This is a genomic window from Hyphomicrobium zavarzinii ATCC 27496 (genome assembly GCF_000383415.1).
GTDB classification, from domain to species: domain Bacteria; phylum Pseudomonadota; class Alphaproteobacteria; order Rhizobiales; family Hyphomicrobiaceae; genus Hyphomicrobium_C; species Hyphomicrobium_C zavarzinii.
Map to the genome: position 1 here is coordinate 1 of NZ_KB911255.1, position 112,789 is coordinate 112,789.

Annotated in this window: 101 protein-coding genes, 1 tRNA gene, 1 pseudogene and 2 riboswitches (1 of these 105 cut by a window edge); of the genes and pseudogenes, 40 read left to right on the top strand and 63 right to left on the bottom strand. The window is 64.8% G+C overall.

The window, feature by feature from the left end:
* Positions 1 to 77: 77 nt before the first annotated feature.
* The 3 genes from F812_RS0100005 to F812_RS21930 are packed head-to-tail and all read right to left on the bottom strand — an operon-like array spanning position 78 to position 3,519.
* Positions 78 to 527, bottom strand: coding sequence for a DUF411 domain-containing protein (locus F812_RS0100005; protein WP_040497730.1), 450 nt, complete (start codon positions 525 to 527; stop codon positions 78 to 80).
* A gap of 44 nt (positions 528 to 571) precedes the next feature.
* Positions 572 to 1,090 carry a signal peptidase II gene (lspA, locus tag F812_RS0100010; RefSeq protein ID WP_020083905.1) on the bottom strand — a complete coding sequence of 173 codons (519 nt, stop codon included), beginning with the start codon at positions 1,088 to 1,090 and terminating at the stop codon, positions 572 to 574.
* Positions 1,087 to 3,519, bottom strand: a complete 2,433-nt coding sequence (locus tag F812_RS21930; protein ID WP_083929010.1) for a heavy metal translocating P-type ATPase — start codon at positions 3,517 to 3,519, stop codon at positions 1,087 to 1,089. The genes lspA and F812_RS21930 overlap by 4 nt, the downstream gene beginning before the upstream one ends.
* Positions 3,520 to 3,602: 83 nt before the next feature.
* On the opposite strand from F812_RS21930, the gene F812_RS0100020 reads away from it, so the two are divergent.
* Entirely contained in the window at positions 3,603 to 4,013 is a 411-nt protein-coding gene (locus F812_RS0100020) for a MerR family transcriptional regulator (RefSeq protein WP_020083907.1), read from the top strand.
* 11 nt (positions 4,014 to 4,024) lie between these two features.
* Here the strand turns inward: F812_RS0100020 and F812_RS0100025 are convergent, their stop codons facing one another.
* The 7 genes from F812_RS0100025 to F812_RS21935 all read right to left on the bottom strand — a co-directional run bounded on the left by F812_RS0100025 (position 4,025) and on the right by F812_RS21935 (position 11,768).
* Positions 4,025 to 4,411, bottom strand: a complete 387-nt coding sequence (locus F812_RS0100025; protein ID WP_020083908.1) for a DUF302 domain-containing protein — start codon at positions 4,409 to 4,411, stop codon at positions 4,025 to 4,027.
* A gap of 4 nt (positions 4,412 to 4,415) precedes the next feature.
* Positions 4,416 to 4,607: an SHOCT domain-containing protein gene (locus tag F812_RS26720; RefSeq protein WP_198011110.1), complete on the bottom strand. Its 192-nt coding sequence runs from the start codon at positions 4,605 to 4,607 to the stop codon at positions 4,416 to 4,418.
* A 131-nt stretch (positions 4,608 to 4,738) separates the two neighbouring features.
* Positions 4,739 to 5,299 carry a Spy/CpxP family protein refolding chaperone gene (locus F812_RS0100035; protein WP_020083910.1) on the bottom strand — a complete coding sequence of 187 codons (561 nt, stop codon included), beginning with the start codon at positions 5,297 to 5,299 and terminating at the stop codon, positions 4,739 to 4,741.
* A gap of 112 nt (positions 5,300 to 5,411) precedes the next feature.
* Positions 5,412 to 7,571: a hypothetical protein gene (locus F812_RS0100040; RefSeq protein WP_020083911.1), complete on the bottom strand. Its 2,160-nt coding sequence runs from the start codon at positions 7,569 to 7,571 to the stop codon at positions 5,412 to 5,414.
* Positions 7,568 to 9,370 (bottom strand): hypothetical protein, encoded by a 1,803-nt coding sequence (locus tag F812_RS0100045; protein WP_020083912.1) that lies wholly within the window; start codon positions 9,368 to 9,370, stop codon positions 7,568 to 7,570. Before F812_RS0100045 ends, F812_RS0100040 begins: the two co-directional genes overlap by 4 nt.
* Positions 9,367 to 10,800: a tyrosine-type recombinase/integrase gene (locus F812_RS0100050; protein WP_020083913.1), complete on the bottom strand. Its 1,434-nt coding sequence runs from the start codon at positions 10,798 to 10,800 to the stop codon at positions 9,367 to 9,369. The genes F812_RS0100045 and F812_RS0100050 overlap by 4 nt, the downstream gene beginning before the upstream one ends.
* A gap of 167 nt (positions 10,801 to 10,967) precedes the next feature.
* Positions 10,968 to 11,768 carry an ArdC family protein gene (locus F812_RS21935; protein ID WP_020083914.1) on the bottom strand — a complete coding sequence of 267 codons (801 nt, stop codon included), beginning with the start codon at positions 11,766 to 11,768 and terminating at the stop codon, positions 10,968 to 10,970.
* A 214-nt stretch (positions 11,769 to 11,982) separates the two neighbouring features.
* Here F812_RS21935 and F812_RS0100060 point away from each other — a divergent pair, with 214 nt between their 5' ends.
* Positions 11,983 to 12,225 (top strand): hypothetical protein, encoded by a 243-nt coding sequence (locus F812_RS0100060; RefSeq protein ID WP_020083915.1) that lies wholly within the window; start codon positions 11,983 to 11,985, stop codon positions 12,223 to 12,225.
* A 230-nt stretch (positions 12,226 to 12,455) separates the two neighbouring features.
* Here F812_RS0100060 and dinB read toward each other — a convergent pair whose 3' ends face one another.
* Complete coding sequence (gene dinB, locus F812_RS0100065; protein WP_245257618.1) at positions 12,456 to 13,505, bottom strand: DNA polymerase IV; 1,050 nt, start codon at positions 13,503 to 13,505, stop codon at positions 12,456 to 12,458.
* A gap of 336 nt (positions 13,506 to 13,841) precedes the next feature.
* Between dinB and F812_RS27235 the strand changes: the two genes are divergently transcribed.
* From F812_RS27235 to F812_RS0100080, 3 genes are read left to right on the top strand one after another with little or no spacing between them, the layout of a single operon-like run.
* Positions 13,842 to 14,306 (top strand): DUF6932 family protein, encoded by a 465-nt coding sequence (locus F812_RS27235; protein WP_040497760.1) that lies wholly within the window; start codon positions 13,842 to 13,844, stop codon positions 14,304 to 14,306.
* Positions 14,303 to 15,574 carry an XRE family transcriptional regulator gene (locus F812_RS0100075; protein ID WP_020083918.1) on the top strand — a complete coding sequence of 424 codons (1,272 nt, stop codon included), beginning with the start codon at positions 14,303 to 14,305 and terminating at the stop codon, positions 15,572 to 15,574. The genes F812_RS27235 and F812_RS0100075 overlap by 4 nt, the downstream gene beginning before the upstream one ends.
* The gene (locus F812_RS0100080) at positions 15,561 to 16,646 is read left to right on the top strand and encodes a beta family protein (protein ID WP_156827150.1); all 1,086 of its coding nucleotides are present in this window, start codon (positions 15,561 to 15,563) and stop codon (positions 16,644 to 16,646) included. Before F812_RS0100075 ends, F812_RS0100080 begins: the two co-directional genes overlap by 14 nt.
* Here the strand turns inward: F812_RS0100080 and F812_RS0100085 are convergent.
* Positions 16,600 to 17,199 carry a sce7726 family protein gene (locus F812_RS0100085; protein ID WP_020083920.1) on the bottom strand — a complete coding sequence of 200 codons (600 nt, stop codon included), beginning with the start codon at positions 17,197 to 17,199 and terminating at the stop codon, positions 16,600 to 16,602. The genes F812_RS0100080 and F812_RS0100085 overlap by 47 nt on opposite strands.
* Before the next feature lie 352 nt (positions 17,200 to 17,551).
* On the opposite strand from F812_RS0100085, the gene F812_RS0100090 reads away from it, so the two are divergent.
* The gene (locus F812_RS0100090) at positions 17,552 to 17,911 is read left to right on the top strand and encodes a hypothetical protein (RefSeq protein WP_020083921.1); all 360 of its coding nucleotides are present in this window, start codon (positions 17,552 to 17,554) and stop codon (positions 17,909 to 17,911) included.
* 105 nt (positions 17,912 to 18,016) lie between these two features.
* Positions 18,017 to 19,054 (top strand): annotated as a pseudogene (locus F812_RS27240) (recombinase family protein); the annotation flags it as partial.
* A 505-nt stretch (positions 19,055 to 19,559) separates the two neighbouring features.
* Here the strand turns inward: F812_RS27240 and F812_RS0100110 are convergent.
* The 3 genes from F812_RS0100110 to F812_RS0100120 form a co-directional block, all read right to left on the bottom strand.
* Positions 19,560 to 19,636 (bottom strand) — tRNA-Arg (locus F812_RS0100110).
* Between the two features lie 325 nt (positions 19,637 to 19,961).
* On the bottom strand, positions 19,962 to 21,485 hold the full coding sequence (locus F812_RS0100115; protein WP_020083922.1) for a sensor histidine kinase: 1,524 nt from the start codon (positions 21,483 to 21,485) through the stop codon (positions 19,962 to 19,964).
* 225 nt (positions 21,486 to 21,710) lie between these two features.
* The gene (locus tag F812_RS0100120) at positions 21,711 to 23,210 is read right to left on the bottom strand and encodes a dihydrolipoyl dehydrogenase family protein (protein WP_020083923.1); all 1,500 of its coding nucleotides are present in this window, start codon (positions 23,208 to 23,210) and stop codon (positions 21,711 to 21,713) included.
* A 386-nt stretch (positions 23,211 to 23,596) separates the two neighbouring features.
* Here F812_RS0100120 and rpmH point away from each other — a divergent pair, with 386 nt between their 5' ends.
* The 5 genes from rpmH (at position 23,597) to F812_RS0100150 (ending at position 28,110) form a co-directional block, all read left to right on the top strand.
* Complete coding sequence (gene rpmH, locus F812_RS0100130) at positions 23,597 to 23,731, top strand: 50S ribosomal protein L34 (protein ID WP_020083925.1); 135 nt, start codon at positions 23,597 to 23,599, stop codon at positions 23,729 to 23,731.
* A 51-nt stretch (positions 23,732 to 23,782) separates the two neighbouring features.
* Complete coding sequence (rnpA, locus tag F812_RS25845; RefSeq protein ID WP_083929011.1) at positions 23,783 to 24,223, top strand: ribonuclease P protein component; 441 nt, start codon at positions 23,783 to 23,785, stop codon at positions 24,221 to 24,223.
* Positions 24,224 to 24,403: 180 nt separating this feature from the next.
* On the top strand, positions 24,404 to 26,275 hold the full coding sequence (yidC, locus tag F812_RS0100140) for a membrane protein insertase YidC (RefSeq protein WP_020083927.1): 1,872 nt from the start codon (positions 24,404 to 24,406) through the stop codon (positions 26,273 to 26,275).
* Between the two features lie 7 nt (positions 26,276 to 26,282).
* Positions 26,283 to 26,930, top strand: a complete 648-nt coding sequence (gene yihA, locus F812_RS0100145; protein ID WP_020083928.1) for a ribosome biogenesis GTP-binding protein YihA/YsxC — start codon at positions 26,283 to 26,285, stop codon at positions 26,928 to 26,930.
* A gap of 127 nt (positions 26,931 to 27,057) precedes the next feature.
* Positions 27,058 to 28,110, top strand: coding sequence for a linear amide C-N hydrolase (locus tag F812_RS0100150; RefSeq protein ID WP_020083929.1), 1,053 nt, complete (start codon positions 27,058 to 27,060; stop codon positions 28,108 to 28,110).
* A 324-nt stretch (positions 28,111 to 28,434) separates the two neighbouring features.
* On the opposite strand, the gene F812_RS0100160 is transcribed toward F812_RS0100150, so the two are convergent.
* Positions 28,435 to 30,111 carry a Clp protease N-terminal domain-containing protein gene (locus tag F812_RS0100160; RefSeq protein WP_026867724.1) on the bottom strand — a complete coding sequence of 559 codons (1,677 nt, stop codon included), beginning with the start codon at positions 30,109 to 30,111 and terminating at the stop codon, positions 28,435 to 28,437.
* Between the two features lie 334 nt (positions 30,112 to 30,445).
* Between F812_RS0100160 and argB the strand changes: the two genes are divergently transcribed.
* The 3 genes from argB to F812_RS0100175 are packed head-to-tail and all read left to right on the top strand — an operon-like array spanning position 30,446 to position 32,760.
* Positions 30,446 to 31,402 (top strand): acetylglutamate kinase, encoded by a 957-nt coding sequence (gene argB, locus F812_RS0100165; RefSeq protein WP_020083930.1) that lies wholly within the window; start codon positions 30,446 to 30,448, stop codon positions 31,400 to 31,402.
* Positions 31,403 to 31,404: 2 nt separating this feature from the next.
* Positions 31,405 to 32,199 (top strand): pyrimidine 5'-nucleotidase, encoded by a 795-nt coding sequence (locus tag F812_RS0100170; RefSeq protein WP_020083931.1) that lies wholly within the window; start codon positions 31,405 to 31,407, stop codon positions 32,197 to 32,199.
* 36 nt (positions 32,200 to 32,235) lie between these two features.
* A complete protein-coding gene (locus tag F812_RS0100175; protein ID WP_020083932.1) occupies positions 32,236 to 32,760 on the top strand; it encodes a Csp1 family four helix bundle copper storage protein in 525 nt (174 codons plus the stop codon).
* 14 nt (positions 32,761 to 32,774) lie between these two features.
* On the opposite strand, the gene F812_RS0100180 is transcribed toward F812_RS0100175, so the two are convergent.
* The 8 genes from F812_RS0100180 to panB all read right to left on the bottom strand — a co-directional run bounded on the left by F812_RS0100180 (position 32,775) and on the right by panB (position 42,601).
* Positions 32,775 to 33,233, bottom strand: a complete 459-nt coding sequence (locus F812_RS0100180; protein ID WP_020083933.1) for a DNA polymerase III subunit chi — start codon at positions 33,231 to 33,233, stop codon at positions 32,775 to 32,777.
* A 368-nt stretch (positions 33,234 to 33,601) separates the two neighbouring features.
* A complete protein-coding gene (locus F812_RS0100185) occupies positions 33,602 to 33,898 on the bottom strand; it encodes a hypothetical protein (protein ID WP_020083934.1) in 297 nt (98 codons plus the stop codon).
* A 123-nt stretch (positions 33,899 to 34,021) separates the two neighbouring features.
* Positions 34,022 to 35,401, bottom strand: a complete 1,380-nt coding sequence (gene der / locus F812_RS0100190; RefSeq protein ID WP_020083935.1) for a ribosome biogenesis GTPase Der — start codon at positions 35,399 to 35,401, stop codon at positions 34,022 to 34,024.
* Positions 35,402 to 35,613: 212 nt separating this feature from the next.
* On the bottom strand, positions 35,614 to 37,770 hold the full coding sequence (locus tag F812_RS25120) for a protein kinase domain-containing protein (RefSeq protein WP_051113732.1): 2,157 nt from the start codon (positions 37,768 to 37,770) through the stop codon (positions 35,614 to 35,616).
* Positions 37,771 to 37,818: 48 nt separating this feature from the next.
* A complete protein-coding gene (locus F812_RS0100200; protein WP_198011111.1) occupies positions 37,819 to 39,150 on the bottom strand; it encodes a trypsin-like peptidase domain-containing protein in 1,332 nt (443 codons plus the stop codon).
* A gap of 178 nt (positions 39,151 to 39,328) precedes the next feature.
* Positions 39,329 to 40,732, bottom strand: a complete 1,404-nt coding sequence (locus F812_RS0100205) for an outer membrane protein assembly factor BamB family protein (protein WP_020083936.1) — start codon at positions 40,730 to 40,732, stop codon at positions 39,329 to 39,331.
* Positions 40,733 to 40,757: 25 nt separating this feature from the next.
* Positions 40,758 to 41,522, bottom strand: coding sequence for a tetratricopeptide repeat protein (locus F812_RS21950; RefSeq protein WP_020083937.1), 765 nt, complete (start codon positions 41,520 to 41,522; stop codon positions 40,758 to 40,760).
* Positions 41,523 to 41,719: 197 nt separating this feature from the next.
* The gene (gene panB / locus F812_RS0100215; protein ID WP_020083938.1) at positions 41,720 to 42,601 is read right to left on the bottom strand and encodes a 3-methyl-2-oxobutanoate hydroxymethyltransferase; all 882 of its coding nucleotides are present in this window, start codon (positions 42,599 to 42,601) and stop codon (positions 41,720 to 41,722) included.
* 274 nt (positions 42,602 to 42,875) lie between these two features.
* Here panB and F812_RS0100220 point away from each other — a divergent pair, with 274 nt between their 5' ends.
* Positions 42,876 to 44,660, top strand: coding sequence for a L,D-transpeptidase (locus F812_RS0100220; protein ID WP_245257593.1), 1,785 nt, complete (start codon positions 42,876 to 42,878; stop codon positions 44,658 to 44,660).
* 142 nt (positions 44,661 to 44,802) lie between these two features.
* On the opposite strand, the gene F812_RS0100225 is transcribed toward F812_RS0100220, so the two are convergent.
* Positions 44,803 to 45,396 (bottom strand): NnrU family protein, encoded by a 594-nt coding sequence (locus F812_RS0100225; RefSeq protein ID WP_020083940.1) that lies wholly within the window; start codon positions 45,394 to 45,396, stop codon positions 44,803 to 44,805.
* Positions 45,397 to 45,550: 154 nt separating this feature from the next.
* Here F812_RS0100225 and F812_RS0100230 point away from each other — a divergent pair, with 154 nt between their 5' ends.
* On the top strand, positions 45,551 to 46,051 hold the full coding sequence (locus F812_RS0100230) for a hypothetical protein (RefSeq protein ID WP_156827152.1): 501 nt from the start codon (positions 45,551 to 45,553) through the stop codon (positions 46,049 to 46,051).
* 122 nt (positions 46,052 to 46,173) lie between these two features.
* A complete protein-coding gene (locus F812_RS0100235; protein WP_020083942.1) occupies positions 46,174 to 46,851 on the top strand; it encodes an SLATT domain-containing protein in 678 nt (225 codons plus the stop codon).
* Here F812_RS0100235 and F812_RS26735 read toward each other — a convergent pair.
* Complete coding sequence (locus F812_RS26735) at positions 46,829 to 47,599, bottom strand: hypothetical protein (protein ID WP_020083943.1); 771 nt, start codon at positions 47,597 to 47,599, stop codon at positions 46,829 to 46,831. The two genes, F812_RS0100235 and F812_RS26735, sit on opposite strands and share 23 nt — an antisense overlap.
* Before the next feature lie 40 nt (positions 47,600 to 47,639).
* Entirely contained in the window at positions 47,640 to 48,683 is a 1,044-nt protein-coding gene (gene moaA / locus F812_RS0100245) for a GTP 3',8-cyclase MoaA (protein WP_020083944.1), read from the bottom strand.
* Between the two features lie 226 nt (positions 48,684 to 48,909).
* Here moaA and F812_RS0100250 point away from each other — a divergent pair, with 226 nt between their 5' ends.
* Complete coding sequence (locus F812_RS0100250; RefSeq protein ID WP_020083945.1) at positions 48,910 to 50,613, top strand: OFA family MFS transporter; 1,704 nt, start codon at positions 48,910 to 48,912, stop codon at positions 50,611 to 50,613.
* 275 nt (positions 50,614 to 50,888) lie between these two features.
* Here F812_RS0100250 and F812_RS26275 read toward each other — a convergent pair whose 3' ends face one another.
* From F812_RS26275 to F812_RS0100270, 4 genes are read right to left on the bottom strand one after another with little or no spacing between them, the layout of a single operon-like run.
* A complete protein-coding gene (locus F812_RS26275; RefSeq protein WP_020083946.1) occupies positions 50,889 to 51,635 on the bottom strand; it encodes a S8/S53 family peptidase in 747 nt (248 codons plus the stop codon).
* 5 nt (positions 51,636 to 51,640) lie between these two features.
* Positions 51,641 to 52,162: a molybdopterin-guanine dinucleotide biosynthesis protein B gene (gene mobB / locus F812_RS0100260; RefSeq protein ID WP_020083947.1), complete on the bottom strand. Its 522-nt coding sequence runs from the start codon at positions 52,160 to 52,162 to the stop codon at positions 51,641 to 51,643.
* Positions 52,159 to 52,815: a molybdenum cofactor guanylyltransferase MobA gene (gene mobA, locus F812_RS0100265; RefSeq protein WP_020083948.1), complete on the bottom strand. Its 657-nt coding sequence runs from the start codon at positions 52,813 to 52,815 to the stop codon at positions 52,159 to 52,161. Before mobA ends, mobB begins: the two co-directional genes overlap by 4 nt.
* Before the next feature lie 59 nt (positions 52,816 to 52,874).
* Positions 52,875 to 53,216 carry a hypothetical protein gene (locus F812_RS0100270; protein WP_020083949.1) on the bottom strand — a complete coding sequence of 114 codons (342 nt, stop codon included), beginning with the start codon at positions 53,214 to 53,216 and terminating at the stop codon, positions 52,875 to 52,877.
* Between the two features lie 131 nt (positions 53,217 to 53,347).
* Between F812_RS0100270 and F812_RS0100275 the strand changes: the two genes are divergently transcribed.
* Positions 53,348 to 54,469 carry a TRAP transporter substrate-binding protein gene (locus F812_RS0100275; protein WP_020083950.1) on the top strand — a complete coding sequence of 374 codons (1,122 nt, stop codon included), beginning with the start codon at positions 53,348 to 53,350 and terminating at the stop codon, positions 54,467 to 54,469.
* An 86-nt stretch (positions 54,470 to 54,555) separates the two neighbouring features.
* Here the strand turns inward: F812_RS0100275 and F812_RS0100280 are convergent, their stop codons facing one another.
* Together F812_RS0100280 and hpt are read right to left on the bottom strand one after the other, a co-directional pair.
* Positions 54,556 to 54,918, bottom strand: a complete 363-nt coding sequence (locus F812_RS0100280; protein ID WP_020083951.1) for a response regulator — start codon at positions 54,916 to 54,918, stop codon at positions 54,556 to 54,558.
* A gap of 85 nt (positions 54,919 to 55,003) precedes the next feature.
* Positions 55,004 to 55,555 carry a hypoxanthine phosphoribosyltransferase gene (hpt, locus tag F812_RS0100285; RefSeq protein ID WP_020083952.1) on the bottom strand — a complete coding sequence of 184 codons (552 nt, stop codon included), beginning with the start codon at positions 55,553 to 55,555 and terminating at the stop codon, positions 55,004 to 55,006.
* Between the two features lie 339 nt (positions 55,556 to 55,894).
* Here hpt and ftsE point away from each other — a divergent pair, with 339 nt between their 5' ends.
* The 6 genes from ftsE to F812_RS21965 all read left to right on the top strand — a co-directional run bounded on the left by ftsE (position 55,895) and on the right by F812_RS21965 (position 62,564).
* Positions 55,895 to 56,551: a cell division ATP-binding protein FtsE gene (gene ftsE / locus F812_RS0100290; protein ID WP_026867729.1), complete on the top strand. Its 657-nt coding sequence runs from the start codon at positions 55,895 to 55,897 to the stop codon at positions 56,549 to 56,551.
* A complete protein-coding gene (locus F812_RS21955; protein ID WP_156827153.1) occupies positions 56,535 to 57,695 on the top strand; it encodes a cell division protein FtsX in 1,161 nt (386 codons plus the stop codon). The genes ftsE and F812_RS21955 overlap by 17 nt, the downstream gene beginning before the upstream one ends.
* A gap of 187 nt (positions 57,696 to 57,882) precedes the next feature.
* Positions 57,883 to 58,524 (top strand): YdcF family protein, encoded by a 642-nt coding sequence (locus tag F812_RS21960; protein WP_020083955.1) that lies wholly within the window; start codon positions 57,883 to 57,885, stop codon positions 58,522 to 58,524.
* A gap of 82 nt (positions 58,525 to 58,606) precedes the next feature.
* Positions 58,607 to 59,341, top strand: coding sequence for a lysophospholipid acyltransferase family protein (locus F812_RS0100305; RefSeq protein ID WP_020083956.1), 735 nt, complete (start codon positions 58,607 to 58,609; stop codon positions 59,339 to 59,341).
* 81 nt (positions 59,342 to 59,422) lie between these two features.
* Positions 59,423 to 61,861: an adenosylcobalamin-dependent ribonucleoside-diphosphate reductase gene (locus F812_RS0100310; protein ID WP_020083957.1), complete on the top strand. Its 2,439-nt coding sequence runs from the start codon at positions 59,423 to 59,425 to the stop codon at positions 61,859 to 61,861.
* 268 nt (positions 61,862 to 62,129) lie between these two features.
* Positions 62,130 to 62,564 (top strand): hypothetical protein, encoded by a 435-nt coding sequence (locus F812_RS21965; protein WP_020083958.1) that lies wholly within the window; start codon positions 62,130 to 62,132, stop codon positions 62,562 to 62,564.
* A gap of 87 nt (positions 62,565 to 62,651) precedes the next feature.
* Here F812_RS21965 and crcB read toward each other — a convergent pair whose 3' ends face one another.
* The 4 genes from crcB to hisC all read right to left on the bottom strand — a co-directional run bounded on the left by crcB (position 62,652) and on the right by hisC (position 65,964).
* The gene (gene crcB / locus F812_RS0100320) at positions 62,652 to 63,032 is read right to left on the bottom strand and encodes a fluoride efflux transporter CrcB (protein ID WP_020083959.1); all 381 of its coding nucleotides are present in this window, start codon (positions 63,030 to 63,032) and stop codon (positions 62,652 to 62,654) included.
* 72 nt (positions 63,033 to 63,104) lie between these two features.
* Positions 63,105 to 63,165, bottom strand: a riboswitch (Fluoride riboswitch).
* A 48-nt stretch (positions 63,166 to 63,213) separates the two neighbouring features.
* Entirely contained in the window at positions 63,214 to 63,894 is a 681-nt protein-coding gene (locus F812_RS21970; protein ID WP_020083960.1) for a gamma-glutamylcyclotransferase, read from the bottom strand.
* 16 nt (positions 63,895 to 63,910) lie between these two features.
* Positions 63,911 to 64,861 carry a prephenate/arogenate dehydrogenase family protein gene (locus F812_RS0100330; RefSeq protein WP_020665337.1) on the bottom strand — a complete coding sequence of 317 codons (951 nt, stop codon included), beginning with the start codon at positions 64,859 to 64,861 and terminating at the stop codon, positions 63,911 to 63,913.
* A complete protein-coding gene (hisC, locus tag F812_RS0100335; protein WP_020083962.1) occupies positions 64,861 to 65,964 on the bottom strand; it encodes a histidinol-phosphate transaminase in 1,104 nt (367 codons plus the stop codon). The genes F812_RS0100330 and hisC overlap by 1 nt, the downstream gene beginning before the upstream one ends.
* Positions 65,965 to 66,265: 301 nt before the next feature.
* Between hisC and F812_RS0100340 the strand changes: the two genes are divergently transcribed.
* A complete protein-coding gene (locus F812_RS0100340) occupies positions 66,266 to 67,495 on the top strand; it encodes a porin family protein (RefSeq protein ID WP_020083963.1) in 1,230 nt (409 codons plus the stop codon).
* Positions 67,496 to 67,537: 42 nt separating this feature from the next.
* Here F812_RS0100340 and F812_RS0100345 read toward each other — a convergent pair whose 3' ends face one another.
* Positions 67,538 to 67,753: a hypothetical protein gene (locus F812_RS0100345; RefSeq protein WP_020083964.1), complete on the bottom strand. Its 216-nt coding sequence runs from the start codon at positions 67,751 to 67,753 to the stop codon at positions 67,538 to 67,540.
* A 412-nt stretch (positions 67,754 to 68,165) separates the two neighbouring features.
* On the opposite strand from F812_RS0100345, the gene F812_RS0100350 reads away from it, so the two are divergent.
* Positions 68,166 to 68,954 carry a hypothetical protein gene (locus F812_RS0100350; protein ID WP_020083965.1) on the top strand — a complete coding sequence of 263 codons (789 nt, stop codon included), beginning with the start codon at positions 68,166 to 68,168 and terminating at the stop codon, positions 68,952 to 68,954.
* A 39-nt stretch (positions 68,955 to 68,993) separates the two neighbouring features.
* Here F812_RS0100350 and F812_RS21975 read toward each other — a convergent pair whose 3' ends face one another.
* Entirely contained in the window at positions 68,994 to 69,290 is a 297-nt protein-coding gene (locus F812_RS21975) for a hypothetical protein (RefSeq protein WP_156827154.1), read from the bottom strand.
* Between the two features lie 244 nt (positions 69,291 to 69,534).
* Positions 69,535 to 69,613, top strand: a riboswitch (SAM riboswitch).
* Between the two features lie 74 nt (positions 69,614 to 69,687).
* Here F812_RS21975 and metX point away from each other — a divergent pair.
* Together metX and metW are read left to right on the top strand one after the other, a co-directional pair.
* Positions 69,688 to 70,908: a homoserine O-acetyltransferase MetX gene (gene metX / locus F812_RS0100360; protein WP_020083967.1), complete on the top strand. Its 1,221-nt coding sequence runs from the start codon at positions 69,688 to 69,690 to the stop codon at positions 70,906 to 70,908.
* On the top strand, positions 70,908 to 71,540 hold the full coding sequence (metW, locus tag F812_RS0100365) for a methionine biosynthesis protein MetW (RefSeq protein ID WP_020083968.1): 633 nt from the start codon (positions 70,908 to 70,910) through the stop codon (positions 71,538 to 71,540). Before metX ends, metW begins: the two co-directional genes overlap by 1 nt.
* 107 nt (positions 71,541 to 71,647) lie before the next feature.
* Here metW and F812_RS0100370 read toward each other — a convergent pair whose 3' ends face one another.
* The gene (locus F812_RS0100370) at positions 71,648 to 72,361 is read right to left on the bottom strand and encodes a methyltransferase domain-containing protein (RefSeq protein ID WP_020083969.1); all 714 of its coding nucleotides are present in this window, start codon (positions 72,359 to 72,361) and stop codon (positions 71,648 to 71,650) included.
* Between the two features lie 191 nt (positions 72,362 to 72,552).
* Here F812_RS0100370 and gloB point away from each other — a divergent pair, with 191 nt between their 5' ends.
* The 3 genes from gloB to F812_RS0100385 all read left to right on the top strand — a co-directional run bounded on the left by gloB (position 72,553) and on the right by F812_RS0100385 (position 76,180).
* Complete coding sequence (gloB, locus tag F812_RS0100375; RefSeq protein ID WP_020083970.1) at positions 72,553 to 73,323, top strand: hydroxyacylglutathione hydrolase; 771 nt, start codon at positions 72,553 to 72,555, stop codon at positions 73,321 to 73,323.
* 19 nt (positions 73,324 to 73,342) lie between these two features.
* Positions 73,343 to 73,774, top strand: coding sequence for a cupin domain-containing protein (locus tag F812_RS0100380; RefSeq protein ID WP_020083971.1), 432 nt, complete (start codon positions 73,343 to 73,345; stop codon positions 73,772 to 73,774).
* A gap of 318 nt (positions 73,775 to 74,092) precedes the next feature.
* A complete protein-coding gene (locus F812_RS0100385; protein ID WP_020083972.1) occupies positions 74,093 to 76,180 on the top strand; it encodes an NYN domain-containing protein in 2,088 nt (695 codons plus the stop codon).
* Positions 76,181 to 76,505: 325 nt separating this feature from the next.
* Here F812_RS0100385 and phbB read toward each other — a convergent pair whose 3' ends face one another.
* A complete protein-coding gene (gene phbB, locus F812_RS0100390; RefSeq protein ID WP_020083973.1) occupies positions 76,506 to 77,234 on the bottom strand; it encodes an acetoacetyl-CoA reductase in 729 nt (242 codons plus the stop codon).
* Positions 77,235 to 77,400: 166 nt separating this feature from the next.
* A complete protein-coding gene (locus F812_RS0100395; RefSeq protein WP_020083974.1) occupies positions 77,401 to 78,591 on the bottom strand; it encodes an acetyl-CoA C-acetyltransferase in 1,191 nt (396 codons plus the stop codon).
* 242 nt (positions 78,592 to 78,833) lie between these two features.
* Between F812_RS0100395 and phaR the strand changes: the two genes are divergently transcribed.
* Complete coding sequence (phaR, locus tag F812_RS0100400; RefSeq protein ID WP_026867730.1) at positions 78,834 to 79,472, top strand: polyhydroxyalkanoate synthesis repressor PhaR; 639 nt, start codon at positions 78,834 to 78,836, stop codon at positions 79,470 to 79,472.
* A 100-nt stretch (positions 79,473 to 79,572) separates the two neighbouring features.
* On the opposite strand, the gene F812_RS21980 is transcribed toward phaR, so the two are convergent.
* The 4 genes from F812_RS21980 to mtgA form a co-directional block, all read right to left on the bottom strand.
* A complete protein-coding gene (locus tag F812_RS21980) occupies positions 79,573 to 81,267 on the bottom strand; it encodes a bifunctional diguanylate cyclase/phosphodiesterase (RefSeq protein WP_020083976.1) in 1,695 nt (564 codons plus the stop codon).
* A 206-nt stretch (positions 81,268 to 81,473) separates the two neighbouring features.
* The gene (locus F812_RS0100410; protein WP_020083977.1) at positions 81,474 to 81,920 is read right to left on the bottom strand and encodes a hypothetical protein; all 447 of its coding nucleotides are present in this window, start codon (positions 81,918 to 81,920) and stop codon (positions 81,474 to 81,476) included.
* A gap of 439 nt (positions 81,921 to 82,359) precedes the next feature.
* Entirely contained in the window at positions 82,360 to 82,545 is a 186-nt protein-coding gene (gene rpmF / locus F812_RS0100415; protein ID WP_026867731.1) for a 50S ribosomal protein L32, read from the bottom strand.
* Between the two features lie 203 nt (positions 82,546 to 82,748).
* The gene (gene mtgA, locus F812_RS26895; RefSeq protein WP_020083979.1) at positions 82,749 to 84,284 is read right to left on the bottom strand and encodes a monofunctional biosynthetic peptidoglycan transglycosylase; all 1,536 of its coding nucleotides are present in this window, start codon (positions 84,282 to 84,284) and stop codon (positions 82,749 to 82,751) included.
* Positions 84,285 to 84,597: 313 nt separating this feature from the next.
* Between mtgA and F812_RS0100425 the strand changes: the two genes are divergently transcribed.
* Entirely contained in the window at positions 84,598 to 85,515 is a 918-nt protein-coding gene (locus F812_RS0100425; protein ID WP_020083980.1) for a polyprenyl synthetase family protein, read from the top strand.
* 436 nt (positions 85,516 to 85,951) lie between these two features.
* Here the strand turns inward: F812_RS0100425 and F812_RS0100430 are convergent, their stop codons facing one another.
* From F812_RS0100430 to F812_RS0100465, 8 genes are all read right to left on the bottom strand, one after another.
* Positions 85,952 to 87,118 carry a biotin/lipoyl-containing protein gene (locus tag F812_RS0100430; protein ID WP_020083981.1) on the bottom strand — a complete coding sequence of 389 codons (1,167 nt, stop codon included), beginning with the start codon at positions 87,116 to 87,118 and terminating at the stop codon, positions 85,952 to 85,954.
* 187 nt (positions 87,119 to 87,305) lie between these two features.
* The gene (locus tag F812_RS0100435; protein ID WP_020083982.1) at positions 87,306 to 88,322 is read right to left on the bottom strand and encodes an alpha-ketoacid dehydrogenase subunit beta; all 1,017 of its coding nucleotides are present in this window, start codon (positions 88,320 to 88,322) and stop codon (positions 87,306 to 87,308) included.
* Positions 88,319 to 89,206 (bottom strand): thiamine pyrophosphate-dependent dehydrogenase E1 component subunit alpha, encoded by an 888-nt coding sequence (locus F812_RS0100440; protein ID WP_156827155.1) that lies wholly within the window; start codon positions 89,204 to 89,206, stop codon positions 88,319 to 88,321. The genes F812_RS0100435 and F812_RS0100440 overlap by 4 nt, the downstream gene beginning before the upstream one ends.
* A gap of 504 nt (positions 89,207 to 89,710) precedes the next feature.
* Positions 89,711 to 90,082, bottom strand: coding sequence for a GIY-YIG nuclease family protein (locus F812_RS21990; protein WP_020083984.1), 372 nt, complete (start codon positions 90,080 to 90,082; stop codon positions 89,711 to 89,713).
* 367 nt (positions 90,083 to 90,449) lie between these two features.
* Positions 90,450 to 91,712, bottom strand: coding sequence for a flavodoxin-dependent (E)-4-hydroxy-3-methylbut-2-enyl-diphosphate synthase (gene ispG, locus F812_RS0100450; protein ID WP_020083985.1), 1,263 nt, complete (start codon positions 91,710 to 91,712; stop codon positions 90,450 to 90,452).
* Positions 91,713 to 91,796: 84 nt separating this feature from the next.
* Positions 91,797 to 92,600, bottom strand: a complete 804-nt coding sequence (locus F812_RS0100455; protein ID WP_020083986.1) for a metal ABC transporter permease — start codon at positions 92,598 to 92,600, stop codon at positions 91,797 to 91,799.
* Entirely contained in the window at positions 92,593 to 93,510 is a 918-nt protein-coding gene (locus tag F812_RS0100460; RefSeq protein WP_020083987.1) for an ATP-binding cassette domain-containing protein, read from the bottom strand. Before F812_RS0100460 ends, F812_RS0100455 begins: the two co-directional genes overlap by 8 nt.
* 13 nt (positions 93,511 to 93,523) lie before the next feature.
* Positions 93,524 to 94,036 carry a Fur family transcriptional regulator gene (locus tag F812_RS0100465; RefSeq protein ID WP_020083988.1) on the bottom strand — a complete coding sequence of 171 codons (513 nt, stop codon included), beginning with the start codon at positions 94,034 to 94,036 and terminating at the stop codon, positions 93,524 to 93,526.
* Between the two features lie 274 nt (positions 94,037 to 94,310).
* Between F812_RS0100465 and F812_RS0100470 the strand changes: the two genes are divergently transcribed.
* The 3 genes from F812_RS0100470 to F812_RS0100480 all read left to right on the top strand — a co-directional run bounded on the left by F812_RS0100470 (position 94,311) and on the right by F812_RS0100480 (position 100,514).
* Entirely contained in the window at positions 94,311 to 95,468 is a 1,158-nt protein-coding gene (locus tag F812_RS0100470; RefSeq protein ID WP_020083989.1) for a thiolase family protein, read from the top strand.
* Between the two features lie 195 nt (positions 95,469 to 95,663).
* A complete protein-coding gene (locus F812_RS21995) occupies positions 95,664 to 98,951 on the top strand; it encodes an MFS transporter (protein WP_020665338.1) in 3,288 nt (1,095 codons plus the stop codon).
* Positions 98,952 to 99,140: 189 nt separating this feature from the next.
* On the top strand, positions 99,141 to 100,514 hold the full coding sequence (locus F812_RS0100480) for a vWA domain-containing protein (protein ID WP_020083990.1): 1,374 nt from the start codon (positions 99,141 to 99,143) through the stop codon (positions 100,512 to 100,514).
* 86 nt (positions 100,515 to 100,600) lie between these two features.
* Here F812_RS0100480 and infC read toward each other — a convergent pair whose 3' ends face one another.
* Positions 100,601 to 101,128: a translation initiation factor IF-3 gene (gene infC, locus F812_RS0100485; RefSeq protein ID WP_020083991.1), complete on the bottom strand. Its 528-nt coding sequence runs from the start codon at positions 101,126 to 101,128 to the stop codon at positions 100,601 to 100,603.
* A 216-nt stretch (positions 101,129 to 101,344) separates the two neighbouring features.
* Positions 101,345 to 102,538: a glycosyltransferase family 4 protein gene (locus F812_RS0100490; RefSeq protein ID WP_020083992.1), complete on the bottom strand. Its 1,194-nt coding sequence runs from the start codon at positions 102,536 to 102,538 to the stop codon at positions 101,345 to 101,347.
* 69 nt (positions 102,539 to 102,607) lie between these two features.
* Here F812_RS0100490 and F812_RS0100495 point away from each other — a divergent pair, with 69 nt between their 5' ends.
* Positions 102,608 to 103,405: an alpha/beta hydrolase gene (locus F812_RS0100495; protein WP_020083993.1), complete on the top strand. Its 798-nt coding sequence runs from the start codon at positions 102,608 to 102,610 to the stop codon at positions 103,403 to 103,405.
* Here F812_RS0100495 and F812_RS22000 read toward each other — a convergent pair.
* From F812_RS22000 to F812_RS0100530, 7 genes are all read right to left on the bottom strand, one after another.
* Entirely contained in the window at positions 103,377 to 104,753 is a 1,377-nt protein-coding gene (locus F812_RS22000; RefSeq protein WP_020083994.1) for a lipopolysaccharide biosynthesis protein, read from the bottom strand. The two genes, F812_RS0100495 and F812_RS22000, sit on opposite strands and share 29 nt — an antisense overlap.
* Complete coding sequence (locus F812_RS22005; RefSeq protein WP_020083995.1) at positions 104,746 to 106,062, bottom strand: O-antigen ligase family protein; 1,317 nt, start codon at positions 106,060 to 106,062, stop codon at positions 104,746 to 104,748. Before F812_RS22005 ends, F812_RS22000 begins: the two co-directional genes overlap by 8 nt.
* Positions 106,063 to 106,064: 2 nt before the next feature.
* Entirely contained in the window at positions 106,065 to 107,594 is a 1,530-nt protein-coding gene (locus F812_RS22010) for an undecaprenyl-phosphate glucose phosphotransferase (RefSeq protein WP_020083996.1), read from the bottom strand.
* 226 nt (positions 107,595 to 107,820) lie between these two features.
* A complete protein-coding gene (locus tag F812_RS25125) occupies positions 107,821 to 109,173 on the bottom strand; it encodes a hypothetical protein (RefSeq protein ID WP_156827156.1) in 1,353 nt (450 codons plus the stop codon).
* Positions 109,174 to 109,308: 135 nt separating this feature from the next.
* Positions 109,309 to 110,181 carry an SDR family oxidoreductase gene (locus tag F812_RS0100520; protein WP_020083997.1) on the bottom strand — a complete coding sequence of 291 codons (873 nt, stop codon included), beginning with the start codon at positions 110,179 to 110,181 and terminating at the stop codon, positions 109,309 to 109,311.
* Entirely contained in the window at positions 110,178 to 111,350 is a 1,173-nt protein-coding gene (gene queG, locus F812_RS0100525; RefSeq protein ID WP_020083998.1) for a tRNA epoxyqueuosine(34) reductase QueG, read from the bottom strand. Before queG ends, F812_RS0100520 begins: the two co-directional genes overlap by 4 nt.
* 1 nt (position 111,351) lies before the next feature.
* The gene (locus tag F812_RS0100530) at positions 111,352 to 112,047 is read right to left on the bottom strand and encodes a glutathione S-transferase family protein (protein WP_020083999.1); all 696 of its coding nucleotides are present in this window, start codon (positions 112,045 to 112,047) and stop codon (positions 111,352 to 111,354) included.
* 243 nt (positions 112,048 to 112,290) lie between these two features.
* Here F812_RS0100530 and F812_RS0100535 point away from each other — a divergent pair, with 243 nt between their 5' ends.
* A protein-coding gene (locus tag F812_RS0100535; RefSeq protein WP_020084000.1) for an undecaprenyl-diphosphate phosphatase crosses the window boundary here: on the top strand, positions 112,291 to 112,789 show its 5' portion. The gene runs 299 nt beyond the window's last position; the window shows 499 of its 798 coding nt (coding positions 1-499); it begins with the start codon at positions 112,291 to 112,293; its stop codon lies beyond the right edge, outside the window.

Here is a 112,789-nt window from a genome sequence, read left to right on the forward strand (position 1 = left end):
ACTTATCCTGACAGTCTGAAATCGCGTCAGACGGTGAATAGTGAAAAGTGGTCCTGTCGCAAAACGACTACGCAAAGCTATTCGTAGCGTGCAAATACCTCCGTCTTGCCACCCCGCTTGAGCAGCAGCACCTCATAGGCCTCGCGACGATCGCCGGACTCCATCCCGGGTGATCCTATCGGCATACCGGGGACGACGAGCCCGATCGCGTCGGGGCGCTCTGTTAGCAGCTTCTGGATTTCACGCGCGGGCACATGGCCCTCGACGACATAGCCGCCGATGCGCGCCGTGTGGCAGGCGGCCAACGTGGCGGGTACCCCGGCATCCAGCTTGGCACGCATCAGTTGGCCCATTGCCAGGTCTTTAACCGTCACCTCGAAACCAGCAGCGTGCAGATGCCGAGCCCAGGCATGACAGCATGAGCAGCCCGATGTGGTCATCATCTCGACCGAAGCTGCCCTTGCCGCTGCCGGAAGTAGGATCACGAGAAACGACAGCAACTGTGCGATGCGCCTTCCTTTAGTCATGGTAACGTGAGCGCTCGTCCGGCGGACCGCTGTTGTCGCTCTTATCATCGCGTTTGATCCTGACTGGGTTGGGCGAAACGATCGCCGATGAAACTGGCAGCAAGAAGTACAAGCACGCCGCCCGTGATCGCCACATCGGCCAGATTGAACGTCGGCCAGTGCCAGCCGAAGGCATGGAAATCGAGAAAATCGGTAACAAGGCCGTCACTGCCACGGTCGACGATATTGCCGACGGCGCCGCCAGCAATCAGTGCAAAGCCAAGACGCTCGATCCAGACCCGCGATCGCAATCCGAGCCACACGACGAGAAGGGTCACCAGCAGCGCGAATCCGATCAGCAGCATCCGCGAAAGGTCGCTCTCTGCGGGAAAGAGGCCAAAGCTGATGCCAGGGTTGTAGCCGAGGCGCAGGTTGAAGAAGGGTGTCACCTCAACGGTGCGCCGGGCTGGCGTAAGCCAAGCGATCATCGCTGACTTCGACCACAGATCCAACATCGCGACTGTCATAACGACTAGTCCGAAGGCGACCGGCGATGACTGCAGGAGCTTTGTCGAGCTCTTCATGCGCTGGCCTCCACCGGGCGGAGGTTCTTGCGGCGGTCTCGGGTGGTGCGATCCTGCTCGCGGCCTGTGAGGCGCAGCAACCGTAGGGCATTGAGCGTGACAAGGATGGTCGCGCCCGTATCCGCCATGATGGCGAGCCACAGACCCGTCGCGCCAGTGATCGTCGTCACGAGAAAGATTGCCTTAAGCCCTAGAGCGATGACGACGTTCTGAGCGATGTTGCGGCGGGTGCGTTGCGACAGCTCGATCATGTCAGCTACACCGCCGACATGCTCATGCAGCAGCGCCGCATCAGCCGTCTCGAGCGCCACGTCGGTGCCACCACCCATGGCGATTCCGACGTCAGCTGCGGCCAATGCCGGTGCGTCATTGATGCCGTCACCAACCATCACTACGGTGCCTTGGCTCTTGAGGCGCGCGATCTCCTGCAGCTTGCCGTCGGGGAGCAACTCGGCGCGTACCTCGAGGCCCATCGCTTTGCCGACCGCGCCTGCCGTTCTCCGATTGTCACCAGAAAGCATGATGGGTGTGACGCCAAGCTGGTGGACCCGAGTGATGGCCGCAGCAGCGTCCGGGCGCGGCTCGTCCCGCACGGCTATGAAACCAATCGGCGCTTTGTCCTTGGCGACAATCACGACGGTCTTGCCGCTCTCCTCGAGCGCGGAGATGGTTGGGTGCGTGTCGGGCACGTAGTCCAGGCCGGCCGCATGGCGCGGCGACAGTATTTCGATGCGCGCGCCTGCAACCACGCCTTCAACAGCCTTCCCGGCGATCGCTCGCTGATCGGTCGCAGTGGGCACCGCAATCCCGGCACTTGTGGCGCGCTCGGTGATCGCGCGAGCGATGGGATGGCTCGAGCCCTGCTCCACGGCTGCAGCGAGGCTTAAGAGCGCATCGGCCGTGCCGTCGATGGGCACGATATCCGTGACGACCGGCTTACCAACCGTAAGCGTGCCGGTCTTATCGAAGGCGACCGTGCGAGCGCTGCCGATGGCTTCCAGTGCCGCGCCGCCCTTGATCAGCAGACCGGAGCGTGCACCGGCTGCAAGCGCCGACGCGATGGCGGCCGGTGTCGAGAGCACGAGCGCGCACGGGCAGGCGACCAGCAGAAGACCCAAGCCGCGATAGAACCATGTGCTCCAGTCCGCGCCAAATGCCATCGGTGGCAGGACCATGGTCAGCGCTGCGATCAGGATGGCGATGGGCGTGTAATACCTACTGAAGCGATCAATCAGTCGGGCTGTCGGGGCCTTGGTCGCCTGTGCCTCCTCGACCATGTGGATGATGCGGTTGATCGTATTGTCCTCGACCCGCCGGGTGACCTGAACCTTGAGAGCGCCCGTTGTATTGACGCTCCCGGCGACGACACTGCTGCCGGGCGTCTTCGGAACCGGGATCGATTCACCCGTCACAGCCGCCTCGTCGAGATCGGACGAGCCGTCGATGATGGTGCCGTCGACAGGTACTCGGTCGCCGGGACGCACAAGCACGACCTGACCAATGCTCAGCGAGTCGATCTCGACAGCCCGCGTCACATCGCCCTCGACCAGCAATGCGGTGCGCGGGATCAGTTTGCCGAGCGCCCGGATGCCATCGCGCGCGCGGCGGGCGGCAAGGCCTTCCAGCAGCTCGCCCAGAAGGAACAGAACGTTGACCAGGGCGGCTTCAGAACTCGCGCCCATGACGACCGCGCCCGCGGTAGCGAGCGAGACCAGCATCTCGATGCTGAACGGCGTGCCCGCACGTGCGCTGGCGACGGCGCGGCGGCCGAAATAAGCGAGGCCGATGAGCGCCGTCGGCAGGAATGCAAGCTGCTCGCTTGCAACTCCGCTCAGCCACGCAACGAGGCCAACCGCCGCCGACGCAAGGAGCAATCCCATGAGCCGAGCCTTCGGTGTGCTCCACCATGTCTGCTGATCCTCGTCAGCTGCCGGCGCTGCTCCCGCACGCGATTCGGCCTGCTCACGACCGTCGAGGGACTCGATGTGTTGGGTGCGATAGCCGAGCTTCGTCACCGCCTGGATGACCGTATCCGGGGGTGTCGTGGCCGCATCGAGGCGAACACTCAAGATCTGTGTCGCGAAGTTGACGGCGATGTCAGATGTGCCCGGCAGCTGCCGCACAGCCGTCTCGATCTTGGCCGCGCAGGAAGGACAGTCCATGCCGTCCACACGGAACTTCTCGTCGACGCGAGATATCGGCCGAGGCGCTATCGGCTCGACCCCATAGCCGAGCTTGCGGACGGCGTCCCCGATGGCGTCCGGACGCGTCCCGTCAGCCGAAGCGCGGAACGTCAGAACCTGCGTCGCGAAGTTGACGGTGACGTCCGAGACATCCTCGAAACGGCCGACGGCGGTCTCGACCTTGGCTGCGCAGGACGGACAGTCCATTCCGCTTACTTGGAAGCGATGCTCTTGGACTGCTGGCATGGTTTGCTCCGGAGGATCTTGGCTTGTCATTCAAGGCCATGTTACAACCTATAGCTACTATAGGTTCAAGGGGATCGTTATTGATGACTGGTCAAGAACTGAGCATCGGCGGCCTTGCCGAGCGGACGGGCACCAATGTGCAAACCATCCGCTACTACGAGCAGATCGGCCTGATGCCGCGGCCGTCGCGCACCGAGGGCAACCAGAGACGCTATGCTGCCGACCACGTGCGCCGGCTGGCGTTCATCCGCAATGCCCGCGATCTCGGCTTCACGATCGAAACCATCGTCACGCTTCTCGATCTCGCTTCGAAGCCGGACCGGCTTTGCGGCGAGGTGATTGAAATCGCGGAAGCGAACTTGGAAGTCGTCAGGGAGCGGCTCGCGCGGCTGCGTGCCCTCGAGCGGGCACTCAAGGATTTGGTCACCTCGTGCCATGGCGGCCAGATGAAGGACTGCCGGATCATGGAGGCACTGAGCGATCCTCGCCGGTGATTGAGACGGCGTCAGAGCCTGGCGAGGACTGCCTGCAACTTGGTTCGAACCGTGTGCGCGAGCTCAGTCAACTCCGGTTTGCCAACCCGCTCCATCGATGCGGCCGGATCAATGGCGGCGACCTCGACTTGGCCGTTGCCCACGTCCTGCACTATGACATTGCAGGGCAGCATGGTGCCGATCTTGTCCTCGGCCTGCAGGGCGCGGTGCGCGAGCGGCGGATTACAGGCGCCAAGGATACGATAGGGGCGCCAGTCCACGCCGATCTTCTTCTTGAGCGCGGCGCTTACATCGATGTCGGTCAGCACGCCGAACCCCTCCTCCTTGAGCGCTGCCGTCACCTTGTCGATGGCGGCGTCGAACGGCGCCCGGATGGTCTTGGCAATATAGAAGGTCATGACGTCACCTGCCGAGAATGTCTTGCCTGCGCCGCTGGTACTCCTCGCGATCAATCTCGCCCTTGGCATAGCGCTCGTCGAGCAGGTCGAGGGCGCGGCTGCCGCCAAAGTGCCGCGGCTCATCCGGCCAAAGCTTGCGAACGAGGAAGATGACCCCGGCCACGATGAGGCCGAGAAACAGCAGGGGCATTAGCATGTGCCATGGCCCCCACCACCACATCCATTCATGCATTGGCCAGCCTTGAGGATTGGTCTGCGCCCAGCCCGGCACTGCGAGTACCGGGACAAGGGCCAAAGCCAGGGTGAAGCTGCGGAGCATCGTGGTCCTCACATCATGCAGCAGCCCATGCCGAGCAGCTGATCTGCCTTCGTCTTTTGATCCGGTGTCAGCACGGCATAGAGCGCATCGGTCGCCGGTCTCAGGGCTTTGAGGGCCTCAACCATGCTCTCCATAGCCTTGGTATGAGCGTCGAGGCGAGCAACGGCGGTGCCCGATTGCCACGCCTGCATCATCCCCTGGTGTGTGCCCTGCATGGCCGACTGGCGCGCCTTGACTGCCGTGACGTAGCCGTTCCAGGCCGCCGTCTGCGCCTCGGTGATGCCGAGCTCAGCCTTGAGATAGGCGAGACGGCCCTCGATCGCCGGGCCCGTCATCATCATGCCGGGACCCATGCCGCCCATGGGCATCTGGCCCATCGTCATGCCTTGGCCGCCCATCATGGGGCACCCCATCATGCCGCCGCCCATGGGCATGCCCGGACCCATCATTCCTGGACCCATCATGCCCGGCCCATGCTGCATTTGCTGAGCCTGTACACTGATGGCCCCGGCAAGGAGCGTGGCGGAAACAAGGATGCTCGCAAGGAGCGATTTACGTGTGTTGCGCATGGTCAACCTCCAGACAATGGTAGCATGCAAAAATCTATAGCTTCTATAGCTTGATGAACGCATTGACGGGAGTCAAGTTCAGACCTCCTTGCGCGCGGTGAGGTCGCGGCCCTCAGAACACTCGGATGGCTTTGCGATATTTTGTGATGTCTGCATCGATCGCCTCGCGCTGCAGCGGCGATAGCCGCCTTGTCTTGAGCAGTTCCTCGCCGTCGGTGATGGCCTTGGCCCACAGCGGGCGGTGGCGGTCGGTGATGCAGGAGTTGGGGCAGCGGTCGGGGCGGCACTGGGCCATGGCCGGCCGGCTGTGGTCGGTCTTGCCGTTGAGACAGAGGGCGGTCGCCGGGTCGAAGAAGCAGTCGCTCAACACGCCGACGAACAGCGTCTTGGCCACGTGCGCGAGCATGGCGCGGACGCGCGCGGGATCAGCGATGTGGCCGGGGAGCGGCTCGAGCTTGTCGGCGGCTTGGCTCAGCTCATTCGAGATGCGGGCTGCAGCCGGTCCCATCAGCACCTCGCCGGCACGGTGGTGCTCGAAGTAGGAGAGCACGTCGTCGAGCTGGCCGAGGACGCGCTCGCGCTCGACCTCGTTGCGAAAGCCCGATCGGCTCGAGCCCGCGTAACCCTCGTAGGCAGCGATGCCGCTGTGCTTGTACTGGATCATGCCGGCGACCGTGCCGAACGGCCGGTTCGCGATGTGCCAGGCGACCGTGCGCCGGAACTGGCGCGTCGTGATGCGCCACGGCTTGCCGTCCGGGCCGGGCGGGATGATCGGCGCCTCGGGCGTGCCGAACTGAGCGTTCAGGTGGTCGCGAAAGGTGTTGAGCTGGCGCACGATCTCGGCCGAGATGTGATCCTTGCTGCCGTGGTCACTGAGCACCCTCCACAGCGTGTCGCCACCCCGGCGGTGCCGGATGTGCTCGGTCAGGCGCTCGAGCACCGTGATGGCCTTGGCGACGGGCTCGACGGTGATCCACTTCTCCGCCTGGCCGCGCACCTCGCGCCGCTTGTAGACGGTGCTCTTGATCCGATACCGCTCGATAAGGCCGTCCTCGCTACGCTCGACATCGAGACAACCCGAACGCATCGCCTGCACCTCGCAGTCGCGCATGCCGGTCAAGTAGGCGCAGACGATATAGCAGGCTGCCTGCAGCATGCGCTCCTCGAGGAGCAGAGATTTGGCGTCGAAGCGCAGCCGCCAAGGCTTGCCGGTGTCCGGGTCGATCGAGATGGCCGTGTCCATCCCGCCAACCTCGGTGCCGAGTGCATCGATCGCATCGAGTACGAGTGCCTTGGTCGTCTTGCGGAGCAGCACGTGCTGGGCCGGCTCGGCCTGGGCGTCGAGACCGATATGCAGATGGATGAGGAGAGCATTCACCGGCGGCGTCGAGGTGCCCGTGATCGGATCCTGGCGGACGGCACCATTGTGCGATGTGGTCCAGATCGGCACGCCACGGCCGTTGGCGCGCAGCTGATCGAGATAGGTGATGAGCCGCTGCCGGCGGCGTTGCTTGCGGGTGGACGGCGAGAAGCGCCTATCCTCGGTGACTAGTGTTCTGTGACGTTCCTCCAGCGCCTCGAGCTCGGCGCGTGCGGCTAGGATATCGGCCGAGAAGACGGTGATGTACTTGAGCGACCATTGCAGCAGGGGAGCGATCACCGCCTCGGGCAGGCGCGGCGTCTTGTTCTCGCCCGCGGTCTGCTTCGAGCCGGCGACGACATGCGCCGAGCGTCCCTTCCACGGCAGCAGTACGAGTCCGCCGGACGGCATGTGATCCCGAAAATGGTGGAGATCGACGACGACCTCGAGCAGATGCGCGACCTGAATGGGGCGGCGCTGCGGATCTGCCGTCAGGTGATTGCGGTAGGCGTCGAGCGTGGCTTGATCGACACGGGCGAGATTGCAGTTGCCCTTCTTCTCGGCCACAAACTCTAGGAACCGGCGCGCCCGGTTGAACAGCTGGCGGATGCTGCCGGGCGGCAGGCGGCCGCGGTGCCCGGGAATATCGAAGTTGAGCCGAGCATAGAGAAACTCCCGCAGCGTGCGCGCGACGCTCGCGTCCTCGATGCCGTCGAAATGCGCGGTGACGTGGCAGACCCGTGCGTTCTCGCGAAACACGGCTGGCGACAAATCCCAGGTGCTGTCCTCGAAGCGGGACAAGGCCGATCGCTTGTGGCCGCGGCGCAGGGCTGCGCTCTCCAGCACCGGCTTGCCAGCAAGCTGATGCGGGGTGGCGGCCGGGACGAGCTTCAGGGCCGTTGCCTTGCTCATGCGCGCGTCTCCAGCGGCAGATAGGGCTGATGCTCGAGCGCCTTGGCCTTCTCGCGCGCATCGGCAACGACGGCCTCCGAGAACGCCGGCAAAACTTGCTGTGTGACGCGCGACCAGGGGCGGCCGAACTTGGCCCACCAGTCGGCCTCGGCCATCTCGGTGCGGCGCACGACGATGAAGTCGAGGAACGCGATGATGGAGGGCAGCTTGCGCGCGGTGATGACGGCATTACGGCATTCGAGGCAGCCCCAGAACGGCTCGGCGCACGGCTCGCCGTCGGCCGCGAACGGGCTGTTGTGAAAGCCGCTGCAGCTCGCCAGCCAGACATCCTGCTTGCCGCTCAACATGGACCGAACCTGGGCGGCCGGCACGGGAAGCTGCAGCGTTGAAGGGGCCTTGCGAGCGACCGCCTCCTCCTCGGGCGTGACGATGCGAGGCTGCAGCGCAGAGCTGAGCGCATCGTTGAGGCCGTCGACGACGGCCTGCTCGTGCAGGTGGCGCAGCGATGGCAGATCGGCGTAGTGGCGGGCGGCGACCTCCGGCGTGTGGCCGACGGCGAAGCGGGCCATATCGCCCTGGGACTTGGCGTACCAGAGCGCCTTGTGCGTCTTGCGCAGGCGGGAGAGCAGCAGAGGCAGCGGTTGGCCAGCATCATCGACGAGATTGTGGCGCGCGACCCAGATATCGATCATCTCCTGCGGGTGCAGAAAGCGATCGGCGAGGCGTCCAGTGTGGAAGTAGAGCCATAGGCTGTCGCTCGGCTTGTGCTTGCGGGCGGCCGTCGTCAGCTCGATTAGAGTCCGGATGATGCCGCCCGGCGTGGACGACGCGCCGTCGCGGACGCGCAGCCGCTTCCACTCCGATCCCCGTGCGCGGCGCTTCACATAATCGATCTCGACCGTGCCGGACGCCGGATTGCGCAGGCAGTCGAGGCGCAGAGCCTTAACGCACTCGGGCTCGAGCCCCGTCTCCAGGCTGAGCAGGACGAAGAACGGGATCACGTCCTCGGCGAGCAGATGGCGGCGGGCGTGCAGATCGCGGATCGGCGTGCCGTTCTCGAGACCGAGCAGGTGAAACCGCCGGTAGAACGAGAGCAGGACCGGATGCGTATGGCCGATCGTGCCCTCGGCCTCGATCACCTCGGCGGCGGCCTCGAGGTGACCGCGCAACGTGGCGTCGGCATGCTCGATCGGGGCTGGCGACTTGAGCCGGCGCGTGATGGCCTGGATATCGGCTCGCGCCGCATCACGCAGCTGCTTGGCGACGTAGCCGCTGTAGGCATCCCGTGGCGTCGACCTGCCGAGCGATCGCGCGCTCGTGTAGCCGAGCCGCTGCCGCAGCTTCTCGTCGAGCAGGCCTGGCCGGCCCGCATCGATGGTGCGCAGCGCGATGATGGCCTTGGCGATAATGGTGTGACGGTGAATGGTCGTCACACCCTGAGCCTCGAGCCAGCTCTCGAATCCGTCGATGTGCTCAGCTCGCAGATGCTCGGGGCCGTCGATCGTGGGCGCGGTCTCGTTGAGGAACACGAAGAAGCGCTTCAGGCCATTGAGGTGCTGCAGCACGGTCGAGCGCACCATGGTCGGCGCGAGCTCCCGCAGCGCCGATCCGAAGGCGAGCGCCAAACGACGCGGTCGCAGCACGACGAGTTCGATCAGGGCCGTGCCGCCATGTGCAGTGTCGACGGTGAAGCGCAAGCCGGTGACGGCATCGGATCTCCGTGCCGATGACTGGCCATCGGCACGCTTGAATGAGACCCGCTGCCCCTTGCGCGGCCGCGCCTTGCCCTTGCCGCTCATGCCGCCGCCTTGACCGTTTGCGGCGTCTCGATGCCGGACAGCAAATCCTCGACGGCGGCGTCGACCGTGTCCTGGCAACCGGCCAAATGATCGAGGTAGATATAGGTCGTGGCGACGCTCGCGTGCCCGAGCAGGCGCTGAACTTGCTGCAGGGGATCGCCGAGCAGCCGGCGATAGGCCGCGCCGGATAGATCCTGATCCTTGTGCGCATCGCCGAACCGCTGCCGGATCAGCAACGCCAGCATGTGCACGGCGAAGCTGTGCCGCAGCTGATGCGGGCTGACGTCGAAGGCGAGGCCGGCGGCCTGGCAGCGGCGGGAAGCGCGGGTGAAGGTGACCTCCCACGTGTTGGGAGCGACGGGCAGGCCTACCTCGCTGAGCCACAGGGCGGCGGGCTCGATCGGCGTGTCGTCGTTGCCTCGAATGACGAGCCGGCGGCGCTCGTCCGGTGTCACGGTGTCGAGCCGCATCGGCCTCCGCTCGCCGCTCGCCGTGGCGACCTCGATCCTGCCGGCGTTGACACCGCACGTCAGGGCCGCCGACATGCGCATGATGCCGCCGCGCATCTTGAACTTCTCGACGGCGACGGCGCGCTCGACCTCCAGGTAGCTACGCAGGCGGGCGAGCAGCGAGGCCGGGATGCGGATGGTGCGGCCCTTGTCGCCCTTCGTCAGTGAAGCAGGCAATCGGAAGGCGACCTGCTTGTCGCGGCCCACGCTGGCGCGGATCGCCTCCTCGATCTCCACGGCGAGCAGGGATGAGGCCTCCTCGAGCCGGAGCCCAGTTGAGATCAGGAGATCGGCGAAGAGGGCATTGCGGCTGCCGTTGCGGTCGCGGGCGCCGGGCCGATCGCTGCCCTCGGGGGTGAGCCCGAGCAAGCCGACATCGCGGAAGTGCCGGTAATCCTCGATGGTGATGAACTTGACGTCGGAATGCTTGGCGGCGCGCTCGTAGGCTTGGTTGCGCGTTACGGTCATCGTGCGGCCACGGCCGGATGGCATCCGGCGCCACACGTCGCGATAGTTGAACGGACTTTGGGCTATGAGACCCTCCTCGACCGCCCATCGATAGAGCTTGTCGAGCGCCGCCACTGCGCGGTTCCAGCTTGCGGCGGAGATGCGGTTCGCGGCCTCGTCGTGCCGCCGGGCACGATGGTAGGCGCCCACATCCTCGCGCGTCGCTAGCCACACGGTCTTGCCGCGTGCCTCGTCGAGGAAACGCACCCAGACGAGGAGATCGTAGGCGTAGCTGCGCAGGCTGTGCTGCGAGCGCACGCCATTGAGTGGCAGGTCCGCGAGGAAGCGATCGAGATGGGGATCGTAGGGCGCGCCATCGCGCAGGATGGCCGGCGCCCCTGCCGTCCGGCTCCAGGCGGTGACATTGCCGTTCTCCGCGGCCGACCGCGCACTTGCCTCCAACAGCGTGATCATGAGACGAGCCCCCGCTCTCGACGCACGCACTTGGACATTGAAAAGATGCGCTCCGCCGCTGAGCCCTCCGCTGGTCCGCTACGCGTCCCAGCTCCGGCCTCAGCGGCGGAGAACCACGGCCAACGCTGAGGTCGATGGACAGCGAAATCGTGGCCTCAACGCCCGTATCAGAGTTCGCTGCGAGTCGCGCCGGACTGTCCAGATAATTCACAGCCAGACTGTCCAGATAACGCCACCAGCTCCTCGAACGCATACTTGCGCGAGCCGAAGGATCCGGAGAGATCGCGATTCAATCGCAAGGCATGTCCGGAGGCATGGCCGAGTTCGTGCAGTGCCGTCCGGTGCCAGTTGATCGGCTCGAAGAAGGCGGCCGGTGGCGGCACCTGCACGTAGTCCTCGGTCGGCGCATAGAAGGCCCGCGCGCCGCCGATGCGGAAGTCGATACCCGTGGCTTTGATCAGCGCCTCGACACGCAGCGCGATGGTGCCGGGCGGTGGAGGCGGCGCGACGGTGGCGATCTCGTCGGGAAGGCCGTCGCACTGATCTGTGTTGAAGACAGTGAAGCGCTTGAGGAACGGAATGGCACGCGCTTCGCCGCCGCTGGACGCCGCGCGCCGTTTCGCATCGCCGGGCACGAAGCGGTCTGCATAGACGACGGTGATGCCGCGCTCGTCCTTGCGCACGTTGCCGCCGAGCGCCAGGGCCTGCCGGAAGGTTAGCCAGCTCTGGCCAGCGTAGCCCTGCTCGATGACCGCGCCCCAGAGGATGAGGACGTTGATCCCGGAGTAGGTGCGGTTGGTGGAGGCATTTTTCGGCATCGCGAGCTGGGCTTTGGCCGACGGCGTGCCCCAGGGCTGCACCCAGGGCACGCGGCCGTCTTCCAGCTCGGCGATGATCTTGTTAGTGATGTCGTCATAGAACGTTGGCCGGTTGTCCTTGGCACTGGCGGGAGAAGTGGATTTGGACATCGTGGGTCTCCACGACGGGCCGGCGAGAGCCTCTCTCTCGCCACCTCGAGCCCGTCATGGCTTCCCCACCCGCCTCTGCCTCGCCTCTACTGCAGCCGGCCGGCTGTCAGGACACCACGCTCCGGCGACCTGCTCGCGACGCAGACGTTGGCGACATGACAGTCAACGTCGACCGGTGGTAGGAGTCTGTGTGAAGCGACACTAGGACCTGACGATGCGCGCACGTCTCATTCAAGAGCTCAACGCTCTTTCCGACAGCCTCGGGCCTGATTTCGTGAACCCCGGTCTCCCGCGCGAAGCCGCGGCGGTCTTGGAAGAGCTGCTCACGGCTTTGGGATCGGCCAAGGTCGCGCTGATGAATCGCCACAACGCAGATACCGACCTGTGGGAGCGCATGGCAAAGGCGGCTCTCGAAGAGATCGACGATGCTCTGGGCCTGAACACCGTCGAGCACTGAGGCCCCCCGCTCACCCGACAGAAAGCTCGCGCCACGAGACAATCGTAGTCCCGCGCCCGGCTGACCGTTACCCGAAGGGCCGAGACCCGCCGTGCGGGACTCGGGCGAGCGGCCGCAGGCCGCGAGGTAGGGCCCGACAGCGGCCGCCACAGGCGGCCGCGAAGGCGCCCAAATGAAGACTTACTCACATCAGCGATCACCAGCCAAAACACGCGCAAGCCCCCGCACGCTCACTCTTCGCGAAGCAATTCCAGCTCGAGCTGCGGAATGGTCTGATCGACGCTTGCCAGCTTGGAGACCGATACTCCGACGAGCCGTATACCCACCGTCACCGGATACACCGTGCGGACCAAGGCCACGCTGAGCTCTCGCAGCTTGGCTTGCGTCGTGACCGGCATTGAAACCGTCCGGCTGCGCGTGATCAGCCGGAAGTCGGCATACTTCACCTTCACCGTGACCGTGTGCCCGTAGGTGGCCGTCTTCTCGCACCATGCCCATACGTCGTCGGCCATGGCGACGATACCAGCCTCGATGTCGGCTGCAGAAAACAGGTCGTCCGAGAAGGTGGTCTCGCTGCCGGAGGATTTCCGTTCCCGGTTCGGCACCACCGCGCGTTCATCCTGCCCACGCGCAATGCCGTAGTACCAGGCGCCTGACTTGCCGAAGTGCTCTTCGAGGAAGACCAGCGTCTGCCGCTTGAGGTCGGCGCCTGTATGGATGCCGAGCGCCCTCATCTTCTCGGCCGTCACCGGCCCGATGCCATGAAACCGTTCCACCGGCAGGCCCTCCACGAACACTGGGCCTTGGTTGGGCGTCACGACGAACTGCCCGTTGGGCTTCTTCTGGTCGGAGGCGAGCTTGGCTAGAAACTTGTTGTAGGACACGCCCGCCGAGGCCGTGAGGCCTGTCTGCTCCAAAATACGCGCGCGGATCTCGGCTGCGGTCTCCGACGCCGTCGGAATGCCGCGCAGGTTCTCGGTCACGTCCAGATAGGCTTCGTCCAAGGACAGCGGCTCCACCAGCGGCGTGTAGGCGTGGAAGATCTCCCGGATCTCGTCCGACACCGCCCGATAGACGTCGAAGCGCGGCGGGACGAACAGGAGCTCCGGGCACTTGCGCAGCGCCGTGGCCGACGGCATCGCCGACCGGACTCCGAACGCCCGCGCCTCATAGCTCGCCGCCGCGACAACGCCGCGCTTGGCGGCAGAGCCGACTGCCAGCGGCTTTCCGCGCAGCTCGGGATTGTCGCGTTGCTCGATGGACGCATAGAAGGCGTCCATGTCGATGTGGATGATCTTGCGCACGGGGCCATTCGACACCAAGGCACGTGCCAGCGCCACCGGGTCTGTCACGTCTCAGTTGCGGAAGTCAGTGGAAGGCTGATCGGCATGTCATCTCACGACGCCCCCATCGTACAAGTCAGGCCCAACGGGACGTCCGGTATTTGTTGCTACGGCCTAGAGACGGGCTCCGGTTCAGGGCATTTGAGAATTCCTCAAAACCACGTATCTATATGTAACTACATATTTTTGTCGCCTTTATGGAGCGAGGTGCTGCTGGAGTTGCTTTCGAGTATTACAACATATATGTTGTAACGAATGATTCCTCCTCTGACCATGCTGGCCGGGTCCCCCTGGTCCGTCCTGCCCCCAGGGATCCATCCGGCGACGCTGGAGGAGGTTGAGGCGGCGTTTGCCTCGAACCTGCGGCGCCGGACGCTCTATCGGGGCCTGGTTGACGCCTCGGCGAGGCTCCGCTTTGCGGGATGCGGAACGGTCTTCCTCGATGGGAGCTACGTGACCGGCAAGCCGAGCCCCAACGACTTCGACGCCGCCTGGGACCCGCAAGGTGTGGACCCGCTGCGCCTTGATCCGGTGTTCCGGGATTTCCGGAACAAACGGGCGGCGCAGAAGCGCGCCTTCGGCGGTGAGTTTTTTCCCTCCTCCATGCTGTGCGTGGATGTGGGAAAGAGCTTCGTCGAGTTTTTTCAGTTGGACCGTTTTACCGGAGAAAAGAAAGGAATTGTCTCGATTTCGCTCTCGGCCGATCCGGTTCTTTTGCGAAAGGTGCAGCAGCCATGATCTACAGTGACAAACAGTACAGCGTGTCTATGGCGGAGCTTGCCGATCTCAAGAACGCCCTCGAAGCGGCGCAGGCGCGTGAAGGTGCGCAGGCGTGGCTGAGGCAGACGGAAATCGACGCGCTGAAGAGCCAGATCGAAGACATTGAGGCCGAGATTGAGGAGTATGACCGGTTGCGGTCGGGGCAGGTGGCCTTCTCGAAGACCTACGCGCTCGAGGAGCTGCCACGGGTACTGGTGCAGGCGCGGATCGCGGCCGGCATGAGCCAGACGGACCTGGCGGAGAAGCTCGATCTGAAGCCCCAGCAGATCCAGCGCTATGAGGCAACGGAATATAAGGGTGCGAGCCTCGCCCGCCTCATCGAGGTGTCGCGCGCGCTCGGCGTCAACATATCCGGTACGTTCGGCGGCGCGAGGGCGGCGGAAGGCTCGGTGTTTGTGTGGCCCGACAGCGGGGATGTCGCGTGGGGCCAGTTCCCATACAAGGAGATGATCCGGCGCAAGTGGTTTTCCGCTCCCAAGGGCGCGAACCCGGTTGAATGCGCGAAGCGCTATTTCCTGGAAGCGGCGGGAGGACAGTTTGTTACCGCGCTTCATCGCAAGAAAATGCGCAGTGGCAACGTCCCCAACGAGTACGCGCTGCTGGCGTGGCAAGCGCGCGTTCTGGAGTTGGCGCGCGAGGCAGCCAGGGAGCTTGGCGAATTCGAGCCGAATGACAGCTGGCTGCCGGATCTTGTCGCCCTGACGCGGGAAGAAGACGGTGCGGCCGCTGCCCGCCGCCTGTTGGCCAGGAAGGGCATCGTGCTGGTCGTCGAGCGGCATTTGCCGGGCTCGTACCTAGATGGCGCTGCGATGCTCGATGCGAACGACCGACCCGTGATCGGCCTGACGCTGCGCTTTGACCGCCTGGACAATTTCTGGTTCGTGCTCCTGCATGAGCTCGGCCATGTGTTTTTGCATCTCGTCGAGGGCCAGCGCTACGACTTCTTCGACGAGGAAGGCGCGGGTAATAGCGACGCATTGGAGCGGGAGGCCGATCAATTCGCGTTGAATGCGCTCATCCCGGAAGAGAAATGGGATCAATGCCTGTCGCGCTTCGCCCTCTCCGAAGAAGCGGTGCTGATCGATGCCGAGGCGCTGGGTATCCATCCGAGCATCATTGCGGGGCGCATCCGCAAGGAGCGCGGCGATTGGACCATTCTGAACAGTCTCGTCGGACAAGATGAGGTGCGTCGTCAGCTGGAGGTAGCGGGCGATGAACTTGACTGACGATATGTATGTCCCGGCGGTGCGGTGGCGGCAGGGGGAATATCAGAGCCTTCTGCGGCTGAGCAACGCGGCGAAGGACCGGATCGTCCCCCTCGTCACCATTCCGGAGATTGAGTTCGATTTCGAGGAATGGAGGCCGAGGAAGACGGTGCACGAGCATGTGCACCCCTTCGCGCTGCGCTTTCACAAGAAGTGGGGCAAGCGGCCCGCCTGGGTGGGTGTGCATCCCAGCATCGTGATGCAACCAATGGACGATGGCCGCGACGTCTTCAGCTACGTGTTCGAGGGCCTGAGGGGATATGAATGCAACGCGGTGCCGGCGATCCCGCTCGGCGCGGATGCCGCGACGGTGGCCAGCGTGTCGGCGATTGTCGGCCGGGACGGGATGGGCGTGGGGATCACGCTGCGGCTTGAGGATCTGATGAAGCCGAAGCCCGAGGGCGAGTTGCTCGGCTTCATCGCTCAGGTGGGGGCGGCGCTCGATGAGACGGATCTGATCATCGATCTGGGCGCGCCCAATTTCGAGCCCTATGGGGCCTTTGCCGGTGCGCTGATTGCGGCCTTGCGCAAGCTCGGTGACCTTGGCCGGTTCCGCAATCTGGTGCTGCTCGGGACGGCCATACCTGAGACATTCAAGGATGTCGGCAAGGGTACGAGTGGGATCGAGCGCCACGACTGGCTGTTTTACGGCGAGTTCACCCGCCGGTTGCCTGCTGGGATGCGGCGCCCGGTTTTCGGCGACTATACGATTGTGCACCCCACCTTCACGCCGACCGACATGCGCAAGATCAAGTCGGCAGGGAAGCTGATCTACACGACGCCGCGGAGCTGGTGGGTCAAGAAGGGCGGGGCATTCCGCGACGATCCGGAGCAGATGCACGACCATTGCGCCGTACTGGCGAGTGACAGCGCCTTCCGGGGGGCGGCATTCTCACATGGGGATGACTACATCGCCAAATGCGCGGTCAGGAGCGCGCCGGCCAGCAACCAGACGCGCTGGAAGTCGGTGGCGATCAACCATCACATCACGCATGTGCTGGAAGATCTCTCCACACTTTGCGGCTCACCATAGCCAGGCGGATGGCCGTGGTGATCTCGGCGAGCGTCATCTCTTCGCACAGCATCTCATAGAGCTGGCGGCGGGGCGCGCGCAGCTGCTTGGGCGTATAGCCCCGGTGCTGGAGCAGCCCGGCCGCTTCGGAGCGCCAGAGCAGATGGGCGATCATCACCGCATCGGGTCCGGGATTGGACCTTGCAGGCCGGACGGGACGCAGATGGATGGCCTGGCGCACGCCCTGATATGCCTCGATGATGCCGCACCAGTCCGGCGCGCGCCGGGCGACAGCGTCCAGATGGCGGGTGGAGGCGACAATGGTCAGCTTCTGCAGCGTCCTGGAATAGATGTCGATCTGGCTTCCCAGCCGCTCGAGCGTGTCGGCGTCACTCTTGATCTCATAGCCGTGAATGCAGCCATTGATGACGGCGACGTCGATCCGGCTCTTGGCATGGGCGAGGCCAAGTTCGTCAATGACGATGGTATCCGGATGTCCCTTATGCTGGCGCAGGCGCTTGTGATGAAGCGCGGCGCGGATGACGGCATCATTGATCGGAGCGGGACGAGGCATGTTGCGTAGCGTGTGGCTGCTACAAGGAGTCTGCCTGATTTGTCCCCACGCGCCAAGTGGGAAGTTCGACCATCTGATGATTGTCCGTGCCCTGTCTCGAATGAGCGGTGGTCATCTCGCACATCGCGAGGCTTCTTGAGATCCTCGGCAGATGCGGGCTGCGTCGCTTGAGATGCACAAAGTAGTCTGGAGAATCGAAATCTCGTTCGGCGATGCGAGCCTGGGCCGATCCCGGAAGTTCTTTGCGGTTCCCGCGTATGCCTGCCATTGCCCATTGAGATATGCGGTCCGCTCCGCGATGCTCGTCGCATCCACTGCGACAAGTGTGAGGGGCGCGACCACGTCGACGAGGATGAGCGAGAGCAGCAGTCAGCGCAAATCAGATCAGACTCGCCAACACGCGATAGATGGCGAGTCGTCTGACGCGGCCAGTGACGAAACTGTATCGGCCGCGGCGGATATCCCCGATCACGATTTTCAGTGGCCAGCGCCCGTCACGGCGGATGAAAGGTTCTATCCGCCGCTCACGCTCGACGTCTCCCGCTATGAGGCGTTGCTTGCCGAGTTCGATCTTTCGGATGAGGAGCGTGTCGTGTTCCTCGAAGCGATGTGGAACATCGTCGTGAGTTTCGTCGATCTCGGCTTCGATCTTCATCCGCTGCAGCAGATTTCGAAGGCAGCCGATCAAGACTCGAAGGATGCTCCCGATTGATTGGCGAGCGCTTCGGAGGCTGTGGTAGACTGCAGCGTCTCCAAGCGCATTTGCCCTTAACAGTCTGTAGTCACGACTTGTGCGGCTCATTTGAAAGGAGAGCTGATGACGTCACACCAGCCGGAGTTTCCACCCAACACGAAGGCCGTCATCTATTGCCGTGTGTCGAGCGCCAAGCAGACGACGCGCGGCGATGGTCTCGGCTCCCAGGAAACCCGTTGCCGCGAGTATGCGCGCTACAAAGGGCTCGAGGTCGTAACGATCTTCCAGGATGACATGACCGGCAGCCTGGCCACGCGCCCGGGCATGCAGGCGATGCTCGCGTATCTGCGTAAGCACTCGAAGAAGGGCAAGGAGCGGATCGTCGTCATCATCGACGACATCTCGCGGCTTGCGCGCGGGATCGAGGCGCACTTGAAATTGCGTGCCGCGATCGGCAGTGCCGGCGGCATCCTGAAGAGCCCGACGATTGAGTTCGGCGAGGACTCCGACTCCATCCTGGTCGAGAACCTTCTCGCCAGCGTCTCGCAGCACCAGCGCCAGAAGAACGGTGAGCAGACCATCAACCGAATGCGGGCGCGCACCATGAACGGCTACTGGTGCTTTGCGGCTCCGGTGGGATATCGCTACAAGCGCGTGCATGGCCACGGCAACATGCTGGTCCGCGACGAGCCCATTGCGTCGATTGTTCAGGAAGCCCTTGAAGGCTTCGCGTCAGGGCGCTTCGAGACCCAGGGCGAGGTGAAGCGTTTCCTCGAGAGCCAGCCGGCCTATCCCAAGGACTGCAAGGATGAGACGATCCGGTTCCAGCGCGTCACTGATCTGCTGTCGCGCCCGGTTTACGCTGGCTTGGTCGAGGCGATGAAATGGAACGTCTCTCGCCGCAAGGGGCATCATGAGCCTTTGATCTCCATTGAAACCTACGAGCGCATCCAAGAGCGCTTTCACGGCCGCGTACGGGCGCCTGTCACGAAGCGGACCGGGCTTGACTTCCCGCTACGCGGGTTCGTCCGGTGCGGCGATTGCGGCGAGCCTCTGACGGCGTGCTGGTCCACGAGCAGCAGCGGCAAGAAGCATCCGTACTACCTTTGCTACAACCGCGACTGTCCCAGTTGCCGCAAGTCGATTCCGCGCGACAAACTCGAGAGCGCGTTCGATGGGATCATCTCCGGCTTGCAGCCGAGCGAGGATGTCGCGACGGTTGCCCGCACCATGTTTCGGGAGGCATGGGACCAGCGCGTGGCACAAGGCAAGGCTGTGCAGGCGCAGATCAAGACAATGCTGGCTGACCTCTCCAAGCAGGTCGATCAGATGCTGGCGCGCGTCGTTGCGGCCGACACGCCTGCTGTGATCCGCGCGTATGAGACGAAGATCGCCGAGCTTGAAACGCAGAAGTTGGGACTGACGGAAAAGCTTGAGAAGCAGAGCAAGCCACAACACGCCTTCGAGGAGTTGTTCGAACTGGCGCTGTGGTTCCTCTCAAACCCTTGGAAGCTTTGGACTTCGGGCCAGTTCCACTTGCGCCGGATCGTGCTGCGATTGGCGTTCCTGGAGGGGGTCGCCTATTCGCGGGCAAGCGGATTTTCGAACATCAAAACCGCAATGCCTTTCAGGCTATTAGAGGACGCAGATACGATAAAAGATGAGTTGGCGCGCCCGAAAGGATTCGAACCTCTGACCCCCAGATTCGTAGTCTGGTGCTCTATCCAGCTGAGCTACGGGCGCGTCTTTGCCGATGTTGCCGGTTGAGGACCGGCTGGGACCGTCGAGTAGCGCCACGGCGCCGCCTGAGGTCCGGCAAGGCGGCAACTACTAATGTGCCTGTCCGTCAAGTGCAAGTGTCTTCGGTGACGCCGGGGGTGCTTTCGGGATAACCCCTCTGGATACCCCGTATATTCGGGCGATGAGGGGCAAGAAGCGCTCGTCATTCCTCCGTTTCTTTCTGCTCGATGTCGCTTTGCGTTCCCTCAGAGAAATGGGCGAATCCCGAGGGGACCGTTCGGGTGCGGATGCACTTCCAAGGTGGCCTCGGCCCGGGAGGGTGAGACGATCAGCGCACGCTCCGGTCCGGCAGCTCGATGAGGAAGGTCGCGCCGGCGCCGGTATCGAGAAGCTCGAGCTTGCCGCCGTGCACCCCCACCAGCTCCGAGGCGATGGCGAGGCCGAGGCCGGAGCCGTCCTTGCGGGTGGAAGCCTGGAAGGCACGGAACAGGTTCTCGCGGGCGTGCTTCGGCACGCCGGGACCGTTGTCGGACATCTCGATGAAGACCTTGCGGCCATCCCGCCAGGCCTTGACGCGGATCTCGCCGGACTTGGCATCGCCCTGGCTCTCGATGGCCTGCACGGCGTTGCGCGTCAGGTTGCTCAAGACGCGGAAAAGATGTTCGTGATCGGCGTCGATCAGAAGCTGGTCGTCGAGGTCGAGCGTCCAGGCGATCTTTCCTTCGCGCGGGAGGCCCAAGCCTTCCGCCACCTCTTCCAGCAACGGCTTCAGACGCATCAGCTCGCGGCGTGGCTCGGCCTCCTCGGCGCGGCCGAAGCGGAGCGAGGAGTTGCAGAAGTTGATGGCGCGATCGAGCGAGGCGATCAGCTTCGGTGCGAACTGCTGCACGGTGGGATCGGGGATGGCCGTCAGGCGATCGGAGATGAGCTGTGCGTTGGCGAGCATGTTGCGCAAATCGTGGCTGATCTTGCTGACGGCGAGGCCGAGCTGAGCGAGCCGGTTCTTCTGGATGAGAGCCTGCGTGAGCTGGCGCTGCATGTGAGCGAGCTCGCGCTCGGCGGTGCCGATCTCGTCGGCGCGGCCCGAAGGCGTGATGATGCGGCTCGCGTCCTCGGGGTTCTCGCCGAAACGCAGCATGTTGCGGGAGATGCGCATCATCGGGCGCACGAGCAGCGCGCTGATGGCGAAGTACACCAGCGCCGCCGTGATCAGTGAGATCATGATCGAGAGATAGACGATGTTCATGCCGTAGCGGACCATCGCGCGCTTCAGCGGCTCCTCCGGCAGCACGACCTCGATCACGTCGTCGAAGCGGGGACCCAGCAGACCGACGATGCGGATGACGCGGTCGTCGGGGGCCAGGAACACGTCGATGGCGTCCTTGATCTGCGCGGCGCGGAGCGCGAGATCCTGGCCGACTGTGAGGCCGGGAGGCTGGCGCAGATCGAAATGCTCGTCGATCGAGATCTCGGAGACGGGCGGCAGGACCAAGCGGCGCGCGCCGCCCCGGCGAATGGCGACGGCGCGAACGAGAGCCGTGCGGACCAGCTCGTTCCGCAGAGCGGGTGGCACGTTGCGTCCCGGCACGGCTTCGGCGGCGAGAGCGGCCACGTTGGCGGCGGTCAGCCGGTCATTCAGCCAGCTGATGCGGTAATTGGCGATGGAGGGTAGGAAGATCAGGATTTCCGCGAGCATGACGAACACGGCCGTGAGCAGCAGCAGCTTCGCGGGCAAGCCGATGCGAAGCCAGCCGCGCCGGATCGCGGAAGCGCGCTCGCGCAGCCACGGCCAGACGGCAAAGGAGTGTTTTTCCGTCGTTTCGATCACACGCTCGTTCATATCGAGGGGCATGCTCACCCATTCGGCCCCCGGTCACGCTTCGGCTTGAGGACAGTTACGCCGGCAGCCCCTCCCAGCCCTTGCGCCTCCGCGAGATGAGGCTCGGAAGCGATTCTGGCACTTCGCGCTGCCTATGTCACCCACGGCGGGTATCCTTACGAGCCGAGTTCTCGGGACATGGTCAAGGGGAGAGGCGCTTATCATCCCGATCCCAGGAATATGGTGCGATAACCCCCGCTAACCAAGCTTGGCAAGAAAATCGATGAGCTTACGGACCTTCGTCTTGGACGGCAGGGTGGCGTAGTGGCGGAGCGCGGCCTGGCGTCCGATCTCGCCCAGCGTTGGATAGGGGGCGACATAGCTCGCCAGCGCCTTGATGTGGAGGCGCTGGGCCACGGCGAGGGCCCAGATCTGGATCAGCTCGCTGGCATTGGGTCCGACGATGGTGGCGCCGAGCACGCGCCCTTCGGCGTTGGTGACGACCTTGATATGGCCGGTTGTTTCGCCTTCGGCCTGGGCCCGGTCGTTCTCGGCGAAGGAGGCGCGGAGCACGTTGAGCTTGTGCTTGGCGGCGCGGGCCTGGTCCTCGGTCAAGCCGACGTGGGCCAGCTCGGGATCGGTGAAGGTGATCCAGGGGAGGATCGTGGTGTCGACCTTGGCCGGCTGCCAGAACAGGGCGCGGCGTAGCACGATCTCGGCCTGGTAGCTCGACACGTGGCTGAAGTGGGGGCCGCCGGCCACGTCGCCGATGGCATAGACGCGACGGTTGGATGTCCTGAGCCCGCGATTGACGGAGATCCCCTGCTTTCCGAACTTGATGCCGGCGGCGGGGAGGTTGAGATCCGACAGGTTGGGCGTGCGCCCGGTCGCGATGAGGAGGTGTGAGCCGTCCACCGTCTCGATGCCGTTCAAGGTGGAGACGTAGACGCGCACGAAGCCAGCCATGCTCTCCACGCGTTCGACCTTGGCACCCTCGCGGATGTCGATTCCTTCCGCGCGCAAGGCCGAGAGTGCGACGGCGACGGCTTCGGGGTCATCACGCCCGAGGGCGCGAGCGGCTTCCAGCACCGTGACGCGGCTGCCGAGGCGCAGGTGAGCCTGAGCGAGCTCGAGGCCGATGGGGCCGCCGCCGATGACGATCAGGTGAGGCAGCTTGCGGTCGGCTTCGAAAATCGTCTCGTTGGTGAGATAGGGCGTTCTTTCGAGGCCCGGGATCGGCGGCACGTCTGGTGAGGACCCGGTGGCGATGACGAAGCGGCGCGCGGTGATGCGATAGTCTCCGGCGAGCACGGTGCGCTTGTCGAGGAAGCGGGCGGCGCCCAGGATGACGCGCACGCCGAGGCCGGTGAAGCGCTCGACGGAATCCTGTGGCGCGATGGCCGAGATGACATTGCGGACATGCTGCTGCACGGCGCGGTAGTCGATCTGCGGCTCCACGGATGCGATGCCGAAGGGTGCGGCGGTGCGCATGGCGTGGGCGCGTTTCGCGGTGGCGAGAAGCGCCTTCGAGGGGATGCTGCCGACGTTGAGGCCGCCGCCGCCCATCTTGTTCTTCTCGACGAGCACCACCTTACGTCCGAATGCTGCGGCGGCCGTTGCCACCGCAAGCCCGCCCGAGCCCGCGCCGATCACGCAAATGTCGGTCGCGAGCGGCTCGCCGGCGAGGACGACGGAGCTCTCGCCGGATGGGGTCTCGGCGCTCTGTGCGGGCAGGGCCCCGGATCTCGGTTGAGACATTGTGATGCTCCAGAAAGCCCTCGCGACGGGGGCACAAATCGGCGCTCTTTGGAAGCTTGCCAGCCAGATGGGCTGGCGCAGGTCCCGGGAGGTGGTGCGGCGGCATTAACGGTGTTTGGGAGGATTCCCTGGTCTTGTGCGGGTTTGCAAGGAGTTATCGAAAACGTGCGGCCGCTCTGAGGCCTATCCTGCTGGTTGCGGCAGCAAGGCGTGGGCCGCTTTTGTGCCGCCTGTCCGGAGGCGCCGATCGTATCGGGAGGGCCACGGCGTCAATTGACTTCTAGCCCCGTGCAACTTATAAGCCCCTCAATCCCATCACGCTCAGCATTGGATGGCGCTTTTCGCCGTGCTGCGGCTGTTCGCATCGATCTACTGGAGTAAGACCCGTGAAACGGACCTATCAACCGAGCAAGCTCGTTCGCAAGCGCCGCCACGGTTTCCGCGCCCGCATGCAGACGGCCGGTGGCGTCAAGGTCATCGCCCGCCGCCGCGCCAAGGGCCGCAAGCGCCTGTCGGCCTAGCGCCCAGACTGTTCGCGACGCGGCAGGGCCCGCAGGGCTGGAGGCTTCGTCGTGGCGCTTGAGACGCTCAAGAAACGAGCGGAATTTCTGAGACTTAGAGGGGGCGCGCGGTTTGCGACGCCCTCTTTCGTTCTGGAAACACGCCCCCGTGAGCGGGCGGGTTCTCGTGCGCCCAAATCCCAAGGAACACAGTCCCAAGGGCCGAGTGAGTTGATGCCTTTCGGCGCCGCACGCTTCGGCTTCACGGTCACGAAGAAGCTCGGAGGCGCGGTGGTGCGCAATCGTATTCGTAGGCGCCTCAAGGCGGCCGTTGCGCTGGTGGCGCCCAAGCTCGCCCACAAGGAGCACGACTACGTGCTGGTCGCCCGGCTGGCGGCGCTCGACCGTGAGTTCGCCGATATCAAGAAAGACCTTGAACGGGCTCTCCATCGCGTGCATCACCCTGCGGCAGCGCCGCAGAAAGGCAAAAACCCCTTAGGGGGTGCCGGCTGACCGGTGTCTTGCCGGCTGCGGGTTCCCACGTTTGCGGACACACTCAAATGGGGTTAATCCGCACCGCGCTCAAATCGCCCATATCCATAGGCGTTACCAGGGTTGTAAGAGAGCCAGTCTGAAATTTGCGGGCCGCCGCCCGCCGGCGTTCAGGGCGGCACCGCGATATCCGAGGTCTTCATGAGCCAGCGCCCCGACGATCAAAAGAACCTTCTCATCGCCGTCGTTCTCTCGGTGGCGGTGATGCTCGGCTGGCAGTTCTTCTACGCCGGGCCGCAGATGAAGGCTCAGCAGGAAAAGGCGCAGCGCGAGAAGGTCGCGCAGCAGGAGGCCGCTAAGGCCGCCGGTGAAAATCCCGCCGCGGCGACCGCACCGGCAACGCCCGGCGCGACGCTTCCCGGCGCGCAGCCAAGCGGGACGTCATTGTCGGCCGCGCCGGTCGGCACCCGCCCGGAAGTGCTGGCGAAGACCCAGCGTGTGCCGATCGAGACGCCGTCGCTCACGGGTTCGATTTCGCTCAAGGGTGGCCTCGTCGACGACCTCGTGCTCGCCAACTATCGCGAGACGGTCGATCCGAAGAGCCCGAACGTCGTGCTGTTCTCTCCGCTCGGCGCGCCGAACGCCTACTTCGCCGAGTTCGGCTGGCAGGCCGCCGGCCGCTCGCAGACGGCTGTTCCTGACAGCGAGACGGTCTGGCAGGCCGAGCCCAACGCCAAGCTCACCCCGTCCACGCCGGTCAAACTGACCTGGGACAACGGGCAGGGTCTCAAGTTCGTTCGGACGCTCGCGATCGACGAGCACTACATGATCACCGTCACGGACGAGGTGCAGAACACCACCTCCGGCGACATCGTTCTCACGCCTTACGGCCGCCTTTACCGCTTCGGCCTGCCGCACACGTCGGGCTACGCCGTGCTCCACGAGGGTCTGATCGGCGTTCCGGGAGACGCGGGCCTGCAGGAGATCGCCTACGCCAAGGTTCTCGAGGACGGGGGCGCCAAGACGTTCGACGGCAAGACGGGCGGCTGGCTCGGCATCACCGACAAGTACTGGGCGGCGACGCTCATTCCCGATCAGAAGGCGACGTATGCGGCGAGCTTCCGCGGGCAGCCGAAGAAGGGCCTCTCACCTGATGTGTTCTGGACCGATTATAGCCTCGGCGGCATCGTCGTTGCGGCCGGTGCCACGCAGAAGACCGAGAACCGCCTCTACGCGGGTGCCAAGCAGGTCAAGCTCATCGAGGACTACGAGACGTCGCTCGGCATCGAGAAGTTCGAGCTGCTTGTGGACTGGGGCTGGTTCTACTTCATCACCAAGCCGCTCTACTATCTGATCGACTGGCTGTACGGCATCCTCGGCAACTTCGGTCTCGCAATCCTCGCGGTCACGGTGATCGTGAAGGGCTTGTTCTTCCCGCTCGCTAACAAGAGCTACGAGAGCATGGCGAAGATGAAGAAGCTCCAGCCGCAGATGGAGCAGCTTCGTGAGCGCTATAAGGACGACAAGGCCAAGCAGCAGCAGGAGCTGATGGCTCTCTACCAGAAGGAAAAGATCAATCCGCTGGCGGGCTGTCTGCCGATCCTGGTGCAGATCCCGGTGTTCTTCGCGCTCTACAAGGTGCTGTTCGTCTCGATCGACATGCGCCATGCGCCCTTCTTCGGCTGGATCCGCGATCTCTCGGCGGCTGACCCGACGTCGATCTTCAACCTGTTCGGGCTGTTGCCGTTCGTGGTGCCGGAGTTCCTGCATATCGGCGTGTGGCCGATCATCATGGGCATCACGATGTGGTTCCAGATGCAGCTCAACCCGCCGCAGCCGGACCCGATCCAGCAGCAGATCTTCTCGTTCATGCCGCTGCTGTTCACGTTCCTGCTCGCCGCGTTCCCGGCTGGCCTCGTGATCTACTGGGCCTGGAACAACATCCTGTCCATCGCTCAGCAGTGGTACATCTCCCACAAGCAGGGTGCGGACGTTCATCTGGTGGACAATCTCAAGCGCACGTTCGCGCCAATAGGGCGATTGTTCGGGCGAAAGAGCGAGTCGAAGGGGTGATCTCAGGATGACCGATGCGGCGCTCTTCACGCCCGAGGACATCGCGGCGGGGGAACGCTTGGTCTCCCGGCCCTGGCGCTTTGTGAAAGGCGTCGTGGCGCTCGACGGGCTGCCGGACGACGGCTGGCTGGAGGTTGCCTTTGCCGGGCGCTCCAACGTGGGCAAGTCGAGCCTCATCAACGCGATGGTGCGCAAGAGCGGGCTTGCGCGCACCTCCAACACGCCGGGGCGCACGCAGGAGCTCAACTTCTTCGTGCCCGACGAAGATCCGCTCTATCTCATCGACATGCCAGGCTACGGGTTCGCCAAGGCGCCCAAGGACAAGGTGGAGACGTGGACGGCTCTCGTTCGCTCCTACCTCAGCGGCCGCTCGACGCTGCGCCGCGTGTTCCTGCTGATCGACAGCCGCCACGGCATCAAGCCGCCCGATCGCGAGATCATGGAGATGCTCGATACGACGGCGGTTCCCTATCAGGTGGTGCTGACGAAGGGGGACAAGATCAACGTTCCTGCGCTCGCGGCCATCAAGGCGGCGACGGAGAAGGAGCTCTCGTCGCATCCGGCGGCGTTTCCGATCGTGCTCGCCACCTCGTCCGAGAAGGGCTGGGGCCTTCCAGAGCTTCGGGCAACGCTGGCCGCGATCCTTCGGGACTGAGCTCTCGCGGTCCTCCAAAGGAAGACGTTATTAATCAGCATCGCGTGTCGCGATTGTTGCCGACGGCAAATCGCCCATAGTCCGAGCCGGACTGTTTCAGTTTGGCCCCCTCTCGCACGAGGTCGCGATGCAACTCAGCATGCGTTTGCCGCTCATCACCGGGGTGATGGTGACGGCGCTCTCCGTCTCTCTCTTCGATATGGCAGAAGCCTGTACGCGCGTGCTCTGGAACGACAACAAGCTCGCTGTCGTAACCGGCCGCTCGATGGATTGGCCGGAGAGCACCGAGCCCAAGCTTACGGTCTTTCCGCGCGGGATGGCGCGCGACGGCGGGCGGCTCGGCCCCGAGACCATCATTGCCGAGAACCCGGCCAAGTGGACATCCAAGTACGGCAGCATCGTCACCACGATCTACGGTATCGGCTCAGTGGATGGGCTGAACGAGAAGGGGCTCGGCGCGCATCTTCTGTTTTTGACGGCCACGGATTTCGGCGCGCGCGATGCCGGAATGCCCGGCCTGCATGCGGGGCTCTGGGCGCAGTACGTCCTCGACAACGCCGCGACCGTCGAGGAGGCGCTTGCCGCGCTCGATAAGGTGCAGGTGGTGATGGCGGAAGCGCGCGGCCACAAGGCTACGGTTCACCTCGCGCTCGAGGATGCGGGCGGGGATTCGGCGATCGTCGAGTACATCGGCGGCAAGCCCGTGATCCATCACGGTCGCGACTATCGCATCATGACCAACGATCCGCCTTACGACGAGCAGCTCGCGCTGCTTGCGGAACTGGATTTCTCGAAGCCGACAAGCGAGATGCCGCTGCCTGGCAACGTCAATCCTCGCGATCGCTTCCAGCGCGCGGCCTATTACTCGGCGCTGTTGCCGGACCCCAAGTCGGAGCAGGAGGCCATTGCCGGCATTCTCGCAATCATCCGAAACGTGTCGGTGCCGTTCGGTGCGCCGTACAAGGGGTTCGGGATCTACAATACGGAGTATCGCACCGCGCTCAATCTCACCGGCAAGCGCTACTTCTTCGAGCTGACCACGAGCCCCAACGTAATCTGGGCGGATCTTGCGAAGTTCGATCTTGCGCCGGGAGCACCGGTCATGGCGCTCGATCCGGACAACAGCGCGCTTTCGGGAGATGTGTCGGGGGCATTCAAGAAGGAAGCTGCGCCGTTCTAGCGGTCGCCGGCTTCGTGCGGCACGGACGCCGTAACGCCGACGCCGCTGACAAGGATGAGGCCGCTCGCTCTCAACAGACGTGACTGGATCCCGGCCTTCGCCGGGATGACCTCCTATTGTCTGGCACGCCGACAGCCTGGTTGACGCATTACCCGACGGGGGCGGTGTCCGGACACGCGTGGAGCGCGATCCTCGAAGGGACGACGGGTCGTCCACATTGCGCGGTGTCTTGAGCATTTTCCGGCGAAGTGAAGGTGCGTTCGCCGCAAGACAATGCGCGGGCAAAACCTAGAGCCGTGATCCAAGCCTCTAAGATCGCACGCTCTAGACGCCGAGGTACTTCGCGGCGAGGAGCTTCAGGATCACGTAGCCGGTCTCGCCGAACTTGGCGAGAAGGCCGCCGACAATCGCGGCTCCGATCCAGCCTGCCCAGCGTCCGAGCGTGCGGCCGTAGTTGATGGCCACCTTCACGTCGACGAGCTGGTCGGGCAAAGCGGTCTCCGCCGTCACGCCGTCCGCGCCGACGGTGCGGGCCGAGACGATGAGCTGGAGCTGGCGGCGTCCGCGCGAGCGCGGTGTCACGGTCCAGCGCCAGCTTGCGAAGTCGTCGCTGCCGAGACCGAGGACGTTCTCGATCCATTGCGTCTCGGGTGACCGGTTCTCGATGGAGAAGCCGCCTTCCGGAGCCCTGAGCCTCACCGACATGGCCTTGGTGATCACGACCTCATGACGGAAGGCTGCGCCGCCGCCCTGCAGTCCCTCGGCGAGGGCCTTCACGTCGGCGCGTGCGATACGGGCTTCGACGACGACAGGCACGCCGACGCGCATGCGGCGCGGAATGTTCTCGACCAGCTGGCCGGCCTCGATCAACGGCCAGGAGCCTACGAAGGGGCCGGAGCCCGCCACGCGCCGGCGCTCGGTTTGAGGTGGCGCGGTGCGCGGAGCCTCGGTCTGCGATGGGCGCCAGCGCGCGCTCGCGGCGGCGTCCGAGGGCGGGGCCGGAGGCTCGTGCTCGGCGGGAGCGCGGGCTACGTGCGGGGGTGCCGGAGGCGGTGCCGGATAGTGCGAGGCGGACGGAGCCGGCGCGTGCGGAAGCACCGGCTCGTGATGCTCCTCGAATCGCTCCTCCGCGGGCTGGCGCCTGCGGATATAGGCCGGAATGTCATCGGCCCCGGGATCGGGGTGGTGGTAGGCCGGGCGGCCCTCAGAGATCGGATGCTCGGGTTCGAGCTCGCGGGCGGCGGGGGCCGGCTGAGGCGGCGCATGCCGCGACGGCGGGCCTCCGAGATCGGGATAGTTGGCCCGTGGCAGCGCGGGCGGCGGCGCCTGCGCGGGAGGCTCGACAGGGAGTTGCTGGGGAGAGCGGCTCTGTAGGCGCTCGCGGGCCGAGGCAAGAATTTCCTCGGTGGTCGCGGGGCGCGAAAAATCGGGCTGAGGCGGCGTTTCGCGCACCTCTGCGGGCGGAGGACGGCTGGGCGGCGGCTGGTGGGCGACCGGAGGCGGCGGCGGAACGGGTGCCGGTGCGGGCTGCGGCGGCGGGGCCGTGGCGCGCTGGAGCGCCCGAATCGCTTCCTCGAACGTCAGTCCCTGCACGCGGAGCAGATTGGCGGCCGTGCTCTTGCCGTCGCCCACGATGGCGGCCAGCACGATGGCGCCGTTGATCTCGCGGCGGCGGCCTTGGCGGGCGGCCGCGGCTGCGGCCTCCAGAATCCGGCGCAAATCGGCGGAGATGGCGATTGCCTGGCCGCTCTCCAGGTCGACCCGGTCGTCGGAACGGCCCAGAAAATCCGAGACTTCGGCCGTCAGGCGGGCGAGATCGATGTTGGAGGATTTGAGGACGACAGTGGCTTCGGGATCCTCGGCGAGCGCCAGAAGCAGGTGCTCGAGCGTGACCTCCCGGTGGGACTGTGCGGTGGCGTAGTCGGCGGCGCGCGTCAGGGTGGCCGTGAGGTACGGCGACATGGGAATTCTGCCGAGATCGTCGACGATCATCGTCGTCATTGCGGCTTCCTCTCCCAGGGCGAGCGCGGTTTGCGGGCACCAAGTCCCAGGCCTGGCCGCCGGAGCCCCCAACGGATCGAATCTATCATTCGGGATATGACGTTATGATGCAGACGCGGGCAAGGTTGGACCTCAATTCCCCAGAACTCAACGCGTAATCTTGGCGCGCGAAGGTGTGGGAATTCCATTGAGGACGGCTATCCACACGGTATATGTGCTCGCCGTGGCGGACCTGTGACCGGGGCTGCCGTCCAGGGGATTTCCGCTTTTCGTTGAAAAGCTCCCATCCCGCTGTTTTCTGTACGCGGCAGTAGCAGGGATCGAACAGAGACACATGGCGAAGGCGAGCGACACTCCGGGCACCGTGCAGGACAGCTTCAATCCGAAAGAGGTCTCGGCCCACGTTCAGGCGCGCATCCTGGCGGAGGCGCTGCCCAATATGCTCCGCTATGACGAGGAGACGGTCGTCGTCAAATTCGGCGGCCACGCCATGGGCGACCAAGCCCTGTCGGATGCCTTCGCCAAGGACATCGTCTATCTCAAGCAGTCGGGCGTGAACCCGATCGTGGTGCACGGCGGCGGGCCGCAGATCGCCACCATGCTGAAGAAGCTCGACATCACCTCCGAGTTCGTGAACGGCCTGCGCGTCACCGACAAGCCCACCGTCGAGGTGGTCGAGATGGTGCTGGCGGGGCGCATCAACAAGGACATCGTGTCGGCCATCAACCGGCAGGGCGGCAAGGCCGTCGGCATCTGCGGCAAAGACGCCAACCTGATGATCGCGCGCAAGATCACGCAGATGGCCGATCCGACCAGCAACGAGATGAAGGATGTCGATATCGGTTATGTGGGCGATCCGCTGCAGGTCAATCCGCATATCGTGGACGTGATCTCGAAGTCGGATCTCATTCCCGTCATCGCGCCGATCGGTATTTCGCCGCAGGGCGAGACCCTGAACATCAACGCCGACACGTTCGCTTCGGCGCTGGCCGCTCGCCTCAAGGCGAAGCGCTTGCTGCTGCTGACGGATGTCGAGGGCGTTCTCGACAAGGAAGGCAAGCTGATCGCCGATCTCGCCATCGACGAGGCGCAGGACCTGATCCGCAACGGCACCATCACCGGCGGCATGATTCCCAAGATCGAGGGCTGCATCGAAGTCGTGGAAGCGGGTGTCGAGGCGGTCGTCATCATCAACGGCAAGGTCCCCCACAGCGTGCTGCTCGAGCTTCTCACGGATCACGGCGCGGGCACGCTGGTCGGGCGGCGCAAGCCAAAGGTGAAGAAGGCCTAGGCGTGGCGCACGGCACGGACACTCCTGAGCAATCGGGCGGCCCCGACGGGCGGCCGAAGATCCTTGCCCCGCGAGCCGGAGCCGAGCGGCGCTCGTTCGCGAACACCGATGTCTGGATCTTCGATCTCGACAACACGCTCTATCCGGCGGAATGCAACCTGTTCGCGCAGGTGGACCACCGCATGGGCGAGTTCATCGCGCATTATCTCGGCGTTCCCTACGTCCACGCGCGGCATCTGCAGAAGGCCTACTACCGGCAGTTCGGCACGACGCTCGCGGGGCTGATGGCCGTGCACAAGCTCGATCCGGGCGAGTTCCTCGCCTATGTGCACGACATCGATTTGTCGGTGGTGAGCGAAGCGCCGGAGCTTCGCGCCGAGATCGCCAGCCTGCCGGGGCGCCGTCTCATTTTCACGAACGGCTCGCGGCGTCATGCGGAACGGGTGGCCGAGAAGCTCGGCGTGCTCGATCTGTTCGAGGACATCTGCGATATCGAGGCGTGCAACTACGTTCCTAAGCCGGAGGCCGATGCGTTCCAGCGGATGATCAGCCGCCATGGCGTGGCGCCCGGCAGCGCGGCGATGTTCGAGGATATGCCGATGAACCTCGAGGTGCCGCATGCGCTGGGCATGACGACGGTGCTCGTGCATTCGAGCTACATCGACCATCCCCTCCAGCAGAAGATGAAGACGTGGACGGAGCTGCCGGACCACATCCATCACATGACGCTTGATCTCGGTCAGTTCCTGGCCGATCGGCGGACATCACTTGGTGGTTGCGACGCTGAACGGGAGTAATATGCTCAGCAGCCATTCCAAAATAGGAGGCGGGGCATGATCACGGCAGTAGAAACATCGACGGCACAGGCCGGGCTCAGCAGGCGCCAGGCGCTGCAAGTGAGTGGAGCGGCGGTGCTCGCAGCAAGCGCGCTCGCTTCCGCGACGGGCGCAAGCGCCCAGGAGGATCCTCACGCGGGGCATGAGCATCACGCGGAGATGCACGGGGCCGAGGGGCACGCCTCCTCGCAGCATAGGGCGCTGATCGAGGCTGCGCAGAAGTGCGTCGCCAGCGCCGAAGCGTGCGTGCCGCACTGCCTCGGCTTGATCGCGAAGGGCGATACGTCGCTCGCCGAATGCCTCGAAAGCGTTCTCGCCATGAGCCCTGTCTGCACGGCCGTCGTTCGGGTTGCCTCGCTGCAAGCCACCCGGCTCAAGGAGCTGGTCAAGGTCTGTGGCGATATCTGCGCCGATTGCGAGAAGGCGTGCCGCAAGCACGCCGAGCACCACGAGGTGTGCAAGGCTTGCGCGGATTCCTGCGCGGCGTTCACCAAGGAAGCGAAGAAGCTATCCGATGCGTGATCGGGGGGCGAGCGTCAGCCCTGCTTCTCCCAGCGGCCGCTTTCCGATTGCCGCCAGTAGGTGACGGTGCAGCCGGCCGCCTGGGCTGCCTTCCATTGGGAGCGCGCCTTTCCGGTCGCCTCCGCATCGTGTCCGTCGAAGATGCACACGATGCGGACGAAGCCTTCGAAGTGCGTCATCTCCGCGCCGTCGACGAGGAAGCGCACGCCGGCGCCGTTCGGCGTCTCGTCGCCGGTGGTGAGGTAGATCGGCTGGCGTGACGGATCGCCATCGCGTGCTGTTCCGTGCGGGAGGAAGCTCGCGTCGTTGTAGGTCCAGAGGGCGAGGTCGAGCGCTTCGAGGCGCTCGGCGCTGCCGGATTGGACAACGGCGCGCCAACCCCGCTCGAGCGTGCGCTCGAGCAGAGACGGCAGCACACGCTCGAGCGGCGCGCGCTCGAGGTGGTAGAACAAAACTTCAGCCGCATCCGCCATTGCCGTCGCGCTTCTCTTGGCTCGTTTCTTGAGACCGTTCCTATCCCGATGCAGGCCCGCACTCAATGCAGGCCCGGCCGCTTCGCGGCTTGCGCAACTTGACGCGCATCAAGCACGCATGCGCACGCGCCTCCGCATTCGAAATCAAATCGACAAAAGGCAATCGAGGGGTCTTGATATGGGGAACACTCTCGCCTATCTGTCGAGGTCCGGTGCGGCGCCATCAAGGGTGACGCCCGTGCGGGCGGTGTAGCACAGCAGCATCTTCGGGTTCGCTGTCGTGCTCCCGCCCGCTGCGATTCTTGGCCCCGACAAAGATTCGGGCTGCGATAAAAAAGGGCCGGAAAATCCGGCCCCCATTCCCGCTGCTACTTCTTGCGATACTTGCGCGGCACCATGCCGGCATCGACCAGCGCGTTGAAGCAGGTCGGGCTCAGGTTTCCTCTCTTGCCGGCGAGCGTCATGCAATTGCGCAGCGCAGCGGAGCCTTCCTTGTAGGCGGGGCAGTGGGTTTGGTAGTCGCCCCGGCAGGAATTCTCGACCTTCTTGCTGTAGGCGGCGGCCTCGATCGTCAGAAGGCCGAGCACGGCTGCTGCGACCGGAACGATGCGCATCACGCGGCCGAGCGCGGCCACTGCGGACTGAGTGTGGGACTCTCTGAACATCTACGCGTTCCCTTTTGCTTTTTTCACATGCGATTGCCGGGCACGATCCAAGCCCGAAACTATCCTGCCCGGTTGTGCTGCACCAGCCTGTCTCTGATTAACCTTTGATCAGGTTGAACCGGCCTATCGGCGGCGTTTGGGGGCGAACGGATTATCGCCGCCGCGCAGGTTCAGGCGAATAGGAACTCCTGGCAAATCAAAGGCCTCCCGGAGGCTATTGGTCAGGTATTTTTGATAGGTCTTAGGCAGATCGTCGGGCCGCGAACAGAATGCGACGAACGTGGGCGGGCGCGTGGACGGCTGCGTCATGTAGCGGATCTTGAGGCGGCGGCCTGACGGCGCGGGCGGGGCATGGCGTGCGAGGGCCTCCTCCAGCCAGCGGTTGAGCTGTGGCGTGGGGACGCGCCGGTTCCAGATTTCTGCGGCGTTGGTGATGGCGCGCAGGAGCTTGTCGAGGCCCTTCTCGCTCGCGGCCGAGATCGGGATGACGGCGACGCCCGGCACCTGTGCGAGGCCGATGGCGATCTTGTCGAAGAGCTGCTTCAGAACTTTCTGCTTCTCCTCGACGAGGTCCCACTTGTTGACGGCGATCACGATTGCGCGGCCTTCCTCGGTCGCCAGCTCGCCGATGCTCAGGTCCTGGTGCTCGAGCCCGCGCTCGGGATCGATGAGAAGCACGACGACCTCGGCGAAGCGGATCGCGCGGACGGTGTCGCTGGTGGCGAGCTTTTCGGCGAGCTCCGTGACCTTGGCCTTGCGACGCAGTCCGGCTGTGTCGAACAGGCGGATCGCCTGGCCGTTCCAGGTGATGTCGCTCGCGACCGAGTCGCGCGTGAGGCCCGGCTCCGGGCCCGTAATCATGCGGTCCTCGCCGATGAGCGCGTTGACGAGCGTGGATTTTCCGGCATTCGGGCGGCCGACGATGGCGACCCGCAGCGGCCTCTTTTTTTCCTCTTCCTCCGGCTCTTCTTCCTCATCGTGCTCGCCGCGCTTCTTGATCTTCGGCTTGAGGCCGAGGGCGGCGAGGGCATCACGTTCGAGGTCTCCGAGGCCCATGCCATGCTCCGCCGAGATGGCGACAGGCTCGCCGAGGCCCAGCTTGAAGGCTTCGTAAAATCCCTCGTCGGAGGAGCGGCCCTCGCACTTGTTGGCGATGAGAACAACGGGACGGCCGGATGACCGGACCGTGCGGGCGAAGGTCTCGTCCGTGGCGGTCACACCGTCGCGCGCGTCGATGACGAACAGCACGAGATCGGCAAGCGAGATCGCCGCCTCGGTCTGCTGGCGCATGCGGTCGGCGATGGAGCCGCGCGAGGCGACCTCCAGACCGGCGGTGTCGATGATCTTGATGGGGTGGCCGCCGAGAGTGGTGTCGCCTTCCTTGCGGTCGCGCGTGAGACCGGGAAGGTCGGAGACGAGGGCGGCGCGGGTGCCGGTCAGGCGGTTGAACAGGGTCGATTTGCCCACGTTGGGCCGGCCGACAATGGCGATTTTCGGAATCATGATCTTGGCTCGCGTCAGGCGTCGCTCAGAGCGCGTTTGCGCAATTCAAGTCAAGCGAAGGGGCTCTATGGCCTGAAATTGCCGGAAATGCAAAGCGGCGATGGGCGCACGCGTCCATTTGGCGGGAGCGGGCCTTGCCGAATGGTAAATACACGCCTTTTTGCTGCATCAGCCGCCGGAGCGGTCCGGATTCGCATTTCCAGAGGCCGCTTTCAGGGTGCGTACTCGTTGGAGCCGTCTGAGCAGAAGGTGAGAATCAGCTCGCAGTTCTTGCCGCCCTGTTTCGCGCAGTCCTCCGCCGACAAGGTTTTCGCGGCTTCCACGTCGGCGTCGGTCGCCCATCCCGAGGCCCAGTCGTCCTTCTTTTTCTCTCCCGCGGAAAGCGCGAAGCACTGCTCCTTGAAGGACGCATATTGCTCGCATCCTCCGGATTCGGACTTGGCAACGCACAGCGCCATGGCCTGCTGCTTGGCTTCCTCCTCGCTGCCGTAGGCCATCGTGCGCCAGAGCATGGCGTTCGAATCCCTGACGACGGCGCCCCAATCGTCGATCCAGTAGAGGATGCCTTCGCCGCATTCTGCCGCCATTGCGCGGAATGCCTTCTCGAAGCCGCTGGTGGGGTAGGAGAGCTTCAGCGTGCCGCCATAGGCGGAGGTTCCCGATAGGATCACCTCACCCTCATGGAAGCGGAGCGTGCGCGTGACATCGCGCGAGGGATGGCCGTCGGCCGTGTCGCCCATCACGATGTCCTCGCCGTCGAACTTGAGGATCTGGTGATCGGTGCCTGCGGTGAGGCTCACGGGACTCGAGGTGTCGAAGAGCGCGGATTTGGAGAGACCCACGTCGAAGGTGTCGCCCGAGGAGTCCTCGGAATAGCTCCGCTTGCGGCCGAACTCCAACACCGGGCGCTGGGTGAGAATGGAACGTCCCTCGATGCGCGTTGCACCGGTGGAGATGCGGCAGCCCTCCTGGTTCTTCTCGAAGAACCAGCGCCCCTCCACGGCGGCGCCTGCGACGCTGTAGGGATCGAGCTCGACGCCTTCCTCCAGGATGCGGTTCAGCGTGTCCTGATTGAGCGTGCCGGTCTTTTGCTGGCCAATCGCGCCTTGATAGCTCTTGAGAGCGGTGCGGATGTCGGAGATCGACGCCGTGCCGCTGCCGCGCAGATGGCCGAGGCGGCGCATCACAAGCTCCACGCGGTTCCAGACGCCCTCGGGGTTTTGTGCCAAGGCGGGCAGGTTGCGTTCGCTCGCGTCGTCCAGGAGTGCCGCGGGTTGGGGCGCAGCGCTCTCCTTCTCGGCGCCGTCGAACATGCGGACGAGGAACACGGCCAGCATCACCAGAGCCGCGCCGCGCAGCACGTAGTCGGGCCAGCGCAGCTTCGACGGCTGTTTGGGAGCCGTATCGGCCGCCTTCTCACTCTTGCCGAAGAAGCGCGTGGCGAGCGTCTTGGCGCCGCCTGCGGGCTCGAACCGCGTCGCCATGGTCTCGGCGCGCCCGGACGGATTCGGCAGCAGCTTACGCCGCCATTCGCGGATGGTGACGGGGCGGCGGTCGGGATCCGGCTCCAGCGCCCAGTCCACGGCATCGAGGAACTCGCTTCGGTAGGCGCCTCGCGCGGCTTGGCGGGCGGAGACGTAGGCATCGTTGCGCACGCGCGAAAGCGCATCGGGGGGCGGGCCGCCGGCGATGACGCTGTAGATGGTGGCACCAAGCGAATAGATGTCCGACCAGGCGCCCTGCTGGCGCGTTTCGCGATCGTACTGCTCGATGGGCGAGTAGCCGGGCTTCACGATGGCGGCCACGGTTTGCGTGCGCCGCGCCATGGCCTGGCGGCTCGCGCCGAAGTCGATCAGCACGGGGCTGCCGTCGTCACGGACGAGGATGTTGTCGGGCGAGATGTCGCGATGATAGATGCCCGTCGCGTGCAGGGCTTCGAGCGCGTTGAGAAGCGGCGTCAGCAACTCGTCCAGCTCGCGCTGCTGCGGGGGCTTCGGGAAGTAGGTTTCGAGGGTGCGGCCCTCCTCGAAGGTCATGACGAAGTAGCCGGTGTCGTTGCCTTCGAAGTAGCGCATGCAGCGAACGATGTTGGGATGCTGCAGGCGGGCGAGGCGGCGCGCCTCGTCGATGAACTGCGACAGGCCCCATTTGAATTGCTCGACCTCGCTGCGGGTGCGCGGGCGGACGGTGACGGTGTTGGAGCGGCTCGCGAAATCGCGCGGGAAATACTCTTTGATCGCCACGTCGATATCGAGCTTCACGTCATGCGCGCGATAGGTGATGCCGAAACCGCCGGCTCCCAGGATGCTGTCGATGCGATATTCGTCCGCGAGAAGCGTGCCGATGGGAAGGGCGTATTCGTGTTCCATTGAGCGTCCTGAAATGAGGAGCGGCCGGCCGCCTCGGTTGGAAAATGCCTAAAAATCTCGCCCCAGATGGAACGTGTATCCGACCGCGCCGAAACGGACATGCTTGCCCGGCGGCACGGCTGCTTTCGTGATGCGCTCGGCGTCGACGTAAGTCCCCGCGCTTGATCCCAGGTCCTCGATCCAGAGCACGCCGGATTTGTCGAGCCACATGCGCGCGTGGCGGCGGCTCACGCTTTCATGCGAGAGCACGACATCGCAGCTCCGCGATCGGCCGATGACGAGAGACTGGCCTTTTTCGAGCTTGTCTTTGTCGATGACGAATTCGGGGCCTGCCGCCTTGGGCGTGAGCGTGATGGATTTCTCGCGCTTCGGAGGTGGCGAGACCTTCTTTCCGGCGTCGCGGTTGGCATGGCCGATCGCGCCGAAACCGGCGCCAGCGGCGACGCGGCTCACGCGGTCGGCCACGGCGGTGAGCGGTTTCACCACGACCGGAACCTGACGGCGGTATGCAACCCAGAGCGAAGCGGCGGCCAGCAGCAGGCTTGCGAAGAACATCGGGAAGACGAGGGCGCTCGACGAGCCGGTGATGGTGCAGGTGCTCGAGACGATGGTGGGCGAGAAGCTCGCGACCTCGAGGAAGCGGGTGATCTCTTTCGGATGGATGGCGTAGAACACGCCCTGCGGATCGTTCTCGACAGCGCGAATGGTGTTGACGCCGAGCACGCGGCCGCAGCTATCGATCAAGGGGCCGCCGCTGTTGCCCTGGTTGATGGCCGCGGAATGCTGGAGCGCTGGGCCGTCGATGCTGCGGAAATAGCTGAGATTGCGGGAGGCGACGCCCTCGGTCCAGGTGGGGCGATAAAAATCCTCGTCCTCCAGGCCGAAACGCACGGCCTTCATTTCTCCGGTGCTGCGATCGGAGAACAGCGCGAGGTCGGCAGTTCCGGGGAAGCCGATGGCGATGACGCGTGTGGTGGCCCTGGTCTCGTAGCCCGCAAGCGGGAGGGCTTTGCCGGGCAGGTCTCTCACCGCTTCCAGAACGGCGAGGTCTTTTTCGGGAGAGCGGCGCAGCAGCTTGGCCTCGATGACCTGCGGCTTGCCGTCGACCAGAACGCCGAGGTGAAAGGCTGTGCCGCCTTCGACCACATGATTGTTGGTGATCACCACGCGGCGGCCGCTGACGATCCAGCCGGTGCCGAGGCTGAAGCTGTCCGGCTGGCTTTGCGGAACGATGACGCGAACGACGCTCGCCTCGATGGCGGACGTATCGAAGGCCTCGCCAGCCTTCGCGCGCTCACTCACCGTCACCAAGGTTAAACTTAGAAAGACTGCCGCGATGAGGCCGAGGCCCATGGGCTTCGCTGCGGCTCGAGCGAACATTTTCAGCCCCATCAAAGAGGTCGACTGATTGTGAGTATAAATGCAAAAACGCGAGCGGTGCTAGAGCGTGATCGCATTGTTTAATACGATCACGACAGGACGGCGGGCTGCTCTCCGCGCGGGCACCGAACGTGCGGTGCGGGCGGCTTCTTTACAACTCGACGATCAGGACCGGGGGTTAGTTGAAAGCGATCAGCTTGGCTTCGTCGGTCAGGACGAACATCTTTCCCTGCGCCACGACCGGAGGGATGTACACCGCTCCGCCAATGCTCATCTGTCCGGTGACACGGCCAGTGGCTGCGTCCACGCCGGCGAGCTGGCCGTCCTTGGAGGCAAGCCACAGGATGCCGTTTGCCATGACGGGGCCCGACCAGGTCTTGGAGTCGGGCAGCTTGGTGCTCCACTGGACCTTGCCGTCGCGGCGATGGATGGCCATGAGCTGGCCCGACGTATCCACCACGAAGACGCTGTCACCAGCTACGCAAGGCGGCTGCGTGCCGGGCACGCTCAACGACCACAGGCGCTCGCCCGTCTTGGCGACGGTCGCAACCATGCGGCCGCCATGGCCCACCGCGAACACGGTGCCGTTGTCGACGGCCGGGCGGGCCGCGTCGCTCATGGCGGTCAACTGCGAGGTGGTGCGCGTGCGGGCGAGGCTTTCGGACCAGAGGCCACTGCCGTCTGCGGTGCGCAGGGCGACGAGATCGCCCGACGCATAGGGCACCACGACGATGTCGCCGTCGACGGCGGGGCTGGCGTTCAGGCCGAGGCTCGCCTGTTGCGGCAGGCCGCGCACGACCCAGAGCTCGGTGCCGTCTGTGGTCGAGAGGCAATAGAGCTTGCCTTCGATGGTGAGCACGAACAGGCGGTCGCCAACGGCCGTGGGGGCGGCGCGGACTGGAATGCCGAGCGCTTTTTCCCAGAGGCGCTTGCCGGTGGCAGGATCGAGCGCGATCACGGCGCCGAAGCCGCTCGCGGCATAGATACGGCCGCCGTCGGCGGCGATGCCGCCGCCGTAGCCGCCGCCATCCGCGGCGGTGAGGTTCATGATGTTCGAGGTGATGGCCTGGAAGCCGGGACCGGCTTTGTCGGTGGTCGGCTCCAGGGAGGCGCGCCAGAGAGCGGAGCCGCCGGAGATCGAGAAGGCGCTGACCGCGCCGTCCGAATCGAGGGCGAACACCCGGCCGTCATAGACGATCGGGCTTGCAGTCACGCGGCCGACCTTGGAGGTGCCTTTGCCGGCGCTGGCGCTCCAGGCCTGCTTCAGGGAGTTGGCGGTGAGCGCGAGGTTGCCGGGTGCGTTGTTCGGCTCGCCGCCCGGTTGAGCCCATGCCTCGTTGAGGCGCGGCGGGGGAATGACGATCGGGGCGCTCGCGTCGGCCAACTCACCCAGGGTGTTCTCCTGAGCTGGAATGACGGGGATGCGCTTGCCCGGAAGCGGGGGCGTCGTTTCCTTGAACGGATTGAGCTCGCTGACTTTGGGAAGGCTCGGGAGACTGTCGGAGCAGCCGCCGAGAAGAAGGCCCGCCGTGAGAGCGAGCGTTCCCAGCGTAGCCATCCGGCCTGAGCGATTGAGCGCCATTCGTTGGAGCCTCCGGGACCGGCTATCAGGGTGCCGATGCGGGTTTCTCAGCGTCGTCAGTCTTCTTTTCCGGCTCACTCTTCTTCTCCGGCTCGCTGGCGGCGGGGGCCGGAGCAGGCGTGGCCGCGAGCTCCGTGGTGGCGATCTCGGCCATCAAGCGATTGACCCGCTCTGATGCCGACTGGGTGAGACCCGGATCGGCGAGAAGCGGAGCGAGGGCGGCGCGGGCTTCGTCGAGCTTGCCGGCCTTGACCGCTGCCGTGCCGAGCAGCTCGCGGGCCGTGAAGCGCCAGGGGCTGTCGTCACCCGTCAAAGGCTTGAGCCGATTCTGTATCTCGGTAAAGTCCGCCTCCCCCACGCGCAGCGAGGCGGCCTGGAGGCGGGCGAAGTTCGCGATCATGGCGTCGGTGGACGAATCGGAGGCGAGCTTGTCGAAGACGGCGAGCGCTTCGGCGCGCTTGTCCTGCTTCAGATAAGCCCCTGCCTGCGCAAGACTTGCGAGGGCGGCGTAGCCTTTTGGGCCGCTGGCCGCGAGAGCCTCGAAGGCTTTGGCCGCTTCGTCGGTCTTGCCAGAAACGGCCAAGCTCGTCGCGGCTTCGTACTCCGCGCCGGCTGCCTGGCTGTGCGCAATGCGGCGGCTTTCCCACAGCTTTGTGCCGCCGACCACCGCGACGATCGCGGCAGCCAAGGCGATCATGTAAATTCCGTAGCGCTCCCAGAGCTTTGCGAATTGCTCGCGGCGCAGCTCCTCCTCAACCTCGCGGAACAGCGCGTCGTTTTTGTCGACCATTGAGCTCCGTGCCCCAATCGTTGTTGTCCGGGCCTCGTGCAGCCGATGGCCGCCGGGCACCTTTGGTTTGTCCAGCTCGACCGGTCACGCGGGATCGGATCCTGCGTGGCGACAGTCGGAAACCTGCTTGATAGCCCGTAAGCCCCAATGAGAGCAAATGGCGTGAGGCCGACCCCCGACCTTTCTCACCTGAACGTCTAAGTGCTCAGCTTTTTCGGCTTTTTCGTGACTGGTGCGGGGGTGCCCAGGCTGCCGGGGGCGTCGTCCTTCATGGCGTAGGTGTGCTCCTCGGCGGGGAAGCGGCGCTCGCGGACGTCGTCGGCGTAGTCCTTGATGGCGTCCTCGATGGCGGTTGCCACGGCGCCGAACTTCTTAACGAACTTCGGCACGCGGGGCGAAAGACCCAGCATGTCCTCCATCACCAGGATCTGGCCGTCGCAATTGGAGGAGGCGCCGATGCCGATGGTCGGGATGGGGACGACGTCCGTGATGCGGGCTGCGAGGGGGGCCGACATGGCTTCCAGCACGATTGCGAAGGCACCAGCTTCCGCCAGTGCGCGGGCATCCTCTTCGATGGCGGTCCACTCGTCCCGGGTGCGGCCCTGGGTCTTGAAGCCGCCGAGCACGTTGATGGACTGGGGCGTGAGGCCGATGTGGCCCATCACCGGGATGCCGCGGTCGACGAGATAGCGCGTGGTCTCGGCCGTGCGCCGTCCGCCTTCCAGTTTCACGGCGCCGCAATCCGTCTCCTTCAGCACGCGCGAGGCATTCCGGAACGCGACGGAGGGGCTTTCCTCGTAGGAGCCGAACGGCATGTCCACGACGACAAGCGCACGCTTGGCGCCGCGCACGACGGCCCGGCCGTGCACGATCATCATGTCGAGCGTAACCGGCACCGTGGTCTCGAAGCCGTGCATGACCATGCCGAGGCTGTCACCGACGAGCAGGAAATCGCAGTATTTGTCGGCGATTGCGGCGGTGTGCGCGTGATACGACGTCAGCGCGATGATGGGCCGGACCCGTTTCATGGCGGTGATATCGGGGGCCATCAGGCGGCGTGTCATCGGATGAAGGGACATGGGATCCGGGGCGTCTCCTTGGAGCCATTCGAGGGTGAATCCTAAACCTCGGGGTGGCAGGATGCCACTTGTGCTTTCATGCAGGGTCAACGCGGCGGGCGTTGATATTGGGCCACACCGCGGAGTGAGATCACCAACTCGGCGCGTCACGAATTGCCTGGGGCAAATTTCGTCTGGTAACCTTATAGATCTGCTAACCGTGTGTTAGGCGAACGCCACTAATCCTTGTCGTCACTATATTTTTTATTCATCAAGCTGCAGGGATGGTTGTATCGTGCCTCAATTTTCCGGGACGCCTCTTTATCCTTTCGCCCTGCGGCTGGGGCCTCGGGCCGTCAGCACGCTCGCTCTCCTGATGGCAGGCGCCGTTCTCGCGGCCCCGCATGCCGAAGCCCAGGGGCTTTTCGGCAATTGGGACTCGCCTCCGGTCAAGGTGCGGAAAGTGAAGCGCCCGCCGCCCGCCGTCACGGAAGAGGTGGGCGAGAAATCCAAGGGCAAGAAGTCGAAATCAGAGAGCGTCGCGGAGAAGCCTGCTACCGGCCCCCTCGTGATCAGTGTTTCGCTCGCCCGCCAGCGGCTTGCGGTTTACGACTCGACGGGGCGCATCGCGGAGTCGCCCATTTCCTCGGGCCGCGTGGGCTATTCCACGCCCACGGGCGTGTTCACGGTTCTGGAAAAGAACCGCGTCCATCATTCCAACCTCTATTCCGGCGCTCCGATGCCCAACATGCAGCGGCTCACCTGGTCGGGTGTTGCGCTCCATGCCGGCGTGCTGCCGGGCTATCCTGCGTCGCACGGCTGCATTCGCTTGCCGCATGGGTTCTCCAAGAAACTGTTCGGCATGACCAAGCTCGGCACGCGCGTCATCGTCACGCGCGATCCGGTGAGCCCCGCGGCGTTCTCGCATGATCGCCTGTTCACCGCGTTGCCGCCGGAAGATGCGGTCGTCACGGGCAGCACCAGCGCGCACGAAACGCAGGTTGCGGATGCTTCGCGCGTCACGAACGAGGCCGGCGGGGTTTCGGCCGTGCTCGGCGTTTCCGCCGCCGCAGCGGCCGGTACCGATGGCGGGGTCGCCCCCGCGCGGCTCAGCTTGCGCGAGCGCCGCCAACTCGAGGCGGAGCAACTCGCCGCCGAAATCCGGACGGTGGGTTACGAGAAGGTCGACAAGGCCGCGAAGCTCGAAGCGCTCCAGAAGGAAGCAGCGGTTGCGCGCCAGCCTCTCATTGCGGCACGCGCCGAGGCCGAACAGCTGGGCGACGAGCTCAGCAAGCTCGAAAAGGGCAAGGCGGGCGCCGAACGTGAGCTTGCGATGCTGCAGAAGCCGGAGGACGAGGATACCGGCAAGAAGAAGCGCAAGAACAAGAAGGTGATGGACAAGGCCAAGCGCGAAGCGCGGATTGCGGAGCTGACCGAGGAGCTCGCGGAGCTTCCGCCGGAGCTCGAAGCCAAGCGCACGGCCTGGCAGGCGGCGGATGCGGCTTTCAAGAAGGCCGAAGAGACCGCCAAGGCTGCGGAGGACAAGCGTCGCGCGGCAGCCAAGGAGCTTCTGGAGGTCAACGCGCGCCTTTCGCAGGCGTTGACCAAGGAGAAGGCGGTCAAGCGGCGCGAGGCCAAGCGCCAGCTTCCGGTCTCCGTGTTCGTCAGCCGGTCCAAGCAGCGGATCTACGTCCGCCAGGGCTATGAGGACATCTTCAACGCCGAGGTGACCTTCGATCGTCCAGACGAGCCGGTCGGCACGCATGTGTTCACCGCGCTCGACTATGCGGAGAACAAGACGACGATGACGTGGAACGTCGTCTCCGTTCCGCACGATCCGTCGCGTGCTTCGTCCAAGAAGAAGGACAAGACGGGCAAGGCCAAGCAGGCCGAGCCTGCCGTGCAGGTGTCGAAGGCGGCTCAGACGCCGCAAGCGGCGCTCGACCGGCTCACGATCTCCGACGACGTGCGCGAGCAGATCGCCGACGTGATGAAGCCAGGCTCCTCGCTCGTGATCTCCGATCTCGGCATCGGCAACGAGACGGGCGAGTTCACGGACTTCATCGTTCCGATCCGCTGAAAGGACGGCGATCCCTCGGGTGGGGCCGCGTGGTGTTGCGGCGCGTCTGGACCCCGATCTTCATCGAGATGACGTCCTGTTGGGAGCGACGGGCATCAGGCGGTCAGGGGGCGTCGCCCGATAGGGCGACGCGAGCTGCCCGTCAGGGCGCGAAGCTGAAGCTCGTGATCGGCACGCCGATCAGGGCTCCATGTCCCCAGAACAGGATCAATGCGTAGAGCGCGAGGCCGAGCCCCACGACCAGCACGTCGTTCAGCGCTCCGGGAGGCGCCGGAGGGGGGGCTGCCGAGGGGCGACGTTTCATGGAGATACGGTCGTAGACGGCGTAGGCGAGGAAGCTTCCGAACAGCAGGAGCGCGCCGAGATCGCCGTTTACCAGAAGGTGGGCGAGCGCCCAGAACTTGATGGCGGCCAGCATCGGGTGCTTGGCGGCCGTGCGGATGCGCGAGGGGATGAAGGCGGCCACCAGCAGAATGATGGCCGGAAGCATCAGCAGGAAGGCGACGTGGCGCGTCCAGCTCGGCGGATCCCACAGGACCGGGTTCTTGCCTGGCATGAGCTGAAGCTTGTGATAGCCGACCACGATCAGCGCGAAGCCGATCAGAGACAGCACCGAGTGGACGATCCTGTAGGGCGTTTCTCCGAAACGCTCGACCAGGCCTTGGCGCAGGCTGGCCGAGGTCGGTACGAGGTGAACGGCGAAGAACAGGAGGAGGCCGAGCGTTAACGGAAGCATGCGATGATCCCTGTCGCGTAAAGCTGGTGAGGCATGGAACCAAACCTCGGCGCGCGCAATTTTTTGCAGTGCAACCGCGATTGACCCAATACGGGAGTTTTTAGCATAATCGCGCGCGGGCGGAACGTGTGACCGAGTGAGGCCCTGTGTGTCAGTGACCGACAGTTGGACAGAAGTGACGCGAGGCAGCCCCGGCAGGGTTCCGGCACCGGCCCGTGCCGGTTGCCGCTCGCTCAAGGATGCGCTGTCGGAAGCGGGATTGGGCGAGTCCTCTTCGGAGACGCCTGACGCGTCCGAGCGGCGCCCCTACAGAGCGCTGCCTGCTTCTTCTTCCTTGCGAGCGGCTGTTGCCAATGTCGCTCCGGAGCGGCGTGCTCCGCTCACTACGCCGCGCCTCGTCGTGTTCGAGGACGCCGAGGAGACCGCCCCCGCCCAAGCACCTGTGCGTGCCGTCGTGCATCCGGCGCCGCCGCCGAGCGTGGTGTCGCCGCCGCCGTGGGTGAGGGCTGCGCGCCGCGGACGCTGGCATACCGTTATGCTCAATACGTTCGGCTGGGTGATGACGCTCGTTGTGGCCGGAAGCATCCTCGGCGTGGCCGGGCGGTATCTCGCTGTGCCGCCGCATCTCGAGCAGTTCCAGGCCGCGCGCCAATAGCAACGGGCGCGCAGAGCGCTCCAGTCCAATCCTCCTCCGTCTGTCACATGCCTGCCGCGGTGAGCGGGAGACGAATCAGGTAATCGAAGTGTCTTGCAGACAGAGCAGGATCTTGTGCGCCTATGATCTCGACCGCAGACATGCCGAGGGCCGAACGCACCGGCGCGGTTTCGGCTCATCCGTTGCGGGATGGGGCTGCGGAGCGGACGCGCCTGCACGTGGTTCCTCCTGATACGCGCGCTGCCGATCAACTCGTGCAGACCATGCGGCTCGTGAAGGCGGCCCGCTTCAATGCGGCGACGCGGCTCGAGCAGAAACAGGCGGTGTCGCTGTTCACGCAATCGATGGTGGCGCTCTATTTCGTAGGGCTCGCCGTTTGGCAGGCTGTCTATGTCGGCCAGATCGACGAGGCAACCAACCGTCTGATGACGTTCATCCAGCTGGTCTCGTCAGTGTTCACGCTGATCCTCGGGCTCCTCGAGGCGATGAACGACTACAAGATGAAGGCGCACCACCTTCAGAATTGCGCGCTCGTGGTCTCGGAGCTTGCGCAGGAGCTCAAGATCGCGCGGCCTTCCGATCCGCATGAGGTGCAGCAGTTCCGGCGGCGCTACAACGAGGCCTTGCGCGCCTGTCCGGTGAACCATGCACGCATCGATTTCATGTGTGCCAAGCTCGACGAGAAGCCTGCCGGGCGCGGCGAGCGGGTGTTGCTGAATGCCCGTTATGTGCTCGATGTCTACGGGCTTTACGCGCTGTTCCTCGCCGTGCCGCCGCTCATTTGGTGGGTGCATCAGTAGCGGGCTGCGCGGGCGACGTCGCCTGCGGCGGTGATGCGGGTACCGAGCTCGTCGCGGCTGTCGGCGTTGCGGGTTGAGCTGGCGAGGAGGGGGCAGCGACAGGCGCGCCTGTGTCCTTTGCCAGGCACGCTTCGCGGATGCGCGTTTCGGCGAGCGCTTTCGTTTCTGCGAACTCTCCACTGAACGGGATGAAGGTCAGGCGCGTGAGTTTGTAGAGCTCGTTCGTGAAGGTCGCGCCGCAATCGAGCACGAACTGGTGCAGCTCCGCCATGCGGCAGGCTTCGAGCACGGCCTTGGCATCCTGATCGAGCACGCGCGCGTCGTAGGCTTTGGTGATGCAGCGATCGACATCCGCCATGCGCGCGATGAGGTGATCCTCGAACAGCGGCTCCAGTGCGGAGAACTTGAGATCGCCCGCTGCCTCCCGGATGGCGAAGAGGTTGAGCATCACGTTCTTGTTCCAGTCGACGTAGGCTTCATCGTAAGCCTGCTTGCGATGGCGCACCTCCTCGATATCGGCGTTGCGGCGAATGGCGGAGGCCACCATGCCGGCGCGCGTGCGGCGCTCGTAGACGAGGTGGGCGATGGTCTCGATGGCCTGGCGGCGGCTCTGGTAGGCGGAGTAGGTCTGCGCGAGCCAGGCGCCGACCGACGCGGTGATCACGCCGTTGATGGCGGCTGAGGCGAGAGCGAACATGACGATCTGGCGGCGCGTTAAGCGGGCATAGCGCAGCAGTCCCCTCGACATGGCCACACACCCCCCCTTTGCGGCGCGCCGCTCTCTGCCGTCAGCCTCCGGTTACGCTCATGTGACGGGCGACCGCGGGGCGCTGCTTGCGGCGGTCGATGACGAAATCATGGCCCTTCGGCTTGCGGGCGATGGCGGCGTCGATAGCCTCGAACAGCAGGCCGTTGTCGGGGCTCTCACGCAGCGGCGCGCGCAGGTCCGCGGCGTCCTCCTGGCCCAGGCACATGTAGAGCGTGCCCGTGCAGGTGACGCGCACGCGGTTGCAGCTTTCGCAGAAGTTGTGCGTCATCGGCGTGATGAAGCCCAGGCGTCCGCCGGTTTCCTTGATACGGACGTAACGGGCGGGTCCACCGGTGCGGAACGGAATGTCCTCCAGCGTCCAGCGGTCGAGCAGGCGTGCGCGCACCACCGAGAGCGGCAGGTACTGATCGGTGCGGTCGCCTTCGATGTCGCCGAGGGGCATCGTCTCGATCAGCGTGAGGTCGTGGCCCTCTCCGTGCGAGAAGCGGATGAGGTCTTCGATCTCGTCCTCGTTGACGCCCTTGAGCGCTACGGCGTTTATCTTGATCGAGAGGCCGGCGCGCTGGGCTGCCTTCACGCCATCGAGCACGGTTGCGAGATCGCCCCACCGCGTGATGGCCTTGAACTTCACTGGATCGAGCGTGTCGATCGACACGTTGATGCGCTCCACCCCGGCGGCCTTGAGGTCGCCGGCGTATTTGGCGAGCTGGCTGCCGTTGGTGGTGAGCGTCAGCTCTTCGAGGCGGCCGGTCTCGCGATGGCGCGAAAGCGACTTGAACAGCGACATGATGTTCTTGCGCACGAGCGGCTCGCCGCCCGTGATGCGCAATTTCTTGACGCCCTTGGTGACGAAAGCAGAGCAGAGCCGGTCCAGCTCCTCGAGCGTCAGCAAGTCCTTCTTGGGCAGGAAGGACATATTCTCGCTCATGCAATACACACAGCGGAAGTCGCAGCGGTCGGTTACGGACACCCGAAGGTAGGTGACGTAGCGGCCGAACGGGTCCTGCAGGCCGGGAGTGGGGCCAGGGTCTTTGGCGAACGATGTGGGGGTCGTGAAGTCCATGCTTCCTTGCCGGATCGTTAGTCTGCTTTCAGGCTTATCATGTCAGCCATCGGATCGTGGCTGAACAGCCATTTCTGATCCCGGATCTTAACCCCATAAAGTAGCCACGTCCCCGCTTACATCAAGTCCATCCGTACTTGTGTCATAAGCTTGCGCATTATACTGCTTTAGCGCAAACCCCGCCAAAAGGGGGGCAAGAACAGATGTTTGGGGGGAAGGACACGCCATGGCAAGCACCAATGGAACTCCCGGTGTCGCGTCGGCGCAGCCCGGTTGGCTGAGCCGGGAGGCCATCGTCGCCAAGCCGGGCTTCAATCGGTGGCTGGTTCCCCCCGCCGCGCTCTGCATTCACCTGTGCATCGGCATGGCCTATGGCTTCTCCGTTTTCTGGAAGCCGCTGCAAGGCGCGCTGGTGGGCGCGGACGGCAAGGCCCTTGCGGAGTGCTCCGCGGGCGCTGTGACCTTCGCGGAGAAGGCCGTCGGCACGATGCGCGCGCTGACCGCCACGGACTGCAACTGGAGCCAGTTCGATCTCGGCTGGATGTACACTTTCTTCTTCGTGCTGCTCGGCGTTTCGGCTGCGATCTGGGGCGGATGGCTCGAGCGCGCCGGTCCGCGCAAGGCGGGACTCGTCTCGACGCTGTGCTGGTGTGGCGGTCTTCTCATGTCGGCGCTTGGCGTCTACACGCATCAGCTCTGGCTCATGTGGCTCGGCTCCGGTGTGATCGGCGGCATCGGTCTCGGCCTCGGCTACATCTCCCCGGTGTCGACGCTCATCAAGTGGTTTCCTGACCGGCGCGGCATGGCGACGGGCATGGCCATCATGGGTTTCGGCGGCGGCGCGATGATCGGCTCTCCGCTCGCAACCGCGCTGATGGACGGCGTGTTCAAGACGGCGACGGATCCGGGCGTGTGGCAGACGTTCGTCGCTATGGCGGCGATCTACACGGTTTTCATGCTCATCGGTTCGTTCGGCTACCGGCTGCCGCCTTCGGGATGGAAGCCCGAAGGCTGGACACCGCCCGCCAGCAACAAGGCCATGATCACGAGCAATCACGTCCATCTCGACAATGCGCACAAGACGAGCGCGTTCTGGCTGATCTGGCTGGCGCTGTGCCTCAACGTTTCGGCCGGCATCGGCATCATCGGCGCGGCCTCGCCGATGCTGCAGGAAACGTTCGGCGGGCAGCTCGTCGGACAGGCAGGGCTCGGCTATCTCGAGATGAAGAAGGATGCGGCGCTGGCCGCGGGCGCGGCTGCGGTCGGCGCAGGCTTCGTCGGCATCATCTCCCTGTTCAACATCTTCGGCCGCTTCGCGTGGGCCTCGTCCTCGGACTATCTTGGCCGCAAGATGACCTACTTCATCTTCTTCACGCTCGGCGCGGTGCTGTATGTGCTCGCGGCTTCCGCGGCCGACTGGAAGGTGCTCTGGCTCTTCGTCATCTGCTTCTGCGTCATAGCCTCCATGTACGGCGGAGGGTTCTCCACCGTGCCGGCCTATCTTGCCGACATCTTCGGCACGCAGTTCGTGGGTGCTATCCACGGGCGGCTGCTGACGGCATGGTCGACGGCCGGCATCGTAGGTCCGGTGATCGTCAACTATCTGCACGACACGCGCTATGCGCAGGGCATTTCGCCGGACAAGCTCTACGGCGAGATCTTCTACATTCTTGCCGGGCTTCTCGTGGTGGGCTTCATCGCGAACCTGATGATCCGTCCCGTCGATCCGAAATGGCACATGAAGGACACCGAGGTGGCAGTCGAGCAGGCCAAGCTCAGCTCCACCGCCCAGGCGGACAAGGGCGGTTCCTACGGTATCGGCAAGGGCGGCCTGGATGCGAAGGCCGCCATGTTCTGGACGCTGGTTGGCGTGCCGCTTGCTTGGGGCGTGTGGCAGACCGTGGAAAAGGCGCTGGTCTTCTTCCATTGAGGTCTGGCGGCCCAAAACGGGATCGGCCAATGCGTCAGTGGGCGAAGTGCGTTGTCTGGGGCGGTGCGCTGCTGGCGGCTGCTTTGACGCTTTCCATCAAAGTGAACGAGCCGCGTGCGGATGCGGCTCGGGAGGCGCCGGCGATTGTTGGCGCTGTTACATCCGAGCGCGCTCAACCGTCGAGCCTGCGCCGGGCACGCCTCGTTCGGCTTCCCGATGAAGAGAATGAAGAGAGCGCTCGCGCGCCTGTGCCCGAGCGGCAGCTGGCGGGCGTCCTAGCGCTGCTCGCTCTGCTGGGGCTTGGCAGACTTGCAGTCGGTGCCCGGCGGCGCGTTGCCGGGTTCTCCGCCGCTGCCAACGCGGTCTAGGAAACTCCTCTTCCGTTCGCCGCCTGTTGCGCCAGCCAGATCTCCGTTGCCGCATCCGAGCGCGCGGGCCGCGGCTTCGGCCGCTGCATCGTTGCGGCCTGCGGAATCCAACAGCACAAGATTTTCAACCGTGTCATTCGTTGCGCGTTCCTCGCCGGTGAGGTCCGGTGCGGAGGCGACGAACAGCATATTTTTGAAGCGCGCTGCTGCGGCGCGCAGGACTTCGATCTCGCCGCGCGTTTCGGCATCGAGCGGGATCAGCGCGATGCGCGCGGGCGTCCCGGCGGCGAATGCGATGGCCTTGGCGAGCGACGCGCGATCTTTCGGGGCAAAGCGAACGGCGATGATGCGTACCCCGCCGAGGCTCGCGGCGGTGCTCGCGGTTTTTGTTCCGGTGCTGGCCAGGGCGAAAGGACGATGGTCGCCATCGACGACATCGAAGGCAATGGCTTCGCCCTCCCCGTCGCGGGCGAGAACGCGGGTGAGCTCGGGCTTGGTGTAGTCGAACCCGTCAGCCAGCACGGCAACCGCGGTGCCGCCGGGATCGCGGCCCGGTTTCAGTTGGGGATCGGCGGCGAAGAGCGGGGTCGCCGCGAGGCTTCCGAGAAGCGCGATCGCGAGCCGTCGATGCGCGGGAGCAAAGGCTGGCATCATCTGCCTCACGTCGTCACGAGGCCCGATTTCGCGAGCACGAGGTCAGCGAGTCCCGGCGCGTCGTCGAGATCGAAAACGGGAAGGCCCGCGTCCGTCACGGCATGATCGGCGGCGATGGCGACGACGAGCGGATCGGTGCCTGCGAGGGGCGGGCCTTCGCTTTGGCCGTGCCGGCGAACTTCGATCTTGCAGATGGGCTCGTGCTTGTAGCCTTCCACGATGACGATGTCGGCCGGCGTGAGGCGGGCGACGATCTCCTCCAGCTCGGGGGCGGGCTCGTCGCGCATTTCATGCACGATGGCCCAGCGGCGCGGCGAGACCAGCACGGCGTCGCGGGCGCCGGCCTCGCGGTGGCGCGCGCTGTCGGTGCCGGGAGCTTCGAATTCGACGTCGTGATGGCTGTGCTTCACGGTCGAGACCCGGTAACCGCGCTTCGTCAACTCCCGCACGAGCTTCACGACGAGCGTGGTCTTGCCCGAATTCTTCCAGCCGGCAACGCCGATGACGAAGGGCGCGAGGCCGCTCATGCGACGCCTCCGCGGTGGGCGCTTGCCGTCATCAGGCCGTTGGCGAAGGCCAGGTCGTCGGGTGTGTTGATGTTGAAGAACGGGTCCACGCGCTCGCCCGCGATCTCTTGATCGGGGAAGGGTACGGCCACGGCGCCGAGGCGGTCCACGATCGCCTCTACCCGCCGCTCGCTGCGCGCCAAGGCTGCTTCGATCTCGCTTGCGGTTTCGAGCGGCCACAGGCCGATCACGTGATGGCGGTGGCCGTGGGATTGGGCGACGGCCGCTCTCAACACCGGCGTGGAGCTTGATGCCTCCAAAAGCCGATGCACGAGATCGGCCGGAACGAAGGGGGCGTCGGCGGAGACACTGACGACGGCGCGCGTTTGCGGGCGCACACGTGCCGCCCAGTGAAGCGCAGCGAGCACGCCTGCGAGAGGGCCGGGGAAATCAGCCGTCTCGTCCGGCACGACGGGAAGCGCGAGGGCTGCGAAGCGGGCGGGGTCTCCATTGGCGTTGATCGCGAGAGCGCCAACCTGGGGGGCCAACCGCTCGGTGGCGTGCCGGATTAGGGGGCGGCCGGCAAGCTCGATCAGCGCCTTGTCGCCGCCACCCATGCGCCGGCTGAGGCCTCCGGCCAGCACCACGCCTGTAATTTCATCGCGCGCGATCATGCCCGTTCTTCGACTCCGGCTTTTCATGACCGGCTCGAAGCAATCCGAGCCCGGTCAGCTCAATCGTTGGCGAGGCGCTCGCACCCAGCCTTGCTTTTTGTGAAGACGAAGACGCGACCGATGTCGCCCTCGCAATTGACCATCACCGCCTCGAGGTCGAGCGACGGGGTCTCCTCCATCAGCTTGCATTCGGGGTAGCGCTTCATCAGCTCCTCGGGCGTAAGGGTGACGCCTTCGGCCTCGATCGGGGGGCCGCATTCCCGGCCGCTTTCCGTCTGCTGCAACATCCACCAGTCGGCGGCACCTGCTTCGGCCGACATCAGAAGGGCTACACCGACGATCAGCCCTCCCAGTCTCCAACCCGACACTTTCTGCATCTGCCCGATCCTCTCGCGCGCCATGGACGGCGCTCCGTCACCCTACTTTGCGGCACGGGGAGCGCAACTGTTCTCCTCTGAAGCTTTCCGCTCGTGTCTGTCCTCTGACGGTAAGCCCGTCTATAGTCCCGCCGGAAGTGGGGCAGGGATTCAAGATGAAGAAACTCAATCGCCGGAAATTCCTCAAGATTGCGGGCGCGGGCGGGGCGGCCGCCACGGTGGCGGCCTGCGAGCAGCCTGCGGCTCCCGCGATCACGGAGTCGATGCCCAAGCTCTATTGGCGGCTCACCTCGAGCTTCCCCAAATCGCTCGATACGATTCACGGCGCGGCCGAGGTTTTCGCCAAGATCGTGGGGGAGATGACGGACGGCAAGTTCACGATCCAGGTGTTCGCGGCGGGCGAGATCGTAGGTGGACTTCAAGCCGCCGACGCGGTCTCGGACGGCACCGTCGAGGCGGCGCATACTGCCTCCTACTACTACTGGGGCAAGGACCCGACCTTCGCGCTCGCGACCGGCATTCCGTTCGCCCTCAATTGCCGGATGCAGAACGCCTGGATGTACGAAGGCGGTGGCATCGACCTCATGAACGAGTTCTATCAGCGCTACAACATTTTCGCGCTGCCGAGCGGGAACTCGGGCGCGCAGATGGGCGGCTGGTACCGGAAAGAGATCAACAAGCCGGAAGACTGGAAGGGCCTCAAGATCCGCATCGGCGGGTTCGGCGGGGCGATCATGTCGCGACTGGGTGCGGTGCCCCAGCAGATCGCGGGCGGCGACATCTATCCGGCGCTCGAAAAAGGCACGATCGATGCGGCCGAGTGGGTAGGCCCCTATGACGACGAGAAGCTCGGCTTCTACCGGGTGGCCCGCAACTACTATTATCCCGGCTGGTGGGAAGGGCAGGCGATGCTGCACTTCTTCTTCAACCTCGAAAAATGGAACAGTCTGCCGAAGCCCTACCAGGCCATCATCCGCAGCGCGTCGCAGACGGCCAATATGATCATGATGGCGCGTTACGACATGCTCAATCCGGCTGCGTTGAGGCGGCTGGTGAAGGCGGGCGCCATCCTAAGGCCGTTCTCGGAGGAGGTGCTCGACGGCTGCTTCAAGGCTTCGAACGAGGTCTATGCGGAGCTTTCCGCGAGCAACCCGAGCTTCAAGAAAGCTTACGACGCGATGACGGCGGTGCGCGCGGAGGAATTCCTCTGGTTCCAGCTCGCCGAGCACACCAGCGACACGTACATGATGATCCAGCAGCGCAAGAACGCACTCTAGGGCTCCAGAGAGACAGACGAGTCATGCTCGGACTGCAAGGGTCCGAAGCCATCCTGCTGCGGGCGGCGTTTGCCCGTCCGTTGTTCTTACGCGATAAGCGTGCGGACCGCGGTGCGGATCTGCTCGAGCGTGAACGGCTTGATGATGACGTTGAGGTTCGGCGACTTCAACGCCTGGGCGCGGTCCAGCTCCTCGGCGAACCCGGACATGAGCAGCAGCTTCAGACGCGGCGAGGTCTCGATGGCGCGGCGGGCGAGATCGATGCCGTCGAGCCCCGGCATATGGACATCCGAAACCAGGACATCGATACCCTCCGGCGCGGCAATGAGCCTATCGAGCGCCTCGGCGCCGTCCTGGGTGAGGTCTACCTTGTGACCATCGGATTCGAGCGCGCGCTTGACCAGATCGCGCGTCGCCTTGTCGTCGTCGGCCAGCAGAATATGAGCCATCCCTCGTCCTCCCGGACTTTGCTGCCGCTGTTACGGCCAGACTACTGCTCCTTCATGACGCCAACGCGTGGGGTTCGGATCTAGTCTATTCCTTCGTCATGCGGCCAACGAAAGGCAGCTCGCGATAGCGGTGCGCCACGTCCATGCCGTAGCCGACCACATATTCGTGGTTTCCTTCGAAGGCGCTGAAATCGGCCTCCACGTCGACGGCACGGGGGACCTTCTTGTTGATCAGGACGCAGGTCAGAATCTGGGTGGCGCCACGTGCGGCGATCAGATCCTTCGCGAACACGAGGGTGCGGCCGGAATCGAGCACATCGTCGATCAGCAGAACGTTGCGGCCTTCGACGTTGAGATCGAGATCCCGCAAAATCTCGACCTTGCCGGAAGAGGTCTTGCTCTTGCGGTAGCTCGAGAGCGTAAGGAAATCCACCTCGGGCTCGAGCCCGATGCGATGAAGGGCGCGGATCAGGTCGGCGGCAAACACGAAGCTGCCCTTGAGCACGGCCACGATCAGCAGGCGCTCGAGCTTACGGTCGGATATCTCCAGCGCCAGTTTCTCGAGACGGGCGGCGATGCTTTCCGCCGAATAAATGACCTCGACCTCGGAGTGTGCGCCGGATGTCTGCTCCGTCATGCCAATTCCTCTACCAGCGGTTCAGAGCGCGACCGGCTCCCCGTGAGAATGACGGGACCGAATCTCACTCGAAATCATAAGTTTAGAGCCTGATCCTTGTCCGAGACTGGGCACGGGACCGGCCGGTTTCGAGGGCCGCGGGCTCTGCCGTCCTCAAGGTATCAAGTGATCCGCGGCCAAGTGCAAGGCCAGCGGCCTAATGTCGGTGAACGCAGTGCTGCCTCGATTGTACATGCCGTCGCCATATTCGTAACCGATTGATACTGCCGCCGCCTTCCCGCATATAGGCGCTCGACTATCGATCGAAACCATCTCAGTTCATTCCGGAGCGAAGCGACCGTGATACGGTTGACGAATGTCGGTCTCAAATACGATCGGGGGCCGGAGATCCTGTCGGAGGTGAACTTCCATCTCCGGCCGGGGTCGTTCCACTTTCTCACCGGCCCATCGGGCGCGGGAAAGACGTCGCTTCTGCGGCTGCTTTTCATGTCGCTCCATCCGACGCACGGACAGATCCAGCTCTTCGGGCAGGATGTGAGCCGCATCACGACCAGCAAGCGCGCGCCGCTGAGACGACGCATCGGCATCGTGTTCCAGGATTTCCGTCTGCTCGAGCATCTGACCACGTGGGAGAACGTGGCGCTGCCGCTGCGCGTGGTCGGCAAGCGGCTCGACGACTACAAGGAAGACGTCACGGATCTCCTACAGTGGGTCGGTCTCGGTGACCGGATGCACGGCTATCCGTCTGTGCTTTCGGGCGGTGAGAAGCAGCGCGCGGCCATCGCGCGCGCTGTGATCGGCAAGCCCGAGCTGCTGCTCGCCGACGAGCCCACCGGAAACGTGGACCCGCAGATGGCGCGCCGCCTGCTTCGCCTATTCATCGAGCTCAACAGGCTCGGCACCTCGGTTCTGATCGCGACACACGATCATCAACTGATGCGACAGTTCAAAGCCCCTCGCCTGGAGCTGCACGACGGCCATGTCCGGATCGTATGACAGACCCCCTGATCGGCCGGGTATGCGCGGATTGGGCTCCTCTCCTCGCACCCCGGAGTATGACGCCTATGACGACGGCGCCGTCGTGACACAGCAGGGCGGACGCACGTCGACGCAGTCTCGCGATCCCGCGTATGGCACCTACGAGCCGGAGCCGATCAGTCCGGATTCCCTCAGGACCGACTACGAGCGCGTCTCCCGGCCGGACATCTACGTGCCCACGCGGGAAGCGCGCAAAGTGCAGTCGCTCACGGCGCCGATCGTGCCGGCGGGATCGGTCACGGGCCGCTCGCTGACGCTCGTCATCACCATCATGTGCTTCCTGGCGTGCCTCACGGTCGGCGCGGTCTACATGATCCGCCAGTCCGCCAACGCCTGGCTGCGCGACATTGCGAGCGAGGTCACCGTCCAGGTGCAGGCCAAGGATGGGACGGATGCCGAGAAGCTGACGCAGCAGGTGGCGACCTATCTCGGCCAGCAGGCAGGCATCAGCAAGGTCACGGTGATGTCGGCGGCCGAATCGGCGGCGCTGCTCGAGCCATGGCTCGGGCCTATCGACGATCTCAACGCGCTCCCCCTGCCTCGCCTCATCGCCATCGAGCTGGATAGGGCCGGTACGCCGAACGTGGACGCGGTGCGCGAGGGCGTGGAAAAGCAGTTTCAGGGCGTCACCCTCGACGATCATCGGCGCTGGCAACGGCAGATCACGACCATCACGCACAGCTTCTCGCTCGGCGGGCTCGCCATTCTGGCGCTGGTCGCAATGGCGACGACGGCGATCATTGTCTCGGCGACCAAGAGCTCGATGGCCTCCAACCGCGAAATCGTGGAGGTGCTGCACTTCGTGGGCGCCACGGACCGCTTCATTGCCCGCGAGTTCGAGAAGCATTTCCTGCGGCTCGGCGTGCGCGCGGGGCTCGTGGGCGCGATCCTGGCGCTCGCGGTTTTCACGCTGATGCCAACCATCGTGCAGATCCTGGGCGGCGGGTCTCTCACGCTCTCCGAGCTGCACCGGCTCGTGGGTTCCGGGTCGCTCGATATGGCGGGCTACGTGCTGATGGGCATCGTGGTGGTGGTGATCGCTGCGCTTTGCATGCTGACGTCGCGTTTCGGCGTCTTCCGTATCCTTAACAGCAAGCATTGAGCGGCCGGCGGAGATCAGCCCGGCTGGGGCAAATTCCGTCGATTAATCAATCCTGAAGACGGCGTGAGCACGACTTGTCACAAGGGAGGCCAAATCAGCTAGTCTCCTCCCTGAGTAGGTCGCTCGTAGAGGGTTCGAGTCCGTGGTTCGGCGGGCCTCGGCCAGCTCAAGAGCGGGGTGGGCAGTCATGATTCCGAGACGCTTCGTCGTTGCTTTTCTCGGTGCGGCCGTGTCGCTGGTCGCATTCGGATTCGTGCTGTTCGCAAACTCCGTGATGCGCGAGCCGGAACTTCAGAACGCGCGCGCGGACGGCATCGTGGTGCTCACGGGCGGGCAGACCCGCATCACCGAGGCCGCCAGGCTTCTGCAGGATGGGCGCGCGCAGCGCCTGCTGATCTCCGGCGTGAACCAGAAGATCGGCCGGGCGTCCCTGCTCAAGATCTCCGGGCTCGACGAGAAGATTTTCGCCTGCTGCGTGGATCTCGGCTATGCGGCGCTGAACACGGTCGGCAATGCGGACGAGACGCGGCGGTGGGCGGAGGCGCTGGGCTATGACCGTCTGATCGTCGTCACGGCGAGCTACCATATGCCGAGGAGCCTCGCGGAGCTCGCGCGCGCCATGCCCAACATCGAGCTCATTCCGCATCCGGTGGCGCCCGATGTGCTGCGCCGGAAGGTTTGGTGGCTCGACGCGACGGCGGCACGGCTGCTTGCTGCCGAGTACGTCAAGTTTCTGCCGGCGGCGATCCGGCTGGTGGTCGCCCGGGGGGTCACTCCCTGGCAGGCGACCTCCGTGACTGCGGCGTCGGGCACGCCCAGCAAGTCGTAGACATAGGTCTAGACAATGTTGGCCCCGTCGGATTGATAGGTTCCGACCGGATCGTCTGCCCTGAACTGGACCCCGCCTTTCTATGCTTCTTGTTCGTTCCTATCTGTTCGCGCTGGCCTTCTACGTCACGACGGCGCTGTTCCTCGTACTCGGCTCGTGGCTGCTGCTCGGACCCAGGCGCTGGGCGATGGCGGGGCTCAAGCTGCACGCCATCGTCTCGGTGTGGCTGCTGCGCGTGATCGCGGGGACTAGGCTCGAGGTGCGTGGGCGCGAGAAGCTGCCCAAGGGCGCTTATCTCGTTGTCTCCAAGCATCAATCCGCGTGGGACACGTTCGGGCTCGTGCCGCTGTTCCGCGATCCGGCGATCGTTCTCAAGGACGAGCTCAAGTGGATTCCGTTCTACGGCTGGTTCTGCGTGAAGTTCGAGCACATCCTGGTGAAGCGCGACAAAGCCGCGAAGGCGCTGAAGCAGATGATCTCGGATGCGCAGTCCCGTGCCGCCGAGGGGCGCGAAATCGTGATCTTCCCCGAAGGCACACGCCAGGCGCCCGGCGCGCCGCCCGACTACAAGCCGGGGTATGTGGCGCTTTACGAGGCTCTCGAGCTTCCCTGCGTGCCGCTTGCCCTCAACTCCGGCCTCTTCTGGCCGCGACGCCAGCTCGTGCGCCATCCGGGCACGATCGTCGTCGAGTTTCTCGATCCCATTCCGGCCGGGCTGCCCCGCAAGGAGTTCCGGGCCATCCTCGAAGCACGCCTGGAAGCCGCCTCTCAGCGGCTTGTCGAAGAGGGGAAGAAAAGTCTAGATGAGAACAAATAGGAACTTATAGAGAACATTTTGTTGACGATTTGGGGGTAAGCCCTTATATATTGGAGCCGTAATCAACGGTTCGAGGCGCGGATGAAAGACGCCCCCACGTTCCTTGCGCCGATCTCTGAGGAGATCTGGCGGCTCAAGTACCGGTTCACAAACGGTGGAGCGCAGGGGGGGCAGCCCGGCGAATCTCTGACGGAGACGTTCCGGCGCGTGGCGGAGGCGGGTGCCTCGGTCGAGAAAGGCGGAAAACGCGTCCGCGCACGCTGGGCCGATCGCTTCTACGAAACGATGGCTGACTTCGGCTTCCTGCCTGCGGGGCGCATTCTCGCCGGCGCCGGGACGGGACGCGCCGTCACGCTTTTCAATTGCTTCGTCATGGGCCGGATCGAGGATGATCTCGGCTCCATCTTCCAGAACGTCAAGGAAGCCGCGCTCACCATGCAGCAGGGCGGCGGCATCGGGCATGACTTCTCGACGCTGAGGCCCAAGGGGGCGCTGGTCAGAAGCATCGGCGCGGATGCGTCCGGGCCGGTGAGCTTCATGGACGTGTGGGATGCGATGTGCCGAACGATCATGTCCGCGGGCGCGCGGCGCGGCGCGATGATGGGCACGCTCAGTTGCTCGCATCCCGATATCGAAGCGTTCATCGACGTAAAGTCGGATCCGGTGCGCCTGCGCAATTTCAATCTCTCGGTGCTCGTGCCGGACGCGTTCATCGCTGCCGTTCGGGCCGACAAGCCGTGGGATCTCGTCTTCGAGGGAAAGGTCTACAGGACGGTCTCGGCGCGTGCGCTGTGGGAGCGCCTGATGCGGGCCGCTTACGACTACGCGGAGCCGGGCGTGATCTTCATCGATCGCGTCAATGCGATGAGCAATCTCGCTTACTGTGAGCAGATCTGCGCCACCAATCCGTGCGGCGAGCAGCCGCTGCCGCCCTATGGCGCGTGCCTCCTCGGCTCCATCAATCTCGCCCAGCTCGTGAAGCATCCGTTCGAGGCGGGCGCGGCGATCGATGCCGCGGAGCTCGAGGAGCGGGTGCGCGTCGCGGTCCGTTTCCTCGACAACATCATCGATGTCTCGGGATACCCGCTGCCTCAGCAGAGGCAAGAGGCGATGGCCAAGCGGCGCATCGGTCTCGGCGTCACGGGGCTTGCGGATGCGCTCATTGCAGTCGGTGTGCGCTACGGCTCGCCGGAAGCCGAGACGCTCGCGCAGTCGTGGATGGCTTCGATCGAGCGGGCGGCCTATCTCGTGAGTGCGGAGCTTGCGGGTGAGAAGGGCGCGTTCCCGCTCTACGATGCTGAGCGGTTTCTCTCATCTCCCAACGTGGTGCGGCTGCCGGCAGAGGTGCGCGGCGCCATCGTGCGGGACGGCATTCGCAACGGCTGCCTCACATCGATTGCGCCGACCGGCACCATCTCTCTCTTCGCAGGCAACGTTTCGTCCGGTGTCGAGCCGGTTTTCGATTTCCGCTACACGCGGCGTGTGCTCGGTAAGGACGGGGCGACACGGACGGAGGTGGTCGAGGATCTCGCGCACGCGCGCTTCAGGCGGATGTTCGGAGAGCGAGAGCCGCTCGGGCCGCAGTTCGTCACCGCGGGCGATCTCTCGCCGCGCGAGCATCTCGTGATGCAGGCGGCGATGCAGCGGCACGTGGACAGCTCCATCTCGAAGACCATCAACTGCCCGCCCGACATTCCGTTCGAGGCGTTCAAGACGATCTATCTGGATGCTTTCGATCTGGGGCTCAAGGGCTGCACGGTCTACCGGCCGAACGCGGTGACGGGCGCCGTGCTCTCCCCGGTCGAGGCGGCTCCCGATACCTCCTCCGGTCCACGAGCGGAGGAAGCGGTTGCGGACGAAGCTCCTCGAAAGGCTCCGGCTGTGGCTGCTGCGGTGGCGCCGGTGGAGATTTCCGCCGCGCGGCATGGCGATGTCGTCTACATGGCGCAACCGCTCGATCGCGATACGGTGCTTGCGGGCTTTACCTACAAGCTCAAATGGCCGGAGAGCGATCACGCGATCTACGTGACGATCAACGACATCGAGCGCGACGGCCGCAGACGGCCGTTCGAGATCTTCATCAACACGCGCAATCTTGAGCACTATGCGTGGACGGTGGCGCTCACGCGCATGATCAGTGCCGTGTTCCGCCGTGGCGGAGACGTGGCGTTCGTGGCGGAGGAGCTCAAGGCGGTGTTCGATCCGCAGGGTGGGCGCTGGATCGGCGGGCGCTACGTGCCGAGCCTGCTTGCTGCGATCGGCGAGGTGATCGAGACGCATATGCGGCGGATCGGGTTCCTCACACCGGCCGATGGCGCAATCTCGCTTCCGATCGCGGAGCCCGTGTCGCTCGGCGGCGGAGAGGACGGGGCCGAGCGCCGTTCAGCGGGCGGTTCCGGGTCGAGGGCCGGAGTGGCCCCTACGCTGGGCCGAAGCTGTCCGCGATGTGCCTCACAGACCTACGTGAAGGAAGCCGGGTGCTGGGTCTGCCGCTCGTGCGGGTTCTCGCGTTGCGAGTAAGGTCGGGCCGCGGCGGGCTGTAAACGTGACAGATCCGTGGCATGGCGCGGCCCTGGCGGGAGTGCTGCCCGAAACTGGTTAACTCAATGACTCGCAAGGGGCGTTCCCCAGGTGACAGCGCGAAGCGGGCGCGGCGCATTAAGGTTTCCCGCAGTGTCATTGCCCTGAAATGACTGAGATGGAGCCATATTTCGGCTGAAAATGCTCAGCACTCTCAGGGTCAGTTCGGTAGCGTCAAAGGCCGCGTAAACGGCAAAGGAACTTCGTCATGGGAGCGCGTGTCATTCAACTCGCAGAGATCAGAGCTCGCCGCTCGGCTCAGACCCCCGTCGTGGCGCTGGACAGCCCCTCGGAACTCAACGACCGGTTCCATTTCTGGAGCGGGGCTTCGGGGCGGCGTTACGTTCATTCCGTTTATGACCTGCTCGACTGCCCGGAAGTTCCGGCTGCCAATTTCCTGCTCGTCCGCCGCGATGGTTCGGGCCGCCGCTCGGTGCTGGCCATTGGCCACCTGACGCACGACGCGGGTTCGCTCAATCTCGCGGAGATCCGTCATCGCGGAGCCCGGCTCGGCGCCAACGAGGTTCACGTCCATCTGCTCGCCCCGTCCGCTCAGCAGCGCCGGATCGTGGAACTCGACTTGCGCGCCGGTCAGATCGACTGCGGCGCCAACGAGGAGCGCATCTCCGGAACGCGCCATTAGAACTCAACTCTTTTGAATTTGAGACCTTGCTCGCGCCGAACCTCAAATGGTCCGGCGCGATTTGCATTTCAGAGACCGTCTTGCGCTTCAGGCGAGGACCGCTCGCATCATCCAGAGCCCGAGGAACAATCCGAGCAGGGACATGGCCACGCTGCCCGCAACGTAGACGGCCGCCAGCAGGGGCTCACCGCGCTCGATGAGGAGAGCGGTGTCGAGAGAGAAGGCCGAGAAGGTGGTGAAGCCGCCCAGGATGCCGGTGGCGAGGAACAGCCTGAGATCCGGCAGGATCTCTCCACGGGACGCGAACCAGCCTGCGGCGAGGCCCATCGCCGTCGATCCGATCACGTTGATGGTCAGGATGCCGTAGGGGAACCCGCTGCTCGCAAGGGCGGTGATCCAGATATTCATCACATGGCGCATCAGTCCGCCGATGCCGGCACCGATGAACACGATAATGGATGTTCTCATTCCTGTCTCCGCATAGGGCCTCGTTAGGCTCCCGCACGGGAAGCTCGAGGCAAGCTCCTACCCGCGCGAAAGCGCCTGGTAGGAGCCATCAGCCTTGCGGCGGTTGTCGGGAGACTCCATTCCCATCCCACGGCGCCAATCTGCGCGATGCGCGGGGGCTTGGCAAGGATCGGCGCAAGGATCAGCCGCGCTTGGCGCGATAGCCGAAACGGTTGTCGCGCACGGTGCGGGGTGTCGCAAATGTCCGCGTTGCCCAGGCCCGTGCCAAGGCTGCCGTGGGGGAGCGTGCGCAGTTGGTGCTTGCTGCCCGCGCGGCGAGCGCGCCGGTGAGGGTGAGGAGCCTGTCGAGTCTCCGTTCCGAGATGCCAAGCTCTTTCAGGTGGCGGAGCGTGCTCAGGAGATAGTCGAGATTGGTGCCGCCGCGCCCTGCCGATCGGCGGATCAGGCTCGCCTCGCGGCGGAGGGGGAGGCAGCCGGCGTAGGCGGGGTGTGCGCGCTCGGCAATGTAAGTGATCGCCCACACGGTTCGCGGCGCTTCGCCCGTCTCGTGGCCGAGCACGACAGGCACCAGAGTCTCGCGATAGACGCCGTAGATCAACTCGCGGCGGCGGAGGTAGGAGACCGTTTCGGCTTGCCGCTCCGGCGCGATGCGAAAGGCGATGCCGTCGCAAATGCCGCCGCGGTCGAGGCCGAGCACGAGCCCCGGCTGGCGCTCGGTGCCGCGATAGTGAATGGAGTAGATGCAGAAGGCGCGGTGGAAGCCGGTGAGGCGCGCGCGGCGGGCTTCGGCATAGGCGAAGCCCGGGTTCCACATCAGCGATCCGTAACCGAAAACCCAAGTGTCGGCGGGCTCTACGGGCATCGGGATCGCTTGCTCCTCACTTGCGTTTGGCGGAGGGCGGCGTTGCGGGAGCCGGTCCCTTGGTGCGGCCGAAGTCGGGGGCCGCGATGTCCTGACCCGCCTGGATGATGTTGCGGCGGATGGCGCGGGCCTCGGTGAAGAGGCGATGCAGCGTCTCGCCGTCGCCGAAGCGGATGGCCCGCTGCAGCATGGTGAGATCCTCGGTGAAGCGGCCCAGCATGTCGAGCACCGCCTCCTTGTTGTTGAGGAATACGTCGCGCCACATGATGGGGTCGGAGGCGGCGATGCGCGTGAAATCGCGGAAGCCGCCGGCCGAGAACTTGATCACCTCGCTGTCCGTCACGCGCTCGAGATGGGCGGCCGTGTTGACGATATTGTAGGCGATAAGGTGGGGGACATGGCTCGTGATGGCGAGCACGAGGTCATGGTGCTCGGGCGTCATGATCTCGACCTTGGAGCCGAGCGCCTCCCAGAATTTCTTCAGCTTCTCGACGGCTGCCGCATCGGTGTGGGGCTCGGGCGTGAGAATGCACCAGCGGCCATCGAACAACTCGGCGAAGCCGGCTTCCGGGCCGGACTGCTCGGTGCCGGCGATGGGGTGGCCGGGGACGAAGTGAACGCCCTGCGGTACGTGAGGGCTCACGTCCTTCACGATGGACGCCTTGACGGAGCCGACGTCCGTGAGGATGGCGCCCGGCTTGAGGCTGCGCGCGATCTCCTTGGCGATTGGGCCGCAAAGTCCGACCGGCGTGCAGAGAATGACGAGATCCGCATCCTCGACCGCCTCGGCGGCCGTGACGAAGCCCTGCTCGATCAGGCCGAGGCGCATCGCGGTCTCGACGGTCGCGGGTGTGCGGGCGGAGCCGACAATGGAGCCGGCGAGGCCGCCGCGGCGGCAGCCATGACTGATGGACGAGCCGATAAGCCCGATTCCGATCAGAGCGACGCGGTCGAACATCACTTTCATCATGCGTGAGAGCCCACGAATTCTGCGAGGGCATCACGCACTTTTCGGTTCTCATCCTCGGTGCCGATGGTGAGGCGCAGGGCGCCAGGCAGGCCGTAGCCCGCCACACGGCGCAGGATGATGCCCTTCTGCTTCAGGAAGGCGTCACAGGCGGCAGCATCGCGGCCGGGACCATCCGGGAAATGGATCAGGATGAAGTTGGCGACGCTCGGCGTCACGCGGAGGCCGAGCTTCTCGATCTCGCTGGTGAGCCAGGGCAGCCATTGCTCGTTGTGGTGGACGGCGGCCTCGATGTGGGCCCAGTCGTCCATGGCGGCAGCGCCCGCAGCGATGGAGGGCGCGGAGAGATTGAAGGGGCCGCGGATGCGGTTCAATGCGTCGGCGACGGCTGCCGGGCAGTACGCCCAGCCGATGCGCAGGCCCGCCAAGCCGAAGATCTTGGAGAATGTGCGCGTCATCACCGTGTTCTCGGTGGTGGCGACCAGCTCGAGGCCCGCCTCGTAGTCGTTGCGGCGCACATACTCGGCGTAGGCTGCATCGAGCACGAGCAGCACGTCGGACGGGAGACTGGCGCGCAGGCGGCGCACCTCGTCGATGCCGAGGTAGGTGCCCGTGGGGTTGTTCGGGTTGGCGAGGAAGACGACGCGGGTGCGCGGGGTGACCCTGGCGAGGATCGCGTCCACGTCGGCCTTGAGGCCGGTCTCGGGCGCGACCACGGGCGTCGCGCCGGCCGCCAGGATGACGATGCGATAGAGCAGGAAGCCGTGCTCGGTGAAGAGCCCTTCGTCGCCCGGCCCCAGGTAGGCGTGGGCGATGAGGTTGATCAGCTCGTCCGATCCCGCGCCGCAGACGATGCGGTCGGGATTGAGACCGAAGCGGCGCGCGATGGCGTGCCGAAGCGCCGAGGCCTGACCGTCAGGATAGCGCTCCAATGCATTGCCAGCCTGCGTGAACGCCTCCACCGCCTTGGGGCTCGGCCCAAGGGGCGTCTCGTTCGAGGAGAGCTTCACAGGCTTCAGCCCGCCCGGAACATGGCTTTCGCCCGGAACGTAGGCCTCGATGTCTAGGACGCCAGGACGGGGTTTCGGAGCGGCAGGGGCCATGGGTGGCTTCCAGGATGGTCGTTTTCAGGATGGCCTGGCCAGGGCGGCGCAGGCGAGGCCCCGTGATACCGAGGGAGCCGCCAAAGCGCAAAGGATTAAGCATCGCAAGGGGCTGGGACGCCCTCGACGAGATGGGGCGCCTTCCAGACCGCGCGCGGAGAGGGGTGATCTCTGACGGGAGATTTTTTCAGTTCCCGTTTTACAAACTTTTAGTCGCGAATGCCGAAAGCTCATTTCAATGCGAAATTGCGGAATCAATTCGCTAAATGACCATCGAATATAAGTTATCGGAGATGCGGCGTTGCGGCTTGAAAATCGTCTTCTGCTTTTTGTTTTTGCATCGTCTTTTGTCATCTCTTTTGCGGGTGCTCATGAGGCCCTCGCGGACAAGATTGGCGCGAGCAACCTGCCGCGTCCTGCTCCTGGGCTCAAAGGCCGGATCAACGACGCGGACGGTGCTACCTCGGCGGCTGTTCTCGGCGGCAGTCTCGGCTTCACATCCAACGCCGGCCCCACCCTCGCCGAGGTGCCGAGCGCGTTTCACGACCGGGCCTTCGGCTATGCGCACGTGTTCTCCACGCCCCTAGGCCGGCTGGATCTCGGTCTCAATCTCTCGGAGCGGCGCTACGTATCCTTCCAGGACGCGAACGAGCGGGCTGCCAGTCTCGCGATGTCGCTCTCTAAGGACTGGGCCGGGCAGCAGACGCTGCTCGCCTTTGCGACGTCTGCCGGGCGCGACGTGGAGGAGCGCCTGGGGGAGACCAGCGTGTCGCTTTCGCACGCCTGGACCAGCGGCCGGCTGAGACCCTATCTCAAAGCGGAGACGGCGCTTCTCGATTATCGAGATCTGCCGGATCCCTTCCAGCCCTCCGGCAATCAGGACGACCGGGACCGTCTTTCGTCCCGGCTACAGGCTGGAATGCGCATGACTCTCACGGAGCATGTGGAGCTCGAGCTGGGAGGCGGCGTCGACACCAAGCACTACCTCACCCGCACGGACGATTTCGGCGTGCGGCGCGGGAGCGTCTCACTCTTTCCAGCGATTGGGCTCGCGTATACAGGCGAGACCGGAACCCTGAGAGGGCTTTATATGCCGTTCTGGCGGGACTTTCGTGACGATCTATTCGCTGATGGATGGCATCACGGCTACGCGGTGGAAGGTGAGATGAAGCTGTCGGATACGCTCAAGGCCTTCGCCTCCGCGCGCTACGGTTTCGAAGAGACGGACTTCCTGATCGCTAGCGCGGCCTACGAATCGGTCGCGATCGCGGGAGTCGTTTGGACCGTTGGAAAGGGAACTCTCTCGCTCGCCGCATCGCAGACGCGGCGCTCCTACGACGATCTGGATCTCGTCGCGCTGGCGCGGTTCGATGAGAAGTTCGAAGTGGCCCTATCCGGAGAGATGCCGCTTGTGGAAGACCTCTCTCTCAATGGGCGTATCGGATATCTCGACTACAGGAGCTCGTTCGGCGATATCCGGACAGACGCTTTTACGGCGGCGATCGGGCTGACTTATGCGGTAGCCCAATGAGGGGGCGAGGGTCGGGTGGGCTGTACTCGCCCCCTCAAAGAGTCAGCGGCCGCCGATTCCGAGACCAAGGCCAAGCCCGAGGCCAGCCTTGACTTTCACGATGTTCAGGACATTGAGCTTGGCGCCCACCTGTGCTCCGGCACCGACGCCGATGGCGGGGCCGCCGTGGCCGTGGCTGCCGCCGCGGCCGCCGGCCTGTGCCGGAACGGACATGGCGAGGGCAAGGGTCGCTGCGAGCGCAATGCAAGCCGATTTCATGCTGGTTTCTCCTTTGGCGCGTTTTAAGTTTTTGTGCCGTTTTGCTTTGGCCATTGTTTTGTAATTCGATCCGAATTGGATCGCAAATTAATCAGCGTATAATGGTGAAATGCTGGAACGAATATTTCTTCGTCATTTGAATGATTTGTGGGTGCTTTTCCTTGCGTTTATCGGGTCATTTGCCCTGGGGCCCGGAAGGGGGCGGCGGAGGATTTTCCGCCACGTTGCCGGTCGAGGCGGGCCGGAGGGCCGAAGTCGAGAAGATTTGTCGCGCCGTAGAAGCTGGGGAACGCGGGCTATCTGCCCGGAATTTCGACGTATTCCCTGCGTCTGGTTGCCCCAATCAACCGAATGGCGGGAAGCGCTAGCTTAGGCGTGAAGCGAGCTTGCGGCTTGCCAATGGCATTGAGGAATGACGACGTATTACGATTACCTGAGGGACAGGGTGCTGGCGTCGGCCGTTTCGAACCAGGCGCAACTCGAGCACCTGATCCATGCCGAGCGGAATGCTTTCTGGCAGCAGATCTGTATGAACCCAGCCTACGACGAGCACGCCAGAATGGGCGCGCTCGCGGCGTTCGACGAGCAGGCTTCGCGCGTTCTGAGTGAGCATGCGGGCCGGTTCGGCCGCCCGCAGCCTGCGCCCGTGGAGCCGGCCGCCGCGATCTCCCATCATGGCGGAGGAGCGGTCGCGCATGGCGGTGTCCGTGAGCGTCTGCCCGCGCGATCGCGTGCCCTCTCGCGGGATCTGTTCTTTTTGCTGGTCGGTCTCGTTCTAGGCGTGATGCTCGGCGTCGCCGCCGCCTACTTCGGGCGGGCGGTGCTCGTGGGGTCCGCGGCGAGCGCGGGCGGGGGTGGTGCGCTCGGGATCACGGGGCTCACCGCGTCCAAGTCTTCCTTCAAGTTCGTGCGGAGCAACCCGAGCGAGCCGGAGGGTGAGATCGAGGTCGCGTATGCGGACGGCGCGCCCCGTGGGCTCACCTGCACCGTGGAGGCGAGCTATCGGCAGGTTCTGGAGTATGTGAAGTTCGACAGCGGGTGCCGAAAGGTGTCGTTCAAGTTCCTGCCGGCGGCAGATCTCTGGGCGAACTGGAACTACCTCGAAGGCTACATGGTGTTTTCGACCACCATCAGCTCAGCCTCTGGCGGCCATTGGGAAGGCTCCGCCAGCGTCTATTTTTCCGTCAATGGAACGACGTGAGAGACAGGCAATGCCGCAGAGCCGATCCGGCTCCGCAGCTCACTGCATATAGGGGCTGTCGCCGCCGTGCGGCGCGTTCGGCGTGGAGAAGAAGAAGCCGTTGTCGAACGGGCCGGCGTTGGTCTGAGCCTGGACGGTGGGGTCCACGAAGCGGCGCGTGTTGGTGCCCTGCAGATACTTGTAGGAGTATCCGCCACGACGGGGCGCCGGACGAACGACGCCACGCAAAGGCTTCTCTTTCGCATAGGCCTTCTGGGCGAAAGCCGGCTCGGAAGCGACAGGCACAGCGAGCAGAGCCGCGGCCACGATCATTTTGAAGAGACCAAGAGTTTTCATAGCTCTAAATTAACCCAGGTTGGGGGTGCATGTCGATGTGGGGCGGTGGTCCTGGTCTTCTTTCGGCCGCCGGGTGTGGCTTTCAGAACCTCCGGCGGGGCGCGTTCTTACCCAAGCTCGCCCTACCATCGGCGAGCCGGGATTTAGGATTAGTTAACGCTGTTACCCAGGGCCGGTTCCCGGCCGGCGACGTGCGTCATCCCCCCGGCCTTGACCGCGGCGGGCAAGCTCCGATATTCAGAATGTCTTCGCTCGTGGTGATTTGGCCGGCCGGCTTGCAGCCACGTTAAATAAGTCGCTAAATGGGCCGTCGCACACCCGATATTTCGGTTGGGCCGGCCTCAGGTCAGGGCCGGTGTCGAGATCCCGTCATGGACGGGTCGGGAGTGCGCAAGGCATGGGCACGTTTTCCGCGTCCGAAGGGGCTGACCGTTCCGGCGAACCCAGGGTAGAGGCGCGGCTTTCCGAGGTAAGCCGTCCCTCCAGTCCGACGGTCGTGTTTCCCGAAGACAAGCCCTTGCGGCTCGAATCCGGCCAGCTGCTCGCGCCGCTCTCGATTGCCTATCAGACCTACGGCACCCTCAACGCCGACAAGTCGAACGCTATTCTCATCTGTCATGCGCTGACGGGTGACCAGCACGTGGCCAGCCGCCATCCCGTGACCGGCAAGCCCGGCTGGTGGGAGGCGCTCGTCGGCCCGGGCAAGCCGGTCGATACGGATCGCTTCTTCATCATCTGCCCCAATATCCTCGGCGGCTGCATGGGCTCGACAGGGCCTGCCTCCCTCAACCCGAAAACCGGCAAGCCCTACGGTCTCGACTTTCCTGTCATCACCATCGGCGACATGGTGGATGCGCAAGTGCGCCTCATCGACCATCTCGGAATCAATCAGTTGTTCTCGGTGATTGGCGGCTCCATGGGCGGGATGCAGGTGCTGGAATGGGTGACGCGGCAGAGGGAGCGCGTGGCGACGGCCATTCCGATCGCCACGGCGCCCTGGCATTCCGCGCAGAACATCGCGTTCCACGAGGTCGGGCGGCAGGCCGTGATGGCCGATCCGGATTGGCGTGGCGGCAACTACTACGAGGACGGCGTCGTTCCCAAGAACGGGCTCGCGGTGGCGCGCATGGCGGCCCACATCACGTATCTCTCGGAGAAGGCGCTCCAGGGCAAGTTCGGGCGCAATCTCCAGGACCGCGCGGCGCGCTCGTTCTCGTTCGATGCGGATTTCAAGATCGAGAGCTACCTGCGCCACCAGGGGTCTACGTTCGTCGATCGCTTCGATGCCAACAGCTATCTCTACATCACGCGCGCCATGGACTACTTCGATCTCGAGAATGCGCACGGCGGTAAGCTCGCGAACGCTTTTGTCGGGACGAAGACGCAGTTCTGTGTGGTGTCGTTCACGAGCGACTGGCTCTATCCGACGCGCGACAGCAAGGCCATCGTGAAGGCGCTCAACGCGGTTGCCGCTAACGTGAGCTTCGTCGAGATCGAGAGCGACAAGGGCCATGACGCATTCCTGCTCGAGGAGCCCGAGTTTCACGCCACGGTGCGCGGCTTTCTGACGGCGGCCGCGGCCAAGCGCGGCCTCGCCGCCTACGCGAGGGGGATCTGATGCAGAAAGCGGTTCCTTTCGCCGGTCAGCAGCGCGCAGACCATCTGCTGATCGCGGAAATGGTAGCGCCCGGGTCGCGCGTGCTCGATGTGGGCTGCGGGGACGGTGCTCTCCTCAAGCTGCTCGCGGAGACCAAGGGCGTCGATGGGCGCGGCGTCGAGCTTTCGCGCGAGAAGGTCAATCTCTGCGTGAAGCACGGGCTCTCCGTGATCCAGGGCGACGCCGACCGGGATCTGGCCGACTATCCGGATCAGGCCTTCGACTACGCGGTTCTGTCGCTCACCATCCAGGCGACGCGCGATCCGAAGACGGTGCTCACCAATCTGTTGCGCATCGGGCGGCGGGCCATCGTGTCGTTTCCGAACTTTGGACACTGGAAGATCCGCGCGCAGCTTCTGTTCACGGGGCGCATGCCGATGACGCCCAATCTGCCCGAGCCCTGGTACACGACCGCGGACGCGCATCTCTGCACGATCAAGGATTTCGTGGATCTGGTCGCGCTGGTCGATGCGGAGGTGGAGGAAGGAGTGGCCTTCAACAGCAAAGGCGAGCGGCTGCCCATACGCCGGTCGCTGTCGCTGCAGAACCTGCTCGGTGAAAAGGCCGTGTTCAAGTTGAAGCGGCGTGGCTAGCTCCAGGTCTCTAATGAGACCGACGAGTCACGTTTCGGACTGACGGGTCCGAAGCGATCATGGTTCGGTCCTCTATCCGTAAGCTGGGCGAGGCGTGTCGATCTGCGTCAGCGGGCCGTGACGAGGTTGCGGAACGCCTTGGCGCGTGCGGGCTTGCCGTTGACCGGGGCCACGATCTCCTTGCGCGCCTCCACCATGAGAACGCCGCCGAACCTCGGAGACATCCGCGTGCCGATGCGTTCCCACGCGGTGGCGGAGCGCACGAGCATGCTGCGGTCGAAGGGGGGCAGGTGCAGCGCCGTGGTCCAGCTCAGTGGCGTGAAGAGCGATTGCGCGAGCAGCACGTCGAGCTGCGAGCGGCTGTAGGGGCGTCCGTAGCCAAATGGCGTGGTGTCGACATGTGCCCATAGTCCGCGCCGGTTCGGCACCACGATCAGGAGGCGGCCCTGCGGCGCCAGCACGCGCCAGAGCTCCCGCAGAAGCGGGGTGACCTGCTCGGCGACTTCGAGGCAATGGATGACGAGCAGGCGATCGATGGCGTTGTCCCGCACGGGGAGAGATCCCTCCTCGACCAGCGTCGAAAGGATCGGCGAGGCGGGAGGCCAAATGAGTGCGCCCTGGCTTTCGGGCATGAAGGCCGCGAAGCTTCGCGCGTCGTTGCGGTAGCTGCCGAGAAACGGCGTGCCGAAGCCGAGGCTCGCGACCGTTTCGCCCGGTGCAGGCCCCCACTGGGAGCGGATACGGCGAGCGAGAATGCGTCGCGCGATCTGGCCGAGCGGCGTCGCGTAGAAATCCCGCAGAGTGGCGACGTCGAGATGCATGCGTCTCAGGGGGTCCTGTTCTAGCTCGTACCCGGTCTCTTTTCGCCCGATCGGCCCCGGTATGACAAGCTCGGGCGCGCCGGAGTGGCGCCGCTTCGCGCCTTACCGCGGAAAACCGCTTCACACTTCTCCGGAAGCACTCTAGCCTTGCTCCAGAGCCCCTCATGCAATGCGGGCGAGTCACAAGAAACATGACCCAACCGCAAATCCATCAGTTCCCGTGTCTCAAAGACAATTACGGCGTGCTCGTTCATGACGCGGACGGGGGCGTGACGCTGTCCATCGACGCGCCGGATGCGGCTGCCGTGACCCGGGCGCTCGACGAGCGGGGCTGGCGGCTCACGCATATTCTTGTGACACACCATCACGCCGATCATACGGCCGGGATCGCGGCGCTCAAGGCGGAAACGCATTGCACGGTGATCGGGCCGCGTGGCGAAGCGCAACGCATTCCGTGCCTGGACGTGGCGGTGGGCGAGCCCGACGTGCTGCCGCTCGGCAGTCTTTCGGTGCGCGTGCTCGATACTCCGGGGCACACCATAGGTCATGTCACCTATTGGATCGAGAAGGCCGGGGTCGCGTTCGTCGGGGATACGCTGTTCGCGATGGGCTGCGGCCGAGTTCTGGAAGGCACGGCCGAGATGATGTGGGGTTCGCTCGTGAAGATCGCGGCCTTGCCAGGCGAGACGCTCGTCTATTGCGGCCACGAATACACGGTCTCGAACGCGAAATTCGGGATTTCGATCGAGCCGGAGAACGCCCTGCTCCAGCAGCGTTTAAAGGACGCGGAGGCGACGCGTGCCGCGGGGGCTGCCACGCTTCCGACGCGCATCGATCTCGAGCGGGAGACCAACGTGTTCCTGCGCGTCGACAGGCAGGATCTGCGCGAGCGGCTGGGGCTTTCCTCGGCGCCGGACTGGAAAGTGTTCGCGGATCTTCGCGAGCGCAAGAACCGCTTCTGAGACGCAGAGGCCCACACGCATGGATGCCGATCAGATCATTGCGGCTCTCGGCCTCGCGCCTCATCCCGAGGGCGGCTATTTCCGCGAGACGTTTCGTGATGCGGCGCAGACCGGCGGCCGGTCACAGTCGACCGCGATCTATTTCCTGCTCAAGGCGGGACAGGTCTCGCGCTGGCATCGGGTGGATGCGGTGGAGGTCTGGCATTGGTATGCGGGGGCGCCGCTCGCGCTTTCGATCGCCGCTCCCGGAGCCACGGCTCAAACGCTGCGGCTTGGCCCCGCTCTCCTCGATGGGGAGCGTCCGCAGGGACATGTGCCCACGGGACATTGGCAACAGGCCAGGTCGCTCGGGGCATGGACGCTGGTCGGGTGCACCGTCGCACCGGGGTTCGAGTTCGCAGGGTTCGAGATGGCGCCGCCGGATTTCGTGCCGGGCGCCGCAACCTCCTGATCCAGCACGGCAGAGGCCCTGACCGGCGGCCCAGTCATACGTTTTGGGTCATTCGCCGCGACCGGCTGAGCGGGGGTGTCCGAAACGCCGGATTCGCATGGCGGCCGTCAGGTTCGGGGGCAATTTGGAACCGGTTGGGGCGATGCCTTGAGTTTTCCACCACTCATTATGTGAACTCGACGAGGTCAGGCGATTGATTTTTCTAGCCTTCGAGCAATTCCTGGGGACCGGGTCCGCCCTACGCTTGCCGCTCAAACCCGACTCGTAAAGAGTGCGAATCAATAGGGAAAAGTATGCGCGCAGCGGGGGTTGCTAAACATGAAGGTGGAGTCCACCGGGGCTGTTCTCAGTACGGTATTTGTCGATTACGACAACATCTACCTGTCGCTGAAAAGAAAGAACGAAGAGGCCGCGAAGCGGTTCGCGAAGGACGCGGCGCTGTGGCTGCGTGAGATCGAGAGCGGCCGGCTGATCACGCCGACTAACGGCTCGAACTTCGTGGCGCCGCGGCGCATCGTGATGAGCCGGTGCTACGGCAACCCGGTTCCGCGCCGCAATGCGAACGACAACTCGACGGACATGAACTCGTTTCCGTTCGTGCGTCACCACTTTCTGCGCGCGGGCTTCGAGGTGGTCGACTGCCCGCCGCTGACGGCCCAGCTCAAGAACTCCGCCGACATCCGGATGGTGATGGACGTGCGCGACGTGCTCAATCACGAGACGCGCTTCGACGAGTTTATCCTGCTCTCGGGAGACGCGGACTTCACGCCGGTTCTGCACCGGCTTCGCGCGCATGCGCGCCGCACCGTGGTGTTCGCGAACGATCATACGGCACAGCCCTATACGGCCATCAGCGATGGCGAGGTGCGCGAGGCTGATCTGATCTCGCTGCTGCTCGAAGGGCGCATCGAGGCCGAGGTGAAGACGGGCGGCGAGTTGCGTGCGCCGAGCACCGCCGAGCTCGAAGGGATGCGCAAGTCCATCGTCGCCGAAGTCGTGGGAACTGTGCGCTCCGCAGCGCAGCCGGTTCCGCTCGAGGCATTGGCGGATCGCGCCGTGCGCACGCTGGGGCACGACAAGACCGTGGGATCCTCTTGGGGAGGTGCGGGAAGCTTCCGCGATCTCCTCAGCAAGGCGCTGCCCAAGGACATCAAGCTCACTGACCAGCCTCCCTATTTCGCCTACGAGCCCACGCGGCAGATCTCGCGCGAGATCGAGACGCGTCCTGAGCCGCCGGTTGCACGCGAGCGCGCCCCCGAGCTGCCGGAGGCCCGTTTCGAGCCGCGCTTCGAAGCGCCCCAGAGCCGCCGCGTGGAGAGCCGTCCCGAGACCCAGAAGGACGCGCGTTTCGATGCGCCGCGTGCCGAGCGCCCGATCGCCGAACGCGATCCGCGTGGTGCCGAGCCTCGCGTGGATGCGCGCTACGAGGAGGCGCGTTATGCGCTTCCGCGCGAAACGCGGACCGAGCTTGGCGAGCCGATGCGGGAGATGCCGCGGGCTCCGCAGCCGTCGTTTGACCGGCGTGACGAGCCCCTGCCTGCGCGGCAGGAGCGCGCTCCTCAGGCGCGCGAAGCGCAGCCGTCGCAAGCCTACGGTTCGCAGCCGTTCTTCGCCCCGCCGCCGGATCGTACGCAGCTTGGTGCCCCGGCTCCGCGTGCGCCGATGCCTGAAGCTCCGACTCCACAGCAGGCGACTGGCGCCTTCGCTGCGCGTCCGCCCCAGCAGGCTCCGGCTCCCGCTGCTCCGCAGCCGGAAGCTTATGCCGCGCCGCGCGCACCGGTGCCGCCGCAGCAGCCGTCGGCTCGTAGTGTCGATCAGGCCTCGCAGATCCAGCAGTCGATCGCGCGGATTCACGAAGCCTGCCAGGCGCCGCCGCTGTCGCCGCCCGAATATCGTGTGCTGTTCGAGGTGATGGCGGAGGAGATCACGGCCAACAATCTCTCCGGCCAGCAGACGCTTATCAACATCGTGCAGCGCGCACGCGAGATGGGTCTCGAGGTGCGCCGCGACGACGTCCGCTTCGTGCTGGAAGTTGTGAGCGAGGCCGATCCCTGGTTCGAGCAGGGGGCTTCCCCCAACCTGTTCGCCAGCCGGTTCCGCAATTTCGTGGTGGCACGCTGCCGCTCGCAGGGGCTCAACCTCTCGGCCGACGAGATCGATCTCATCGATGCCTGGTTTGGAGGCGCGCCGCCGTCGCAGCGCGCGGCTGCACCGGCTCAGCAGGCTCCGGTTCGTCCGTCGGCACCGCAGGGTTATGGTGTGCCACCGCCCCAGCAGCAGGTGGCCGATCGCTGGCCGGCGCCGGAGAGCCGCGGGTTGCCGAGTGCGCCGCAGCCTTCGCAGGCGTTCGGGGCCGAGCCCGAGGATGAGTTCCCGCGCATCGTTCGCTCGCGCCTGCGCGGGTAAAGACGCGCTCTCACGCAGAAAAAAAGCCGGCGGCTTCATAACGAGGCCGCCGGTTTTCTTTTTGGATATGCGTGATCCCGGACGTTCCTTCGGTGAGAGCCTGTTTCCAGCCGAGCCCTGGGCCGCAGCTTTGTCCTCGCCTCTTCTTCTGCGTGTCTGGACCCCGACCTTCGTCGGGGTGACGAGTAAGAGAGCAGACCGCCCAAATAAGTACGTCATCCCGGCGGAGGCCGGGATCCAGACACGCGTCCGTTAAACACGGAAAAGAAAAAGGCCGCGGAGGGTGCTCCGCGGCCTTTCCTAATTTCGGATCTTCGAGGCGAGATCAGACGGCGATGTAGTGGCCGCCGTTCACGTCGAGGCAGGCGCCAGTGATGAAGCCGGCTTCGTCAGCGGCAAGGAAGGCCACGGCGCGAGCGATCTCCTCGACGGTGCCGAGGCGGCCGACGGGGATCTGCGGCAGGATCTTGCTTTCGAGAACTTCCTTCGGCACAGCGGCGACCATCTCGGTGTTGATGTAGCCGGGTGCGATGGTGTTGACGGTGATGCCCTTGGCAGCGCCCTCGAAGGCAAGGGCCTTGGTGAAGCCGTGCATGCCGGCCTTGGCGGCCGAGTAGTTGGTCTGGCCCATCTGGCCCTTGCGGCCGTTGATCGACGAAATGTTGATGATGCGGCCGAAGCTGCGGGCGCGCATGCTGTCGATCACGAGGCGGCTCATGTTGAAGACGGAGTCGAGGTCGACGCTGATGACCTCGCGCCACTGTTCGGGCGTCATCTTGTGGAGCATGGCGTCGCGGGTGATGCCGGCGTTGTTCACCAGCACGTCGATGGGGCCGAGGGCCTTGGTGATCTCTGCCACGCCCTTGGCGCAGGCGTCGTAGTCACCGACGTTCCACTTGTAGACGGGGATGCCGGTCTCGACCTGGAACTGCTGCGCGGCGGCGTCGTTGCCAGCGTAGTTCGCGGCGACGCGATAGCCCTTGTTCTTGAGTGCGATCGAGATGGCGTGGCCAATGCCACGCGTGCCACCGGTAACGACTGCGACGCGGGTCATGAGTGGAGATCTCCCTAGAGCAAATTTCTGTTTGATTGCGGTGCCGGTGAGTAGCCCTCCCGCCAACGCAGCGGGAAGTCACCAAAATGAAGCAGCACGTGCGGAGAATGGTCGCGGTGGATAGGGCGTTTCCTCCCCCCTTGGGTAGGGGGGAGGATAGCTTTCCTTAGTCGCGCTCGACGCAGAGGGCGACGCCCATGCCGCCGCCGATGCACAGCGTGGCGAGGCCCTTCTTCGCGTCGCGGCGCTGCATTTCGTAGAGCAGCGTCACGAGGATGCGTGCGCCCGAGGCACCGATCGGATGGCCGATGGCGATGGCGCCACCGTTGACGTTCACCTTGTCGGTATCCCAGCCGAGGCCCTTGTTGACGCTGATCGCCTGCGCGGCGAACGCCTCATTGGCCTCGATGAGATCGAGATCCTGGACAGTCCAGCCCGCCTTCTCCAGCGCCTTCTTGGAGGCGGGTATGGGGCCGGTGCCCATGATCGACGGATCGACGCCCGCGTGTGCCCAGGACACGATGCGCGCGAGCGGCTTCACGCCACGCTTCTTGGCTTCCTCGGCGGTCATGAGAACCACGGCGGCAGCGCCGTCGTTGATGCCGGAGGCGTTGGCTGCCGTCACGGAGCCTTCCTTCGGATCGAAGGCAGGGCGCAGCTTGGCGATGCTATCGAGCGTCACGCCGTCCTTGATGTACTCGTCGGTGTCGACGACGACGTCGCCCTTCTTGCCCTTGATGGTGACGGGCGCGATCTCGTCCTTGAACTTGCCAGCCTTGCGCGCAGCCTCGGCCTTGTTCTGCGAGGCAACGGCGAAGGCATCCTGCTCGGCGCGGCTGATCTGCCATTGGCGGGCGACGTTCTCGGCCGTCGTGCCCATGTGGTAATTGTTGAACGCGTCCCAGAGGCCGTCCTTGATCATGGTGTCGACGAACTTCACGTCGCCCATCTTGGTGCCGTCGCGCATGTGAGCCGCGTGCTTGGACTGGCTCATGCTTTCCTGGCCGCCGGCGACGACGATCGAGGCCGAGCCGGTCTGGATCTGCTGGAGGCCGAGGGCTACGGCGCGCAGGCCGGAGCCGCAGATCTGGTTCATGCCCCAGGCCGGGGTGTCGACGGGAATGCCTGCCGCGAGAGAGGCCTGGCGAGCCGGGTTCTGTCCGTGTCCGGCCGTCAGGATCTGGCCGAGAATGACCTCGGAAACGTCACCAGGGGCGGTTTTGGCACGCTCGAGGGCGGCGGTGATGGCAACCTTTCCGAGCTCGTGAGCCGGAAGGCTCGCCAGGGTGCCGTTGAACGAGCCGACGGGCGTTCTGGCTGCACCGGCAATGACGATAGTGGTGTTATCCGCACTCATGAGTGCTTCCTCCTCGGGGGGAAATCTGGGGCGTTTCTTGGCCTTTGGGTGGGGGAGCCGTCTTTGACATGCATCAAGACCAACGGCCCCTATGTGCACGATAGCAGTAGCGTGTCGCTGCTCGCAATTAGGTCTTTATGTCGGGACTTTGCTTGGCAGGTATGCAGTTAGGTATGGAAGCCCGTCTCCGGACTGTGCTACGATGACGCACTGCGAAGAGGTGAAAGTTGATGGCACAGCCGATGCTTAACAAATCCGACGTAAGCCCAGAGAAAAAAGAGGCGGTCGTCATCAAGAAGTATGCGAACCGGCGCCTCTACAATACCGAGACCAGCACCTACGTGACGCTGGACGACTTGGCGCAGATGGTTCGCAACGACAAGGATTTCGTGGTTTACGACGCGAAGTCCGGCGACGATCTCACGCACGCCGTGCTCACCCAGATCATCGTGGAGCAAGAGAGCCGGCAGGGCGGGCAGACGCTTCTGCCCATTCCGTTCCTTCGCCAGCTCATTCGTTTCTACGACGACAACATCGGCAGCATGGTGCCGAGCTATCTCCAGTTCAGCCTCGAGAACCTCGTGAAGGAGCAGGAGAAGTTCCGGTCGATGTTCGCCAATGCGTTCGCCAATCCGGCGGCTGCATTCGAGGCCTATCAGGACCAGGCGCGCAAGAACATGGCAATGTTCGAGCAGGCCATGAACATGTGGACCTCGTTCGGCGGCGCGGCCAACTTCCAGGCGAAGCGGGATGAGGCGGGCGAGGACCAAGCCCAGGCCGCCGGCGGTGCGGATGCGCCCAAGGGCGAGATCGACGAGCTCAAGGCGCAGCTCAGCGCCATGCAGCAGCGCATCGAGCGGCTTGCGAAGGGGAACGAGTGAGCCTCGTTTCGGCCAAGACCCAAATCGGCCATGTATTTTGTCTTGAGGGCGAGGTCTTCAGCTCTTCACATCTGAAGAGCGTTGACGTGGTCTGTCGCGCCTAAAGCAAGCCTCGCCGCTTCATCTCGTCGACAGTGATCGGCGAGCCGTGCAGGAATCCCTGCAGGTAGGTGATGCCGACAGAGCGGAGGAAGATCGCCGTCTCCTCGTCGCTCACCCATTCGGCCACGGTCTCAAGTCCGAATGCCTGCGCGATCTCGATCATCGTCTTCACTAGCACGCGCGCCTGATGGTCGTTCGGCAGATTGCTCATGAACATGCCGTCGATCTTCAGCATGTCGACATGCAGGGACTTGAGGTGGCGGAAGGACGTGTAGCCGGCTCCGAAATCGTCGATGGCGACCTTGCAGCCGGACGCGCGCAGCAGGTCCACGAAGGAGGCGATCTCGTCGAGATCATGGATCATGGCCGTCTCGGTGATCTCGACGGTGAGGCGCTCGGTCAATCCCGGATGCCTGGCGGAGGCCGCTTCGAGTGTTGCGAGCCAATCCTTGTCGCCCGCGGTGAGGCTCGAAATGTTCAGTGACAGCTTGAGTGCGGGATGGGCGGCGAGCAGATCCAGCGCGAGTTCGAGGGCGCGCCTGTCGAGCGGACGGGCGAGGCCCAGCGTCTCGGCTTCCTCGATGAAATCCGCAGCTGCGAGGAGTGTACCGTCGGGCTGCTTCAAGCGAAGCAGGGCCTCGTAGAACGCGGGCTGGCTGCTCGCCGCATGCACGACGGGCTGCAATGCAAGCAGCAGGCGATTTTCTTCGAGTGCGGCAATCACGGAGCCGGTGATGGACTGCGCGCGGTTCTGAGCGCGCGCGATGGCGGCTTCGGGACAGTGCGCGACGAACGTCCCGGGGTGCTGCTTGGCGTTTTCGAGCGCGGCCAGTGCGTTGGCGATGGCATCTCCGACTGTTGGCGCTTGTCCGGGGAGCATGACAGCACCGATGGAGATGGCTGCCGCCAGGGGACCTACGGACGTCTGGAACGTCGCGCGTCTGATCTCGCCGATCATGCGGCCTGCTCTTTCCGCGAGCGCGGCCTCAGGGCAATCGTCGACGATGACGGCGAAGGTGTTGGAGGCGTAGCGCGCGATGCTGTCCTGCTCTCCGAGGCTCGCCTTCAGGAGGCGGCCGGCCGCCGCGATGATCTCGTCACCGATGTCGAGGCCGAACCGTGTGTTGAGCGCTTCCAATCCGGTGATGGATACCAGAAGAAGCGCGCATGATCGCCCGGTACGCTCCGCGCGCCGCATCACGGCGCCGAGCGCTTCGAAGAGCCGGGTGCGCTGGAGCTCTCCTGCGCTTTCGTCGTCGTGCAGGGAGATGATCAGGCGCTGATCCTCGATGTAGCGCTCGTCGATCAGTCTCAGGATGCCGCGGGCGCGTGCTGGCTGGTCGCCGGATGCCGGCCACCAGCGCCCGGTATCTTCGAGCCAGACGGAGTTTCCCGGGTGCCTTCCATCGGGCACGAACTTGAACTGCACGCGATAAGCCACGCCGTGTGTGTCGTCGGCTGCGGCGCGGGCATCGACGATGGCGGACAGACGCGATGCGCGGTGATCGGGCGCGACGAGTGCGTCGAAGCGCTGGCCGGTCGAGATGCTTGCGAGCGTGCCGACGCCGAGAACCTCAACGGCGTTCGGCTGCCATTCCAGCCGGTCGTTGGCGATGTCCCAGGCGTAGGCTGTCTCGAAAAGCTCGCCCGCTCTGCGCGTGGATTGCGGAACAATTGGGTTTGGATCGCTCACGAGGAGTATCCGTAAACGGCGCGAGGCATCAAATCACGATGTTGCTTGCTCATCGAGATGAAGCTTGTGCTGTGGGGGACGGTCGTCAGTTGATGTAAATCAGCAGGCGAACGGTAACGCCATATCGCCGATCCCACAATGGATTGCGTGCGCGGAGATCGGCAGGATCTCCGCGCACGCTCAGCTTGCTCGATTTGAATTTGAGATCAGTCGTTTGTGCCGAAGCCGATGTCGCGCTTCGCGACACGGATGCCGATGGTGAAGCCGGCGATGACGTCGATTACGAGCGCGACCAGCAGCAGGAAGAAGACGGATGTCGCGGCCTGCGGGACGACGATGAACTCGATCAGGGCGGCGACGAACACCACCATGGACAGGCCGTGATCGACCAGCGACGAGGTGGAGGTGTACGTGGCCTTCAGGATCTCGATGAACAGAACGATCAGGGTGATGATGAGGATCAGGTCACCCCAGGTGAAGAACCAGCGGGCGCCGCTGATCATCGGAATGCTGAACAGCTCGGAGGCGAGCAGGGCGCGGGCCGCTGCTGCGCCGTCGGTCGCGACTTCAGGCGCGGGAGAACCGGAAAACAGAACGATGAGATTGTAGATGATGAAGGGGATGATCGTTAGCGGAATAGCTCGCAGCGACATGGTTCTCTCCTGATAGCCTCAAAGCAGGCTGGTGGCCCATCCTCTGAAAGATTTCGAGGGACCTCAAGAGAAACGACGGCGCCCGAGGCGGATACACCGCTACCCCCGCCAGAACCGCTCAGGTTTCTAACCCGCGGGAGCGATCCCGGTTCTTGTCTTCGCCTTGCCAGCTAACTGGAAAGCCTTTTCCGCTTCCGACCTTGCGCCGGAGCGGGCTTCCGCCTGCAAGCACTTTCGTTGGCAAGAGTTCCAGTGCGACCGTCGATCCCGTGGCCGGGTTCGGGTGCCCCAGTCTGCTTGTCGCGATCTTCCACGACCTCTGCGACAATCCAATGTCCGGCCAGTGTCCGGCCTCGACAAAAATTGAGGCCGTAGGCTGGGCGGAGTGGTACGGGGCGGTTACGTTCCGTCAGGACGCCGGCCCCGTCTCCAGGTCGGCTTAGACGTCAGCCTTCGGCGGGAGGATCTGGCGGCCGCGATACTTGCCGGTCTTGAGGTCGATGTGGTGGGGACGGCGGCGCTCGCCGCTCTCCTTGTCCTCGACGTAGGCGGGCGCGGTCAGCGCGTCGTGGGACTGGCGCTGCCCCTTCTTCATCGGGGAGGTCTTTTTCCTAGGAACGGCCATTGGTTAACTCCGGTAATCTCGGCGCCTCGAAGGGCAAATTCGGTTTGATCAGAGGCGACGGTGCCGCCAAAAGAAACCGCGACGTCCAACCGGATGATCGGGCGCCGCAGGCTCCAAAATCAAAGATTGCGGCCTTATACCCACAATCCCAGGCGTGCGCCAGAGCCTTTTCCGCGCGGCGAAAGGACGAGCTTGGGGCCCGATCAGTTGCCAAAATTGAGGGTCGGCGTCCAGTCGTCGACCTTTTTCTTCCGCGGCGTCGTGCGCAAGGGCGCCTTGCGGATCGTTGCCGGTTTGGCTGCGGGTGCCGATGCGGGAGGGGCTGCTGCGACAACGCAAGAGGCCACCGCGCCGTAGGCCTTCACGCGGGCCTGGATGACGCGGGCTTTGCGGGAGGTCTGCGGACCGGGAGAACCGGCCACCCGCACCACCGGATTGGGAAGCACCGCGGCCAGGAGGGCGGCCTCCCGCTCGTTCAGGCGGGCGGCGGATTTGTTGAAGTGATGGCGGGCGGCTGCTTCCGCACCGAAGACCCCAGGCCCCCATTCGGCGATGTTGAGATACACCTCGAGGACGCGCTGCTTCGGCCAGAGCAGCTCCATGATCAGCGTGAGCGGGATCTCGATCACCTTGCGCACATAGCTTTTCGCGTTCCAGAGGAACAGGTTCTTGGTCACCTGCATGGAAATGGTGCTGGCGCCGCGCGGCGTGCCGCCTGCCGCCCGCTCGATGGCTTCCTTCATGGCGACGGTGTCGATGCCGCTGTGCTCGCAGAAGCGTCCATCCTCCGAGACGATCACGGCGCGGACCAGTGCGGGTGAGATGGAATTGAACGGCACCCACGTGCGGTCGATCGAGTTACCGCGGAGCGCTTGGGTGAGCATCAGCATGGAGCCGGGCGGATCCACGAAGCGGAACAGCACGATCAGCACCAGCACGAGCGCCATGTAGCCCGCCACAGCATAGGCCGCATAGCGCGCGAAGGTGAAAAGGCGGGTTTTCCAGGTCGGCTTGACGGCGGGTGGCGCAAAATCGTCCCGCGGTTCGATGACCGGCGGGACCGGGCGCGGGATGCGGAGCGATGGGTCGAGCCTGCGCCCCAGCGTGATGAGATGGGTGCCCTCGCCAGGGCCGGTGTCAGATGGGCGGAACAGTCCTTCGGCCGCGGCGGTGAAGGAGGCGGACGTGTCGTCGGTGGCGGCTGGCGTGGTGCTCGCGGTTGCCGATTGTGCGGGTTCGGAGACTGGTTCCGGCTCCGGAGTTTCGGGGAGGATTTGGGGCAGCTCGGCAGCGGGGGCGGCCGGAGCGGTGGGCGCTTCAGCGGTGGGTGCTTCAGCCCCCTGGGGAGGAGCAGGCGCCGGTGCCGGATCCGCCAAGGCTTCCGCGATGGCCGAGTGCCAGGATGCGGTAAGTTCCGGCGCGGGCGCGTTCGTGAACGCCTCGGATGCCGATCGCGGGGCTTGTTCGAGTGAAAGCGGCTCGGGAGAGAGCAGCTGGATGTCCGAGGCGGGTTCCGCTTCCGCGTTTCTGTTCAGGGCGGACGGCTGATCGGCCGTCACCTGGGCCGGCTCATGCGTTGGCGCAGGGGACGGGCGGCTCGGCGCTTCGGTCGTGGGGTCGGTTTCCTCGCCGAGGTCTGGGCCTCGCGCGGCAGGGCCGCCTTCCGAGCGCGGACCCTCGGGCAGAGGGAGTGGCTCGCCACGTGCCTCGAACTCGTATGAGGTGTCCTTATCCGCCACGGATGCTATATCCCGCGCCAACCATCGTTTCCCTCAGCCAAATCGGGGCGCTTTCGCGTGTCGCCGTAACGTACCGGCACTCTCGGCCTTTGACTGCTCGTGCTTCACGTCCGAAAAACGGTTCGCTTCCGGCTTGGCGAAGTGCCATGCAAAACATGGACCTGCTGACGTCGGCGAGACCAATTTTCTCCCCCATTCCGGCTGGCGATCCCGCCTGGTCCCGGACTGTAACGTTTTCAGCCCGTTGTTCGGTCGTGCGTCGTTTCGGATAACCGCTTCACACTGTTCCGCAAGGCCTTTAGGTACTTCGTCTATGACCTTCTCGCAAAGGCTCGATCAGATCGCAGGGCTAACGGAAGCCCGTCTCGGTACGCTCGTCGGGACAAAAATTAAGCATCCTGAACGGGATGATCCTATTCCTCCCCGGCTTCTCGGCGCGCTTCGCCATGCGACGCTCGGAGGCGGGAAAAGGTTCCGGCCATTTCTTGTCATCGAGAGTGCGGCTCTTTTCGGGCTTTCGGAACGCCAGGCTTTGGATACCGCGGTCGCGCTCGAATGCGTGCATTGCTACTCGCTCGTTCACGACGATCTTCCGGCCATGGACAACGACGCCACGCGGCGCGGGATGCCCAGCGTGTGGAAGGCGTTCGACGAGTGGACGGCGATCCTGGCGGGGGATGCGCTTCTTACGGTTGCGTTCGAGATTCTAAGCACGCCCGAGGTGCATGAATGCCCCGAGGTGCGGCTGGCGCTCATCTCGGCTTTGGCCAAGGCGGCGGGCGCGGCCGGAATGGTCGGCGGGCAGGCGCTCGACCTCGAGGCCGAGCGGCTTCCCTCGCGGGAGGCGCCGACGCTGTCGGGCATTTTGCACCTTCAGAGCCTCAAGACGGGGGCGTTGATCCGCTTTGCCTGTGAGGCGGGCGCGATCCTCGGCGGAGGTGGGCCGGATGAGCGCGCCGCCTTGCATCGCTACGGCACCGAGCTCGGCCTTGCCTTCCAGATCGCGGACGATCTTCTGGATGTGGAAGGCGATGCGTTGACCGTCGGCAAGGCGGTGAGCAAGGACGCGGCGGCCGGGAAGGCGACCCTCGTCTCGCTCATGGGCATCGCGCGTGCCCGCGCCGAGCTCAAGCGCGCGGAGCAGGCGGCGATCGATGCGCTGGCTCCATTTGGGGCGAAAGCCGAGACGCTGATCGAAGCGGCTCGGTTCGTGGCCGAGCGCAATCGGTAGTGTTCGCTAGATTTGGGTCCCGGCAGATTTGTGCTGATCTTCGAGGTCACTGGATCCCGGCCTTCGCCGGGATGACGGTACTGGGGGATGTGTTGGCGCATCCGTTGTTGGCCTCTCAATGCAGGTGATGATCTTTGGGGTGTCCGCACCTGCGCCGGGATGACGTTGCTAGGGAGGCACCGGCCAGCACCTACCTAACGTTAGACCGGCGTCATGGCGGAGCGGTGCTATGCATGGAAGACACTTGGACCTCTGCCGGGATGACGTTTTTTGTAGAATCCGACTGCCCAATCTCAACGTCACCCCGGCGCAGGCCGGGGGCCAGACGCGCTGCTGCATAGGGACGTTCTTACTCTGCCCGAACCGGAGCATTTCCGACGACGTGGATGCTGGTTCATCGCAAGAAAATGCGACCAATCAAAAATCAAGTGCGGTCTCAGCGCTGGCGGAACTCGTTGGTGGAGCGGGCCTTGACGATGGTGTTGGCGGGGACGGAACGCGTGAGCGTGGTGCCCGAGGCGATGATGCAGCGATCACCGATGGTCAGATACGGCTCGATGCCGACGTGCATTCCGAAGCGGATGTAGCTGCCGATGGTGACGCGCCCGCAGGCCGTGCAGCCGGGGCCGAAGGCGTTGTGGTCGCCCACCTTGCTGTGGTGCTCGATCACGTTGTGGCTGGCGAAGAAGTTGTTGTTTCCAATCTCGGCGCTATGGGCGAGGAAGCCGTTGGACATGATGGCGTTGCCCACACCCATCTTGACGTCGGTGCGGATCGAGACCGAGGGATCGATGACGTTGGTCATGCGGATGCCTTCCGAGACGAGGCTGTTGAACAGCTCCGCGCGGTCGTCGATGTCGTCGGTGAAGAGGATGATGGCGCCGTCGAAGCGGCCTTCGGCCCAGAGTTCCGGGATCGCCGTGCGGTCGCCCAGCACGGGAACGCCATGGACGATCTGGCCGTGGGTCTTGGGATTGGTGTCGATGATGCCGGCGGGCTTCTGGTGCGACGTGCGCAGGATCGCTTCAACCGCTATGGCGCCCGCCCCGCTCGCGCCGCCGATCAATAGCACGCGCTCGAAGTGCTGGCCGACGCCGAGATAGGCGCGTGGCGCCGCGGTCTGTCGCTGGACCGGGCATACGGCGGCGGGTTTCACAGGAGCCGCGGCAGGCGCCTCGGCCGGTGAGCCGGATTGAGCTGCGAGCACGTCGGCTTCTGTGAGCGTCGCGCCGGGTTTGGCTTTCGCCAGCGCCTCGATGTCGATGCCGAGACGGCGGGCGACGATGAAGGCTTTCTTGGTCCAGCGCTTCTCGGCCTCTTTAGCGGGTGAGCCGTCCGCGCCCAGGAGGTGATCATGGGCGTCCGCAAGGTTGGCCTTGATGACGGCGATGGGCGCGCCGACCTGCTGGCTCGCGCCCGCAGCCGCGATGGGAACCAGGAAGCCGTCAGCTTCCGCCTCGATCTCGACGGCGCTCTTGGTGGTCTCGATCTCGCAGACGAGCTGGCCCTTCTTGACCGCCGCGCCCTCGTCCACGAGCCAGCGCACCAACATGGCGCTGTCCTCGTTGGCGTTCACGCCCGGCATGCGCATCACATGGATCATGCTTGTGCTCCCGATAAACGCGGCGGTTCCACGTTCCACACGGGTGACCTTGGCGTCGTTCTGAGACGTGTCTGGGCACCGGCCTTCGCCGGTGTGACGGAGATGGGGGACGAGCCGCCTGCCAAATGCTCCCCGTCATCCCGGCGCAGGCCGGGATCCAGATGCTTCAGCCGCAGTGTGCCGGACCTCACGCGAGCTCCTCGTAGACGGCGGCCTCGATGTCGTCGGCACTGATCAGCGTGCCGGCTTCGCCGTCCTTCGATGTCGGGATGATTTGCGGTTTGGAGGCCAAGCGGCGCACGGGGCGATCCAGCTTGCCGAACAGCGTTTCGTGCAGGCGGGCTGCAACCTCCGCACCCCAATCGAATCCAGCCACGCCTTCCTCGACGACGAGCGCGCGCCGCGCGCAGGCCACTTCCTGTGCGATGGGTGCGATGTCGAGCGGCGAGATGACGGCGGGCAGCACGACGGAGACGTTGATCTCCTCCTCCGCCAGCCGCTCCGCGACCTCCAGCATGAGCGGGGCGACGCCGCCGTAGCCGATCAGAACAGCATCCGGCTCGCCCGTCTCGAAGTTGCGGACGATGCGCGTCGCGTAGGAGCCGGTGGGAGCGGGCGCCACGTTCAGCAGCTCGCTTCCGGTGAAAAGCGGCAGCGGGTAGAGGCTCTTGTATTCGATGAACAGCACCGGCTGCGTCTCGCTGGCGATGGCCGCGCCGAGCAGGTCGCCCGCGGCGTGGACGTGCGACGGCGAGATCACCTTCAAGCCGGGGATGCCGCAGAAGTGCTTCTCGATGCTCTGGCTGTGGGTGGGGCCATAGCCGCGCCGGCCGCCCATGGGCGTGCGGATCACCATCGGCACGGGAACCTCCGTGCCGTACATGGCGCCGAACTTCACGGCATGATTGAGGATCTGATCGAAGGTGAGGGTCAGGAAGTCGCCGAACATGATCTCGACGACGGGCTTCAGGCCGCGCAGCGCCATGCCGCTCGCGAGGCCGGTGATGGCGCCTTCGGAGATCGGCGTGGTGTGCACGCGATCGGGGAAGCGCGTCGAGAGCCCTGCCGAGACTTTGAAGGCGCCGCCGTAGGGATCGAGGACATCCTCGCCCGCGAAGTGAACGGCCTCGTCGGCTGCCATGGCGGCGTGGAGACCGCGGTTCAGGCTTTGCAGGTAGGTGGACGGCGTTGTGTCAGGTGTCATGCGAGCGCTTCGATGATGTCGCGGACATGGGTGGCGACGGCCTGATCCACGGCGTCGCAGAATTCGAGCGGCAGCTTCGCGCGGGCTCGCACAATGGGCTCGCGCGTCCAAGCGTCGGCGATCTCTGTCTTGTCGCGGATATCGTCGCCCTTCGAGTGGGGAGCGAGACGATACGTTGAGCAGTAGAGTACGCCCGGGCCTGCGCCGGAGCGGATGTGGTCGGAGAGCGTTTCGGCGGCTTCGTGCACGGCTTCGGCGTCGTTGCCGTCCACCTCCATCACGCGGATGCCGAAGGGCTTGGCGCGATCGGCTAGCGTGCCGGATTGCTCGAGTGCTTTCGGCGTGCTTTGCGCGTAGCCGTTGTCTTCGACGACCAGCATGTACGGCAGCTTCCAGAGCGCGGCCATGTTGAAGGCTTCGTAGAAGGCTCCTTCGGCCAGCGCGCCGTCGCCCGCGAACTGCACGACGATGGCGCCCGAGCGCTTGGTCTTCTCGCCCATGGCCATGCCGACACTAACGGGGGCCATGCCGCCCAGGATGCCGTTCGAATAGAAATTCTTCTTGTGCAGATGCTGGCTGCCGCCCACGCCTTTGCAGACGCCATCGGGGCGGCCCATGATCTCGGCAATGAGGCCCTTGGCGTCGCCGCAATAGGCCAGGTAGTGGCCGTGGCCGCGATGGTTCGAGCAGATGACGTCGCGGTCGAGGTCGAGGGCGGCGACGACGCCGGCGGCGATCGCTTCCTGGCCGATGCCCGTGTGCACCGTTCCGCGCAGCTTCCCTTTGCCAAAGAGATCGAGAAGGCTGGTCTCGACGGCGCGGATCAGCGCCATCGTCTCGTACATGGCTCTCAGCGAGCCACGTGGGGTCAGGGCTTTCTGCATGCCGCTGCGCGCTTTGTTTCTCGTGCTTCCAGCCGAAAAGCCGCATCACACTTTTTCGGAAGCACTTGGGTCCGTCGGTACAACTCGAGGGTACGCAGGAACTCTCATGCAGGGGTAAGCGCGCAAGCTTTCGGGGAGCTTACGTTGGGTGTATCGGATGCCTTCCGAGGGAAAGTTTGCCGGTCTCGGTGCTGAAACTTTGACGCGGCTGGACCCCGATCTTCATCGGGGTGACGTTGAGTTGGTATATGCTGATACCTCTTTGAACTCCGTCATCCCGACTTAGGTCGGGATCCAGATGCATTCGAAATAGTGCGGGGATTGTACGGGCGCGGTTTTCGAATGGCGCGCTGGTTGGGCGCGAGTGACCAGACCTATTTCCGTAGCGCCCTATGCCAACCCTAAGTCGTGTCTAGGCCCCGGCCGTCCATGCGAAGCATGGCTCTGCCATGACGCCGGGGTGACGTTATTTGGGGCGGCGACGTTCTGCCTTCAAAGGTGCCGTCATCCCGACGCAGGTCGGGATCCAGATCCAGGAGAAGTCGGTTCGGCGAATGCATGGGTGTCGGTATCGCCGAAGGCGGTTTCGCCACTTTGTTTATCGAAGAGATCTTTCCACTCGGGGTTCATCTGTTCGATCAGGCGGATTTTCCACGCTCGTCGCCACTCTTTGATCTGCTTCTCGCGTGCAATCGCTGCCAGCATCTGATCGTGCGTCTCGTAATAGACGAGGCGTTTGACGTCGTAACGCTTTGTAAAACCCTGGATTAGTCCTTGCGTGTGTTCAGCCATCCGCTTGCTGAGATCGCTGGTCACGCCGATATAAAGCGTGCCGAGCGGCTTGCTGGCGAGGATGTAAACGACTGGCTGTTTCATCGAAGATGCTCGGAGGCGATGCTTCTTGAACGCGGGTAGCTTTGGGGATCCGTCGATTAGGCACGGTTTGGAAACTTCAGACGTGTCTGGACCCCGACCTCCGTCGGGGTGATGGAATTCTAAAGAGCAGCCGGCCTACACCAAACCAACGTCACGCCGGCGTCATGGCAGAGCCAAGCTTCGCATGGACGCAGTGGGCTTCCGGGATCGGTCGGCATTTCCAGGCACCACGTAAACTACAGGCATGTCTGGATCCCGGCCTGCACCGGGATGACGTCGAAATCGAATTGGCCGTAAGCCACCAATATCCCGTCACCCCGAGGTACAGATTCGTACCAAATGGGCGTGGATCCGGTCGAGCGCGGACTCAGACCGCTTCCTGCTTTGCGCCCATGCCGAAGCGGCGCTCGATGTAGTCTTCGACGATGGTCTTGAAGTCGGCGGCAATGTTGGGGCCGCGCAGCGTCATGGCTTTCTTGCCGTCGATGAAGACGGGGGCGGCCGGGCTCTCGCCGGTGCCGGGGAGCGAGATGCCGATGTCGGCGTGTTTCGATTCACCCGGGCCGTTGACGATGCACCCCATCACCGCGAAGTTCAGCGTCTCCACTCCGGGGTAGCGCGTCTTCCACTCCGGCATGCGGTCGCGAATCATGGTCTCGACGTCGCGGGCCAGCTCCTGGAACACCGTGGATGTCGTGCGCCCGCAGCCCGGGCACGCGGCGACGACGGGCACGAACGAGCGGAAGCCCATGGTCTGCAGGATCTCCTGGCCGACCTTCACCTCGAGCGTGCGGTCGCCGCCGGGCTCCGGCGTCAGCGAGATGCGGATGGTGTCGCCGATGCCTTCCTGCAGCAGCACGCCGAGGGCGGCCGTGGATGCGACGATGCCCTTCGAGCCCATCCCGGCTTCGGTGAGGCCGAGGTGGAGCGCGTAGCGGCAGCGGTCTGCCAGCATGCGGTAGACGGCGATAAGGTCCTGCACGGAGGAGACCTTCGCCGAGAGGATGATCTTGTCGGAGCCCATGCCGAGCTTTTCCGCCTGCTCGGCCGAGATCAGGGCGGACTGCACGATGGCCTCGTGCATCACCTGGCGGGCGTCCTTCGGATTGGGAGAGGCCGCGTTCTGATCCATCAGGCGCGTCAGCAGCTCCTGGTCGAGCGAGCCCCAGTTGACGCCGATGCGCACTGGCTTTGCGTGCCGCATCGCGATCTCGATGATGTCGGCGAACTGGCGGTCCTTCTTGTCCTTGAAGCCGACGTTGCCCGGATTGATGCGGTACTTGTCGAGCGCTTCGGCGCAGGCGGGGTTCTCGGCCAGGAGCTTGTGGCCGATGTAGTGGAAGTCGCCGACGAGGGGGACGCTCACGCCGCGCCTCAGAAGCTGCTCCTTGATGTGAGGCACGGCCTTCGCCGCCTCGTCGCGGTCGACGGTAATACGAACGAGCTCGCTTCCGGTGCGGGCGAGGGCTGCCACCTGGGTGACGGTCGAGGCGATATCCGCGGTGTCGGTGTTGGTCATCGACTGGACGACGACGGGTGCCGATCCGCCCACCACCACGCCGCCCACGTCAACGGGAACCGACCAGCGGCGCGGAGCAGTCATGAAATCGTGATCGGCAGGTTCGGTCATCGGTCAGGCCAAGCCAATTGCGGCGTCCGGAGTTGTCACCCCTTGGTGTAGCCGAGGTTTGGCGCCTCGGCCAGCGGGGCGAGTTCAGGCGTTGCGGCGCAGGGCCGCCGAGGCGACGGAAAACCCGGCGATCACGGCCATGAACAGCACGATGGAGGGGCCTCCGGGCACGTCGAAATTGAGGGAGAGGGTGATCCCGAGAACGACGCTCGCGGCGGCTACGAGGGCCGCCAGCAGGGCCATGCGTTCGGGCGTCGACGAAAAAGGGCGGGCGGCGACGGCCGGCACGATCAGGAAGGCGATCACGAGCAGCGCGCCGACGATCTTGATGGCGATGGCGATGGTGAGCGACAGGAGCACGATGAAGACCGCCTTCACCAGGTCCCGGTTCACGCCTTCGGCGGCGGCCAGCTCCTCGTGCACGGCAAGGCGCAGCATGGGCTGCCAGAGCCAGGCGAGGATGGCGAGCACCAGCGCGCCTCCGCCGTAAACCCAGTAGAGATCGGTGGTGGTGACGGCGAAGATGTCGCCGAACAGGTAGCTCATGAGATCCACCGCCGGGCCGCGCAGGCTCAAGGTGGCGATGACGCCGAGCGCGAGCGCGCCGTGGTGCATGAGGCCCAGGATGGCGTCGAGCGGCACGATCTTCTGCCGGGAGAGCAATATGAGCAGCCCGGCGACGACGAGCGTCACGAAAATGACGGGGCCGGTGATGTCCACGCCGAGAAAGAGGCCGAGGGCGATGCCGATGAGGCTCGCCTGCGAGACGGTCTCGCCGAAATAGGCCATGCGGTTCCAGATCACGAGTGAGCCCAGGGGCGCCGCGACGAGGGCAAGCGCGAGCGAGGCTGCGATCGCGCGCAGGAGAAACGGCTCCAGCTCAAGCATTCCTGTCTCCGCTGGGCGGGCTTGCGGGCGAGGCCGGAGCCGTTTCGCCTGCGAGGTCGTGCCTGTGATCGTGGTGGTGCTGGTAGACGGCGAAGCTGCGGGCCTGCTCCGGACCGAAGAGGCGCGTGTACTCGGGATGCTGAGCCACGGCCTCTGGCACGCCGGAACAGCAGACGTGGCGGTTGAGGCAGACGACGCGGTCGCTCTGCGCCATGACGACATGGAGATCGTGCGAGATGAGAAGCACGCCGAGGCCGCGCCGGTCGCGCAGGCGGCCGATCAATGCGTAAAGCTCGGCTTCGCCGACGTAGTCGACGCCGCGCACGGGCTCGTCCAGCACCAGAAGCTCGGGATCGTTCAAGAGGGCGCGGGCCAGAACCACGCGCTGCAACTCGCCGCCCGACAACTGGCCGAGCTGCTGGGCGATGACGCGGGATGCGCCGACTTCCTCAAGCACGGTCTCAATGCGTGATTTCTTGGCGCCGTCTCCGAGCGAGAGGAAGCGCTCGACCGTCATGGGGAGCGCGCGGTCGATGTCGAAGCGCTGGGGCACGTAGCCGACCTTGAGGCCGGGGCGTTTCCAGACCGTGCCGCGATCCGGCCGTTCGAGCCCGAGCAGGGTGCGGACCAGGGTGGTCTTGCCGGCGCCGTTGGGTCCGATGAGGGTCAAAATCTCGCCAGGGCGGATATCGAGGTCCACGTCCGAGAGGATGGTGCGGCCGGAGCGGACGATCTCGAGCCCGCGGGCGCCGATCAGGGCTGCCGGATCGAGGGGGCGGGCGGATGGTCCGTGGCTGTGGCCGCAGCAGGCGCCGGACTGATGATCGTGGGCATGAGCCTGAGCAGGGGCAGGCACGGCCGCTTTTGAGCCGCCGACGGTGCCCGCGGTCTCTCCGGGACGCTCGGTCATTCGAGATGCAGCCTTATGCCTTGTCTTTCTCTTCCGACGCGCAGCGCGGACAGAGCCCCTGAACCTCGACGAATTTAACACGGGCGACGAACTTCGCGCTATTCGCCGCCTCGCCGATCAGGTCGAAGATGTGCTGGCCGTCCACCTCGCCGACGGCGCCGCATTTCTCGCAGGAGAGAAACAGCGGGCGGCGGCCGGTGCGGTGGTCCATCCGGCGGCAGGCGAAGAAGGCGTTCTTGCTTTCGAGACGGTGGATCACGCCTGCTTCGAGAAGCGCGTCGATGGCGCGGTAGATCGAGATGGGGGCGACGCGGGTGCCCTTGTCGGCGAGGCGCGCGAGGATCTCATAAGCGCCGATCGAGGCGTAAGTGGCCGCGATCTCCTCGTAGACCATCTGGCGCAGCTTGGTGAAGCGCAGGTTCTTGGCCGCAAACTCCTCACCGGCGCGCTCGACGGCCTTGGCGAGGCGCTTGCCGTTCGATTTGTCCGGCGGAGGAAACGCGGTGCGGTTTGCGACGTCAGACATCGGAGCCTATTCGGTTTCTCGTGACCTTTCGCAACACAATATCATGACCGATCCCTCTGCCTAGAGAAATCGCGCCCGGGCCTTTTCCAGCGGCTGAATTGATTGTGAACAGAAAGTGTAATGAAACGGGTCGAGCCGTGCCTGCCGCCTGTATAGTAACAGTATTACACCTACCTGCTTTTTGCCATGTTTCCGTAGTTACTAGCATCGCGCGGCAGATCCGGACGGCGTTAGGTTCGGTTGCGTCATGTATTGCGGGCTGCATTTTAGGTCTATGCCTTTCTCCTCCTCCTATATCATTTCTGCACGACGCTCAGCTCTCGGCCGGATTGGTGGACTGCATCGCAATCGGCGGATCGCCGATCTCGCGGCGCCGGTCATTCTTGCCGCGCTCGAGGACGCCGGTTTGAAGCCCCGGGACGTCGACGAGCTGATCGTGGGCAACGCGTCCGAGGGCGGAAACCCCGCCCGCCTGATCTCGCTCGCGGCGGGCTTGCCTGAAACGGTCGCGTCCCATTCGATTGACCGGCAATGCGCCTCCGGGCTCGATGCCATCGTCTCCGCCGTGCGCCTCGTGGAGGCGGGAGAGGCGGACGTGGTGGTGGCGGGCGGCGCCGAATCACTCTCCACCGCTCCGTGGCGGGTCGCGAAGCCCAAGAGCCTCTACCAGCTTCCGCACTTCATGCGCGTTGAGCCCGTGCCGGACCTGACCGACGACACCACGTTCGAGGCCTCCGAGCTTCTGCCGCGTCGGCTCGGCATTACGCGTGCCCGGCAGGATGTGGTGGCGATGCAGTCTCATCTCAAGGCTGAGGCGGCGCGCTCGGCGCGGCGTTTCGTCGGCGAGATCGTGCCCTTTCGCGCCAACGCGGAAGAGGCGCGGGATCAGAGCGCGGTGGAGCCTGACCTTGACGACCTGGAGGAGATGCAGCCGTTCGCGCCGCCGCACGGCACGCTCACGCCGGGCAACACCAGCAGCTTGCATGACGGTGCGGCGTTCGTGGTGGTGGTGAGCGAGCGCGTCTGGCGAGAGCGCGGCGCGCCGGGTGCGTTGCGGTTGATCTCGGCGGCGGCGCAAGGGGTGGGCCCCGACAACGACGGGGCGGCCCCGATCGAGGCCATGCGCAAACTTTACAATCGCCTCAATGGCTTCAAGCGTGAGGAGATCGACGTTGTCGAAATGAGCGAAAGCTCCGCGGCGCAGGTGATCGCGCTCTCCGAGCTGTTGGACGTCGATCTTTCGAAGATCAATCCGCATGGCGGCGCCATTGCGCGGGGGCATCCGCTGGGTGCGGCTGGTGCGGTGCTCGTGGTGCGGCTGTTCTCCACGCTCGTGCGTGCGCGGGAGCGCGCGGCGCAGAAGTATGGCGTGGCCACGCTGGGGGCGATCGGCGGGCTGGGTCTCGCGGCGTTGTTCGAGGCGGTTCCCTGAACGGTGCGCAACGCGCAATCAGCGTTTGCGACGGAACGAAGGCGCCTCGTCCGTCATTAGCAGACATTAATTCGCCTTCATGTGGACTGATCGCCGTATTCCCGCCGTGATGAAGCCCGGGAATGCAAGCAGTGCGCATAAGGGCATCGCACTGTCAGCGCTCTCGGGTAAGAGCGCCATGTAGGATTTGAGAGCATGGGCTGGGACGTCAAGGCCACGGCGGACGGAGTCGTTCAGTCATTTCCGGCACTTCCAACCATTTCGAGCGACGTTTCGCTGCCGCAGGCGGCCAACTGGGTCATCATGGGCTTGCTCGTGCTTGCGGTCGCGAGCGCGCTGGTCAGGCTGTTGCCGAAACTCTGGTCCGCGATCGAGCAGACGCTGTTTACGAACTGGCGCCTCGCGCTGATTGGCGGATCGGCGCTGCTGCTCTCGCTCGCCGGTGGCTGGACCACGTGGGACGGTATGCGGAACTTCACCGGGGAATCGGTGCTCTCCGCGATGTTCACCTTCGGCATCCACGGCGTCATGCTGATCGTCGCGTGGCTGATCGGCGAGAGCTTCGCCACCGGCATGAACCAGGTGCGCGGCCGCTCGGGCCGTAGCGTCAGCCCGCCGATGGTGGCCCTGTCGGTGCTGGGCGGCGGCTTCGTGCTCGCCGCGCTGATGATCGGCATCGTTCATGCGGGCGTGTCGAGCGATCAGATGCTCTACGGGTTCGCGGGGGCGGGCGCAGTGCTGCTCGCCGTTTCCGCTCTCATGATGTTCTCGAAGAGCGACGTGGTGCAGCCCTACGCGCAAGGGCTTCGCATCGTCGCCAAGAACGCCATGCTGTGGGTGATGTTCCTCGCCTGCATGGCGACGAGCGTGTTCTTCTCGTTCGATAGCCGCTTCAACGTCATCTTCCCGAAGGATCAGCGTGAGCGCGCGGCCGAGATCCGCACCAAGAACCAGGTGGCGGGCGTCGTCGCCGATATCGGCGAGACGATTTCGAGCCGCCGCATGACCGAAGCCGAGCGCCTGTTCCAGAGCGAAGGCTGGAACGCCTACGAAACGCAGCTTGCCAATCTCTCCAAGGCCTCCGAAGGCGCGGAAGCGGAGATCGAGGCGCATTTCACACGCCAGATGGAGGCGCATCGCTCGTCGATCGCGGCCCAGCAGGAGCGCATCGCGACTGCGACCAGCGGCCAGGCGGGGCTTGCCGGAAAGAAAGCCGTCCTCACCGACGAGCTGTCGCGGCTGAAGGCCGACCGGCCTGGCCTTGCGGCCGACCTTTCGGGGAAGAAGAGCGAGCTCGATGCGCGGGCCAAGGAGGTCGATGCCAAGCGCGTCGAGGCGATGGCCGAGGACAAGGGCGTCGAAGGCACTCTCAAGGAAGGCAAGGGGCCGATCTATCGCCAGCGGATGGCGGAGATGGGCAAGCTCAAGGAATACTACAAGATCGGCGAGGAGCGCGTGCGCGATGCGCAGAAGCGTCTCGATGCGGTCGATACGCGCGTCGCCCAGATCGAGCGCGAGCTTGCGGGCGTTGACGGCGAGCTTGCCAAGCTCAAGGGCGAGGCGGTGACCGCCGAGCAGCGCATCCAGGCGGCAGAATCCTCCCAGCTCGGGCAGGAAGGCCAGAAGGTCGATCCGGCGCGGGTGCGTGCCGCGTTCGAGCGGGCGCGAGCGGATTTCCGCCAGCAGCCCGATGCCGAACGGCTCTCTACGCTTCATCAGCATTGCACGCAGCTCTATGACGCCATGATCAGCACGGCGGCGACGAAGGACCGCGTGCGTGACATCGATTGCGATCCCAAGCAGGCGGTGGAAGCGGCCGCGACGATTTTTGCCCTTAATGCCGGGCTCAAGGCGTTCGAGGCGAACTGCGCGGGCGGCGACAAGGTGCCGGACACGGGCGGCGTCGATCCGCTGCTCCAGTTCGGCCGCAAGTGCCTGCAGGATTCGGGTCTGCCGAGCGGGGATTCCTCGGCGATGGGCGCCAAGCTCTCGGCCATCGATCTCAACCGCGACGACAAGGCCCACAATTTCGTCGTGACGCTCAACGCGTTTCAGGACGGCAACCGGCTCGCGTATCTCGCGCTCGCCATTGCGATCGGCATCGACTCGCTGATCTTCATGACCGGCTTGTTCGGCGCCAACGCCGTGCGCTCGCCGCTGTCGGACGTTCCGAGCATGAAGGCGCGGAACTCGCAGGAGCTGAACGCGATGATCGAGACGGCGCTGCTGCCGGACATGTTCCGCAAGGCGCGCCTCGTCAGCCAGGCGATGCATCCGATCGAGAATGTGGAAGGCTACTCGAACGAGGTGAGGCTCGACGAGCTGGATCCCGAGACCGCCGTGCAGGTGCGCGAGGTGTTGAACGCGGGCGCTATCATCGGCGCCGTGCGGCGCGGCGATCAGCCGGGACGCTATCTCGTGCGCTCAGAGCTGCTCGAGTTCCTGAACTCGGTGATCAAACGCGAGCTGGAGACGAACAAGGCGCAAGCGGAAGCCGGCATGCTGATCGACCAGATGGACGATCAACTCGTGGTGGCGCTGCTGCCTCACGTCGGCGACAACGCAGAAGCGGTGCTGGGCGAGCTGGTTCCGATGGATGAGGCGAATGGCTTCACGTCCTACGTGGCGCTGGAGGATATCGACGAGGATGTGCGGCCAGTGATGCTCAACGTGCTCAACACGGGCGCGACGTTCCGCTACGTCCAGCGCGAGAAGGGCAGCGAGAGCTATTTCGTTCACAAGGATCTCTACAAGACGCTGGCGCGCATCCGGGCACGCGAGGTCGCGCGGGCGGGCCAGAGGCCGCTCGCACTCGACCGCGCGCGGCGGCGCGCCGAGAAAGTCAGCTTCCGCGGCTCGCTCACGCCGAAGCAGGCGGCGCTCGTGGATCATACCCAGGAGGCCAAGCCGCGGCTCTCCGACGAGGAGGAGCGCGCGCAGTATCTCGCAGCCTTGATCGAAGCGATCGGCATCAATCCGGAAACCTATTTCGGCCTTTCGGGGCCCGCCGTTGCGGCTGCGGCCGCGGCGAGCGAGGCGTTCCTCTCGTCGCGTCAGAGCGTCCGCCTGCTCGACCAGGAGCTTGCGGAGCGTGACGAGCAGGCTCACGGCCTTGTCTCGCAGGCCTTCGCGCAGATGGATGGCTCGCTTTCGGCCAGCGACGACTGGAAACGCCAGCTTCTGGTCAGCGCGTCCGAGGAGGTGGATCAGAACCTGCCCATTCTGATGCTGCTTCCGAACGGTCCTTACGAGACCGCGCTCCAGGGTCTCGTCGAGCAGCTTGAGCCGGACAATGCGACCGGCTCGCTTCGGAGCGACGAGCAGCTTCTGCTTCTCACCGCGCAGCGGCTCGTTCACGAGCTTGCACAGAACGCGCGCCGCACCGATCGCGATTGGATGCGGCTCGAGGTGGTGTTCCATCAGTTGTCGCGCGGACATGCACAGCAGGCCGCCGTCGGCGACGGGAAGCGCACGCTGAACTAGTTTTTTGACTGGCCGCTTTTTGTTGCGACGAGCCGGTCTCTACGTAGAAGCCCGCGTGGCGGCAGCGCCGCACGCGGGCTTTCTTTTTTTTGCCATCGGCGCTGCGTCATTCCGACATGAGTTTCGCACTATTCCGCCCGCGCACGCATTTATTCTGCGGTTTCGTTTTTATTTTTTGAGGAGATTTTCATGTCGCCCATGCGCACGCTTTCTTCTCTTTTCGGATTGGCAGCTTTGTGCGGCGCCGTCGCGGTTCCGGGGCTCGAAGCCCGGGCTGCGGAGATGCAGCTAGGGGCGGAGCTCGGCCACTCCGTCATCGATACCAAGAGCCGGGACCGAGTCTATCTCAGGCTCTCTCTCAAGACGCTTGCCGCGCAAGCAAAGGAGCGGCGTGCGCCGATCAACGTGGCGATCGTCGTCGATCGCTCGGGCTCCATGAGCGGTGAGCGGCTGGCGGCGGCCAAGAAGGGCGCACATGCGGCGCTCGAACGGCTCGGGTCCGACGACATCGTCTCGCTCGTCTCCTACAATCACGAGGTCGACGTGCTGCAGAAGGCGGGCCGTTTCGGCTCCGAGCGCGGAGCGCTCGAACGCGCGATCGACAAACTCGAAGCCAGTGGTACGACGGCGCTCTATGCGGGCGTGAAGGAGGGCGGCGAGCAGGTGCGCGCCTTCCGCTCCGACGTGAAGGTCAACCGCGTCGTGCTGTTGTCGGACGGGCTTGCCAATGTCGGCCCCAGCACGCCGGGCGAGCTCGCCTCGCTGGGGCGGGAGCTGGCCGGCAAGGGGATCACCGTTTCCACCATCGGTCTCGGCCTCGAATACAATGAGGATCTGATGCAGCGGCTGGCAGCGGCGAGCGACGGCAATCACGTGTTCGTGGAGCGGCCAAGCGATCTCGCGGAGATCTTCGACCGTGAGTTCGGTGACGCCCTGTCCATCGCGGCGCGCGACATCACCATCACCATCGAGTGCAAGTCAGGCTTCACGCCGAAGCGCGTTCTCGGCCGCGAGGCGGAGATCTCGGGCAGCCGCATCACGCTCAAGCTCAACCAGCTTCAGGCGGACAACGAGCGCTATGTGGTGGTTGAACTCGATCCGCCCTCGTCGGCAGTCTCGGCCGGGGACAGCGAGGTCGCGAGCGTAGACGTGGACTATCTGAGCCTCGAAAGCGGCTCACGTGCCTCGGCCAAGGCCGGGGTTAAGGCCCGCTTCACGGACAACGCGAAGGACGCGGAAGCGAGCCTCAACAAGGCCGTGATGAGCCAGGTGACCGAGCAGGTGGCGACCGAGAATAGCGAGCGTGCGGTGGAGCTGCGTGACAAAGGCGATGTAACGGCGGCCCGGAAGGTGCTCGAGGACAACGCCATGTACCTCAACAAGCAGAAGAGCGCGCTCGGCGCCGGCGCGGCTGCGGCGCCCGCGGCCTCCATCTCGGCACTCGACAAGCTCGAATCCAAGAGCCGTGAAGCCGCCAATAACCTGGAAGGTGAGAGCTGGGAGAAGACCCGAAAGGTGATGCGCCACGATCAGCACAAGTCCAAGGTGCAGCAGGCGTACTGAGCCCGGGACCTCGATCGCAAAAAAATCGAGGGCGGCCCCGCGTGTGCGGCCGCCCTTTCATTTTTCCCGGTGAGGGAGGGTTCGTCCTACTTAGGCGCGAGCACCATCACCATCTGGCGGCCTTCGAAGCGCGGCTCGGATTCCACCTTCGCGATCGGCTCGACATCGTTCTTGACGCGGACCAGCACGGCCATGCCGAGCTGCTGGTGGGCCATTTCACGGCCGCGGAAGCGCAGGGTCACCTTGACCTTGTCGCCTTCCTCGAAGAACCGCTTGATGGCGCGCATCTTCACGTCATAGTCGTGATCATCGATGCCGGGACGCATCTTGATCTCTTTGATCTCGACGATTTTCTGGTGCTTGCGGGCTTCGGCAGCTTTTTTCTGTTCTTGGTATTTGTACTTACCGAAGTCGAGAATCTTGCAAACCGGAGGTTCGGCATCCGGAGAAACTTCGACCAGATCCAATCCGGCCGCTTCAGCCCGGGCGATGGCGTCAACCTTCGATACGACGCCGACGTTCTGCCCGGTTTCGTCAATAAGCCGTACTTCACGCGCCCGGATCGCATCATTGATCTTCGGACCGGTCGGCTCGCGCTCGGAAGCGCCTCGCATAGGCTTGCGGATGTTAAGTCTCCATCAGTGGTTTCAGTTCAATCGGCAATAGCTACGGCACCTTCAATCAGAAAACAACGGCCTCGCCCCGCAATTTGGGTGGCCGTTCTGCCGTGGACTGCCGAACTATCCGGGCGGAGAATTGAGAAGAACCGGCCGCAAGTCAAGCTGCGATGGGTTTATGCAACGCAGAGCCATGGGGATGAGTTAAGGAATTTACTTATACGACGCCCGAAGTTGGGTGCCGAGCAGGCGGTCGTAAACGTCGAGCGTGTCTAGGCGCATACTTTCCAGGCTGAAGTTCTGGAGCACCCGGTTGCGGGCCCGGCCAGCCAGGGCGGCGCGGGCGTCCGGGGTCAGGCTCAGGGCTTCCGCCATGGCGGCGGCCAGTTTTGAGGCATCGCCCGGGGGCACCAGCCAGCCGGTCGCCTCTTCAGCTTTGAATTTGGGAGGGGCGGCCACGGTTTCCGGGGGGGCGCCGATATCCGTCGCGATGACGGGGCAGCCCATGACCTGCGCCTCCGTGGCCACCCGCCCGAAGGCTTCCGGCTCGACGGATGCGACGATGGCGAGGTGGGAGACGGCCAGGGCCGCCGCCACGTCTTCCACGTGGCCCGGCAGGATGATGTTGTCCTCGAGGCCCGCGGCCCTGATCTCGGATTCGAGGCGCTGGCGGTAGGAGTCGCGGCCCTGGGCATCGCCCGCCAGCACGATCAGGGTGTTGCCGAGCCGGTTATCGGCCTTGAGGAGGCGGGCGGCCTCGATCACCGTGCTCTGCCCTTTCCACGCGGTCAGTCGCGCCGGCTGCAGGACGATCCTGGTGCCGGGCGCTGCGCGCCAGCGGGCTCTGAGGGCGGCCTTGCGCTCCTCCGAGATGACTGCGGGATCGAATTTGCTGCCGTCGACGCCGCGATAGATCACGCGGATGCGGTCCGAGGGCGTCCCGTAACGCTCCTCGATCAGCCGCTTTGTGTACTGAGAGTTGGCGATGACGGTGTCGCCCTTGGCCATGATGGCGTTGTAGGCCTTCTTGAGGCGCGTCTTCTCATTGTAGGCGCCGTGATAGGTGGTGACGAACGGCTTTCCGGCGCGGCGCGCGGCCAGCATTGCGCTCCAGGCCGGTGCGCGGCTGCGGGCGTGGACGAGATCGACACCCTCGTTTTCGATCATCTGGCGGATGACATGTGCGTTCCAGAGGATGCGCGCGGGGTTCTTGGTGGCGGCGGCGAAGGGTACGAACTCTCCGCCCGTCGCGGTGATGCGTGGAGCGAGGCGGCCTCCCTCCGACAGCACGAGGGCGCGCCCACCCGCGCGGACGATGGCGTCGGCGATCTCGACCGCGGACAGCTCCGCGCCGCCGGTGTCGAGCTCCGGGATGATCTGCAGTATGGTGGGGCGCGTGAGGGCCAAGTCCGGCCTCCGATCGTTAGCACGTCGATTACACAGCACTTAGATAGCAGGGCACGGGGGTTTCATAGGATGAGCGCGAGCGATCCGCAATTCATCACAGTCGGCAGCGGTTCGGACGCGCGCAAGATTGCCTATCTATCCCAGGCGCCGGCCCAGGAAGGCGGGCCGGGTCTGCTTTGGTTGATCGGGCTCAAATCCGACATGATGTCGACGAAGGCCGAGGCGCTGGCGGCGTGGACGGCGGCGCGCGGGCTCGGCTTCACGCGGTTCGACTATTCCGGGCACGGCCGCTCGGGCGGCGCGTTCGAGGACGCCACGCTCAGCGACTGGCTGGAAGAGGCCGCGGCCGTTTTCCAGCAGGTGACGCGCGGGCCGCAGATCCTGGTTGGATCGAGCACGGGGGCGCACCTGGCGCTCATTCTGCTGCGGCACTTGATGGCGACTGCGCCCGAGGAGGCGCAGCGCGTGCCCGGCCTCGTATTGATCGCGCCCGCCTGGGATCTCACCGAGGCGCTGATGTGGAACGAGTTCTCGGAGGAAATCCGCCGCGAGATCATGGAGAAGGGAAAGTGGGTGCGCGCTTCGGACTATGATCCGGCCGGCTACCCCATCACCAAGCGTTTCATCGAGGACGGGCGACGGCATCTGATCAAGGGCGCGGGGTTCGATCCGGGGCGGCCGGTGCTCGTGCTGCAGGGGGGCGAGGACCGCGATGTGCCGATTGCGCACGCGCGTGAGCTCAAGTCCGTTCTGGCCGGAGACTGGGTGCGGATTACGGAGGTCGCGGATGGCGAGCACCGCATGTCGCGCCCGCAAGACCTCGAGAAGCTCTACGGGCTTATCGAGACGCTGGTTCCGGGCGCTTGATGTTCGCCAGGATGAACAGGTTCAAGCCTTCGAGGCGGCGTGCTGCGTACCAGTTGAAGGCGGATGCGGCCACGACCGAGGTCGCAGTCGCGACGGCGGCTCCGGCTACGCTCCACAGCGGGATCAGGATCAGGTTCAGCGTCACGCAGATGACGGCGGCGAGGCCGATGGAGATCGCGCTCGCGCGCTGATGGCCCAGCATGTTGAGGATGGTGTCGGCCGGCCCCGTGGCCGCCTTGGCGAGAATGCCGACAGCGAGGATGAACATCAGCGGATAGGCGTCCGTGAAGCCTTGGCCGAACTGCGCAAGCACGGGATAGCCCACCAGCAGGATGCCGAGGGTGACGGCGGCCGAGGGTATGAACGTCCAGCGGACGGAATTGCGCACCAGCTCCCGCACCTGAGCGTTATCTCCCAGGGCGTGGGCGGCCGCGATGCGGCCCGCGTAGGCCGATCCCACGGCGTAGTGCACGAACAGCGCGAGGCCGGCCGTCTTGGCTGCGGCGTAGTAGATGCCGATCTCGCCGGAGGGGCGGAAGAGATTGAGCATGAGGACATCTGCGTTCTGGATCACCAGATCGCAGATGCTTCCCGCCAGCAGAGGCAGCGAAATCTTGAGCCAGGTGGAGAAGGCATAGGCCGGCTGCGTCGCGGGTACGGACTTCTCGACGCGCCGCTCCAGCAGGACGGTCTGCAGGACGGCCGCAAACAGGGTCGCGGCGAGCGCGATGGTCATGCCGGTCACGGCGTTGGCGGCATAGCCCAGCATGGAGACGACGAGCACAAGCGTCAGCAGCATCAGGGGGCGCGCGATGTAGGGCGGGCCGATGGCTTCAATGGTCCAGCCCTGGCCGCGGCCGAGGCCATCCTGCACATCGGTCAAGGCGTAGAGCGGGAGGCAGAGAAGGGCGAGCGCCATTGGCACGGCAAGCGCTGTGCCGCTTTCGGTGCTCGAAATCCAGAGTGCAGCAAGGCCGACACCTGCAATGGCGGCGGCGGACGCAATGGCGACGAGGCGCCCGCCATTCAATAGGCCGCGGAAAGACGCGTAGTCCTGGTTTGCCTGATACTGCGGGGCAAGCCGCATCATGGCGACGTTGAAGCCCAAGTGCGAGATGCCGCCGACGACGAGGACGCACGTCCAGGCCGATACGTAGAGGCCGTATTCGGAGGCGCCCATCCAGCGCGCGAGAACGACCTGCGTGGCGAACAGGAGTGCGGCGCTCGCGGCGCGAATGGCGAAGACGCCGATTGCGTTCCAGCTCGCGGCGTGTTTGGCGCGGCTGTTCCACAGCTCGTTGAGCGTAGTCTTCAAGAGGGTCAGCGGCTCGCCGCGGGCTTCAATCATGGCGTCGCCTCTCCTGGCTCGGCGCGGGCGGCTCAGCATCGACAAGACCCCAGATGAGGGCCATCAGGATGAAGAAATGACGCCAGTGGTCGGTATCGATTACGAAGCCCTCGAACACCACGCCCGCAAAGGAAGCGGTGGCGATGATGAGGGGGCCTTGCAGCGCGTTTCTCCTCCGGAGCCCATAGAAGCCCGCGGCCAGCGTTCCGAACACAGAGACGGCGTAGAGCGTGCCGCCGATCCAGCCGGCATTCATGAATTGGCTGAGGTAGACGTTGTGCGCTTCTTCGTGGTGATAGGTGTCACGGAACGTATGCGTACCTATGCCGAAGGGGTTCTCGAGGATGAGGCCTACGGCCTTAGCCTGTCCGCCGAAGCGTCCTTCGGGTCCCACGTCGTAGGACTGGTCCAGGCTGGCGCGCTCCTGGAATAGACCCTGGACCGCTTCGAGCTGGAGCGCGGCGCCGAGCACGGCGATCAGCGTTCCGGTGCCGATGGCGGCGACGATCGCGAGGCGGCGAAAATCCGATGCGCGCCGCGTGGTGACGAGGGCCAGCCACACGGCGACCAGCAGCGAGAGCGCGGTCGAGATCCATGCGCCGCGCGAGAACGTGAGGAGAAGCGCAAGGCAGAGCGGCAGGCAGACGGCGGCGGCGATGACTGCATTGCGGATGGGCTCGCGCAATGTGGCCCAGGCTGTTGCCACGATGGCAGGCGCGAGCGCGGCGCCGAGCACGTTCGGGTCCTTGAAGGTGCCGCGTGCGCGCCCGTAGTTCGTGAAGAGGTCGTAGGCGGACGGGATGATGCGGAAATAGCCCGCGAAGGCGGCCGCGGCCGCGAGCAGGCATCCGATGATGTAGAAAATCATGATGAGCCGGAAGCGCGGCTCCGGATCCTGCGCGATGTATCCGGCGAGAACGAAAGCGCCGAGCGCAAGGAACAGCGTCACCACCTGATGCGTGATGGCGGTTCCCATGTTGGTGGAGACCGAGCAGGCGGCAAGGCCGAGCGCGACGAAGATCATCCACATCACGACATTCAGGATCGCGAGGTTGCCGAAGCGGATGACGCCGAGCATCGGCAGGCCGACGATGACGGCCGCCATCAGGATGTCGGCGACGGCCGGTTCCGAGAAGACGATCGAGCTCGTTCCCAACGCAGCGGCCACGGCAATGCCGGCGAGCAGGCTGGCGGAGATGGTCCACGCAGCGCTGCCGTCAACGGGGCGATGGAGGCGTGCGGGTGCCCGGCGTCTGCCGGCCCGCCCGTCGCCCGCCTCTGCGGATGGAAATGAGATGCTGGACGCCACGGTCAGTACGCGTTCTTTCCGGTCATCAGCGCGAACGGCGTGACGGCGATGATGTAGAGGTCGAACAGCAGCGACCAGTTGTCGATGTAGTAGAGATCGGCCTCCACGCGCCGCTGGATCTTCTCATGTGTGTCGGTCTCGCCGCGCCAGCCGTTGATCTGCGCCCATCCGGTCACGCCCGGCTTCATGCGATGGCGTGCGAAGTATTCGCCAACCACGGTCTGGTAGAGGTCGGAGCTGGCCTTGGCCTCGGTGGCGTGCGGGCGGGGGCCCACGAGCGACATCTGGCCTTTGATGACGTTCAGAAGCTGCGGAAGCTCGTCTAGGCTCGTCTTGCGGATGAAGCGGCCGACGGGCGTCACGCGCGGATCGTCCTTGGTGACGAGCTTGCTCGCGGTGGCGTCCGTCTTGTCGGTGTACATCGAGCGGAACTTGTAGACCTCGATCAGCTCGTTGTTGAAGCCGTAGCGGCGCTGCTTGAAGAGGATCGGGCCCTTGCTGTCGAGCCGGATGGCAAGCGCGACGAGCGCCATCACCGGGGCTGCCAGCAGGAACAGCAGCGTGCCGAGCACGCGGTCCTCGATGTTCTTGATCACGCGATCCCAGTCGGTCAGCGGGCGGTCCATCAGCGCGAGCATGGGCACGCGACCGATATAGGAGTACGCACGCGAGCTTAGGCGCAGCTTGGAGCTCAAGGCGGAGATGCGGATGTCGACCGGCAGCGTGAAGAGAAGCTGCAGGATCTGCATCAAGCGGTTCTCGGCCGTCATGGGGACGGTGACGATCATCAGATCGACGCCAGCGTTTCGGCAGAAGGCCGGAAGCTGATCGAAGGTGCCGAGCTTGGGATAGCCCTTGATGCTGTCGGCCGAGCGCTCATCCGCGCGATCGTCGAATACGCCGAGGATCGAGACTTCCTTCCGGTTGTCGTCCATCAAGGTGGAGATGAGCGTTTCCGCGTCGGGGCCTCCGCCGATGATCACGGTGCGGCGTACGAGCCGCCCGGCGTCGGTGAGGTTTTCCAGAACGCTGGCGAGCGGGAAGCGGAGGGCGGCGATGAGTGCGATCGCAGACATGAGCCACACGGTTCCCGTCAGCGGCTCGAAGGGCGAGAAGCCAATCAGGTAGCCCGCACCTGCAGCCACGCAAAACACGGTGACTGTGCTTTTTACGATTTTTCCGATCTGCTCCGTCGGCAGGCGAAGGGCCTGGATCGAGTAGGACCAGTTGCGGCGCAGCTCCAGCGTGGTGGCGAGCGCGATCAGAGCGATCCAGGTGAGGCTCGCGAGATGTGATGCCGCACTAGCGTCTGCGAACCGGAATGCGAGGAGACCGGTTGCGACGAGAATGAAGGCGTCGGCCAGGCTTGTCGCGAACAGCAGCTTCGGCCGCGAGATGCTGCGGCGCTTGTCGCTGAAGGCGTTGTCGATGACGCGGGCGACGCCCTTTATTGCCTGCTCCAGACCGGAGCGGGCACGGGGCCTCGCGGATGACGAAAGATCGTCTGGTTCATCGTGAGAAAGGATAGCCATGGTCGCACGTCCGCTTACGCAAAACTCTGGCGTCAACCATGAGCAAGGTTCGTCTCAAACCCGTAAAATTATTCCGGATCGGAGTGCGGCAGGGGCGGTTGCGGGCGTAACTCGGAAGTAATGGTTAGGAAAGTCTTGCGGACCGTTTCGGAGTGGGCGAGCGCGTTGCGCAGGCACGGCTTCGCCATGACGCCCGAGCGAGGGAGACACCGGCTTTTGATGCCGCTCAGAGGCGCGAAGCGTCCAGGGCCGCAGAGGGCTTGATGCCGAGGCGGCTTTCGAGTGCCGCTTCGATGGCTGCGGGACCGGCCTTGGCGGCGACGGACTCGGGCACCACCCACGCGCGCCATGTGCTGGTGGCGAACACCTTGTCACAGACGAGTGTGCCACCGGAAACTCGGCAGGAGTGATCGGCCTCCAGCGTCAGCGGCTGGCGGCGGTCGTGACGCATGATCCGGAGATCGATGGGCTGGATCGACGCGGCGCGCGTCTTAAGGTCCACATCGCGAAACACGCAGGCGAGGTGCTGGTTGCACGCGGCCGCGCGGCGGCCGAGCGTGTTGGCCGGGCCGAGCGCCTGGCCGCGCGCCAAGGTGAGCGAACCGCGGCTGGTGCCGGAGCTCACCCAGCAGGTGGGGCCGGAGCAGATGACGGGATCGGCCGTCTTCTTTCCGAAACGGCGGATGCCGTTGGTGCCGGAATCCATGACCAGGAGAATTGTAACGCGCGTGGCCGGCGCGGGGGCCGTGACGACATCGGTGTGGGGCGGCTCCGGCTTTGCGGGTGCCGCGATGACGGGAGCTGCGGGCGCGCCGAGACCCATGGGGGCTCTCTCCGTGAGCTGCTTGCGCTCGGCTCGTTGCTGCTGGAGCTTCAGAAGCTTCTCAGTCAGGCGAGTGTGCTCAGCCTCCCGTTCGGCCGCGAGACGTTTCTGCCGTTCCTCGGCAATACGTTTTTCTTCAGCGAGACGCTGCTCTTCCGCTACGCGGCGAGCTTCCTCGGCACGCTTCTGTTCGGCGACGCGTTTTTCCTCCGCGAGACGCTGCTCCTCAGCGAGGCGGCTGGCCTCCTCGGCGCGCTTCTCCTCGGCGATGCGTTTTTCCTCGGCGAGACGCTGCTCCTCAGCGAGGCGGCGGGCCTCCTCGGCGCGCTTCTCCTCGGCGATGCGTTTTTCCTCCGCGAGGCGCTGCTCCTCCGCGACGCGGCGGGCCTCCTCTGCGCGTTTCTCCTCGGCGATGCGTTTTTCCTCCGTGAGGCGCTGCTCCTCAGCGATGCGGCGCTCTTCCTCCAGCCGCGCCTCGCGAGCTTCCTCTTCGGCGCGCGCCTTGTCGGCGGCGGCCTTGCGCTCCTCCGCTTCGGCGCGGGCGCGTTTCAGCATCTCGGCTTCCTCGGCCGTCTGGCGCCGGGCGTCCTCAGCCTTTCGTTTGGCCGTTCTCTTCGCCTCCTCCTTCTCGGCGCCTCCGGCGAACCTTTCAGCGAGCGCGTGGGCGGCCTTGTCGTCGGCCGCCGAGATCTCGGCTCCGAGGAAGCACGCCCCAACCATCATCGCCAAGAGCGGAAAGCGTCCTCGACCTGTCATGGAGCGACCTGCATCGGTAAAAAATCACAAATACCAATTGGCTCGAGCCGGACGTTTCCGTGCTCAAACGATATGACTGATCATTCACCGCGATTTCGGCAACAAAGAGGATGGAGCGTGACGGCTTCGCGCCGCTTATCCCTCAGTACCGGCGAGAATGCCGGCAATTCCCTCCCGGTAGGTGGGGAATGCGAGCGTCACGCCAAGGTCGTCGTGCAGGCGCCGGTTCCGGACGCGCCGGTTGTCGGCATAGAAGCTGCGCGCCATCGGAGAGAGGTCGGCGGTCTCGAACGGGATTTCCGGGGGAGCTTCGACGCCCATCAGGCGGGCGGCCAGCAGGATTACATCCTGTGAGGGGGAGGGCTCGTCGTCGGTGACATTGTAGACGCTTTCGCGGCCCGCGCCGTTGGCGGCGGCGGCGAGGACGGTGGCGATGTCCTCCACGTGGATGCGATTGAACACCTGGTTCGGCTTCACGATGCGGCGCGCGGTGCCGTCGCGCAGGTCGTCCACCACGCTGCGGCCGGGACCGTAGATGCCGCCAAGGCGAAACACCTGCACGCGCTTGCCGCTGACCTCCCCGAATGCCAGCCAGCCGTTCTCCGCTTCGAGGCGGCGGCGGGTGCGCTCGGCCCTCGGTTGTGGCGTCGTCGTCTCGTCGATCCATTGGCCGTCCGAGTTGCCGTAGACGCCGATGGTCGACAGGTAGCCGATCCAGCGCAGGTTGGCGGCGCGGACGAGGTCGTCTCCGTGGAGGCGCAGGACCGGATCGCCCTGCTCGTCGGGGCTCGCGGAGATCAGGACGTGGGTGGCGGATTCGAGAGACGCGGTGGCTTGCGGCGCCGCCGTCAGGCCATCGAACAGGATGGCCTCGTATCCGAACGACGCGATGCGGGCCACGCCCTCCGGCGTGCGGGCGGTTCCCGCGATGGTCCATCCGGCAGTTGCGAGACGGCGCGCGAGGGCTTCGGCGCTATAGCCGAGGCCGAAGCAGAAGAGCTTGGTCATGATGTCGTTCCGGTGTCCCATTCCTTGCGAACGTCGGGGTCGAGCTCACCCGGATAGTGGAGGTTGCGGGCCGCGGCGACGGCCTCGGGTGAAGCGAGGCGCCGGTAAGCCCAGACGGCCATGGCGCGCACGATGGGCGCGGGGTCACCCAAGAGGGAGGCGACGGAGGGAAGCAGGCCGGTGTCGCGGGCGTTTCCGGCCGCAATCAGGCAGTTGCGCACCACGCGGTCGCGGCCTGTTCGTTTCACCGGCGTGCCACGAAAGCGAAGCCTGAATGCCGTGTCGTCGAGCGCCATCAGATCGGCGAGGGGGGGATCGTCCAGCTCGATCCGCGTCGAAAGGCGGGCTTCGCGTGCCTCGCCCGCAAACTTGTTCCAGGGGCAGACCGCGAGGCAGTCGTCGCATCCGAATATCCGGTTGCCGATGGGCTCGCGGAACTCCTCGGCGATATGTCCTTTGTGCTCGATGGTGAGGTAGGCGATGCAGCGGCGCGCATCGAGCTGATAGGGCGCGGGGAATGCCTTCGTGGGGCAGGCGTCGAGGCAGCGGCTGCAGCTTCCGCAGTGGTCGCGCTCGGGTGTGTCGGGCTCAAGATCGGCGGTAGTCAGGATGGCGCCGAGGAACAGCCAGGAGCCCGCATCGCGCGAGACGAGGTTGGTGTGCTTGCCCTGCCAGCCGAGGCCGGCGGCCGCAGCCAGCGGCTTCTCCATGAGGGGAGCGGTGTCGACGAACACCTTCACGGCTTCGCCCGTCTCGCGCTCGAGCGATCCGGCCAGCTCCTTGAGCTTGCGCTTCATCACGTCGTGGTAGTCGGCGCGCTTGGCGTAGGTCGAGACAATGCCGCGCAAGGGCTCGCCGAGCGCTTCCATGGGATCGCGTTCGGGAGCGTAGCTCATGCCGAGCATGATGACCGTGCAGGCTTCGGGCCAAAGCTGCCGCGGGTCGCCGCGCCTGTCGGCATTTGCCTCCATCCAGTCCATAGTGCCGTGGCGGCCATCGGCCAGGAACGCCATCAGCCGCTCGCCCGCCTGCGGAATGGCGCCTGGGCGCGTGATGCGCATGATCTCGAAGCCGGCCGCGCGTGCGCGCTCGCCGAGTGCACGCTTGATAGCGTCGCGCGGGGGAGGGTTCGTCGTTTTCGGTGCGCTGCCGGGCGTGTCGGTCTGCATGTCAGAAATCGAGATCGGCGTAGACAGGTGCGGGCGAGATGCCCGGCATACGGTCGGCCAGAAGCGCGCGGAAGGACGGGCGCGACTTCATGCGGGCGTACCAGGATTTCGCCGACGGGTAGTCCTCCCAGGCAACCTCGCCCAGGTAGTCGATGGAGGAGAGGTGAGCGGCGGCCGCCATGTCCGCAAAGCTCATCTCGTCGCCCGCGAGCCAGCGGCGTTCATGGGCGAGGTGGTTCACGTAGCCGAGGTGGTAGCGGATGTTGGCGCGGATGGCGCGGAGCGCGCCGGGATCGGGCGCGTGGCCCTTGTCCGGGATGAGATGCCCGTATACGCGCTCGTATAGCAGTTCGCGCGTCACCTCGCGATCGAGCTTGCCATGAAACCAGTCCACCAGCCGCCGCTGCTCGGCGCGGTCCTCGTTGGAGCCTTGAAACAAGGGGGCGGGCCGGCCTTCCTTCTCGAGATTGTGGAGCAGATCGGCGAAATATTCCGAGACGGCATAGGCGCCGCAGAGGACGAAACCGCCTTCGAGCGCCAGCACCGGCAACTCGCCTGCGGGGTTGAGGGCGAGGAAGGCGGGGCGCCATTCCCAGGGCCGCTCTTCGGCCAGCTCCGCCTCGACGCCGATCTCTGCGAGGGCGATGCGGATGGAGCGCGATTTTGGGCAGAGCCTGAAATGCGTCAACGTGTGCATGGCATCAAAATTCCGCGGGCTTTTCTCGCAGGACCGGAGCGTCTCCCCCGTCGTGTCGAGGGCGGGCAAGTCTCGCGTTGGCGCCGCTTTCCGGTGTCCGACGGCGTGTCATGGGACTGCAGCGCACGAACCGTATCCTCGTTTGGCTAAACGTGCTACCGAGCCTCGTCTCAGTTTTGCCCCTCCCTCCCTGTCCATGTCCCCTGGACTGGATTTCTCGCAACAAACCGGAGAGCGCTCTATATGGCGATCTGGCATGCCATTCTGCTCGGCTTCCTGGAAGGGCTTACGGAGTTCCTGCCCGTCTCGTCTACGGGACACATTCTTCTAGCTGGACATTTTCTGGGCTTCGATAGCCCGGGCAAGACTTTCGAGGTGCTGATCCAGCTTGGCGCCATCCTGGCGATCGTGTTCGTCTACTTCCGGTATCTGCTGGACATGGTGTGGGCGCTGCCGTCCGATCCGCGCATTCAGCGATTTGCGGTCGCTCTCGCCTTGGCGTTCCTGCCGGCGGCGGTCTTGGGCGGCTTGTTGCACGATTTCATCAAGGACGTGCTGTTCGAAACACCGGTGCTCGTGTGCCTGATGCTGATCGCGGGCGGGGTCATCCTGCTCGCCGTCGACAGGCTGGCGCTCACCGTTCGCTATGACGACGCAACGGAAATTCCGCCGGCCCGCGCGTTCGGGATCGGTCTCTTCCAGTGCTTGGCACTGATCCCCGGCGTGTCGCGGTCCGGATCGA

Bases quoted from the DNA above. Each gene is read 5' to 3' on its own strand.
- F812_RS0100005 (WP_040497730.1), bottom strand. From the start codon at position 527: ATGACTAAAGGAAGGCGCATCGCACAGTTGCTGTCGTTTCTCGTGATC.
- lspA (WP_020083905.1), bottom strand. From the start codon at position 1,090: ATGAAGAGCTCGACAAAGCTCCTGCAGTCATCGCCGGTCGCCTTCGGA.
- F812_RS21930 (WP_083929010.1), bottom strand. From the start codon at position 3,519: ATGCCAGCAGTCCAAGAGCATCGCTTCCAAGTAAGCGGAATGGACTGT.
- F812_RS0100020 (WP_020083907.1), top strand. From the start codon at position 3,603: ATGACTGGTCAAGAACTGAGCATCGGCGGCCTTGCCGAGCGGACGGGC.
- F812_RS0100025 (WP_020083908.1), bottom strand. From the start codon at position 4,411: ATGACCTTCTATATTGCCAAGACCATCCGGGCGCCGTTCGACGCCGCC.
- F812_RS26720 (WP_198011110.1), bottom strand. From the start codon at position 4,607: ATGCTAATGCCCCTGCTGTTTCTCGGCCTCATCGTGGCCGGGGTCATC.
- F812_RS0100035 (WP_020083910.1), bottom strand. From the start codon at position 5,299: ATGCGCAACACACGTAAATCGCTCCTTGCGAGCATCCTTGTTTCCGCC.
- F812_RS0100040 (WP_020083911.1), bottom strand. From the start codon at position 7,571: ATGAGCAAGGCAACGGCCCTGAAGCTCGTCCCGGCCGCCACCCCGCAT.
- F812_RS0100045 (WP_020083912.1), bottom strand. From the start codon at position 9,370: ATGAGCGGCAAGGGCAAGGCGCGGCCGCGCAAGGGGCAGCGGGTCTCA.
- F812_RS0100050 (WP_020083913.1), bottom strand. From the start codon at position 10,800: ATGATCACGCTGTTGGAGGCAAGTGCGCGGTCGGCCGCGGAGAACGGC.
- F812_RS21935 (WP_020083914.1), bottom strand. From the start codon at position 11,768: ATGTCCAAATCCACTTCTCCCGCCAGTGCCAAGGACAACCGGCCAACG.
- F812_RS0100060 (WP_020083915.1), top strand. From the start codon at position 11,983: ATGCGCGCACGTCTCATTCAAGAGCTCAACGCTCTTTCCGACAGCCTC.
- dinB (WP_245257618.1), bottom strand. From the start codon at position 13,505: ATGGACGCCTTCTATGCGTCCATCGAGCAACGCGACAATCCCGAGCTG.
- F812_RS27235 (WP_040497760.1), top strand. From the start codon at position 13,842: ATGCTGGCCGGGTCCCCCTGGTCCGTCCTGCCCCCAGGGATCCATCCG.
- F812_RS0100075 (WP_020083918.1), top strand. From the start codon at position 14,303: ATGATCTACAGTGACAAACAGTACAGCGTGTCTATGGCGGAGCTTGCC.
- F812_RS0100080 (WP_156827150.1), top strand. From the start codon at position 15,561: ATGAACTTGACTGACGATATGTATGTCCCGGCGGTGCGGTGGCGGCAG.
- F812_RS0100085 (WP_020083920.1), bottom strand. From the start codon at position 17,199: ATGCCTCGTCCCGCTCCGATCAATGATGCCGTCATCCGCGCCGCGCTT.
- F812_RS0100090 (WP_020083921.1), top strand. From the start codon at position 17,552: ATGAGCGAGAGCAGCAGTCAGCGCAAATCAGATCAGACTCGCCAACAC.
- F812_RS0100115 (WP_020083922.1), bottom strand. From the start codon at position 21,485: ATGCCCCTCGATATGAACGAGCGTGTGATCGAAACGACGGAAAAACAC.
- F812_RS0100120 (WP_020083923.1), bottom strand. From the start codon at position 23,210: ATGTCTCAACCGAGATCCGGGGCCCTGCCCGCACAGAGCGCCGAGACC.
- yidC (WP_020083927.1), top strand. From the start codon at position 24,404: ATGAGCCAGCGCCCCGACGATCAAAAGAACCTTCTCATCGCCGTCGTT.
- yihA (WP_020083928.1), top strand. From the start codon at position 26,283: ATGACCGATGCGGCGCTCTTCACGCCCGAGGACATCGCGGCGGGGGAA.
- F812_RS0100150 (WP_020083929.1), top strand. From the start codon at position 27,058: ATGCAACTCAGCATGCGTTTGCCGCTCATCACCGGGGTGATGGTGACG.
- F812_RS0100160 (WP_026867724.1), bottom strand. From the start codon at position 30,111: ATGACGACGATGATCGTCGACGATCTCGGCAGAATTCCCATGTCGCCG.
- argB (WP_020083930.1), top strand. From the start codon at position 30,446: ATGGCGAAGGCGAGCGACACTCCGGGCACCGTGCAGGACAGCTTCAAT.
- F812_RS0100175 (WP_020083932.1), top strand. From the start codon at position 32,236: ATGATCACGGCAGTAGAAACATCGACGGCACAGGCCGGGCTCAGCAGG.
- F812_RS0100180 (WP_020083933.1), bottom strand. From the start codon at position 33,233: ATGGCGGATGCGGCTGAAGTTTTGTTCTACCACCTCGAGCGCGCGCCG.
- F812_RS0100185 (WP_020083934.1), bottom strand. From the start codon at position 33,898: ATGTTCAGAGAGTCCCACACTCAGTCCGCAGTGGCCGCGCTCGGCCGC.
- der (WP_020083935.1), bottom strand. From the start codon at position 35,401: ATGATTCCGAAAATCGCCATTGTCGGCCGGCCCAACGTGGGCAAATCG.
- F812_RS25120 (WP_051113732.1), bottom strand. From the start codon at position 37,770: ATGGAACACGAATACGCCCTTCCCATCGGCACGCTTCTCGCGGACGAA.
- F812_RS0100200 (WP_198011111.1), bottom strand. From the start codon at position 39,150: ATGTTCGCTCGAGCCGCAGCGAAGCCCATGGGCCTCGGCCTCATCGCG.
- F812_RS0100205 (WP_020083936.1), bottom strand. From the start codon at position 40,732: ATGGCGCTCAATCGCTCAGGCCGGATGGCTACGCTGGGAACGCTCGCT.
- F812_RS21950 (WP_020083937.1), bottom strand. From the start codon at position 41,522: ATGGTCGACAAAAACGACGCGCTGTTCCGCGAGGTTGAGGAGGAGCTG.
- panB (WP_020083938.1), bottom strand. From the start codon at position 42,601: ATGTCCCTTCATCCGATGACACGCCGCCTGATGGCCCCCGATATCACC.
- F812_RS0100225 (WP_020083940.1), bottom strand. From the start codon at position 45,396: ATGCTTCCGTTAACGCTCGGCCTCCTCCTGTTCTTCGCCGTTCACCTC.
- F812_RS0100235 (WP_020083942.1), top strand. From the start codon at position 46,174: ATGATCTCGACCGCAGACATGCCGAGGGCCGAACGCACCGGCGCGGTT.
- F812_RS26735 (WP_020083943.1), bottom strand. From the start codon at position 47,599: ATGTCGAGGGGACTGCTGCGCTATGCCCGCTTAACGCGCCGCCAGATC.
- moaA (WP_020083944.1), bottom strand. From the start codon at position 48,683: ATGGACTTCACGACCCCCACATCGTTCGCCAAAGACCCTGGCCCCACT.
- F812_RS0100250 (WP_020083945.1), top strand. From the start codon at position 48,910: ATGGCAAGCACCAATGGAACTCCCGGTGTCGCGTCGGCGCAGCCCGGT.
- F812_RS26275 (WP_020083946.1), bottom strand. From the start codon at position 51,635: ATGATGCCAGCCTTTGCTCCCGCGCATCGACGGCTCGCGATCGCGCTT.
- mobB (WP_020083947.1), bottom strand. From the start codon at position 52,162: ATGAGCGGCCTCGCGCCCTTCGTCATCGGCGTTGCCGGCTGGAAGAAT.
- mobA (WP_020083948.1), bottom strand. From the start codon at position 52,815: ATGATCGCGCGCGATGAAATTACAGGCGTGGTGCTGGCCGGAGGCCTC.
- F812_RS0100270 (WP_020083949.1), bottom strand. From the start codon at position 53,216: ATGGCGCGCGAGAGGATCGGGCAGATGCAGAAAGTGTCGGGTTGGAGA.
- F812_RS0100275 (WP_020083950.1), top strand. From the start codon at position 53,348: ATGAAGAAACTCAATCGCCGGAAATTCCTCAAGATTGCGGGCGCGGGC.
- F812_RS0100280 (WP_020083951.1), bottom strand. From the start codon at position 54,918: ATGGCTCATATTCTGCTGGCCGACGACGACAAGGCGACGCGCGATCTG.
- hpt (WP_020083952.1), bottom strand. From the start codon at position 55,555: ATGACGGAGCAGACATCCGGCGCACACTCCGAGGTCGAGGTCATTTAT.
- F812_RS21955 (WP_156827153.1), top strand. From the start codon at position 56,535: ATGTCCGGATCGTATGACAGACCCCCTGATCGGCCGGGTATGCGCGGA.
- F812_RS21960 (WP_020083955.1), top strand. From the start codon at position 57,883: ATGATTCCGAGACGCTTCGTCGTTGCTTTTCTCGGTGCGGCCGTGTCG.
- F812_RS0100305 (WP_020083956.1), top strand. From the start codon at position 58,607: ATGCTTCTTGTTCGTTCCTATCTGTTCGCGCTGGCCTTCTACGTCACG.
- F812_RS0100310 (WP_020083957.1), top strand. From the start codon at position 59,423: ATGAAAGACGCCCCCACGTTCCTTGCGCCGATCTCTGAGGAGATCTGG.
- F812_RS21965 (WP_020083958.1), top strand. From the start codon at position 62,130: ATGGGAGCGCGTGTCATTCAACTCGCAGAGATCAGAGCTCGCCGCTCG.
- crcB (WP_020083959.1), bottom strand. From the start codon at position 63,032: ATGAGAACATCCATTATCGTGTTCATCGGTGCCGGCATCGGCGGACTG.
- F812_RS21970 (WP_020083960.1), bottom strand. From the start codon at position 63,894: ATGCCCGTAGAGCCCGCCGACACTTGGGTTTTCGGTTACGGATCGCTG.
- F812_RS0100330 (WP_020665337.1), bottom strand. From the start codon at position 64,861: ATGAAAGTGATGTTCGACCGCGTCGCTCTGATCGGAATCGGGCTTATC.
- hisC (WP_020083962.1), bottom strand. From the start codon at position 65,964: ATGGCCCCTGCCGCTCCGAAACCCCGTCCTGGCGTCCTAGACATCGAG.
- F812_RS0100345 (WP_020083964.1), bottom strand. From the start codon at position 67,753: ATGAAATCGGCTTGCATTGCGCTCGCAGCGACCCTTGCCCTCGCCATG.
- F812_RS0100350 (WP_020083965.1), top strand. From the start codon at position 68,166: ATGACGACGTATTACGATTACCTGAGGGACAGGGTGCTGGCGTCGGCC.
- F812_RS21975 (WP_156827154.1), bottom strand. From the start codon at position 69,290: ATGAAAACTCTTGGTCTCTTCAAAATGATCGTGGCCGCGGCTCTGCTC.
- metX (WP_020083967.1), top strand. From the start codon at position 69,688: ATGGGCACGTTTTCCGCGTCCGAAGGGGCTGACCGTTCCGGCGAACCC.
- metW (WP_020083968.1), top strand. From the start codon at position 70,908: ATGCAGAAAGCGGTTCCTTTCGCCGGTCAGCAGCGCGCAGACCATCTG.
- F812_RS0100370 (WP_020083969.1), bottom strand. From the start codon at position 72,361: ATGCATCTCGACGTCGCCACTCTGCGGGATTTCTACGCGACGCCGCTC.
- gloB (WP_020083970.1), top strand. From the start codon at position 72,553: ATGACCCAACCGCAAATCCATCAGTTCCCGTGTCTCAAAGACAATTAC.
- F812_RS0100380 (WP_020083971.1), top strand. From the start codon at position 73,343: ATGGATGCCGATCAGATCATTGCGGCTCTCGGCCTCGCGCCTCATCCC.
- F812_RS0100385 (WP_020083972.1), top strand. From the start codon at position 74,093: ATGAAGGTGGAGTCCACCGGGGCTGTTCTCAGTACGGTATTTGTCGAT.
- phbB (WP_020083973.1), bottom strand. From the start codon at position 77,234: ATGACCCGCGTCGCAGTCGTTACCGGTGGCACGCGTGGCATTGGCCAC.
- F812_RS0100395 (WP_020083974.1), bottom strand. From the start codon at position 78,591: ATGAGTGCGGATAACACCACTATCGTCATTGCCGGTGCAGCCAGAACG.
- phaR (WP_026867730.1), top strand. From the start codon at position 78,834: ATGCTTAACAAATCCGACGTAAGCCCAGAGAAAAAAGAGGCGGTCGTC.
- F812_RS0100410 (WP_020083977.1), bottom strand. From the start codon at position 81,920: ATGTCGCTGCGAGCTATTCCGCTAACGATCATCCCCTTCATCATCTAC.
- rpmF (WP_026867731.1), bottom strand. From the start codon at position 82,545: ATGGCCGTTCCTAGGAAAAAGACCTCCCCGATGAAGAAGGGGCAGCGC.
- F812_RS0100425 (WP_020083980.1), top strand. From the start codon at position 84,598: ATGACCTTCTCGCAAAGGCTCGATCAGATCGCAGGGCTAACGGAAGCC.
- F812_RS0100430 (WP_020083981.1), bottom strand. From the start codon at position 87,118: ATGATCCATGTGATGCGCATGCCGGGCGTGAACGCCAACGAGGACAGC.
- F812_RS0100435 (WP_020083982.1), bottom strand. From the start codon at position 88,322: ATGACACCTGACACAACGCCGTCCACCTACCTGCAAAGCCTGAACCGC.
- F812_RS0100440 (WP_156827155.1), bottom strand. From the start codon at position 89,206: ATGCAGAAAGCCCTGACCCCACGTGGCTCGCTGAGAGCCATGTACGAG.
- F812_RS21990 (WP_020083984.1), bottom strand. From the start codon at position 90,082: ATGAAACAGCCAGTCGTTTACATCCTCGCCAGCAAGCCGCTCGGCACG.
- ispG (WP_020083985.1), bottom strand. From the start codon at position 91,712: ATGACCGAACCTGCCGATCACGATTTCATGACTGCTCCGCGCCGCTGG.
- F812_RS0100455 (WP_020083986.1), bottom strand. From the start codon at position 92,600: ATGCTTGAGCTGGAGCCGTTTCTCCTGCGCGCGATCGCAGCCTCGCTC.
- F812_RS0100460 (WP_020083987.1), bottom strand. From the start codon at position 93,510: ATGACCGAGCGTCCCGGAGAGACCGCGGGCACCGTCGGCGGCTCAAAA.
- F812_RS0100465 (WP_020083988.1), bottom strand. From the start codon at position 94,036: ATGTCTGACGTCGCAAACCGCACCGCGTTTCCTCCGCCGGACAAATCG.
- F812_RS0100470 (WP_020083989.1), top strand. From the start codon at position 94,311: ATGCCTTTCTCCTCCTCCTATATCATTTCTGCACGACGCTCAGCTCTC.
- F812_RS21995 (WP_020665338.1), top strand. From the start codon at position 95,664: ATGGGCTGGGACGTCAAGGCCACGGCGGACGGAGTCGTTCAGTCATTT.
- F812_RS0100480 (WP_020083990.1), top strand. From the start codon at position 99,141: ATGTCGCCCATGCGCACGCTTTCTTCTCTTTTCGGATTGGCAGCTTTG.
- infC (WP_020083991.1), bottom strand. From the start codon at position 101,128: ATGCGAGGCGCTTCCGAGCGCGAGCCGACCGGTCCGAAGATCAATGAT.
- F812_RS0100495 (WP_020083993.1), top strand. From the start codon at position 102,608: ATGAGCGCGAGCGATCCGCAATTCATCACAGTCGGCAGCGGTTCGGAC.
- F812_RS22000 (WP_020083994.1), bottom strand. From the start codon at position 104,753: ATGATTGAAGCCCGCGGCGAGCCGCTGACCCTCTTGAAGACTACGCTC.
- F812_RS22010 (WP_020083996.1), bottom strand. From the start codon at position 107,594: ATGGCTATCCTTTCTCACGATGAACCAGACGATCTTTCGTCATCCGCG.
- F812_RS25125 (WP_156827156.1), bottom strand. From the start codon at position 109,173: ATGACAGGTCGAGGACGCTTTCCGCTCTTGGCGATGATGGTTGGGGCG.
- F812_RS0100520 (WP_020083997.1), bottom strand. From the start codon at position 110,181: ATGACCAAGCTCTTCTGCTTCGGCCTCGGCTATAGCGCCGAAGCCCTC.
- queG (WP_020083998.1), bottom strand. From the start codon at position 111,350: ATGCAGACCGACACGCCCGGCAGCGCACCGAAAACGACGAACCCTCCC.
- F812_RS0100530 (WP_020083999.1), bottom strand. From the start codon at position 112,047: ATGCACACGTTGACGCATTTCAGGCTCTGCCCAAAATCGCGCTCCATC.